Genomic DNA, 113957 nt, shown 5'->3' with positions numbered 1-113957 from the left:
AAAGCTGGTCAAGTGCGTTGCCCGTCGCTAGAATTGCGCACTTTTTGATCAGAGGCGCGCTAAGCGCCCGTCCGCTGCCCTGCCCTTCTGGGCGGCGGCGTCATTCAATACCGAGGTTAGACATGTCCACCACCATCGCAAAAGCCAACCCAAAGGTCGGCTTTGTATCCCTGGGTTGCCCGAAGGCTCTCGTTGACTCCGAGCGCATCCTCACGCAACTGCGTATGGAAGGCTATGACGTCGTGTCCACTTATCAGGACGCCGACGTGGTGGTGGTCAACACCTGCGGTTTCATCGACTCGGCGAAGGCTGAGTCGCTGGAAGTGATCGGCGAAGCGATCAAGGAAAACGGCAAGGTCATCGTGACCGGCTGCATGGGCGTGGAAGAAGGCAATATCCGCAAGGTGCACCCAAGCGTGCTGGCCGTGACCGGCCCGCAGCAGTACGAGCAAGTGGTCAACGCCGTGCACCAGGTGGTGCCGCCTCGCCAGGACCACAACCCGCTGATCGACCTGGTGCCGCCGCAAGGCATCAAGCTGACGCCGCGCCACTATGCGTACCTGAAGATTTCCGAAGGCTGCAACCACAGCTGCAGCTTCTGCATCATCCCGTCGATGCGCGGCAAGCTGGTCAGCCGCCCGGTCGGTGACGTGCTCGACGAGGCCCAGCGCCTGGTCAAATCCGGCGTGAAAGAGCTGTTGGTGATCTCTCAGGACACCAGCGCCTACGGCGTCGACGTGAAATACCGCACCGGTTTCTGGAACGGCGCGCCGGTGAAAACCCGCATGACCGAACTCTGCGAAGCCTTGAGCAGCCTGGGCGTGTGGGTACGCCTGCACTACGTTTACCCGTACCCGCATGTGGACGAGCTGATCCCGCTGATGGCCGCCGGCAAGATCCTGCCGTACCTGGACATCCCGTTCCAGCACGCCAGCCCGAAAATCCTCAAAGCCATGAAACGCCCGGCCTTCGAAGACAAGACCCTGGCGCGTATCAAGAACTGGCGCGAGATCTGCCCTGAGCTGATCATCCGCTCCACGTTCATCGTCGGCTTCCCTGGCGAGACCGAAGAAGACTTCCAGTACCTGCTGGACTGGCTGACCGAGGCCCAACTGGACCGCGTTGGTTGCTTCCAGTACTCGCCGGTGGAAGGCGCTCCGGCCAACCTGCTGGACGCTGCCATCGTTCCAGACGACGTCAAGCAAGACCGTTGGGAGCGTTTCATGGCCCATCAACAGGCCATCAGCTCGGCACGCCTGCAACTGCGTATCGGCAAGGAAATCGAAGTGCTGATTGATGAAGTCGACGAGCAAGGCGCCGTTGGCCGTTGCTTCTTCGATGCACCGGAAATCGACGGTAACGTGTTTATCGACGATGCCAGCGGCCTGAAGCCGGGCGACAAGGTCTGGTGCACGGTGACGGACGCCGACGAATACGACCTGTGGGCTGAAAAGCGCGATTAAGGCTGTAAAAAATTGAAAAAGCCCCGCTTCTGAACAAGATGCGGGGCTTTTTTAGGTCTATCGTTTGCCCATCGACGCCGATCATCGGCAAGGGGCAGCGGGCATGCGTCAGCATTCGGTTATCCACACACCTAAAATCAGCGACTTCGCGCAATTGGCGCAGATCTGGGAAGCGTCCGTGCGCGCGACCCACGACTTCTTGCCGGACAGCTACATCGTGCTGCTTAAGGAACTGGTGCTGACACGTTACCTGGACGCCGTCATGCTGATCTGCACCAAAGACGCGCGCCAGCGTATTACCGGGTTTGCCGGGGTGGCCGCGGGTAAAGTCGAGATGCTGTTTATCGACCCACAGCACCGCGGCCAGGGCCTCGGCCGGCAACTGCTGCGCTATGCGATCGAGCACATGAACGCCGATGCACTGGACGTCAACGAACAGAACCCACAAGCCCTGGGCTTTTACTTCAAGCAGGGGTTCGAGGTAATCGGACGCGCGGAGCATGATGGCCTGGGCCAACCGTACCCGTTGCTGCACATGCGTTTGCGCACATCTGTGGGAGCTGGCTTGCCTGCGATGCGGGCGACGCGGTAGCTCGGGTTGACCGAGGTGATGCCATCGCAGGCAAGCCAGCGCCCACAAAAAGCCAATGCGCTGAAATGGGGCCGGGATTAACCGCGCCCACACAGGTACAATAGCCGCCCCCTTTTGCTACGGCCCTTGTCATGACTGACCCCATACGCCTTTCCAAACGCCTTATTGAACTGGTCGGTTGCTCCCGTCGGGAGGCTGAGCTGTTTATCGAAGGCGGCTGGGTCTCGGTGGACGGCGAAGTGATTGACGAGCCACAGTTCAAGATCACCACCCAGAAGGTCGAGCTCGATCCAGAGGCCAAGGCCACTGTGCCGGAGCCGGTGACCATTCTGTTGCACGCGCAGGTAGGTATGGATGCCGAAACGGCGATGGCCTCGATCAGCGCCGAGACCCTGTCCGAAGAACACCGCTTCAGCAAACGCCCGCTCAAAGGCCACTTTCTGCGCCTGACCGCCAGTGCCGACCTGCAAGCCAAGGCCAGCGGCCTGTTGGTGTTCACCCAGGACTGGAAAATTCTGCGCAAGTTGACCGCCGATGCCGCCAAGATCGAGCAGGAATACGTCGTGGAAGTCGAAGGCGACATGGTTGCTCATGGCCTCAATCGCCTGAACCACGGCCTGACCTACAAAGGCAAAGAGCTGCCGGCCGTAAAAGCCAGCTGGCAGAACGAAAACCGCCTGCGCTTTGCGATGAAAAACCCGCAACCGGGCGTCATCGCTCTGTTCTGCGAAGCCGTTGGCGTGAAAGTCATCGCCATCCGCCGTATTCGCATTGGCGGCGTGTCCATTGGCAAAGTGCCAGTAGGCCAATGGCGTTACCTGTCCGGCAAAGAGAAGTTCTAAGCCGCACCCCTTTCTTGACACCGCCTGACTGGGCGGTGCCCTCAGTTGAATACCAGGATTGCCCACCATGATTCACAACGACGTACTGCGCAGCGTGCGCTACATGCTCGACATCAGCGACAACAAGATGGTCGAGATCATCAAACTCGGCGGCATGGACGTGACCAAGGAAGACCTGCTGACCTACCTCAAGAAAGATGAGGAAGAAGGTTTTGTATTCTGCCCGGACGACGTCATGGCTCACTTCCTGGATGGCCTGGTGATTTTCAAGCGCGGCAAGGACGAAACGCGTCCGCCGCAGCCGATTGAAACCCCGGTGACCAACAACATCATCCTGAAGAAGCTGCGCGTCGCCTTCGAACTGAAAGAAGACGACATGCACGCCATCCTCAAGGCCGCCGAATTCCCGGTGTCCAAGCCTGAGCTCAGCGCGCTGTTCCGCAAGTTCGGCCACACCAACTACCGCACCTGCGGCGACCAGTTGCTGCGCAACTTCCTCAAGGGCCTGACCCTGCGGGTTCGTGCGTAAGCCATGAGTTACCAGGTCTCGCCCGTCGGCTTCGTGCGCTCCTGTTTCAAGGAGAAGTTCGCCATCCCGCGCCAGCCGCAACTGGCGCCGGCCGCCCGTGGCGTGCTGGAGCTGGTGGCACCGTTCGACCAGGGTGAGGCGGTGCAGGGCCTGGAACAGGTCAGCCATGTCTGGTTGCTGTTTCTGTTCCACCAGGCTCTGGAAGACAAGCCTCGCCTCAAAGTGCGCCCGCCGCGCCTGGGCGGCAACACGTCCATGGGTGTATTTGCCACCCGCGCGACCCATCGTCCCAACGGCATTGGCCAGTCAGTGGTCAAGCTGGACAAGGTCGAACCGGGGCGGTTGTGGATTTCCGGGATTGATTTGCTTGATGGCACGCCAGTGCTGGATATCAAGCCGTATGTACCGTATGCCGACATTATCGACAGCGCCACCAACAGCATCGCGAGCAGCGCGCCGCAGCTGATTCCGGTGCAGTGGCTGAAGACCGCCCTGCTCCAGGCACAAGGCCATGCTCAGCGCCTTGACGAGCCGTTGGTGGCGTTGATCGAGCAATGTCTGGCACAGGACCCACGGCCGGCGTATCAGACGCCGGGGCCTGAGCGTGAATACGGGGCACAGTTCTGGGATGTGGATGTGCGCTGGCACTATCCGGAGGCGGGCGTGATCTGTGTGCTGGAAGTAGTTCCGGCTGAATAAACCAGAAACCAAATGTGGGAGCGGGCTTGCTCGCGAATGCGGAGTGTCAGTCACCAACCAGGTTGACTGATACACCGCTTTCGCGAGCAAGCCCGCTCCCACATTTAGATCGACTGCGTTGCTGAGTCAGCACATGGCCTGACTGATTTACTTCTCGACGAACGCGCGTTCGATCAAGTAGTCACCCGGCTCACGCATACGCGGCGAAACCTTCAGGCCGAAGCTGTTCAGCACTTCGCTGGTCTCGTCCAACATGCTTGGGCTGCCGCACAGCATGGCACGGTCGTCCATGGGGTTGATCGGCGGCAGGCCGATGTCGCGGAACAGCTTGCCGCTGCGCATCAGGTCGGTCAGGCGGCCTTCGTTTTCGAACGGCTCGCGGGTCACCGTCGGGTAGTAGATCAACTTGTCACGCAGCGCCTCGCCGAAGAACTCGTTCTGCGGCAGGTGTTCGGTGATGAATTCGCGGTAGGCGACTTCGTTGACGTAACGTACGCCGTGGCACAGGATCACTTTTTCGAAACGCTCGTAGGTCTCCGGGTCCTGGATCACGCTCATGAATGGAGCGAGGCCAGTACCGGTGCTGAGTAGATACAGGTGTTTGCCCGGCTTCAAATCGTCAAGCACCAGGGTGCCTGTCGGTTTTTTGCTGATGATGATCTCGTCGCCTTCCTTCAAGTGCTGCAATTGTGAAGTCAGCGGGCCATCCGGCACTTTGATGCTGAAGAACTCCAGATGCTCTTCCCAGTTCGGACTGGCAATGGAGTAAGCGCGCATGAGCGGGCGGCCGTTGGGCTGTTGCAGGCCGATCATCACGAACTGACCGTTCTCGAAGCGCAGGCCCGGATCGCGGGTGCACTTGAAGCTGAACAGAGTGTCGTTCCAGTGATGAACACTGAGGACACGCTCGTGGTTCATGTTGCTCATGTACGGGGAACTCCTGGAAATGGGTCTGCGCCAATGTTTGGATGCGCAATTGCACAGCATTCTAATGGCGGCGACAATATCTGTTAACTGGATTATTAAGATAAGGGTTATCGGTTATATAGATATGCGATTTACTCTACGTCAACTGCAAGTCTTCGTCGCCGTCGCCCAGCAGGAAAGCGTCTCACGCGCTGCTGGCCTTCTGGCCTTATCTCAATCCGCCGCCAGCACGTCGATTACCGAGCTGGAGCGTCAATCCAGCTGCCAATTATTCGACCGCGCGGGCAAACGGCTGAGCCTCAACGCCCTTGGCCACCAGCTATTGCCCCAGGCCGTGGCGCTGCTGGACCAGGCCAAGGAGATCGAAGACCTGCTCAACGGCAAGTCCGGCTTCGGCTCCCTGGCGGTCGGCGCCACCCTGACCATCGGCAATTATTTGGCCACCCTGCTGATCGGCAGCTTCATGCAGCAGCACCCCGAGAGCCAGGTGAAGCTGCATGTGCAGAACACTGCGAATATCGTGCACCAGGTCGCGCACTACGAAATTGACCTGGGTCTAATCGAAGGCGACTGCAGCCACCCGGACATCGAGGTGCAAACCTGGGTCGAAGATGAGCTGGTGGTGTTTTGTGCGCCCCAGCATCATTTGGCCAAACGCGGCGTGGCGACCATGGAAGAGCTGACCCATGAAGCGTGGATCCTGCGCGAACAAGGTTCAGGCACACGCCTGACGTTTGATCAGGCCATGCGCCATCACCGCAGCGCGCTGAATATCCGCCTGGAACTGGAACACACCGAGGCGATCAAGCGTGCGGTGGAATCGGGATTGGGGATTGGCTGCATTTCCCGGCTGGCACTGCGCGATGCGTTCCGCCGTGGCAGTTTGGTGCCGGTGGAAACCCCGGACCTGGACCTGGCCCGGCAGTTCTACTTCATCTGGCACAAACAGAAGTACCAGACCTCGGCGATGCGCGAGTTTCTGGAACTGTGCCGCGCTTTCACCGCCGGGGTTCAGCGCAGCGACGAGATCGTGCTGCCGAGCATTGCCTGATCCTCAGATCAGAATCACGGCCCACACCAGGGTGATCATGGTCAGTGCCACGAATTGCGCGGCGCTGCCCATGTCCTTGGCGTTTTTCGACAAAGGGTGACGGTCGAGCGAGATGCGGTCGATCGCCGCTTCTACGGCTGAGTTGAGCAGCTCGACGATCAACGCCAGCAGGCACACCGCGATCAGCAAAGCGCGCTCGACCCGGCTGACGTGCAGGAAAAAGCTCAACGGGATCAGGATGACATTCAGCAACACCAACTGACGGAATGCCGCCTCGCCGGTGAAAGCCGCGCGCAGGCCATCCAGGGAATAGCTCCCTGCGTTGAAGATACGTTTGATACCGGTTTGACCCTTGAAAGGCGACATAGATGTAGGCAACTGAACCAAAGAAGTGGGGAAACTAGATGACACAAAGTCAAAAAAGCGTGAATCGCTAACCGCTTAATGCTGCGAAATTGACTCAAGTTGTTGCAAGAGCAGCGCCGCCTGGGTTCGCGTACGCACCCCCAATTTGCGGAAGATCGCCGTGACATGGGCCTTGATGGTCGCTTCCGACACGCTGAGCTCATAAGCAATCTGCTTGTTCAGCAAACCTTCGCAGACCATGGTCAATACCCGGAATTGCTGGGGCGTCAGGCTCGCGAGGCCATCGCGCGCGGCCTTGGCTTCGTCGGACACATTGATTTCTTCGAACGCTTGCGGTGGCCAGGACACATCGCCGTCCAACACCTTGCGAACGGCGTTCTGGATATCCTCCATGGCACTCGACTTGGGAATAAAGCCGCTGGCGCCAAACTCCTTGGAGCGCACCACCACGTCGGCGTCTTCCTGGGCCGAGACCATCACCACCGGAATTTGCGGGTATTGCCCGCGCAACAGCACCAGCCCCGAGAAACCGTAGGCACCTGGCATGTTGAGGTCGAGCAGCACGAGGTCCCAATCGGACTTTTCGGTGAGGCGGGCTTCCAGCTCGGCAATGCTGGCCACCTCAACCAGGCGCACGTCCGGACCAAGGCCCAGGGTAACGGCCTGATGCAGCGCACTGCGAAACAGCGGATGGTCATCGGCTATCAGGATTTCGTATGTGGCCATTGATTAAATGATCCTGTTTTTTATGGGAGCCCTGATGGGTTCAGGGTTCGCCAGTACACAAGGCGACGGCCAGGCAGCCATCGCCACAGGGCACGTTCAACGTCAAAAACACCTGAAACGACGCTGAAAATTCACGCTCACGCCCCAATCGGCGCCCAGCATGCCCAGCGGAGCCTGGAGGGTCAAGCACTACGCCCGTGGGCATTTTAGCCAGTTGAGGATTTACGGTGCCATCATGCAAACGTCGTCTGGTTATAGCACCGGGATATAGGGTGCAAGACGAGTATGGACGCTATCCGTCGAGTCCAGGGATAAGTTGAACTTGGCTGCCAGGTAATGGGTGCTGAAGACGTCGAGGTAAGCGTCGAGCACTTCGGCGGCGGCCAGGTCGTCAGCCAGTTCCAGGCACAGCGCCGCCACTTCGGCGGTGCAGAAGTGATCATCACGCTTGGAACGACGCAGTTTGTAACGGGACAACTGCTCGGGCGCCAGGCTCAGGACGGGCAGGTGTTCCAGGTAGGGGCTTTTGCGGAACATCTTGCGCGCTTCGCTCCAGGTACCGTCCAGGAGGATGAACAGCGGGCGCTTGCCCTCCTCAACCGTCACTTCGCTGACAACCCGCTCAGGCACCACGAATTCACCCGGAAACACGATGTAGGGCTGCCACTGCGGGTCGGCCAACAGCGTCAGCAATTCGGGATCAACCTCCGTGCGCGACCAGGCAAACGCAGTGGTGTCGGCGATTACATCGGCGATCAGCCAGCCAGTGTTACTGGGTTTCATCGGCTCGACATCGTGCATCAGCAGGCACATCGCAGACCGAGCCTGCACCGTCGGGCGCCAGGCGCACAGGCAGTACTCGGGAATCACCCGGCAACCGGGGCACCGCTCGGCGCGCGAGCCTCGGTTGAGAAACGGCCTGACGGCACGCGCCAGGCGCTGGGTACGCAAGCGGGAGACGGCGTGGCTCATCGGATGCGCCGCGTAGCAGGGGAAATCGACACTGAGGGAACTCGAGGCAGGCTTTAATTGGCGGCAGTTTACCAGAGCCACTGACACTTCTCAGCGATACGCCTGGCTGTAGTGGCAAGCGGTCACCTATAATTGCGCGCCACTGAACGCACAGCGCAGTGGCTGGTCTATGCACCAGTAACCGAATCAGGAGAGTTTCATGCTGCGTTCCATGCTGCGCCTTGTTGCCCCATCCGTCGCCCTTGCGCTGGTTCTGCCCATGGGCGCCCACGCGGCCTCGCTGCTGGAGGCCCAAATGAACAGGAAGCTGCAAAGCGTCGCGGCAGAAAGCAACAAGGACCTGCCCCGGGAAATCGATGAAAAGACCCTGGAAGTGGCCTACACCGTTGAAGGCATGCAACTGATCGATCACCTCAGTGTGCAACCTGATCGTGCCGAACAGATGCGCGCCAACCCGAAGGCCGTGTACTTCCAGTTGGGCCAAAGCGTGTGCCTGAACAAGGGTTACCGCGAGTTGATGGCCAAGGGCGCAGTGATGCGCTATGAAATCACCGAGAACAAGACCAACCGCCCTGTGGCATCGGTCAAGTTTGTGGAAGCGGATTGCCCGGCACCCGCTGCTGCGAAGAAGAAAAAGTAACTGTTACTCGATGATCGCGCGCGGCTGTCCAGCAGCGCGCACCTCCCCCGCGTCACTTGCCAGCCGGCAACTAAACTGCTTGATGAGTGACCAATAAGCGGTTGCCAGCCAAGGGTTTTTCGGCTCATGATCAAGTCATCCCGGTAGCCCCTCCACAGCGTTTCCCACGCCGTTCTGTAATATTTTCAGGGCAAAAGAGGGTTGCCCACCTGCGACTTGCAGTGCAAAGGTTTCTAAATCACAAGGAACATACAGAGCCCGCTTTGCCCCTTGGCGAACACCGTGCAATGCCTTGGGCATGCAGCGACACATGCAGTGTCGTGGCCGCGGACGAATATCTCGCCGATGGCCCAGGTTCTGTGAAGAAGGAGAAGTTGAATGCCTTACGAATCGAATGACCACCTGCTCCGTCATTTTGACGAAAACGGGGCGGACCTCACGCAGCAGATCGACGCACAACTCCAGTTGATCGCCCCCAACAGCCCGAATATCCCCCTTTATCGCGACATGATCCTCACCGTCCTGCGCATGGCCCAGGATGACCGCAACCGTTGGAATGCAAAAATCACGCTGCAGGCGATCCGCGAGTTGGATAACGCTTTCCGCGTGCTGGAACAGTTCAAGGACCGCCGCAAGGTCACGGTGTTTGGCTCGGCGCGCACGCCGGTCGAAAGCCCGCTGTACGCCTTGGCCAGGGAAGTCGGCACGCTGCTGGCGCAATCCGACCTGATGGTGATCACGGGCGGCGGTGGCGGCATCATGGCGGCTGCCCACGAGGGTGCGGGCCTGGAACACAGCCTGGGGTTCAACATCAACCTGCCGTTTGAACAGCACGCCAACCCGACCATTGATGGCACCGAGAACCTGCTGTCTTTCCACTTCTTCTTTACCCGCAAGCTGTTCTTCGTCAAAGAAGCCGACGCGTTGGTGCTGTGCCCGGGCGGTTTTGGCACGCTGGATGAAGCACTCGAAGTGCTGACCCTGATCCAGACCGGCAAGAGCCCGCTGGTGCCGGTAGTATTGCTGGATGCCCCAGGCGGTGGTTTCTGGCAAGGCGCACTGGACTTCATTCGCAGCCAGCTGGAAGCCAATCGCTATATCCTGCCCACCGACCTCAAGCTGGTCCGCCTGGTGCACAGCGCTGAAGAAGCGGTAGAAGAGATAAACCAGTTCTATGCCAACTTCCATTCCACGCGCTGGTTGAAGCGTGAGTTTGTGGTGCGCATGAATCATCCACTCAGTGACCGTGCACTCGCCCACTTGCAGAGCGAGTTTGCCAGCCTGCGGCTAAGTGGTGAGTTCCAGCAGCTTGCTTACACAGGCGAGGAACATGATGAACCAAGGTTCAGCCATTTGACGCGGCTGGTGTTCAACTTCAATGGTCGTGATCAGGGCCGATTGCGGGAGTTGGTGGATTACATCAACTTGCCGGAAAACTGGGCACAGGCTCAGGGGAAGACGCAGCAGCGAGTAACGCCAGAGCCTGCGTGATTTTCAAGGCAAAAAAAAAGGCCCACTATTTTCATAGTGGGCCTTTTTTTAAGCAGGATCTAACAGATGGAGCAGATTCAATGTGGGAGCTGGCTTGCCAGCGATGGCATCACTGCGATCCTACGGGCATACCGAAATGCCCACATCGCAGGTAAGCCAGCTCCCACACTTTAAAGTTCAGCAGCTCAGCACTTAGTCATCCATGTCGCGGCCGCTCAGTAAGCGGCTGATCATCTCCATCGAAAACCCGCGATAGCTCAGGAAGCGCCCTTGCTTCGCACGCTCCCTGGCATCAATCGGTAGATGCCCTGAAAACTTGCGGCGCCAGGTATCTTCCAACTGCGACTGCCAACTGATACCGCACTCACGCAGGGCTAGGTCGATATCGGCACGTTGCAGGCCACGTTGGCTCAACTCTTCACGAATTCGCGCGGGGCCGTAGCCGGAACGCGCGCGGTAGGAGACAAAGCTTTCAAGGTAACGGGCTTCCGACAGCAGCCCCTCTTCCGTCAAACGGTCGAGGGCGCTTTCGATCATCTCAGGCTCTGCGCCTCGCTGACGCAGTTTACGCGTCAGCTCGACTCGACCATGCTCGCGGCGAGCGAGCAGGTCCATCGCAGTGCGCCGAACGGCGACGAGTGTATCGAGTACAACAGTCATCGTTTGCTTCAGATGTCAGTGTCGGCTTCTTCTACTTCTTCAACCGGCTCGCGGTTGGCAGCAGCTTTCACGTCGGGTGCTGGGGTCAGCAGCTTGTCGCGAATCTGCTTCTCAAGCGTGGCAGCGATATCCGGGTTGTCCGCCAGGAACTTGGCCGAGTTGGCCTTGCCCTGACCGATCTTGCTGCCGTTATAGGCATACCAGGCACCGGATTTCTCGACGAAACCGTGCAGCACACCCAGGTCGATCATCTCGCCGTTCAGGTAGATACCCTTACCGTAGAGAATCTGGAACTCAGCCTGACGGAATGGCGGGGCCACCTTGTTCTTCACCACTTTAACGCGGGTTTCGCTACCCACTACCTCGTCGCCTTCCTTCACCGCGCCAGTACGGCGGATATCCAGACGGACCGAAGCGTAGAACTTCAACGCGTTACCACCGGTGGTGGTTTCCGGGCTGCCGAACATCACGCCGATCTTCATACGGATCTGGTTGATGAAGATCACCAGGCAGTTGGCGTTCTTGATGTTACCGGTGATTTTACGCAGCGCCTGGGACATCAGGCGGGCTTGCAGGCCCACGTGCATGTCGCCCATTTCGCCTTCGATTTCAGCTTTCGGCACCAGGGCAGCCACGGAGTCGACCACGATAACGTCGATGGCGTTGGAGCGCACCAGCATGTCGGTGATTTCCAGGGCTTGTTCACCGGTGTCCGGCTGGGAAACCAGCAGGTCGTCAACATTGACGCCCAGCTTGCCGGCGTACTCAGGGTCGAGGGCGTGCTCGGCATCGACGAACGCGCAGGTCGCGCCCATTTTTTGAGCCTGGGCAATCACCGACAGGGTCAGGGTGGTTTTACCGGAAGATTCAGGACCGTAGATTTCAACGATACGGCCTTTTGGCAGGCCGCCAATGCCGAGCGCGATGTCCAGACCCAGAGAGCCAGTGGAAATAGCCGGGATCGCCTGACGGTCGTGATCGCCCATACGCATTACGGCACCCTTGCCGAATTGACGTTCGATCTGACCCAGGGCCGCAGCCAAGGCTTTCTTCTTGTTGTCGTCCATTAAAGTCCTCACGTAATCAATAAGGCCTGACGGCCAACACCTGTATAAGTAGACAGTATTGTTCCACAAAGATCCGGGATCGCCTACCCCTGATTTTCGATTTCTGCTGCAGCTCGTCGCAACAAGCCCTCCAGGGCGGCCTTTACCGTTTGTCGGCGAACCTCGTCACGGTTGCCGGGGAAGTGCGCAAGCTCAGCGCTCACGTCCTCGCCAACACCAAACGCCAGCCATACGGTGCCCACTGGCTTGTCCGGCGAACCGCCATCCGGCCCCGCGACACCGCTGACCGCCACGGCAAAGCGCGACAGGCTTTTTTCCTGCGCGCCCCTGACCATCGCCTCCACCACTTCCTGGCTGACGGCGCCGACTTTGCGGAACAACGCTTCCGGCACACCCAGCTGCCGGGTCTTCTGTCGATTGGAGTACGTGACATACCCGGCCTCGAACCAGGCCGAACTGCCCGGAATCCGCGTGATCGCTTCCGCAATACCGCCGCCGGTGCAGGACTCAGCCGTGGTGACGTGGGCATTGAGCACCTGCAAACGGCGACCCAGTTCAGCAGCCAGTTGAGTGATTTCCTTCACGGTCGTCTCCAGGAATGGGCGGGGGTTTGCCTACCCTACAGGAGCCCATCGGCCATGCAAGTTACAGAGTGCATCAAGAAACTAACGCCCGACGGCATGCACATAAGCCTGACAGGCACGCAGGGCGATCAGGGCGTTATCACCGTCGTCGGTGATGCCGATAATTCGTTGAGCATGCGCCGGGGCAAGTCCGGTTCGCGGGGCTGCATTAACCACGCCGCCGGGGGGTGGTGGCGGCTGGCACAGCGCAGCCGATGGCGGGGTTGGTGGCGTCGAGAAGGACTGACAACCGCACATCAGCAGTGGCCAGGCGGTCGCGCAGAGCAGCTTGGTCGCGTTGGGCATCGGATAGTGCTCGGGTGTGTTGTTGATCCTGGCTGCTCAATTGAGTTTCCAGCGCCAGGCGTTTGCTTTGGTCAACCTGCTGCTGGTGCAAGGTTATCTGTGTCACCCGGTTAATGTCTTCAGCCTGCCACGCCGCCTGGTGCTCCAACTGCTGGGTATAACGCCACGCCTGCACCTTCCAGGCGCCTACCGCGCCGCCGGCCATCAGCAAGATGACCAGCAACGAGAGCCCGATTAGCTTGTGCATGGCCGTCATGGCGCCAACACGCCACCGGCGGCGACATACTGCGCCAGCAACTGCTCAATACGGTGTTCACGCTGGTTGTAACCGGCGCCCGGGAGGCTCGCCCAGATGTTCCGGCACTTCGACACCGCCTGCACAATGCGACCGGCCTTGACGTCATCCAATGCACGGCATTCGCGGATGTGCTGGATGGCGAGCAAGTCCTGACTCAAGGGGCCAAAGTCAGGCAGTTTCAGCTGGGCGCGGTAGTGCGGCCAGTCCCTCAGCATCTGCTGGTAGCGGCCCGAGGCGGTCGAGGTGAGCCCTTTGCGGTTGACCAGCTTGGATGCGCGACCGCCCGAGAACGGGTGGTCGGCGTAGTCGGTGAACAGTTCGAGCTTACCGTCGATACCAGTGACAATGACGTTGTAGCCATTGTCGGAGATCTTCAGGTAGTCGGGCCCTAATTCGGACCAGGCGAGCATGTCGAGGAACGCCGACACATTGCGACCGCCAGCGGCGGACTCAGGGAGACGTGGCATAGGTTTCTCCGGGCAATAAAAAACCCGCTGATGGCGGGTATCGGTGTTCAAGCTCAGGTCAGGGATTTGCGCTCACCTCGCTGCAAGTGGCTCGCGCGGCGTTACGGGCTTCCTTGATGGCATCAGGGACTGCGTGCCCCGTCTCGACTTGGCGAAGCACATACCAGTCAGTTGATTGGAGATAGGCGCGGGCAGCGGCAAGCGCCGCTTGCCTATTGATATCTTCAGGTGTTTTGATTTTATGTAGTTGGCTCAGGTCCATTGCTAATCTCCTCGGACAATAGTGTTAAGTAGGTCGGGAAGTGGCCGGCTGCACTTGCTCAGGCAGAACGCAAGCGCTGGTATCAGGGAACTCGACGCGACCGCTGGTTACGAACAATTGAATGGGATTTTGCGCCTGCAATACCTCAGCCGGGGAATCTGCAGACACGGGTAGTTTGAGGCAAAAGCTCAACTCTCCGTCAACTCTGGCGATAGTGTCGGACGCTGAAAACCAAGGATTTCCGATAGCCGAAGCGGATAGTTCATGGCCGTCAGGAATCAGGGACAAATCGATTATCTCGCCATTGAGGGTGATCGTTTCGCTACTGACTGTAGCTTCGATTTTATCGTCACTCAGAAACGGGAACAGTTTGATTTTCATGGAGCCCCCCAGTACGCAGTTACAAACACGCGAAGGTTGAATGACTGCGCGATAGCGCCGTTTCTGATCGTGATATCAACGGTATCAGCAGTATTCATGATCGAATTTATGGCACCGTAATGATCGGCGCTGGTCACCCCTGTGACGCTCACTGATACACCTGCATGGCCCCAGTCGTATGCGGCGACTGGCAACTGAATACGATGAGTAGCGATCTGATTTGCTGCAAAAGGGCCAGCGTTCACGGTTTGCCAGGTAGACATATGAAGCACGCCATTTCTGAACTTTGAAATGCGCCAGCCCCCTACCATGATGGAAGACAACAATCCGCCAACGGCCGGGTCCAGCCCGGCATTAGCGGTCGTGAAGTATTCCTGAATCGCGTTCACGGCGCCGTTTATACTGGTCCGCAAGAATGAGCGCTGCGTATTGATGGTAATGATGTGGTCCGCCCAGGTTCCTGTGGAGATCTCATAGGCCCCTCGCGTGACAATTCCATATCCATCAGCTGCACCGGCATTGGCGGCACCGGGTGCGAAGCGAAACTGTCCAGACAGCGGGATTGCGTTCAGATCCAGGACAGCCTGCGCCCTATCCGCCCCCACACCAAAGTCGCCCGCTCTGACAAACTGCCCCCATATAGAGGGTTCTGCACCGGCCTTGTAACGGCTGTACATATTGCCGGTACGCCAGTCCATCGCCAACTGAACGGCATAGTCAGGGTTGGCTCCAAACGTCGCCAACGCACCATCTGCCACCATTCCTGGAGCTTTATCCGGCGCGGATAAATAGCTAAAGCTTGCGCCCATGTTTCGAGCGATTGCAGCGTCGGGAGTACCTGAAAACTCAACGAGTGGGCGGCCAACTCCACCATAGCCAGTAGAAAGCAGTTTCCCGACGGTTGTATCGGTATTAGAGGTAACCGGCACTACGCCAAGCGTCGTTCTCACTTCTGCGACCGTTTTCGCACCAGTGCCGCCCTTTGCGACTGGCAATGGCGCGGAAGCTGTGGGGAGATTGTCGTAAATCTCCTGCGTCATCATATTGATCTTGATACTGGCACTGCGCGGGGTGTCTCCGCCCAGGCCGGTGGGCGCTATGCCCGTGTTGATTTCCTGTCGTGCCATTGGACTCTCCATAGTCAGGAACATCAGGTGTACTTGCCGAGATCGATCAGACCTCACTCGCACGTGTATTTTCAGGCTTTGCCGGCTCCGCCGATGGGAACCTTACTTCCCCTCGAGCAAGGGACAGGACGACAGGTTCACGGGGAATACGCACAGCCTCAGGGCTGTCCCATTTCACCGGAAACTTGAGCGTCAAACTGATCACCCCACCGACTCGTTCGATAGGGTCGGAGGCTGAGAGCCACGGGTTGTTAATCGCAGAGAAGGGAAGTCGATAGCCTTCCGGAATAGCGGATAAATCGATTTCTTCATCGTTGAGCCACAACGAGTCACCGAACACACTGGCGGCCAACGTTTCATTGGTAAGAAAGGGGAAAAGTTTGATATTCATGGTTTCCAGTACCCTGTTACACACACACGGATTGCACCGAATCGCTGAGCAACCGGCCCATTACGGATGGCAAAAGTGACGACCGAAGGCGTCGAGGCGTACTGTGCAATCACACCGTAATGATCCCAAGTCGCAGAGGGCTGGCATTGAACGTCGACGCTGACCCTGCCGTAATCATCAAAGGCCACCGGCAGTTGGATATTGGTATGTTGAATCCCGGAGGCCGGAAGTTCGACGTCTGGAACAACCGAATTGGTGAGTACGGTGAAACCGTTCTGAAACCTGACAACTCGCCAGGTACCGATGTAGTTGTTGTCCATCAGGCCTGCGCCCCCCGCTACTTGGGAGAACGTGTTGGCACTGGTATAGATCAGCGACCACTCTGACCAAGCATTGCCATTAAAAAAGCGTGTGTAGTTGGAACCGCCGATAAACAGCCTCTGCATGGCGGTGTTAGCATCCCATGAGTGCGCTTCGAGCAGACCTCCATGCAGCCCGGACCATCCTGCAGGGCGTGTACCGGTTGTTTCACCGGTGAGCTGGAACGTTGAGAAACCGCCATCGGTAGGGTTACCGAGCTGATCGATGTTACCCGTGAAGAAGTTTCTACCGGCAAGGCCAAATGTTCCCTGCCTCAGCACCCTGCTCCACCCGCTCCAGCCCGCATCGTGCTTGTTTCTAACAAACACCACGCCGCCATTATTTGCGTGGTTATAAGCCTGCACGGCGACCTGCGTTACCCGCCCAACAACACCGCGAGTCTCGATGTTCCACCAGACGGGCCCGTCACTGCCCGGGTAAAGAACCGGCCAGTTGAGTGCAGCGGCCTGCGAGTCATTGCCGTTGTAGCCGTAGCTGGTACCGATCGGCTGGTTGTTGGCATTGATTGCGCCGACATTTCGAGCTTCCCCCATCATCCCCATGACCCGCAATTCAGCAGTGGCAACTTTGGTGTCGTACAGCTCTTGGGTCATGGCATTGATTTTGACGTTAGCGCTGCGCGGTGTATCGCCGCCCATCCCTGTGGGCAACGCGCCCAGGTTGATTTCCTGTCGTGCCATTGAACTCTCTCCATAGTCTGGGCAATAAAAAACCGCCCAAGGGCGGCATATTGAGAAGCGATAAGCTCAGAATGCGGGCAGCATCACAGGGCCGGGGTCGGCGATCTCGCAATGCAAAGACATAGCCCCGATCAAATCATAGGCTTGCCCCTCTTTTTGCAATTTGATGATCATGACTTTTCGGGCGTACGTGACAACGGCCAACACCTCTTTTTCACCCACACCCATGCTGTAGCCCCAGCCGCTGCCTTCAGGTGCCAGCGGAATAAGCCCCAATGTGCCACGCACTTCGTAGACGCCTTCAGCCTTTCGCTTGGACGTAACTTTTTGACTGCTGAACGGTACGACCGAGCAAGCACCTTCGGCTCCGCGTAATTCAATGACTGCTCTCATGTTCAAATCGCCTTTATCAAGCCATCGGCCTGTCTGGCGCAGTTGGCCGTGTTCAGGGTGGTGATGACGGTCAGTGCGCCCATGTTCATTGCCGTCGTCGGCGGTGCGATGTCTGCCACGGTGGTCCAGCCCAACGTATAGGCCGCGGACACCTCAATAGCACCGGTCTGGATCGAGTACATGGCAAATCGGGGCAGATAGACCACACCGGGAAAGCCAATGTAGATGGACATCAAGCCCGTTTCCGGAAGCCGGTACACACTGACTTTCAAGGGCGGCACGTTTTGCAGGCTGCCGATGGCCGGGGAAGCCGAATTCAACAGCGCAACGCCGGAGTTGAACGACCCTTGGTAGTAGTACCAGGAGAGATCGAGCGTAAACGGTGACGTGTAGCCGTTGATGCACCCCACGCACCGAATCAACGGTGATGCGCTTTCTGAATAGGGCATGGTGGTGTGGATGGTCAGCGAAGAAACCAGTCCCCCATTCGCCTTGCCTGCCTCAGCAGTGTTCTGCCCGAGCAGGCGCTCGCCATCAGCCTGGAAGGCACGGGACTTGAGGCCCAGCCGTTGTTGCGTGGAGGCCAGGCCCGGGCCATCGGTGAGGACTTTTTGCCAGGGTTGCCATACTCCTGCAGTCTCGATACGGACCCATTTAGAGCCATCGATGCCGACGAACTCCTGCAGGGTATAGCCGCGGCCAGCCTCGTGAACGGTGACCCAGCCGTTCGTTACGTTCGGCGTATTCACGCCGGACATCGAGTAATAGGTGCCGACGGCGCGGAGGCCATCCAAATCCGCCTCTACTATTGATTTGACGGCACCTACGCCGAAGTCGCCAACGCGAACCACTCGGCCCGGCGTATGGTCGTCGGTGCTGGTGGTGAGCGTGCCCAAAGCGGCCGTGCCGAGTGCATCGGCCCGGCTAAATAACTCCTGGGTCATGGCATTGATTTTCATGTTGGCGCTGCGAGGAGTATCGCCTCCCATCCCCGTGGGCATCGCGCCCAGATTGATTTCCTGTCGTGCCATTGGACGCTCCATAGTCTGGGCAATAAAAAACCCGCTCATAAGCGGGTATAACGTGCAGGTGCCGCATTGGACATCAGTTGTAATAACGCTCAATAGGAAACGTGCAGACCGGGATTGAAAAAAAGGTTACACCCAGATTATCCACATTAATGGAATCTCCGAGCGTAGACCGTTGAACCGAAATCGCTATCTTGCGGACATTACCCGACAACAACTGCAGCGACGCATACTGGGCATGATTGATAAACCAACTCACGCCACGGTCCATGCTGGACACGCTTACAAATTCATCTGGCGTCATGACGAGCCCACTGTCCCAATTATTAAAAAATGTGGACGGCTGCGAGTAAGTCCAGCCTTTGGTAAAACGACCGTACCGCACGACCCGGTCACTTGAGGAAAAAGACACCTTAGCGTTGTCTTCATATATTTCCATACCATAAGCACTTTTGCTTTTCTGGTCGGAATACTTGCACGATACAAACTCCATCAAGTGGTTCTGAAGAGATTTCCCTCCCATCGCCCCGGCCGTTACCTTAAACCCCGTCCAATTGCCCGGCCCTCCCAGCAAGGTGGTGTAAAGGCTCAAGCTTGGGTGGCTGGGTGCCACAATTCTTAAAAAGATCTGAGGCGGTTCCTGAGTGAAAATAGGACGGGCAAAGCCGAACGTGCCGTAGCCAGGTGCGTCCGTGTACCTGGATTGGATTCTAAACTCGCCTCTTTCCGAGAATACCAACACCTTGCTATCACTGCTGATAACAACAGCGCCCTCTCCGTTTATTGCAGAAAGCCCGAAAGACATTTATGCGACCCTCACGACTTCAACCACGCACTCGACGGTTTTGGCATACCAGTAATACTTGAACCGATGCCCGTCATACACGCCGTAGTTCAACCATGTCCGCAGGCCTATCTTAGTCCCGCCCAAATCAACATATGTAGGAAGAACGGGCCAGTTATCCGAGATCGTTTGATCGTAGCCTGCATATTTTCTGGGGGTGATAATCACAAAACAGTTGGCCGGGTCATAGCCCGGCACATCCATCGTAGTGTCGTAGTTATATTTGAACCCACCCCCACCCGTAGTGATGGCCGGAATAACCTGAGACGCTAGACGCTTAATGGTGAAATCTTCCATCCCCAGCGTCTTGACGCCGCGCTCATCAAATACATTCAACCCGTACTCAGCCATTACGATAACCTCCCGACCATCGTTCGCTTCACGCCCCCGGCATCAAACACAGCCAAACCATCGTTGTTAAGTAATGCTGAGCCGCCAGCCCCCGCACTACGCAGCGTGAAAGTGCCCGACTTGACATCGATTTCCAGAAGCGGCTTGCCATTAGCGTCCTTGGCCTGAGACGTCAGTGTCATACCCAAAACAATATTTTGGATAAACGCGGTATTAATCACTGCTTCGTTGATAAACACCTGCCCGCCTTGCACGACAAACGGCACAGCCAATGTCCCCCCAACCTCGTCGACAATCGAGAACCGCTGGGCATAGGCAACTATTTCAGAGGTGTCGCCATCAGCCCCCAAGGCAAGGCCTGCCATGACCTTCTTGCCGCCATTCGTTGTCTCGACCTTGAGGGTCTTCATCGCCGAAACCTTGCCGCTGGTGTCAGCCAACACCCGGCTTGTTTCCTGTATGTCCGCCGTATTTTTGCCGGAAGCTGCCCGGACACTTTCGATCTTTCCAGCCTGTGCTTTGTCGGCGTCAGTAAGCAGGGAGATTTGGGAGTTGAAGGTGGCCGCATTGTTGGCAACCTTGGCGTCCAACGTCGTGACTCTCGACGCCAACGCTTGCGTCCCCGATGCTGAGGCGCTAGCCACATCAATAATGCTCGCCGCGTTCTGCCCGACCTTGGCCTCAATTTGGTCTGAACGTTGTGATTGAGCGAAGTCCCGTTCGGCAATCGCCGACATCAGCGACCAAACGCCTACCGACGATGTATCGTCACCGGCGCTGCCCGACTCATCCCCTGCCGAGTCCGACTTTGCCAACGCATAAACGCCATCCAGCTTTTCGGCAGTGGCTTTCACTTTGCCATCTACTTCCGCTACCGCCGTGGTGTTCTTGCTGATTTCCAACGCCATGGCGGCGTTGGTTTCGGCAATTGTCCCCATGTCAAACCAGAAGCCGGGGTTCGGTGGCGGTGTATTGATAGCAACTGCGTTGACGGCTTGGAACAGATGCTGGCCCTGGCGCACCATGTCACCTTTGGCATAGGCCTTGGCGGGATCATATTCCAGGGTATCGGAGACCTCAGCGATCAGCTCCTGCAGTTCTTTCTTGGCCTGCGCCAGACGATCATTGACCGAGCCGGGCGCTGTGCCGCCAATCAGATCAATCTCCTGGCGCAAGCTCTCGTAAAGCGCTCCCTTGCCAATGGTATTTGCGAAGTACTTTTCGTAATCCGTTTGATCGGAACTGGCGTGGCCATTCACGGCACCTGTTACTGGGTAAAAAGGCCCGATATTGCCAGTACGGTCCACCAACCTTGCCCAGAAAAACAGTGATGTCCCAGCAGCCAGGCCCATCAACATCAACTCGCTTTGCGGATACGCGTAATCTCCCAACTTGGTCGCCTGCGCCAGCTCGACAGTCTTGCCGTACCAGACCTCCGTGCGCTGCAAATCCGCCGTGCTCACATCCTGCGGAATCTGCCATTTCACCTTGATCGCAAACACCAGTGACTCAGTCGTCAGCGCCGCCACAGTCGGTGGCAAGGTGGTCTTGCCGTTAAGCACGGTCTCGATGGACTCGCTGTACAGCGAGCCGATATCCAGCGCGTTGATCGCCCGCACCTTGGCCACATAGCGCCCGGCATAGATTCCGGAGACTTCAATCGAGGTGCCGCCGGTACGCCCGGCGTAGATCCACTCGCCGTCGTTTTTGCGCCAGTAGGCTTCGAAGGCAATCGCGTTCGCCGGGCGTTGCCACTCGATGGTCATCACGTTGACCGCGCTGCCCTGAGCCACAAAATGGTCATTGCTGAACGTCACGCCCGTGGGTGCCGCTTGTACGCTCGGCGGAATCACGGTGATGGGCGGGCTGTCGATTTTGGCGCCGTTGTCGATGGCGGCGAATTTGCTCGGCACGTGCTTGACCGCGCTGAGGCTGTACTTGATTTCGTTGTCCGAGAAGTCTTCGGAAATCGACAGTACGCGGAACTGTTGCAGCGCCAGGGTCGTGGAGTCGATCGCCCAGATCGATTGGGCCGGCGGCAGTGCGTCGAGACTGGTTTGCAATACCACCTGTTGCTCGTCGGCGTTGTCGGCACTGGCGGATTTCACCACCCGCGAGACGGCCTTGCCGTTGGGCATCACCAGGGTAATGGTGTCGCCCGCCGTGGCGGTGACTTCGGCGTCCAGGGTCAGGGTGTCGAGGGTCGCACCACGAAGGCGCCCACCAATACGGCGTCCGGCGCGGTCGTTGTCGGCCACGCGGATGATCTGGCCGGGGCGCGCCAGAGTACCGTCGAGGCCGACCGAGAAGGTCACACTTTCGGTTTCCAGGCGGTTGGTCAGCAGTGCCCATTTACCGATGCGCTGGGCCTGTGCCTGGGACGTGCAACCGGTGGCGCTGATTTCGGTTTGCTGGATGCCATACCGCGCAATGCCTTCGGCATCGTCGACGTATTGCACCTTCTGGCGATAGAAATCCGTCGGGTCATTCCAGCTGACCAGGGCCACGGTGTAACGGGTCTTTTTCGCTGAACCGCCGTAGATGAACTGGCCGCCGATCACGTTGGCGTTGGAGTAGGTGTAGACCGGATCTTCCGGCATGTCCGCCACCGCCATCACCGAGCCCGCACCCCAATAGGACATGCCACGAAAGGTGGTCGCCAAGTCCTGCAGTACTTTCAGTGCATCGGCACGTACCGACAGGTACAGGTTGCAGGTGAAGCGCGGTTCGGTGCCGCCCTTGCCGTCGGACACCGGCTGGTCGCAGTACTGGCCAATGCGGTACAGCTCCCACTTGTCCACTTGGCCGGCGTTAAGCAGGTGGCCGAGGCCATAGCGCTGGTGCAATAGCAGGTCGTAGTAGATCCAGGCCGGGTTGTCGGTCCAGGCGGATTTGAACGTGCCGTCCCATACACCGCTGTACACGCGAGTTTGCGGGTCGTAGTTGCTCGGCACCTTGATGATCCGACCGCGCAGTTCAAAGGAGCGCGAAGGGATCGATTGAAATTGCGCGGCATCGAATTGCAGGCCGATCAGCGCAGAGCCTGGGTAGCGCAGCTTGGCGTCAATCACCTCGGTGGAGGATTCCACGGTGGTGGTATCGGCAATCGCGCCACTGGTGGAGTTCGGTGTGATCCGGCGCACGCGTAGGGTCCAGCCGCTTTTTGCCGGCGGCAGGTCAACCCGGTGCGAGCGTTCGTATTTGGTGGTGGTTTTACCGCTGAACGCTGCTGCCAGCACCTGCACGAAGGCGCCGCCGTCGGTGGACAGATCGATGGCGTATTGCACGGTATAGCCGTTGGTGTCGCCGTTGCTGGTGTTGGTCTGCGACAGCCGCGTGACCGCTAGGCGCACCCGCACCGCCGACAGTTGCAGGTTGGAATAGGACTTGGTCCACGGCTGATCGCTGCGCAGCTCGATGGATACCGGGCTTTCGTTTTCCACGGCGGGGAAGCCCGGAATGTGCGTCTGGTCCTGGCTGCCGCTGCGCGTGTCGAGGGTCACGCCACTGAAGTTGAGACTGCCGTCGGCGTTGGCCAGGGGCGTCTCGTCGAGAAACACCGAGCGCTTATCGTTTTTCAAACCGACAATCTCGCCTTCGCTGACGAGATCGAGGATACGGGCATAGGCCGTACTTTGCAGGCTGTCTGGCGCCTCCACGGAGGGACGGGGCTTGGAGCCGCCGCCTTTGCTGCCAGCGAGAGTGAGGTCAGTCATGGCTTTCCTTCAGGCGAAATAAAGCCCGCGCAAGGGCAGGCTGGTTGAAGAGTAAGAACGTTAGAGTTGATCCTGGGCGTAGATCCCGGCGCTGATCACGGAACTGCCGACGATCAACTGGCCGTAAAGCAGGCCCACCGGGTTGCCCTGGGCGCTGGTATTGACCGGCCCGTTGAAGCTGTAGCTGGCGCGGTTGTTGGGGCTGTCCTGCGCGCCAAGCCCCTTGGGCGGCGGCGACAGCATCTGCATGACGCCTCCCATCACCATCGAGGCGCCGGCCATCATCATCATGCTGGCGGCGGGGCCGGTGAGGTAACCAAACGGGTTGAAATACGCCACCGCGATCAGCACCGCGCCAATAATCGTCTGCAGCCCACCGGCACGCTTGGAACCGGTCAACACCGGCGCAATACGGATCACATCCTTGCCCAATGGTTTGTGAATATCGTCTTCGGTCATAGTACGTTTGCCGTTGAACACGGCGAAGCGCAGGCCTTTGTCAGCGCTCTGAAGCATGTAGCGTTCAAAGCCGGGAAACTGTTTGAAATAGCCCATCACATCCCTGAAACCACCCGAAGTGGTCACGCGATGTTCTCGACCGAAAAGTCTGGCGAGCGATCCTGACAGCAGGACCGTTCGCATCGTGTGTTGCTGGACTGTCATGAGTACTCTCCTGGTCATGTCAACGCGATGGCTAGAGTTGGTCCTGCGTATAGATCCCGGCGCTGACCACGGCACTGCCCACCGTCAGCTCGCCATACAGCAAGCCCACCGGACTACCCTGAATACTGGTGTTCACCGGGCCGTTAAAGCTGTAGCTGGGCCGATTGTCCGGGCGGTCCATGGTGCCCAGGCCTTTGGGCATCGGTGACATCAACTGCATGACGCCGCCCATGGCCATGGAAATCCCCATGCTCGCGGCGAACGTCCAACCGGTGGTGGACGTGGCGCCGATCAAGGTGGAGGAACCGCCCGACGCGGCCAGGCCACCGGAGAAATACGACGCGGCCACAATCAGCGCCACACCGATGATGGTTTGCATCGACCCGGCGCGCTTGCTGCCCATCAGCACCGGGGCGATGCGAATGTCCGATGCCCCGGAAGGTGCCTTGAGGCGATCCTGACCAATGTTTTCCCGGCCCAGGAAGATCGAATACGTCACGCCCCGGTCCTTGGACTCCATCAGGAAACGCTCGAACCCCGGTACTAGAATGCACAGCGCGTGAATCGCTTCCGAGGCGTTTCTGACGGCCAGCCGATGCACACGCCCGAAGCTGGCGCCCAGGCTGCCGTAGAGGCGCACCGTCCTGACTTTTTCATGATGCATGGCATCCTCCAGGCGAATGAACCGCCCATGTGATTAGTGTTTGCCCCGCAAGCCGTGTCGCCAGAAGCTCACCGTTACCTCGCCCCAATAGCCGCCATAGGTGTCGCGTTTGCTGTCGCGGCCGTAAAGGTGGTGCAGGATTGAGCCAGGTGCGGGGTAATGTTCGGGTTCGCTTTGCAGCACGCCGTCCGCCAGGTAGATCGCGGCATGGTTGGGCACCGGCGAACGAATCTGCATCAGCACAATGTCGCCCTGCTGCAACTGGCTGACCTGCACAAATCCGGCGGCCGGCAGGTTGTCCAGATAGAGATTGCCGCCCTTGTCCCACCAGCCGTCTTCGCGCGGGTAGTCGCCCAGCTCGATGCCCAGCTCGCGCCGGTAGTAATCGAGGATGATGCTCAGGCAGTCATGCACGCCGTGGGCGAAAGCGCGACCGATCAAGGGCGCCTGGTAGCCGTTCGGTGTGCAACTGGCCCATTCACCGGTGCGGACCTGCCCGTCGTCATCGGTGCGCACTTCGACAATATGCCAAGGCAACCCGGAGGCCTCGCATGCCACGCGATCCGCTTCGCTTGGCGTCGCCGGGCAATCGGGATGGCTGTGCACCACCGCGAGAATGTCGCCGCGCTCTTCGGCGGCCGCGTAGTCCTCGGGCGCCAGGCGAAAGTGTTCGCTGGGCGTGCTCGCCGTGTTGCGACACGGCACGTACACGCGCTTGCGCCCTTCGCGAATCAGCAGGCCGCAGCACTCATGCGGGTAGTCGGCCACGGCATGCCGGGCAATCGCCGCCAGGTTGGTCTTGTTCATGCTCAGCTCCGCAACAGGCCCGCAGCCGGAAAAGAACCATAGGGCAGTGGGTTGTTTTCGCCGAAACGCAGCTTGCAACTGGTCAGCCGCCCACCGCATTTATCCTTGGCCGCATCCGTGACGATCACGTCATTGGCATCCGCCACCGGCCCGCCGTTGTAGCCGCAGTAAGGGCCGCGATAACCGCCGCAACTGAGCCACCAGCACACGTTGGCGACGATCTGCCGGCGTGGCAGTTGCACGCCATTAAAATCCAGCGCGCTGGCCAGCTCGAACTTCACTGCCTCGTTGCTTTCGGCGACCTTGCGCTCGACGTACCAGATGTCCGGCGGCAGTTCCTCTTCCGGGTCCGCTTCGGGTTGGCCATCGAGGTACTTGCCCAGGGTGCGGTGACGGATCAGCCGCGCGCCCACCAGGTCTTCGAAGTACAGCACCAGCGCCGTGATGAAACCGCCGACGTTGCCCACAGCCAAAGTCGGCGTGGGCTGCGTGCCCTGCCCCGACATTTCAAAACCTTCGGCCTGAATCGGCCAGGGTGAATATTCGTTTCCCTGCCAGAAAATCGATGACTCCTGGGGGTAACCGTGAAAGCGGTACAACTCCGCGCCCAGGGCGGTGGCGTCGAGCTCGAAAAGCTCCACCCAGGCCCCGGGCTCCAGGGTCTGGATATCTGCGGTGATGGACATAAAAATCTCCGGGCAAAGAAAACCCCGCACAGGGCGGGGTGTGGGCGCGTCGCGTCGACGCTAGGGGTGGAAGGCCTGCTCGAACGTTGCCGTCAGGGAATACAGCCCGGCGCCCATTGGCGTCGGTTGATACCCCTTGCAGCGAAACAGCCCAGGCGTGGCCAACGGCGCGGTCCAGCTGAACGCCTTGGCGCCGGCGTGACGGTCGAGGAACGCGACAATCGACTTGATCCGCGCTTCGTCGCCGACGAACGTCAATGGCCACGACTGGGTTTTGTTGTTGATCCCGTCAGCGGCCGTTTGCTGATAGCCATCGCCGAACTTGGCCGACTTCAAGCGAAACTCGACGCTGCCGACCGGCTCCACTTTGGGCTCCCAGGTGAACGTTTCTGTGCTCATGTTTTCTCCAGGCGTTAGCCGTTGGTTGTCAGCGGCCGTTGATGGCCGACCAGATTTGCCCACCCGGCTTGAGGTCACGCGCAATTTGCTCGGCGGCGCCCTGGCGGGCAGACCCGGCGTAGACACGCGCGACATTCTGAGCATTGGCATCGGTGCCGGAACCCTGGCCGTCGGCAACGTTGATGGTTTGCTGAATCACCACCTGGTTGCTGCTGGTGCCGCTCGACTGGCCACTGCCCAAAGCGCGCACACCGAGGGACCCGTCGGAGCCACGGCTCAGAGGCATGATGGCTTCGGGGCCGGCTTCGCCGAACATTGCCATGGGTGCCACAGTCGGGCTTGTAGCCACGGAGTTAGTGAAGGCACCGCCTTTGGCGAATGTCGCAGGTGGCGAGTATTGCAGACCGGATACATTGGGCAAGTTGGTATAACCACCAGGGCCCACAGCGGTACTGGCACCTGCGGCTCCGGCGGCTGGCGAGAAAAGACTCTGCAGCGCTGAACTGGCAATACCAAACAATGAACTCAATACGCTCGACCCTGCGGTTTTCGCCGCCATCGTCGCCATATCTTTGAGAACCGACTTGGCAAAATCGGAAAAGTTGAACTTGCCGGTGGTGACAAACGCCGCGACCGCATCGTCCATCTGCTTGAACGCGCCGGTGAACATGGCCTTCGATTGTTCAGCGGCTGTTCCCGAGCTGCTCAAGTAGTCTTTGAAGGCGCTTTGCGCACCTGCACTCCAATCGTCGACCAGCTTGGTCATGAAGGCGAAATTGCCTTGAACCTGCTGCGTTTTGCCGTCGTCGAGAAATGGGAAGCCTGCTTTGTCATCACCTGAGTCGGGGGCAGGCACGTCAGCGTAGGGCCCGCCCGTTGGAAACTTGAGCCCCGCACGCTCGGTGTAACTCGACGGCCCATCCAGCGCGCCGACAAAATCACTCTGCGCCCCCTGGCTCTGCTTGAGCACTTGCACCAGCTGCGCATTTTTCTGGATAAATTTTTCCGCCGCATCCGTGGCCGGGTCATAGGACTTTTGAAAGTCCTTGAACTGGCCGGACGTGACCTGTAGCGCGGCGGCGGCAGAAGCGCTGACCTTTTTGCCGGCGTCCTCGATCTTCTGCTGCATCTCGCGCATGCTGTTTTCGGTAATCCGTGACGCCTTCGCCAGGGCCTGCTCCAGGCTGCCGAGGTTGAGCGTCAGATTACCCTGGGAAGCAGTTGCCATAGGTTTCTCCGGGTCATGGATAAAACCCGCTTAACGCGGGTTTCAAGGAAAGTGGCGTCGTCCTTAACGCCACTCGTTCATCGCACGCTCGAGTGACACCCCCCGGCGCAGCTCATGGGGCATGAAATCAATCAACTCGGCCGTGCCACCGCCCAGCCGGTGGGTCTGCAGCGCCACCAACGCGCTGCCCGCCTCCAGCCGCCTACCGGCATGCAGGGAGCCATATCGGTCGATATAGCGGCCCCAAGCCAGGGCTTCGTGGTAGGTCATGCGTTCCTTGGCTTCGGCAATCGTGCGGCCGCCCACTCCGTTCAGCACCAGTTCGTGCCAGAACTCATCGGCGACCGTCAGCTCTTTGCACCGCCACCGCTGGTGCCATTCACCTCATTAACTGCATTGAGGATCACGAACCCCAATGACGGCTCAAGGCCGAAGGCATCGTCGTAACTCAGGGCTTCGCTGCCATCGGTGCCCAATGACACGGACGCCGCAAGGTAACTGGCGTTGCGGCTCTGCACAGACTCGCCCTGGGTGAAGAGGCGCTCGATCACACCGAACGATTGGCGGCGGATGTGCAGCGTGAAGGTGTCGGTCACCTCCTTGCCGGTTTTAGTGTCCAGGTGCGTCCAGCTGATTTCTTTCTTCACCGGCTGGCCATCAACGATGCCGCCTTTGGCTTTCAGTTGTTTGAGGTTCATGGCGTCTCTCAGGCTTTCTTGATCCAGGCGCTGCCGCCGGTGCGTTGGATGGTGACGGTGGTGGTCACGACTGCGTTCAGTGCGAAGTTGAACGGGAAGTCCGAGACGTAGCCGTCGAAGGTGAACCAGGTGCGAGTCGCCGGCAGTTCAAAGCCATCGCCCTTGGTGTTGACGGTCGGCAGCACGTCTTTGCCGTCGGACCAACCCACCGCCCACTTCACGCCGGTATCACCCTTGGCTTCAGACAGCTGGTGCAGGCGGATATGGCTGGCATTGGACGGGTCGGCGTTGAGGCCTAGGCTGGCGGTGCCGGGGGTGCGCAAGCCTTTTTTATAGCTGCGCTCTTCGGCATTGAGGCTGGTGTCTTCGATTTGTTCGGCCGGCGCGCCGCCCGGTTCGAACGAGGTGGCGTGCTCGATTTCCAGCACGGTGTAAGGCCCGGTGCCGGAGACCGGCGGGACGAGGGCAAAAATCTGGGTACCTTGGGTAAGAATCGACATCGAGTGTTCTCCATGAACATTAAAAAACCCGCAACGGCGGGCTGTGGGGATGCAACAGATGTAAGGCGGTGGTCGAGGCTGAATCAGGGCGCCGGCTTGCCATCCAGATAAGGCGGAGCATTCGGGTCCGGTTCACGGCTCTTGATCAGGTCGACCAATGCCTGGTTGCTCTGGGCCAACAGGCGCAGGGCAGCGTTGAGCGCCACCTGGCCATCGGTTTGGGTTTGCAGGGCGGCGATCAAGCGGTTGATCGCCGCCAACTCTTCGTCATTCATGGCCATCGTGGCTCCTGTGTAGATCCGTCATACGCGCAGCGATCACGCCGCATCAACTGTCTGGCAATGGTTACTGTTTATCCTGGCGAGAGGCGTCCTCGACCCCGATGCGCTTGGCTGCCCAGCGCTCATAAAGGCCGATGGCCACGTCGGCGCCGGCCATAGCGGTGAGGCAACCAATGGCACCGGCGGTCCACAGCGACATGCCGGCGGCGTAACCCAGCATCAGCGCTGAAACCCCGCAGACCATGCACGCCCCGGACCTGAGGGCCAGGCGCCGGATCAGCGACCATCCACGGGCGCCCTCCTTGTCGGCGCGCCACATTTCGCCGGATACACCGCCGATCAAGGCCAGTGCAATCACCAGCCAGATAGGCATATCCGCTAACGCTTGCTGCTCGTTTGTCATGTCACGCCTCCTGGCTGAGCATTACCGGCGGGGTACCGGTTTGTGGGGTAAATCCATTTATAGGTAAGCATTCCAAAAAGCCCGGTTGCCCAGGCTTTTCAGTAATGCGGTCCAGCTTCGGTCTTTCGGCGCTACTGGCGCGGTACGGACCTTTCCTCAATGTTTTTCCGACCACGATCCCTGTCTGCCGGATAACTGCTTCTGGTGCTTTACGCTGCACACCCGGGTCAGTTGCCAACCCTCTGAACCGTTATTAGGCCGGTTCATCGCTGCCTGTTTTTTGCTTCCTGTTACAGAAGCAGGTTGAAACTAAAGAGCGTCGGCATCCTTGCCGGTGTTGCCTGGCATCCCTGCCATCGCTTCGATGGCGTCCTTGCCGATGTTGCGTGCCTTCCTTGTCTTCCTTGGCAGCATCCTTGCCGCCTCCACCACCTTGTTGGCTGGCTTGAGATGGAGAATATGCATGTATGCATATACAGTCAATGCACAAATGCATTTATTTTCCGCGATGAAATGCACGAATGCATTTCAAGCCTTATGGGTGAAGGGTTTGCCGATTTTTTACAGCCGAAAAAAAGCCCGCTCGATGGCGGGCTTTGTCTTACGCAAGGAGGTTAACGGGCGTACATGCCCCACCAGAACACATGACCGAGGATGCTGATTTGCTCATCCTGGATATCCTGGAAGCTGTAGTCCTCGTCGGGGTGCTCATCACGGTTGAAACTGCGCAGACGAATCCCGGTAGGCAGGCGGTAGAGCTGTTTCACGCGCAGTTGGCCATTGTGATTGATGGCATACAAGTCGCCATCAACGATATCGCCAATGCCGCTCTTGCCCGCATTGACACCCACCGTCGCGCCATCGCGCAGCACCGGCAACATGCTGTTGCCGCGCACCGTTACACACTTGGCCTGGTCGAACTGCACACCGTTATGCCGCAGGCTGCGCTTGCCGAACCGCAGGCTGGCCTTCTCGCTTTCCTCGATGACGAATCTTCCTGATCCAGCAGCCAATTCAACCTCGCGCAGAAAGGGGATCGACACCTCGTCATCATTAACGGGCGTGTCGTCGTCCCACAGGCTTATGTCCTTGAGTTCCGAATGCATCGGGTCGCGCCCGTCATCGCGCAAAGCGCCCACGGCTGAACGCCCACGCAAGTGGTCGGTGCTGACGCGGAAGTATTCGGCGATGCGGGAGATGTGCTTGTCCGACGGATCAACGATCTTGCCGCTGAGGATCCGGGACAACGTAGATTGAGGCACGCCAGTACGCCGGTGAAGCTCCGTGGGGGAGATCCGGTCGCGGTCCAGCAGCTCTCTTAAGACGATAGAAACGTTGCGTTTTTGCATAACGGGGATAATGGCGGGAGATTTGGGGGTTGGCAAATGCTAATTTGCATATTTAATGCATTACCAGTGAATAGTTTAAGTGTGGATAGGTGAAACCGCCCCAGTCCAACAGCGGACCCTCTGTGCGAGCGATGGCAATTGGGTCGGCTGCCATCATGCTCGTTGAGATTGGGCCAGGCAGTTTCAGGCTGACGCTTGGCGAGCCCATCAATCCGCCCCCTTAAAACAGCGCGACGACCTGCGCTCACATCATGATCACCAGCGCGCATCCACGGAATAATCGGTGTAGACAAAAAGCACGACAGCAGGTGTATGGATAAACAGTTAACAGCGCACGCCTTGAATGATGCGTGGCATTGGATATTCCGCTACACTTTCGCCACTTTAAATGAAGCCTGTGAACCGCTTGCACACTCCGCGCTCATTATTTAGCACGCCACAAGGAAGCACATTTAACAATGGTACATAGAGCGATTTCCAATAAGTTTTTACAAGTTGACGCTCTAGATGGATTGCGTGGTTTGGCGGCATTGATAGTTGTGCTTAGCCATACCAGCAACCTCAATATGTTCTTTATCCCCTCTTGGGATTTCAGAGGCATCGGAAAATCTGGGGTCTTTCTTTTTTTCTTGCTCAGCTCTTTTCTGCTCACACGGCAAATCATTACAACCAGCAATAAGATATTCACGTTTGAATTCATGTCGAATTACTGGCAGAGAAGATTTTTCAGAATCTATCCTCTCTACACCTTCTACTTATTACTGGCGCTGGCGACCACTTGGGCATCCGTAGAGTATTTTGGCGTCGGCTACGGGCAACCCTTTAACCTTGACCTTTACGGGCTGTTCAACCAGCTCATACTTACCGAATCCCGAGGCCTCACGTGGAGCATCGCGGTAGAGTTCAAGTTTTACTTCGTGCTGCCCTTGCTCGCCGGAATTTTTTTGGTCGTCAGACGCAAGGGGCTCATTGCGTGCGCAGCCCTCTACGTCTGCCTGATACTGCTTTCCCAATATATTTCGCCAGAAAGCGAATCCTTGCTTAACGACCCACGATTCATCCCTTATCTGCCGATATTTATTACGGGAATTTTCGTCGCTTTTCTACAGGAAGCACTGCAGGACAAGGCATGGTTTCCAAGACTCTGCCAATACCTCGGTTATATAGGCGTCGTGGCCGTGATAATTATGACACCCACCGTTTACTCACTTATCGCAGCGCCTGTAGAAAGTAATTATTTTCACAAAGACTTCATTCTGTACGCTGCCGTTTGGTCACTGGTACTACTGGCGTCCGTCAATCATGACGGGCTATTAAAAAAAGCACTCTCCACGCGCCCACTAAGAACGCTCGGAACACTCAGCTTCAGCATTTACCTGTTCCATCCTATCTTTATTATTGGCGCTCTTTATTACAACATGGGCAGCGTTGTCGCGGCATGGTTTGTTCTGTTGGCCTCGTTAGCGACGGCCTACCTCACCTTCCGTTATATAGAGCAACCCTCCTCCAGATTGAAACTTCAGAAAACCAACTTTAAGTTTTCACGCTCCTGACAAAGCGACCCTTTTGAGCGCTCAGTGACCTCGGCGACAGGGCCGCAGAGTTAAAACTCCGGCGCTGTTGTACTATTTATTCCCCGGTAGATATTGTTTTGGCATGTTCCTGACAGCCATCCATCAACAGCGTGACCAGTATCTCCGAGCGCCCCACCCTACCCGCTTGCGACCTACGAACCCCCGACCTCGCGTGTTAACCTTGCCGCCATCGCAAAAACTGCTGGGCCAAGCGTGCCCTTTGCCCCATCACTTTCAACGAATTTGCCTACTACCCAATGAGTAAAAACACGTCCGATCTGTCCTCCCACACGCCGATGATGCAGCAGTACTGGCGTCTGAAAAACCAGCACCCTGATCAGTTGATGTTCTATCGCATGGGCGACTTCTACGAGATCTTCTATGAGGATGCGAAGAAGGCCGCCAAGTTGCTGGACATCACCTTGACCGCGCGCGGGCAGTCGGCGGGGCAGTCGATTCCGATGTGTGGGATTCCTTACCATTCGTTGGAGGGCTACCTGGTCAAGCTGGTGAAGCTGGGTGAGTCGGTGGTGATCTGTGAGCAGATCGGCGACCCGGCCACCAGCAAAGGGCCAGTTGAACGTCAGGTGGTGCGCATTATTACGCCGGGCACGGTGAGTGATGAGGCGTTGCTGGATGAGCGTCGCGACAACCTGATTGCCGCCGTTTTGGGCGATGAGCGCTTGTTCGGCCTGTCGGTACTGGACATCACCAGCGGCAATTTCAGCGTGCTGGAGATCAAGGGCTGGGAGAACCTGCTGGCGGAGCTGGAGCGCATCAACCCGGTGGAGTTGTTGATTCCGGATGATTGGCCAAAGGATTTGCCGGCGGAGAAGCGTCGTGGGACCAAGCGTCGCGCGCCGTGGGACTTCGAGCGTGATTCGGCGCTGAAAAGTCTGTGCCAGCAATTCTCGGTGCAAGACCTTAAAGGTTTCGGCTGCGAAACCCTGACCCTGGCCATCGGCGCTGCCGGGTGCCTGCTTGGTTATGCCAAGGAAACCCAGCGCACCGCCCTGCCGCATTTGCGCAGCCTGCGCCATGAACGCCTGGACGACACCGTGGTGCTCGATGGCGCCAGCCGTCGCAACCTGGAGCTGGACACCAACCTCGCCGGTGGTCGCGACAACACGCTGCAATCGGTGGTCGACCGTTGCCAGACCGCCATGGGCAGCCGCTTGCTGACCCGCTGGCTCAACCGTCCTTTGCGCGACCTGACCGTGCTGCAAGCGCGCCAGACCTCTATTACTTGCCTGCTGGATGGCTATCGCTTCGAAAAGCTGCAGCCACAGCTGAAGGAAATCGGCGATATCGAGCGCATTCTGGCGCGGATCGGCCTGCGCAATGCGCGGCCCCGTGACCTGGCGCGCCTGCGCGATGCCTTGAGCGCCCTGCCGCAGCTGCAAGTGGCGATGACCGAACTGGACACGCCGCACCTGCAACAACTCGCCGTGACGGCCGGCACTTACCCGGACCTCGCTGCGCTGCTGGAAAAGGCCATTATCGATAACCCGCCGGCGATCATCCGTGACGGCGGCGTGCTGAAAACCGGTTACGACAGCGAACTGGATGAGCTGCAGTCCCTGAGCGAAAACGCCGGGCAGTTCCTGATTGACCTCGAAGCCCGCGAAAAGGCGCGCACGGGCCTGGCCAACTTGAAGGTCGGCTACAACCGCGTGCACGGCTACTTTATTGAGTTGCCGAGCAAGCAGGCCGAGTCGGCGCCGATCGACTATCAGCGTCGCCAAACCCTTAAAGGTGCCGAGCGCTTTATCACGCCGGAACTCAAAGAGTTTGAAGACAAGGCGTTATCAGCCAAGAGCCGTGCCCTGGCGCGGGAAAAGATGCTCTATGAGGCGTTGCTCGAAGACTTGATCAGCCGCCTGGCGCCATTGCAGGACACCGCCGCCGCGCTGGCGGAACTGGACGTGTTGAGCAACCTGGCCGAGCGTGCGCTGAACCTTGATTTGAATTGCCCGCGGTTTGTCAGCGAGCCGTGCATGCGTATCGTGCAAGGGCGTCACCCGGTGGTGGAGCAAGTGTTGACCACGCCGTTCGTCGCCAACGACCTGTCGCTGGACGACGATACCCGCATGCTGGTGATTACTGGTCCGAACATGGGCGGTAAATCCACCTACATGCGTCAGACCGCCTTGATTGTGTTGCTGGCGCATATCGGCAGCTTTGTGCCGGCGGCCAGTTGCGAATTGTCGCTGGTGGACCGCATTTTCACGCGGATCGGTTCCAGCGATGACCTGGCCGGTGGCCGTTCGACCTTTATGGTGGAAATGAGCGAAACCGCCAACATCTTGCACAACGCTACCGAGCGCAGCCTGGTGCTGATGGACGAAGTCGGTCGCGGCACCAGCACCTTCGACGGCCTGTCGCTGGCGTGGGCGGCGGCGGAGCGTCTGGCGCATCTGCGCGCCTACACGCTGTTTGCCACGCACTATTTTGAGCTGACGGTGCTGCCGGAAAGCGAACCGTTGGTGGCCAACGTGCACCTCAATGCGACCGAGCACAACGAACGCATCGTGTTCCTGCACCATGTGCTGCCAGGGCCGGCGAGCCAGAGTTACGGCCTGGCCGTGGCGCAGTTGGCCGGTGTGCCGAGCGAGGTGATCACCCGTGCCCGTGAGCACCTGAGCCGCCTGGAAGAAACCGCGCTACCCCACGAGATTGCCGTGGCCAGCCCGGCCAAAGCCAGCAGCAAACCCAGCGCGCCGCATCAAAGCGATATGTTCGCCAGCCTGCCCCATCCGGTGCTGGATGAGTTGGCCAAGCTTGACCTGGACGACTTGACGCCGCGCAAAGCGCTCGAAATGTTATATGCACTGAAGACTCGGATATAACGCAGACGCGTGCAAGCTGATAGAATCTCGCGCGGTTTGGGATGCTGCGGGCTTTTAGCCTGGCCTGCAGACTATCGCTCCCGAACCTCGCGAGCCCCACCATAAGGGGTTTCGCTGCCGCCGCCTGAGGAGAAAATTAGAAATGACCTTCGTCGTTACCGACAACTGCATCAAGTGCAAGTACACCGACTGCGTCGAAGTGTGTCCGGTGGACTGCTTCTACGAAGGCCCGAATTTCCTGGTTATCCACCCGGATGAGTGCATCGACTGCGCCCTGTGTGAACCAGAATGCCCGGCCGTCGCTATTTTCTCCGAGGACGAAGTCCCGGCAGAGATGCAGGAATTCATTCAGTTGAACGTCGATCTGGCGGAAATCTGGCCGAATATTACTGAGCGTAAAGATCCGATGCCCGATGCAGCGGAGTGGGATGGCAAGAAAGGTAAGATTGCACAACTCGAGCGCTGATAGCGTCGTTGCTCCCAAAAGGCCCTTTGCGGGCCTTTTTGCGTTTCTACGGAGTAGGTTTCACTTTCCTGCAGACGAAAAAAGGGGCGGTATGACCCGCCCACATTTTTTCCCTAGTCCCTGTATTCCTTTTCATCATCCTGATGAATCGCATCCTGCGACGTTCCTTAACCATCGTTCCTTGATGGCTGTGTCAATCCGTGGACACAGGGCTGATCTTAGAGAGTTCCGAGGGAAGTTCAACGGGATCCAGGCTGCTCGGAGACAGAGTTGAACGCTCAATCAAGTATAAATAATTGTTATTTTTCAATAGCATAGAAAACTCTCTCGAGATTTCGGGATGTCCATGCCCGGTAAAAAACCCAAACACTTACGAAAAAGTAAGCGAATGCTTACACGCGCAATTGCGTAAAGGGGTCATTGAGAACCGCTGGCTGATCAACAGGCATAAAAAAACCCCGACAAAGTCGAGGCTTCTTTCCTTCAGCGGGATCAGTCGTCGCTGACCGTAATGGTCGGCATCGCCGGTGCCGACGCTTCCTGCAGGACGATCCGCGCGCCGACGTGACGCGCCAGCTCCTGGTAAATCATAGCGATAGGCCCATCGGGCTCGGCGGCCACGGTGGGCTTACCGCCGTCGGCCTGTTCACGAATCTCCATCGCCAACGGCAACGAGGCGAGCAATTCGACGCCATACTGGGTCGCCAGCTTCTCGCCACCGCCTTCGCCAAACAGGTGCTCGGCATGCCCGCAGTTGGAGCAAATGTGTACCGCCATGTTTTCCACGACGCCCAGCACCGGGATGTTGACCTTGCGGAACATCTCGACGCCTTTCTTCGCGTCGAGCAGCGCCAGGTCCTGCGGCGTAGTCACGATCACCGAACCGGCCACCGGGACTTTCTGCGCCAGGGTCAATTGGATATCACCGGTGCCAGGCGGCATGTCGATCACCAGGTAATCCAGGTCACCCCAGTCGGTCTGGGTGACCAATTGCAGCAACGCGCCGGAAACCATCGGCCCGCGCCACACCATCGGCGTGTTGTCATCGGTAAGGAAGGCCATGGACATGACCTCCACGCCCATCGACTCGATCGGCACGAACCATTTCTGGTCCTTGACCTTCGGTCGGGTGCCTTCGGCGATGCCGAACATCACGCCTTGGCTTGGGCCATAGATGTCGGCGTCGAGAATGCCCACGCGGGCCCCTTCACGGGCCAGGGCCAGGGCCAGGTTGGCTGCGGTGGTGGACTTACCCACACCGCCCTTGCCGGACGCCACGGCGATCACGTTCTTGACGTTGGCCAGGCCCGGGATCTGCGCCTGAGCCTTGTGCGGGGCGATCACGCACTGAATGTCGACTTTGGCCGAACGCACGCCGTCCAGGCCCTCGATGGCCATTTGCAGCATCTGCGACCAGCCGCTCTTGAACAGGCCTGCGGCATAGCCCAGTTCCAACTGGACCGAGACCTGGTCGCCCTGGACCTCGATGGCTCGTACACAGCCGGCAGTGACCGGGTCCTGGTTCAAATAGGGGTCGGTGTATTGGCGAAGAACGGCTTCCACCGCTGCGCGATTGACGGCGCTCATGGGCTACTCCCGAAAAAAGACTGACTGAAACAGGCGGCTATCCTAACCGTTCCGGCCGCCCAGCGGCATGCTTTCGCAGGCCTGGGAAGATTCAGAAACAGCACCACGGGGTGAAATATATTTCCCGGCGCTTTATAGTGGCCGACCTCCGTTTCATCAAGTAGCCGAGCCCCATGTCCGAGCCACGCAAGATCCTCGTCACCAGCGCCCTGCCCTATGCCAATGGTTCCATCCATCTTGGCCATATGCTTGAGTACATCCAGACCGATATGTGGGTGCGCTTCCAGAAGCATCGCGGCAATCAATGCATTTATGTCTGCGCGGACGACGCCCACGGTTCGGCCATCATGTTGCGCGCCGAAAAGGAAGGGATCACCCCGGAACAACTGATCGCCAATGTGCAGGCTGAACACAGCGCCGACTTTGCCGAGTTCCTGGTGGATTTCGACAACTTCCACTCGACCCACTCCGACGAAAACCGCGAGCTGTCGAGCCAGATCTACACGCGCTTGCGCGACGCCGGGCACATTGCCACGCGTTCGATCACGCAGTATTTCGACCCGGAAAAGAAAATGTTCCTGGCCGACCGTTTCATCAAGGGCACCTGCCCTAAATGCGGCACTGAAGACCAGTACGGCGACAACTGCGAGAAGTGCGGTGCCACCTACGCACCGACTGACCTGAAGAACCCGCGGTCGGCTATCTCCGGCGCCATCCCGGTGCTCAAGGATTCCCAGCACTTCTTCTTCAAGCTCCCGGATTTCCAGCAGATGCTGCAAACCTGGACCCGCAGCGGCACCCTGCAGGACGCCGTGGCCAACAAGATCGCCGAATGGCTGGATGCCGGCCTGCAACAGTGGGACATTTCCCGCGATGCACCGTACTTCGGTTTCGAGATCCCGGACGAGCCAGGCAAGTACTTCTATGTATGGCTGGACGCGCCGATCGGCTACATGGCCAGCTTCAAGAACTTGTGCGACCGCACGCCGGAGCTGGACTTCGATGCCTTCTGGGCCAAGGACTCCACCGCCGAGCTGTACCACTTCATCGGCAAGGACATCGTCAACTTCCACGCCCTGTTCTGGCCGGCGATGCTTGAAGGTTCGGGCTACCGCAAACCGACCGGCATTGCCGTGCACGGCTACCTGACGGTCAACGGCCAGAAGATGTCCAAGTCCCGTGGCACCTTTATAAAGGCACGCACGTACCTGGACCACCTGTCGCCGGAATACCTGCGCTACTACTACGCGTCCAAACTGGGCCGTGGCGTCGACGACCTGGACCTGAACCTGGAAGACTTCGTACAGAAGGTCAACTCGGATCTGGTCGGCAAAGTCGTCAACATCGCCAGCCGTTGCGCCGGGTTTATCCATAAGGGTAATGCCGGCCTGCTGGTGGCCGAAAACGCCGCACCGGAGCTGACCGAGGCGTTCCTGGCTGCCGCGCCAAGCATTGCCGACGCCTATGAAGCCCGCGACTTTGCCCGCGCCATGCGCGAGATCATGGGCCTGGCCGACCGCGCCAACGCCTGGATCGCCGACAAGGCCCCGTGGTCGCTGAACAAGCAGGAAGGCAAGCAGGCTGAAGTCCAGGCTATTTGCGCCACGGGCGTCAACCTGTTCCGCCAGTTGGTGATCTTCCTCAAACCGGTGCTGCCGTTACTGGCCGCCGATGCCGAGGCGTTCCTCAACGTTGCGCCGCTGGTCTGGAACGACCACGCCACCTTGCTCAGCAACCATCAGTTGAACGAGTTCAAGCCGTTGATGACCCGTATCGACCCAGTGAAAGTCCAGGCCATGACCGACGCTTCGAAAGAAGACCTGGTCGCCAGCCAGACCGATACCGGCGAAGCGGCACCGGCCGGCAATGGTGAATTGGCCAAGGACCCGATTTCCGCGGAAATCGATTTCGACGCCTTTGCCGCCGTGGACCTGCGTGTCGCGCTGATCGTCAAGGCCGAAGCCGTGGAAGGGGCCGACAAGCTGCTGCGCCTCACCCTCGACCTCGGTGGCGAGCAACGCAACGTGTTCTCCGGGATCAAAAGTGCCTATCCAGACCCGTCCAAGCTCGATGGTCGCCTGACCATGATGATCGCCAACCTCAAGCCACGGAAAATGAAGTTCGGCATTTCCGAAGGCATGGTGATGGCGGCTGGCCCTGGCGGCGAAGAAATCTACTTGCTGAGCCCGGACAGCGGCGCCAAGCCGGGTCAACGCATCAAGTAAAACGGTGTGGTGAGAGGGCTGTTGTGACGGGCGGGCTTGCCCCGCGCTGTGGCACCCAGCACACCTAAACCGGGCATACGGTTCCATCGGTGTAAAATGCAGCGGCCCTCAGTAGGGCCGCTTCGCAGCCCTACGCGGGGCAAGCCCGCTCGCCACGACAGGCCCTGTTTGCTTAACCGGCATGCCAGTGATTCCCTCATGACTCTGATTCAACGTATCGACGCGCTGTTGCCGCAGACCCAATGCGGCAAGTGTGGGCACCCGGGCTGCAAGCCTTACGCCGAGGGCATCGCGCTTGGCGAGGCGATCAACAAGTGCCCGCCCGGTGGGCAGGAAACCATCGCAGGACTTGCACAATTGCTACGTGTGCCAGTGCTGGAACTGGACACCAGCCGAGGCGAGGCCCCGGCTCAAGTCGCCTATATTCGCGAAGCCGAGTGCATCGGCTGCACCAAATGCATCCAGGCCTGCCCGGTGGATGCGATTGTCGGCGCCGCCAAGTTGATGCACACCGTCATCATGGATGAGTGCACAGGTTGCGACCTGTGCGTCGCGCCCTGCCCTGTCGACTGCATCGAGATGCGCCCTGCGGCCAATGTGGTGCCGATTGTGGGCGGCCTGGCGGCTGATGATCACCAACGCCAGGAACGTGGCCTCAAGCGCGACCGGGCGCGGCGACGCTATGAACAACGCAGTGCGCGCCTGCAACGGGAAGAAGCGCACAAGCTCGCCGAACGACTGGCACGGGCCAAGCGCTCAACGCCGGTTGCGCCCGTACAGGCTGATACCGCTCAAGCGGCCAGGGATGCGGCGGTCAAGAAAGCCAAAATCACTGTCGCAATGAGTCGTGCCCAGTTGCACAAGTCCTTGAAGGCGTTTGGTCACCCACCGACGTTTGAGCAACAGTCGCAGTTGATCGTCCTGCAACAGCAGTTCGAAGCGGCAGAGCAGGCACTTGCAGCCCTGGAAGTGAGCAGCCCGGCGCCCCTGCCGCCACAAAAAGACCCGGCGCTCAAACGCGCCAAAATCCAGCTTGCCATGCGTCGCGCCGAACTGAAAAAAGCGCAGGACCTGAACGCTGACGAACAGCAGCTGGCAACCTTGAGCGCCGCGCTGTCCAGCGCAGAGCAAGCCTTGCATGACGCCGAAGCTGGCAGTGAGCAACCCCGGCCAGACTTGCAGCGCGTGGAAAAACGCCCCATCGACGCCCAACTGCGTCAGCTGAAAACCGCCCTGGCTTACGCCCGGGCCGATGTGAGCAAGTTACAACGCCAAGCGGACGTCAACGCAGATGAACTGAAAGCCGCACAACGCAAGCTGGATGATGCGCAGCGCCAAGTGGACGCCCATAGCGGCGCCTGATCGGCCACAGGCGCTGCCGGCTGTGCTGGCGATGGTTTATCCTGCAAAGCCTGCGCCTACTTTGAAAACCACGTTGACCGCCTGCAAGGAAACGCCTGCCCCATGAACGCCGCAAAACGCCTGGAAATTTTCCGCAGGTTTCACGAAGACAATCCGGAGCCTAAAACCGAACTGGCCTACTCTTCGCCGTTCGAGTTGTTGATTGCGGTGATCTTGTCGGCCCAATCCACTGACGTGGGCGTTAACAAGGCTACGGCCAAGCTTTACCCGGTGGCCAACACGCCTGAGGCCATTTACGCCTTGGGCGTGGAAGGTTTGTCGGAGTACATCAAGACCATCGGCCTGTACAACAGCAAGGCCAAGAACGTCATCGAAACCTGCCGCCTGCTGGTGGAGTTGCATGGCAGCGAAGTGCCACAAACTCGCGAAGCCCTGGAAGCACTCCCCGGCGTGGGTCGCAAAACCGCCAATGTCGTGCTCAATACCGCGTTTCGGCAGCTGACCATGGCGGTGGACACCCATATCTTTCGCGTCAGCAACCGAACCGGCATCGCCCGCGGCAAGAATGTGGTGGAGGTAGAAAAGCAGCTGATGAAGTTCGTGCCCAAGCCATATTTGCTCGACTCCCACCACTGGTTGATTCTTCACGGGCGCTACGTTTGTCAGGCCCGCAAACCACGCTGTGGCAGCTGCCGTATCGAAGACCTGTGCGAATACAAGGACAAGACGTCGGACGATTGAGGGATCATTGGTTTTCTCGATCAGTCGATTGAAAAAATCTTTTTTACCCGTTCATGGATTATCGTTATAAGGAGCGCCAACGGCAGTCTTAGCCTGGAGTTAACCTTATGAGCACTGGCAAAGAACAACTGGATGTAGACGACGACCTCGTTGCAGAGTCGGATGACGATGGGGACGCACCTGTTGCAGAGGTGGCCAAGACCAATTTAAGCAAACGCCGCACTATCGATAACCTTCTGGAAGAGCGACGCTTGCAAAAACAACTGGCCGATTACGACTTCGATCTCTGATCGACCCGTTGACGACCGGAAGCCTCCCTGACGGAGGCTTTTTTCTGCCGGTGGTTCTAGCTCGGTGCGCAATGGCACCCGCCCTACACGAGGCCGTTGCGCTGGGCCAGCTCGATCAGATCCACGAGCGAACGCGCATTGAGCTTGAGCAACAGGCGAGTCTTGTAGGTACTGACGGTTTTGTTGCTCAGGAACATACCGTCTGCGATCTCCTTGTTGGTTTTGCCACGGGCCAGTTGCTGCAACACCATCATCTCGCGACCCGACAAGCGCTCGACCATGTCCGCTTCGCTGGCATTGCCCATGGTGGAGCGGACCGAGTTGAGCGCCTGGTTAGGGAAATAGCTGTAGCCGGAGAGGACCGCCTTGATGGCGCTCAACAACTCGGTTAGATCCTGTTGCTTGCATACGTAGCCAGCCGCCCCCGCCTGCATGCAGCGCATCGAAAAATGGCCGGGCGCCTGAGATGTCAGCACCAGCACCTTGACGGGCGCAGGCTGCTTGGTAGACGCAAGGCGACAAATAACTTCCAGCCCATCAAGTTTGGGGATCCCGATATCCAGTATGACAATGTCTGGCACATGTACCCGTGCAAGTTGCAACGCATCGACGCCGTTATCAGTCTCGGCAACGACTTCATAACCATGACGTTCCATTAGCATGCGCACAGCAAGACGAATGACGGGATGATCATCCACGATCAGCACTTTATTCATGAGAAAGTCCAATTTCGCTGTTCGAATTATTTAGAGCAAGCACAATAGCCTAGTCGTTTCCTAGTTGGCATAGCGCTCCCCCCCAAGCAACAGCAAGCAGAGACCCAACCCACAACGATATAGGAATTACCCTACAAAAAATCACAACTTCAGGTGCATCCGGTTTTACGGAGACTTTCAGAACTTTCCGGGGCCATACATATCTTGAGTTAAACATCCACCACATAATCGGTACGCGGTCTATGCACCGCACAGGGTTTTCAGGAAACGCCCCTTGCTTGTCGCGGCCAGGCGAGTGAGCAGGTGAAATACAATCAACAGTTTCAGTTCCATACAACATACCTGCTTACACCCTTATTTCCTACGGAATATTCAGCGACCTACACACTCACCTTACTTACGTAGTGAATCTTCTGTAAGACATAGTTCCTATTCAGGTGTAAAAATTTCATTCAACCACGCAGAAATAAACACGCCACCAAGGGTGGCGCCACTCTCAACTTCGATATTCAACAAAACTTAAACAATCTCGCCAAACGATAAACATCACGCCCTATTTAAAGCGCGCGCCTTTATAGCCAGGCAAAAAAATGGCCCCTTGATCAAGGAGCCATTTTTCACAACGAGGGGAACACTCAGAACAGCTTGCGACCCTTGTTGGCAGCAATGCGCATGCGCAGCGCATTCAACTTGATGAAGCCTGCCGCGTCCGCCTGGTTATAAGCACCGCCGTCTTCTTCGAAGGTGGCGATATTGGCGTCGAACAGCGACTCATCAGACTTGCGACCGGTAACGATCACATTGCCTTTGTACAGCTTCAAGCGCACCACGCCGTTCACGTGAGCCTGGGAGGCGTCGATCATCTGCTGCAGCATCAGACGCTCTGGGCTCCACCAGTAGCCGGTGTAGATCAGGCTGGCGTACTTGGGCATCAACTCGTCTTTGAGGTGAGCCACTTCACGGTCCAGGGTGATGGACTCGATGGCGCGGTGAGCACGCAGCATGATGGTGCCGCCCGGGGTTTCGTAGCAGCCACGGGACTTCATGCCCACATAGCGGTTCTCGACGATGTCGAGACGGCCGATACCGTGTTCACCACCGATACGGTTCAGGGTCGCCAGCACGGTGGCCGGGGTCATTTCGACGCCGTCCAGCGCGACGATGTCGCCGTTGCGGTAGGTCAGTTCCAGGTATTGGGCCTTGTCAGGAGCGTTCTCCGGGGAGACGGTCCATTTCCACATGTCTTCTTCGTGCTCGGTCCAGGTGTCTTCCAGCACGCCGCCTTCATAGGAGATGTGCAGCAAGTTGGCGTCCATCGAGTACGGGGACTTCTTCTTGCCGTGACGCTCGATCGGGATGGCGTGCTTTTCTGCGTAATCCATCAGCTTTTCACGGGACAGCAGGTCCCACTCGCGCCAAGGGGCAATCACTTTCACGCCAGGCTTGAGCGCGTAGGCACCCAGTTCGAAACGCACCTGGTCGTTGCCTTTGCCGGTAGCGCCATGGGAAATGGCGTCGGCGCCCGTTTCGTTGGCGATTTCGATCAAGCGTTTGGCGATCAGCGGACGTGCGATGGAAGTACCCAGCAGGTACTCGCCTTCGTAGACGGTGTTGGCGCGAAACATCGGGAAGACGAAATCGCGGACGAATTCTTCGCGCAGGTCGTCAATGTAGATCTCTTTCACGCCCATGGCTTGCGCCTTGGCACGTGCAGGTTCGACCTCTTCGCCCTGACCCAGGTCAGCGGTGAAGGTCACCACTTCACAGTTATAAGTATCCTGCAGCCACTTGAGGATCACCGAAGTGTCCAGGCCGCCGGAATACGCGAGAACGACCTTGTTTACGTCGGCCATGCCATCACTCCACGGGGTTGTACGGAAAGCCGTCGATTCTACCGACCAAAACCGTGAATTTACAGAGGCGCGACAGCAAATGAAGATAAAGCGACAGATTATGTCGAGCGAGCGACCGATGGTCGCACCTTATGAGCGCATTTTATGACGTGTGCGCAGGGTTGCTCGGACCAGTCGCCTGAGGCGCCGGCTTCTCTGGGGCTGCCACTCGTTCGAGCTGAATATTCACGCGACGGTTACGCGCCCGGTTGGCGGCATTGGTATTGGGTGCCAGGGGATAGCTTTCACCGTGGAAACGCAGAGTGACCTGCGATTCCTGGATGCCGTTGGCCTTGAAGTAGTCCATGACCGCCAGCGCACGACGGCGTGAGACGTCGCGGTTGGTCAGGCGGTTGCCGCTGTTGTCCGAATGGCCATTCAACTCGATATGGTTGACCGTCGGATCGGCTTTCATGAACGCGACAATCACCGCCAGCTTCTTCTTGCCCGCCGCATCCAGCTCAATGCCACCACCGGGGAAGCCGACTTCGGTCTGTTTGACCTGATCGTAATTCATCGGCAACAGCTTGGTGGTACACAGTTGATAGTCGTTGTAGGCCTTGTTGAATTTCACTGGCAGCAGACGAATTTCCGAGTAGCCACCTTCGCGCCCGTAATGCCGCACAGTCGGGCTGCGCCCTTCCAGCAAGCCCATGAACAATCGCCCGGCCTGGGCCTGAGAGCTATTGAACAACACGTCGCCACTGCCGGCACGCACAGCGCCGAGGTTGATATCACCGCGGCCGGGCTGCCACGGGGCAGCGGCGGCCAACAAGGTCGCCGAGCCCGCGCCGAGTGCGCCACTGTAGGCTTTCAGACGAAATGTCGCCTGCTCGCCGGCCCGGCGCACAAACTCACCCGAACCGAAATCGGTGATCGGCTGGGTCAAGCGGCACTCGAACTGGTCGCCTTCCACCTTCCACTCAATATTCTCCAGACGTGTCTGAAACGTGAGGGCCATCGCAGGCAGGCTGGCGAACACACTGAGCAGGGCTAGATAATGCTGGCGCACGGGAGGCTCCACTGGTTTTTACAACACTTCAAAGCGTCATACGTCGTTAAGGCATACCTTGGGATATCGGTAGCGTCCTGCAAAACTTGATAGCGAGTGCCTGCAAGAGTCTTTTCCGGTAGCATTCCCACCAGATTGACCCGCCTGGAATCCCCAATGTCCGACCGCCTGACCCTGCTGCGTCCCGACGACTGGCATATTCATCTTCGCGATGGTGCTGCGTTACCCCAAACCGTGGCTGATGTAGCGCGCACGTTTGGTCGCGCCATCATCATGCCTAACCTGGTACCTCCGGTGCGTAATGCCGCAGAAGCCGACGCCTATCGCCAGCGTATTCTCGCTGCACGACCGGCCGGCAGCCGCTTCGAACCGTTGATGGTGCTCTACCTGACCGACCGCACCCAGCCTGAAGAAATTCGCCAGGCCAAGGCCAGTGGCTTCGTGCACGCCGCCAAGCTGTACCCGGCGGGCGCGACCACCAACTCCGATTCCGGCGTGACCAGTATCGACAAGATTCTGCCGGCGATCGAAGCCATGGCTGAAGTCGGCATGCCGCTGCTGATCCACGGTGAAGTCACCCGTGGCGATGTGGACGTATTTGATCGCGAAAAGATCTTTATCGACGAACATATGCGCCGTGTGGTCGAGCTGTTCCCGACCCTCAAGGTGGTGTTCGAACACATCACCACTGCGGATGCCGTGCAGTTCGTCACCGAAGCTTCGGCCAATGTCGGTGCGACCATCACCGCGCATCACCTGCTCTACAACCGCAACCACATGCTGGTGGGCGGGATTCGGCCGCACTTCTATTGCCTGCCGATCCTCAAGCGCAACACCCACCAGGTGGCGTTGCTCGATGCCGCCACCAGCGGCAACCCGAAGTTCTTCCTCGGCACCGACTCCGCACCCCACGCCCAGCACGCCAAAGAAGCCGCGTGTGGCTGTGCCGGTTGCTACACCGCGTTTGCTGCGATCGAGCTGTACGCCGAAGCGTTTGAACAGCGCAATGCCCTGGACAAGCTCGAAGGTTTCGCCAGCCTCAACGGCCCGCGCTTCTACGGCCTGCCGGCGAACACCGACCGTATTACCCTGGTTCGTGAAGACTGGACCGCCCCTGCCAGCCTGCCGTTTGGCGAGCTGACTGTTATCCCGCTGCGCGCCGGTGAAACACTGCGCTGGCGCCTGCTGGAGGAAAGCAAGTGAGTGAAGACCATTACGATGACGAACACGAGCACAGTGGTGGCAGTTCCCGTCACCCGATGGCCGAGCGGTTTCGCGGTTATCTGCCGGTTGTCATCGACGTAGAAACCGGTGGTTTCAATTGCGCCACCGACGCCCTGCTGGAAATCGCCGCCACCACCATCGGCATGGACGAACAGGGTTTTGTGTTCCCGGAACACACGCACTTCTTCCGTGTCGAGCCCTTCGAAGGCGCGAATATCGAAGCGGCAGCCCTGGAGTTCACCGGGATCAAGCTCGACCACCCGCTGCGCATGGCGGTGAGTGAAGAAGCGGCGCTGACCGATATCTTCCGTGGCGTGCGCAAAGCGTTGAAGGCCAATGGCTGCAAACGCGCGATCCTGGTCGGCCACAACAGCAGTTTTGACCTGGGCTTCCTGAACGCCGCCGTGGCGCGACTGGACATGAAGCGCAACCCGTTTCACCCGTTCTCCAGCTTCGACACCGCCACCCTCGCTGGCCTGGCTTATGGCCAGACCGTGCTGGCCAAGGCCTGCCAGGCCGCCGGTATCGACTTTGACGGCCGTGAGGCCCACTCGGCGCGCTACGACACCGAGAAGACCGCCGAGCTGTTCTGCGGCATCGTCAATCGCTGGAAGCAGATGGGCGGCTGGGAAGACTTCAACGACTGAGGTCGTTTCCCGCGCATAAAAAAACCGGCCTTCTCAGGCCGGTTTTTTTTGCGTCGAACGTGGCTTACAGCTTGCCAGCGTTCTCGGTCAGGTAAGCCGCAACGCCTTCTGGCGAAGCGTTCATGCCTTTGTCGCCTTTTTTCCAGTTGGCAGGGCACACTTCGCCGTGCTCTTCGTGGAATTGCAGCGCGTCAACCAGACGGATCAGCTCTTCCATGTTACGGCCCAGCGGCAGGTCGTTGATGATCTGCGAGCGCACAACGCCCTTGTCGTCGATCAGGAACGCGCCACGGAACGCCACGCCGCCTTCGGACTCAACGTCGTAAGCCTTGGCGATGTCGTGCTTCATGTCGGCAGCCATGGTGTATTTGACTTTGCCGATGCCGCCATCATTGATGGCAGTGTTGCGCCAGGCGTTGTGGGTGAAATGGGAGTCGATGGAAACGGCTACCACTTCAACGTTGCGCGCCTTGAAATCGTCCATGCGGTGGTCCAGAGCGATCAGCTCCGAAGGGCAGACGAAGGTGAAGTCCAGCGGGTAGAAGAACACCAGGCCGTATTTGCCTTTGATGGCTTCAGACAGTTTGAAGCTGTCAACGATTTCGCCATTGCCGAGGACGGCAGGTACGTCGAAATCCGGGGCTTGTTTGCCGACGAGTACGCTCATTGGATATCTCCTGATGCAAGGGTGACGATTGAAGTAAAAGGACCGCTTCCAAGTCTGCCGTTTATAAGCGACAGCCCTGTGACGCAGTCACGCTTCGTAAAGACCGACCATCATACACTGAAAAAACCGTTCGTCAGCGCGACGGCGCTGAGGCCGGAAAGACCCGCGAATCTACTTTGACAATCATTCTCGTTAACATTAAGATCCATCGCACTTAAGCCTTAAACCCGCGATGGTTCTCCCTTATGTATGTCTGCCTCTGCACTGGCGTCACCGACGGACAAATCCGCGAAGCAATCTACGAAGGTTGCTGCAGCTACAAGGAAGTACGTGAGACCACCGGCGTTGCCAGCCAGTGTGGCAAATGCGCTTGCCTCGCCAAGCAAGTGGTACGGGAGACCCTGACGCAATTGCAAACAGCCCAGGCCGCGCTCCCCTATTCAGCAGAATTTACACACGCTTAAATCAGCGTGTTTTAAAGAACCGGACCTGGTGTCCGGTTTTTTTATGCCTGAAATTCAATTAGTTAGCGCCAAGACGCGGAACACAAACATTCTTATTCAGATTAATTTTCATTTATTATTCAATAACTTAGGTTTGACACTAAGGGGTTCGCCGCTCAAACTCCGGCTTATACACAGCTATTACAGGGCAGGACCCCAGTCATGAAAGGCGACATCTCAGTCATCCAGCAACTCAACAAAATCCTTGCCAATGAACTGGTCGCGATCAATCAGTACTTTCTGCATGCGCGCATGTATGACGATTGGGGCCTGGAAAAGCTGGGCAAGCGTGAATACAAAGAGTCCATCAAGGCAATGAAGGACGCGGACGCGCTGATCAAGCGCATCCTGTTCCTGGAAGGCCTGCCGAACGTGCAGGACCTGGGCAAGCTGAACATCGGCGAACACACCCAGGAAATGATCATCAGCGACCTGAAGTTCGAACAGAAGAGCCACAGCGACCTCAAGGCCGCCATCGCTCATTGCGAAATCAAGGCCGACTTCGGCAGCCGTGAACTGCTGGAAGATATTCTTGAAGACCAGGAAGAACATATCGACTGGCTGGAAACCCAACAGGGCCTGATCGTCAAAGTCAGCCTGGAAAACTACCTGCAATCGCAGATGGGTGAATAACCCACGGCGCGCAGGTACAAAAAAGCCCCGCTCTCTTACGAGAAGCGAGGCTTTTTATTGCAGTGCTTTTTACAAAAGCATCACGCTTCTGTCTTGGCTGCTGCTTTTTCCGCGGCATCTTTGACCAGCGCTTGCAGCGAACCGTCAGCCGCCATCTCAACGATGATGTCGCTGCCGCCGACCAGCTCACCGGCTACCCACAGTTGTGGGAAGGTAGGCCAGTTGGCGTACTTCGGCAGGTTGGCGCGGATTTCCGGGTTTTGCAGGATATCCACGTAAGCGAATTTCTCGCCACACGCCATGATGGCCTGGGACGCCTTCGCGGAGAAACCGCACTGAGGAGCGTTCGGGGCGCCCTTCATGTAAAGCAGAATGGTGTTGTTGGCAATCTGCTCTTTGATCGTTTCGATGATATCCATGGAACACCTCTGCAGGAACTTCGCGACTCACAGGTCGGCACGGTGGCGCATTGTAACGCAAAATTCCAGCGCGGTGCTCGGGCCTTATGCGGCTGCCACCTGCACCGGCACACCGTTCAGCGCGGCGTTTCCAGACAATTCGTCCAACTGCCGCTCGTCAGTCAAGTCATTCGCACTCGCCCCCGGCTGCCCACTGGCGATGGTCATCTGCACGCCCGGGCGACCGTGACCCCAACCATGGGGCAGGCTGACCACGCCGGGCATCATGTCCAGGCTGGCCAGCACTTCCACTTCGATCATGCCAATGCGCGAGCTGACACGCACGCGCTGACCATCGATCAATTGCCGACTGGCCAAGTCATCCGGGTGCATGTGCAGTTGATGGCGCGGCTTGCCCTTCACCAGTCGGTGATAGTTATGCATCCACGAGTTATTGCTGCGCACATGGCGACGGCCGATCAGCAGAAGCTCATTTGCCACAGGCTCAGGTTGCGCCGTGAAACGCGCCAGGTCAGCGAGGATGACTGCCGGTGCCGCCTGCACCTGGCCGTTAGGGGTTTTCAAGCGTGCGGCGAGGTTGGGCGTGAGCGGCCCCAAGTCCACGCCATGGGGATGATCCGCCAGCATCGCCACCGACAGCTGGTGGCTGGATGCATCACCGTACGTTCCCGCGCGCAGCCCGAAGTCGATCATCTGCGCAGGCGCCATGGTCGGTTTGAGCGCGACGCCGGTCTGCGCAGCGAAAGCCTTGGCCAAGCCGACAAAGATTTCCCAATCGTGCAACGCGCCCGCAGGCTTGGGCAGAATCGCGCGATTGAAACGGGTGACGTTGCGCACGGCGAACATATTGAACGTGGTGTCGTAGTGATCGTTTTCCAACGCCGAGGTGGACGGCAAAATCAGGTCGGCGTAACGGGTTGTCTCGTTGATATAGAGGTCGATGCTGAGCATGAACTCCAGCCCATCCAAGGCTTGTTCAAGTTGGCGGCCATTCGGCGTCGACAGCACCGGGTTGCCAGCGACCGTCACCAGGGCGCGGATTTGTCCGTCGCCTTCGGTGAGCATTTCTTCAGCCAATGCCGACACCGGCAACTCCCCACCGTATTCGGGGCGCCCGGACACCCGACTCTGCCAGCGATTGAAATGCCCACCGCCAGTCGAGGCGACCAAATCCACCGCCGGCGTGGTGCACAAGGCGCCACCGACGCGGTCAAGGTTGCCGGTCACCAGATTGATCAACTGCACCAGCCAATGGCACAGCGTGCCAAATGCCTGGGTCGAAACCCCCATGCGCCCATAACACACCGCCTTGTCCGCCGCCGCGAAGTCCCGTGCCAACTGGCGGATCTGCTCGGCTGGCACCGCACACTGGCGGCTCATGGCGTCGGCGGTAAACCCGGCAATCGCGTTGCGCACGTCGTCGAGACCTTCAACCGGCAAATGGCTGTCACGGGTCAGGTTTTCGCTAAACAAGGTGTTGAGCAACCCGAACAACAGCGCCGCGTCACCACCTGGCCGCACGAACACATGCTGATCGGCAATCGCCGCTGTTTCACTGCGCCGAGGGTCAACCACCACCACCTTGCCGCCCCGCGCCTGGATGGCCTTGAGGCGCTTCTCCACATCGGGCACGGTCATGATGCTGCCGTTGGACGCCAGCGGGTTACCCCCCAGGATCAGCATGAAGTCGGTGTGGTCGATATCCGGGATCGGCAGCAACAGGCCATGGCCGTACATCAGGTGGCTGGTGAGGTGGTGGGGCAACTGGTCCACTGAGGTCGCGGAAAACCGGTTGCGTGTCTTGAGCTGACCGAGGAAGTAGTTGCTGTGGGTCATCAACCCATAGTTGTGCACGCTGGGGTTGCCCTGATACACCGCCACCGCATTCTGCCCATGCCTGGCCTGGATGCCTGCCAATCGTTCGGCCACCAACGCAAACGCGTCATCCCAGGGGATCGGCTGCCATTCGCTGCCCACGCGCAACATCGGTTGGTGCAGGCGGTCCGGGTCGTTCTGGATGTCCTGCAGCGCCACGGCCTTGGGGCAGATGTGCCCGCGACTGAACGTATCCAGCGGGTCGCCTTTGATCGACGTAATCGCCAGGCTGCCGTCCTCGGCCTGGGTCGTTTCCAGGGTCAGGCCGCAGATGGCTTCACACAGATGGCAGGCACGGTGGTGGAGAGTCTTGGTCATGGCCAGTCTCTTTTATTGGGCTTTGGCCCAACTATGGGCCGTCACCTGCGTGGGCACCAGCAACGTTCGTCCTGTGAATCGGCAAGCATCAGGCCAGCACATGGCCAAGCATGTGCAAATGTTTCAGAACCTTACACTCCGTTGCTGAGACCGACACAACCCGCTCTGGGCCCGCCCTCACACATTGCAAAAGGTCTCGGCGCCAGTGTACAAATGGGCTGCTGCTGTCAGGAATCAGTCTTCAAAAGCGCTCTCGCGCCCTTCTTGAACACCCTTAAAAACCGTAGCCCTATTGGTAAGACGCGACATTTAATTATAAGATCGCGCCTTCCCCTATTTCGTCGCCCCGTGCGGCTTTCGCCGCAGGTCTCGCCCGTTGTAACAATAAACAAGGCTTTGAGTATCTGCGGTCTGTTGCAAAAAGGTAGTTAATGATGAGCGCAAGGCACTTTCTCTCCCTGATGGATTGCACGCCCGAAGAGCTGGTCAGCGTGATCCGTCGAGGCATTGAGCTTAAAGACCTGCGTAACCGCGGCGTACTGTTCGAGCCTTTGAAAAACCGTGTGCTCGGGATGATTTTCGAGAAGTCGTCGACCCGCACCCGCGTGTCGTTCGAAGCCGGCATGATCCAGCTGGGTGGCCAAGCCATCTTCCTGTCCTCGCGCGACACCCAACTGGGCCGTGGCGAGCCGATCGCCGACAGCGCCCGGGTCATGTCGCGCATGCTCGATGCGGTGATGATCCGTACCTTTGCCCACAGCACCGTGACCGAATTTTCCGCCAACTCCCGGGTACCGGTGATCAACGGCCTGTCCGATGACCTGCACCCCTGCCAGTTGCTGGCCGACATGCAAACCTTCCTGGAGCACCGTGGTTCGATCCAGGGCAAGACCGTGGCCTGGATCGGTGACGGCAACAACATGTGCAACAGTTATATAGAAGCGGCGATCCAGTTCGACTTTCAACTGCGCGTCGCGTGCCCGGAAGGCTACGAGCCTGACGCGCGGTTCCTGGAACAGGCCGGTGATCGGGTCACCGTGGTGCGCGACCCGCGTGACGCGGTGATCGGCGCACACCTGGTGAGCACCGACGTCTGGACCTCCATGGGCCAGGAAGAAGAGACCGCCAAGCGCCTGGCGCTGTTTGCGCCGTTCCAGGTAACCCGCGCGCTGCTCGACCTGGCCGCGCCGGACGTGCTGTTCATGCACTGCCTGCCCGCTCACCGTGGCGAAGAAATCAGCCTCGACCTGCTCGACGATGAGCGTTCGGTAGCATGGGACCAGGCGGAAAACCGTCTGCACGCACAAAAGGCACTGCTTGAATTCCTCGTCCCGCCGTCGTACCACCACGCATGAGCCAGCCATTACTGCTGAACCTGCGCAATCTGGCTTGCGGCTATCAAGATCAACGGGTGGTGCAGAACCTCAACCTGCACCTCAACGCCGGCGACATCGGCTGCCTGCTCGGCTCTTCGGGCTGCGGCAAAACCACGACCTTGCGCGCGATTGCAGGGTTTGAGCCGGTGCACGAAGGTGAAATCAGCCTGGCCGGCGAAGTGATTTCCAGCGCGGGGTTCACCCTGGCACCGGAGAAACGCCGGATCGGCATGGTGTTCCAGGACTACGCGCTGTTTCCGCACTTGAGCGTGGCCGACAACATCGTCTTCGGCATTCGCAAACACCCGCAAAAAGACCGCGTGGTCGCCGAGCTGCTGGAACTGGTCAACCTGAAAAACCTCGGCAAGCGTTTCCCTCACGAGCTTTCCGGCGGCCAGCAGCAACGCGTCGCCCTCGCCCGCGCCCTGGCGCCGGAGCCACAACTGTTGCTGTTGGATGAGCCGTTCTCCAACCTTGATGGCGAGCTGCGGCGCAAGCTCAGCCATGAGGTGCGCGACATTCTCAAGGCACGCGGCACCAGCGCGATTCTGGTCACCCATGATCAGGAAGAAGCCTTCGCCGTGAGCGACCATGTGGGGGTTTTCAAGGAGGGCCGTCTTGAGCAGTGGGACACGCCCTACAACCTCTATCACGAACCACAGACACCTTACGTCGCGAGCTTTATCGGCCAGGGCTATTTCATCCGGGGTCAATTGAGCTCACCGGAATCGGTCAGCACCGAACTGGGAGACCTGCGCGGTAATCGCGCCTACACCTGGCCAACGGGTGGCGCGGTTGATGTGTTGCTGCGCCCGGATGACATCGTCTACGCACCGGACAGTGCGTTGAAAGCGCGGATCGTCGGCAAGACCTTCCTCGGCGCCTCGACCCTGTACCGCCTGCAACTGCCCACGGGCGCTCAGCTGGAGTCGATTTTCCCCAGCCATGCGGATCATCAAGTCGGTGCGCAGGTAGGGATTCGAGTGGCCGCTGAACACCTGGTGTTGTTCCAGGCTTCAGGCAGCGTGGCGGCGCAGATTCCTCAAGCCGAATCCGGCGTTCGCCGCTACAGCCCCGCCAACTGATAGCTGACGAAACCGACTCAAAATGTGGGAGCTGGCTTGCCTGCGATATCATCCCCTCGGTTTACCTTAAAGACCGAGGCGCTTGCATCGCGGGCAAGCCCGACTCCCACATTGGATCTCACTCACTTCAAGATCTATGTCAGGCTCGGCCAATCGGCGCAAATTTGGCCTGGGTATGCTCAGCCAACACCGCCGCCGGCAGTTCAACTTCCAAGCCCCGCCTCCCTGCACTCACAAAAATCGTCGCGAACGGCTGCGCCGTCACATCGATAAACGTACGCAAACGCTTTTTCTGCCCCAACGGGCTAATGCCGCCCAACAGGTAGCCGGTGGAACGTTGCGCCGCCGCCGGGTCAGCCATCTCGACTTTTTTTACCCCGGCCGCATGGGCCAGCGCTTTTAAATCCAGACTTCCGACGACCGGCACCACCGCCACCAACAATTCACCTTTCTCACTGCTGGCCAGCAAGGTCTTGAACACCTGCGCCGGATCGAGCCCCAACTTTTCCGCGGCCTCCAAGCCATAAGACGCGGCCTTGGGGTCATGTTCATAACTGTGAATATGATGTTCGGCGCGAACTTTTTTCAACAGGTCCAGTGCGGGGGTCATGGCTACTCCGGGCGCGGCAAAAAGACGCTCAATTCTAGGCCAAGCCCATGCAAAACGCTCTAGTGCGCGCCTCCTGAAATGAGTGCTGGAGTGGACAAGCATGATCATTCACCAGACCAATAGTTCAAAAATGACCAATGGTTCACTTTCGACCTTTGACAGCGGTCATTCTTGTCTATATTTTTTCGTTTCCGAATACTGTAGGAATAGTCCCACAGCGTTCCAGTAGTAAGCCGTAGTCAGGATGGGGATCCCGGTTACGGTGAAAATTGCGCAACGGCCCGTTGAGGTTGTGCGCCCAACAAGAACAACAATCGAGGTTTGCCATGACAACTGCACTTCAACAGCCTTCACTTTCGAGCCAATGCATGGCCGAATTCCTGGGGACTGCGCTTCTGATCTTCTTCGGTACAGGATGTGTCGCTGCGCTCAAGGTCGCGGGTGCCAGCTTTGGGTTGTGGGAAATCAGTATCATCTGGGGGGTCGGCGTGAGCATGGCGATCTACCTGAGTGCCGGTATTTCCGGGGCTCACCTCAATCCGGCGGTCAGTATCGCCCTGTGCATTTTTGCCGATTTCGAAAAGCGCAAACTGCCGTTCTACATCCTTGCCCAGATCGCCGGCGCCTTCTGTTCCGCCGCGCTGGTCTACACGCTCTACAGCAATCTATTTTTCGATTACGAACAAACCCATCATATGGTTCGTGGCTCCCAGGCCAGCCTGGAATTGGCGTCGGTGTTCTCCACCTACCCGCATGCGCTGCTGAGCACGGCCCAGGCCTTCCTGGTTGAAATGGTCATCACCGCGATCCTGATGGGCGTGATCATGGCCCTTACCGACGATAACAATGGCCTGCCACGTGGCCCGCTGGCCCCGCTGCTGATCGGCCTGCTGATCGCCGTGATTGGCAGCGCCATGGGCCCGTTGACCGGCTTTGCGATGAACCCGGCACGGGATTTCGGGCCCAAGCTGATGACCTTTTTCGCCGGCTGGGGTGAAATAGCCTTTACTGGCGGTCGTGATATTCCTTACTTCCTGGTACCGATTTTCGCGCCGATTGTCGGCGCATGCCTCGGTGCTGCGGCCTATCGCGGGCTGATTGCCCGTCATCTGCCAAGCGCCGCACCTGCTATAGCTGAAGCAACAACTGACACGGCAGTCAACGGCAAGACGCGTATTTCCTGATACCGCCAGCCTGGTCCCACTGCCCTTTTGCGGCCCAGGCTGATTACTCACTTCCTTATTTCCGTCCAAGGCAATCGACATGACCGACATTCAGAATAAGAACTACATCATTGCCCTTGATCAGGGCACCACCAGTTCGCGGGCGATCATCTTTGATCGTGATGCCAACGTGGTCTGCACCGCCCAGCGTGAATTCGCTCAGCATTACCCGCAAGCCGGCTGGGTCGAACATGACCCGATGGAAATCTTCGCCACCCAAAGCGCAGTAATGGTCGAGGCCCTGGCACAAGCCGGCCTGCACCATGACCAGGTCGCTGCCATCGGTATCACCAACCAGCGTGAAACCACCGTGGTATGGGACAAGATCACCGGTCGCCCGATCTACAACGCAATTGTCTGGCAGTGCCGCCGCAGCACCGAGATCTGCCAGCAGCTCAAGCGCGATGGCCACGAGCAATACATCAGCGACACCACCGGCCTGGTCACCGACCCGTACTTCTCCGGCACCAAGCTCAAGTGGATCCTCGACAACGTTGAAGGCAGCCGCGAGCGTGCGCGCAACGGCGAACTGCTGTTCGGCACCATCGACAGCTGGCTGATCTGGAAATTTACCGGTGGCAAAACCCACGTCACCGACTACACCAACGCCTCGCGCACCATGCTCTTCAACATCCACACCCTGGAGTGGGATGCGAAGATGCTGGAGATTCTCGACGTACCGCGCGAGATGCTGCCGGAAGTTAAGTCGTCTTCGGAAATCTACGGCCGCACCAAAAGCGGCATCGCTATCGGCGGCATCGCGGGTGACCAACAGGCCGCACTGTTCGGCCAGATGTGCGTGGAAGCCGGCCAGGCCAAGAACACCTATGGCACCGGCTGCTTCCTGCTGATGAACACCGGTGACAAAGCCGTCAAATCCAAACACGGCATGCTCACCACCATCGCCTGCGGCCCACGCGGCGAAGTGGCTTATGCCCTGGAAGGCGCCGTGTTCAATGGTGGCTCCACCGTGCAATGGCTGCGTGACGAGCTGAAGATCATCGCGGATGCCACCGACACCGAATACTTTGCCGGCAAGGTCAAGGACAGCAACGGTGTGTACCTGGTCCCGGCCTTTACCGGTCTGGGCGCTCCGTACTGGGACCCGTATGCCCGTGGCGCACTGTTTGGCCTGACCCGTGGCGTACGCGTGGATCACATCATTCGCGCCGCCCTGGAGTCGATTGCCTACCAGACCCGTGACGTGTTGGACGCCATGCAACAGGACTCGGGCGAACGCCTCAAAGCCCTGCGCGTGGATGGCGGCGCGGTGGCCAACAACTTCCTGATGCAGTTCCAGGCCGATATCCTGGGTACCCAGGTTGAGCGCCCGCAAATGCGCGAAACCACTGCACTCGGCGCCGCTTACCTGGCAGGCCTGGCCTGTGGCTTCTGGGGCAGCCTGGACGAGTTGCGCGGCAAGGCCGTGATCGAACGCGAATTCGAGCCGACGCTCGATGAAGCCGCCAAAGAAAAACTCTACGCCGGCTGGCAAAAAGCGGTCAGCCGCACCCGCGACTGGGAACCGCACGAAGGCGCTGAATAAGCCAACCGCCGGACCCATATAGGGTTGTAACTGGCGGGGAGCCGCTTGCTGCGTCATCATGGGCCACTTTTGTATGGCAGCCCAAAGGACGCCCCATGAATCTGCCTCCCCGCCAACAACAAATCCTCGAACTGGTCCGCGAACGCGGTTACGTCAGTATCGAGGAGATGGCGCAGCTATTCGTTGTCACCCCGCAAACCATCCGCCGCGATATCAACCAGCTGGCGGACGCCAATCTGCTGCGCCGCTACCACGGCGGCGCGGCCTATGACTCCAGTGTCGAGAACACCGCGTACGCCATGCGTGCCGACCAGATGCGCGATGAGAAACAACGCATCGGCGAAGCCATAGCGGCGCAAATCCCGGACCACGCCTCGCTGTTCATCAATATCGGCACCACGACCGAATCGATCGCGCGTGCGCTGCTCAATCACAACCACCTGAAAATCATCACCAACAACCTCAACGTCGCCACCATGCTCAGTGCCAAGGACGATTTCGATGTGCTGTTGACCGGCGGTAATGTGCGCCGTGATGGCGGTGTGGTCGGTCAGGCGAGTGTCGACTTCATCAACCAGTTCAAGGTCGACTTTGCCTTGGTAGGGATCAGCGGCATTGATGAAGACGGCAGCCTGCTCGACTTTGATTATCAGGAAGTGCGGGTTTCACAGGCGATTATTGCCAATGCGCGCCAGGTGATCCTGGCGGCGGACTCCAGTAAATTCGGGCGCAATGCCATGATTCGCTTGGGCCCGATCAGTTTGGTCGACTGTTTGGTGACGGATCAGCAGCCGGTGCCGGCGCTGGTGCAGTTGTTGAACCAGCATAAGGTTCGGCTGGAAGTGGTCTAACCCTTCAATATCGCTGGCGCCTGTACCGCCGCCATCGCGGGCAAGCCCGGCTCCCACAATTGATTGCATTCCAAATGTAGGAGCCAGGCTTGCCCGCGATGGCGATGGAACGGGCACGCCACGCCTTTCATGTTCACAAATTTTCTTTTCTCGCCTCTTCGATGAGTTTTTTCAATCGAAGTAGGGTGGCTGTGCGCGCGTTTATCAGCTACCATTTTCGGAAATGAACATTAATGTTCGAATTCCAAGACGAATAAATCGCGAGGCCAGCCGATGAACCCTTCCACCTTGCCTGCTCCACCGCTTGCCGAAGTCTATGACGTTGCCGTAATCGGTGGCGGGATCAATGGCGTCGGCATTGCAGCAGACGCAGCCGGTCGCGGTTTGTCGGTATTCCTTTGCGAAAAGGACGACTTGGCGAGCCACACCTCTTCCGCCAGCAGCAAGCTGATCCACGGCGGCCTGCGTTATCTCGAACATTATGAATTCCGCCTGGTGCGCGAAGCCCTGGCAGAACGTGAAGTGCTGCTGGCCAAAGCGCCACACATCGTCAAGCAGATGCGCTTCGTGCTGCCGCACCGCCCGCACCTGCGTCCAGCGTGGATGATCCGTGCCGGCCTGTTCCTGTATGACCACCTGGGCAAGCGCGAAAAACTCGCCGGTTCCAAAAGCCTCAAGTTCGGCCCCGACAGCCCGCTGAAAAGCGAGATCACCAAAGGCTTCGAATACTCCGACTGCTGGGTCGACGACGCCCGCTTGGTAGTCCTCAATGCCATGGCCGCCCGCGAAAAAGGCGCGCATATCCACACCCAGACTCGTTGCGTCAGCGCACACCGCAGCAACGGCATGTGGGAAATGAACATGGAACGCGCCGATGGCAGCCTGTTCTCGATCCGCGCTCGCGCGCTGGTGAACGCCGCCGGCCCATGGGTTGCCAAATTCATCAAGGAAGACCTGAAGCTGGATTCGCCTTACGGCATCCGCCTGATCCAGGGCAGCCACCTGATCGTGCCGAAGCTGTACGAAGGCGCCCACGCGCACATCCTGCAGAACGAAGACCAGCGCATCGTCTTCACCATTCCGTACCTGAACCACCTGACCATCATCGGCACCACCGACCGTGAATACACCGGTGACCCAGCGAAAGTGGCGATCACTGAAGGTGAAACCGACTACATGCTCAACGTGGTGAATGCCCACTTCAAGAAGCAGCTCAGCCGCGACGACATCGTCCACACCTACTCCGGCGTGCGCCCACTGTGCAACGACGAGTCGGATAACCCGTCGGCCATCACCCGCGACTACACGCTGTCGCTGTCTGGCGGCACGGGCGAAGCACCGATTTTGTCGGTGTTCGGCGGCAAGCTCACCACCTACCGCAAACTCGCCGAGTCGGCGATGGCACAACTGGCGCCTTACTTCACGCAGATGCGCCCAAGCTGGACGGCCACCGCCAGCCTGCCTGGCGGCGAAAACATGACCACGCCAGAAGCCCTGGCCGAGGCCATCCGCGCCAAGTTCGACTGGGTGCCAAACGAGATCGCGCGCCGCTGGGCCACCACCTATGGCAGCCGCACCTGGCGCCTGCTGGAAGGCGTGCAATCCTTGTCTGACCTGGGCGACCACCTTGGTGGCGGCCTGTACACCCGCGAAGTCGATTACCTGTGTGCTGAAGAATGGGCGACTCAACCTAAGGACGTCCTGTGGCGCCGTACCAAGCTTGGCCTGTTCACCACCGCGCAAGAACAGGAAAACGTACAGCGTTACCTGTCCAAGGTTGAGCAGAACCGCACGAAGATTGAAGCGGCCTGATCAGCAAGTTGTAAAAAAGCCCCTGCGCCGTATGGCCCAGGGGCTTTTTTATGCCCGCGATGGCATTCGGTTTTCCGAACAGCACACCCCGCACCATTCGGTTTGCCGGACCTGACAGTTGCAAATTACTAGTAACACAAAGTTAATCTCCTTATAAATCAATCAGATAACCTTTTGTTTCAGGTATGGCACGACTCATGCTCTACACTCCCTGACGATTGCCTGAGACGCTTCAGGAGCCGTTACGGGCATTCGCTGTACAAGAGAGCCGTTTAGCCGGCTTCATAAAAAAAACAAATGTCGAGGAAGTATTGATGCGCATCGTTCCCCATATCCTGGGCGCAGCTATCGCTGCTGCTCTGATCAGCACTCCAGTTTTCGCCGCCGAACTCACCGGCACACTGAAGAAAATCAACGACTCCGGCACCATCACTCTCGCTCACCGCGACAGCTCCATTCCGTTCTCCTACATCGCAGATGGTTCGGGCAAACCAGTGGGCTACTCCCACGACATTCAGTTGGCTATCGTCGAACAACTGAAAAAAGACCTGAACAAACCCGATCTGAAAACCAAGTACAACCTGGTGACCTCGCAAACTCGTATCCCGTTGATCCAGAACGGCACTGCGGACGTTGAGTGCGGCTCTACCACCAACAACGCCGAACGCGCCCAGCAGGTCGACTTCACCGTCAACATCTTCGAAATCGGCACCCGTCTGCTGGTCAAGAAAGACAAGGACGGCAAGCCGTCCTACGCTGACTTTGCCGACCTCAAAGGCAAAAACGTCGTGACCACCGCGGGCACCACGTCCGAGCGCATCATCAAAGCGATGAACGCCGACAAGCAGATGGGCATGAACGTCATCTCCGCCAAAGACCACGGCGAATCCTTCCAGATGCTGGAAAGCGGCCGCGCCGTAGCCTTCATGATGGACGACGCCCTGCTGGCCGGTGAAGAAGCCAAGGCCAAGAAGCCGGACGACTGGGTCATCACCGGTACGCCACAGTCCTTTGAAGCCTACGCTTGCATGGTGCGTAAAGACGACCCGGCCTTCAAGAAAGCCGTGGATGACGCGATTGTCGCCCTGTACAAATCCGGCGAAATCAACAAGATCTACAGCAAGTGGTTCGAAAGCCCGATCCCACCTAAAGGCCTGAACCTGAACTTCCCGATGAGTGAGAAGGTTAAGGAGCTGATCGCTAACCCAAGCGACAAACCAGCGCCTGACGTAAAAATCTGATTTCTGACTAACCTTATCTCCTGAGGGAGCCAACCCTCCCTCAGGCGTCTGTTACTACCTGCTGGCTTTAATTTGGAACACTCGACCTGGCGGTTTTCGAGCCGATCGCGTGTGCCTGACGTTCAACGTCGGGCGGGAAAGGATCTTCCCCAAGCGGGTGCTTGTACATCGATCGATTTCGAGGGGAGACCCTAATGAATTACAACTGGGACTGGGGCGTGTTCTTCAAGTCCACCGGCGTGGGCAGCGAGACCTATCTCGACTGGTACATCTCCGGTTTGGGCTGGACCATTGCCATCGCCGTCGTGGCGTGGATTATCGCCTTGTTGCTGGGCTCCGTTCTGGGGGTCATGCGCACTGTGCCAAACCGCATCGTATCGGGCATCGCGACCTGCTACGTGGAACTGTTTCGTAACGTGCCGCTGCTGGTTCAGCTGTTTATCTGGTACTTCCTGATACCCGATATGCTGCCGCAAAACCTGCAGGACTGGTACAAACAAGACCTCAACCCGACCACCTCGGCTTACCTGAGCGTTGTCGTGTGCCTGGGCCTGTTCACCGCAGCCCGTGTGTGCGAACAGGTGCGTACCGGCATCCAGGCGCTGCCACGTGGCCAGGAAGCCGCCGCGCGTGCCATGGGCTTCAAGCTGCCGCAGATCTACTGGAACGTGCTGCTGCCACAGGCCTACCGCATCATCATTCCGCCGCTTACCTCGGAATTCCTCAACGTGTTCAAGAACTCCTCCGTGGCGTCCTTGATCGGCCTGATGGAATTGCTGGCGCAAACCAAACAGACCGCCGAGTTCTCGGCCAACCTGTTTGAGGCCTTCACCCTGGCCACGCTGATCTACTTCACCTTGAACATGAGCCTGATGTTGCTGATGCGCCTGGTTGAGAAGAAAGTCGCCGTGCCCGGCCTGATCTCCGTGGGGGGTAAATAATGGACTTTGATTTCAGCGGCATCATCCCCGCTATCCCTGGCCTGTGGAACGGCATGATCATGACCTTGCAGTTGATGGTCATGGGCGTAGTCGGCGGCATCGCATTGGGCACGGTCCTCGCGCTGATGCGCCTGTCGTCCAACAAACTGGCGTCGCGTCTGGCCGGCGCCTATGTGAACTACTTCCGCTCGATCCCGCTGCTGTTGGTCATTACCTGGTTCTACCTGGCAGTGCCGTTCGTGCTGCGCTGGATCACCGGCGAAGACACCCCGATCGGTGCGTTCACCTCCTGCGTCGTGGCCTTCATGATGTTCGAAGCCGCGTACTTCTGTGAAATCGTACGGGCCGGCGTGCAGTCGATTCCCAAGGGCCAGATGGGCGCAGCCCAGGCGATGGGCATGACCTACGGCCAGACCATGCGTCTGATCATCCTGCCCCAGGCGTTCCGCAAGATGACGCCATTGCTGCTGCAACAGTCGATCATCCTGTTCCAGGACACCTCGCTGGTTTACACCGTGGGCCTGGTGGACTTCCTCAACTCCGCCCGCTCCAACGGCGACATCATCGGCCGCTCCAACGAGTTCCTGATCTTCGCCGGTGTCGTCTACTTCATCATCAGCTTTTCCGCCTCGCTGCTGGTCAAGCGTCTGCAAAAAAGGTTTGCCGTATGATCTCTATCAAGAACATCAACAAGTGGTATGGCGACTTCCAGGTGCTGACCGATTGCAGCACCGAGGTTAAAAAAGGCGAAGTGATCGTGGTGTGCGGGCCATCGGGCTCGGGCAAATCCACCCTGATCAAGTGCGTCAACGCACTGGAACCGTTCCAGAAAGGCGACATCGTGGTCGACGGCACCTCTATCGCCGACCCGAAGACCAACCTGCCGAAACTGCGCTCACGCGTCGGCATGGTGTTCCAGCACTTCGAACTGTTCCCGCACCTGACCATCACCGAAAACCTGACCATCGCGCAGATCAAGGTGCTCGGCCGCAGCAAGGAAGAAGCCACCAAGAAAGGCCTGCAACTGCTTGAGCGCGTCGGCCTGTCGGCACACGCCCACAAGCACCCGGGCCAACTGTCCGGCGGCCAGCAACAGCGCGTTGCGATTGCCCGCGCACTGGCCATGGACCCGATCGTCATGCTGTTTGACGAACCGACCTCCGCCCTCGACCCGGAAATGGTCAACGAAGTGCTCGACGTGATGGTGCAACTGGCTCACGAAGGCATGACCATGATGTGCGTGACCCACGAAATGGGCTTCGCCCGCAAAGTGGCCGACCGCGTGATCTTCATGGACGCCGGCAAGATCATCGAAGACTGCCCGAAAGAGGAATTCTTCGGCGACATCAGCGCCCGCTCCGAACGTGCGCAGCACTTCCTTGAGAAAATCCTGCAGCACTAAGCCCTACATAGCTCCCACTGCTGAAACAAGGCCCATGTGGGAGCGGGCTTGCTCGCGAATGCGGTGGATCAGTCGATACATTCAGCGACTGACACACCGCATTCGCGAGCAAGCCCGCTCCCACACTGGACCGAGCAGACCGGCAAGCTCTGGTTGACCCAAGGCATCTGTGATGAAATGCGACCCCAACCAATTTCGCGCCGCACCGCCATCACTTGCCGTGAAACCACGCCTGATCCGCCAACTGTTCCTGCCGCCGTTGATCATCGCCCTGATGATCGGCCTGGGTTATATCGGCTTCTGGGTCAGTGAGTACTATGGCATCCGCACCCTCAGCGACAACGGCGAACGCCAGTTGGAGCTGCACGCCCGCACCGTCGAAAGCGAGCTGAGCAAATACACCTACCTGCCCAGCCTTCTGGAGTTGGAGTCCAGCGTATCCAAGCTGCTGGCCGACCCGAACCAGGAAACCCGCAAAACCGTCAACGATTACCTCGAAGGCCTGAACCGACGCAGTCGCAGTCGGGCCATCTACGTGATGGACACCACCGGCCGCGTATTGGCCACCAGTAACTGGCGCGATGCCGACAGCTACCAAGGTGAAGACCTGTCCTTCCGTGCCTATTTCCAGAATGCCGTTCGCGGCCAGCCCGGCCGTTTCTATGGCATTGGCAGCACGAACGGCGAACCCGGCTACTACCTGGCCCATGGCCTGGAAGAGCACGGTAAGATCATCGGCGTCGCGGTGGTCAAAGTGCGCCTCGAAGCCCTGGAGGAACGCTGGCAGCGCGCGCGCCTCGAAGCGTTTGTGAGCGACGAGAACGGCATCATCATCCTGTCCAGCGACCCGGCCCGCCGCCTCAAGGCCGTGCGACCGCTGAGCGATGACACCAAAGAACGCCTGGCCCACAGCCTGCAATATTACTGGGCGACACTGAACGAGCTGGAGCCCCTGGCCCGCGAGCGCCTTAACGAAGGCACCGAGAAGCTGACCTTCCCCGCCAACAGCGAAGTGGTCAACGACGAGCACGAAGTCAGCTACCTGGCCCAGACCCGTCCGCTGAGTGATACACCGTGGAATTTCACCCTGCTGACCCCGCTCAACGACCTGCGGCGGGCCGCGATCAACCAGGGCATTCTGGTGGCCGTCGCGTTTGGCCTGGTCGCGTTCTTGCTGATTGCCTGGAACGAGCGCCGCAAGGTTATCGCCACCCGTCTCGCTGCGCGGGAAGCCTTGCAGGAAGCCAACAGCCAGCTGGAACGTCGGATCGCCGAACGCACTGCCGACCTGCGCGCCAGCAACGAACGGCTCAAGGGCCAGATTCGCGAACGACGCCAGGCCGAGGAAACCCTGCGCCACGCCCAGGATGAACTGGTGCAGGCCGGTAAACTCGCGGCCATTGGCCAGATGTCGACCAGCATTGCTCATGAGTTGAACCAGCCCCTGGCGGCGCTGCGCACGCTGTCGGGCAACACCGTGCGGTTCCTCGAGCGTGGCGCTCTGGATACCGCCAGCGCCAACCTCAAGACCATCAACGAACTGATCGACCGCATGGGCCGCATCACCGCCAGCCTGCGCTCCTTTGCCCGGCGCGGTGATGACCAGGGCGAGGCCAACCTCGGCAAAGCGGTGGACGCCGCGTTCCAGGTGCTGGGCGCTCGCCTGGATGGCCTGCCGTTGACCCTGCACCGCGACTTCAGCAACGCCCAACTGCAGATCGACCAGACGCGCTTGGAACAAATCCTGGTCAACCTGATCGGTAATGCCCTCGATGCGATGCAAGCGCAGCCAACGCCCGAACTGTGGCTGGACGGCCACAGCGCCGACGGCAAGTACCGCTTGCATGTGCGCGACAATGGCCATGGCATCGACCCCGAAACACGTAAACACTTATTCGAACCGTTCTTCACCACCAAACCCGGCGAACAAGGCCTGGGGCTGGGCCTGACGCTTTCCGCCAGCCTCGCGGCGGCCACTGGCGGCACCCTTGCCGTGGAACACCCGGCCACTGGTGGTACGGCCTTTGTCTTGTGCCTGCCGCTGGCAGGCACCCAAAAAGCTGAGTCGACATGAATACAGACGCTACCGCCTCTAAAGACGACCTCACCGTTCTGATCGTCGAAGACGACCCCCATGTGCTGCTCGGCTGCCAGCAAGCCCTGGCGCTGGAGGACATTCCCAGTGTGGGCGTAGGCAGTGCCGAAGAAGCCCTCAAGCGCATCGGCGAAAACTTTGCCGGTATCGTCATCAGCGATATTCGCCTGCCGGGCATCGACGGCCTGGAGCTGTTGACCCGGCTCAAGGCCCTGGACAAAAGCCTGCCGGTGGTACTGATCACCGGCCACGGCGATATCTCGATGGCCGTCGGCGCCATGCGCAATGGCGCCTACGACTTCATGGAGAAACCCTTCTCGCCCGAGCGCCTGGTCGACGTGGCCCGCCGCGCCCTGGAACAACGCGGGCTGGCGCGCGAGGTGTGGTCGCTGCGCCGCCAACTGGCTGAGCGCGACTCCCTGGAAGGTCGCATCATCGGTCGCTCCCCGGCCATGCAGACCCTGCGCGAGCTGATCGCCAACGTCGCCGACACCTCCGCCAACGTGCTGATCGAAGGCGAGACCGGCACCGGCAAGGAATTGGTCGCACGCTGCCTGCATGATTTCAGCCGGCGCCATTCCCACCAGTTCGTCGCCTTGAACTGCGGCGGCCTGCCGGAAAACCTGTTCGAAAGCGAGATTTTCGGCCACGAAGCCAATGCTTTTACCGGCGCTGGCAAACGGCGCATCGGCAAGATCGAGCACGCCCACGAAGGCACGCTGTTCCTCGATGAAGTGGAAAGCATGCCGATCAACCTGCAGATCAAATTGCTGCGGGTGTTACAGGAACGCACCCTGGAACGCCTGGGTTCGAACCAGAGCGTGGCGGTGGATTGTCGGGTGATCGCCGCAACCAAGTCCGACCTCGACGAGCTGAGCCGGGCCAGTCAGTTCCGCAGTGACCTTTACTATCGCCTCAACGTAGTGACCCTGGAACTGCCGCCGCTGCGCGAACGCCGGGAAGACATCCTGCAATTGTTCGAACACTTCCTGCAGCAGTCGTCGCTGCGCTTTGACCGCAGCGTGCCGGAACTGGATAACCAGACCGTGTCGAGCCTGATGAGCCACGACTGGCCAGGCAACGTGCGTGAACTGCGCAACGTCGCCGAACGCTTCGCCTTGGGCTTGCCTGCTTTCAAGAAAAGCGGCAACGGCAACAGCAACCATGGCCTGGCCTTCACCGAGGCGGTCGAAGCCTTCGAACGCAACTTGCTCAACGACGCCCTGCAACGCAGCGGCGGCAACCTGACCCAGGCCAGCCAGGAACTGGGGATGGCCAAGACCACCCTGTTCGACAAGGTAAAGAAGTATGGCTTGAGCCACTAAGGAGCACGGTGTGGATCTGTTTTTGAAAGCCGCCCTGGGCGCGGCGGTGGTGTTGATCCTGGCAGCGCTGGCCAAGACCAAAAACTATTACATCGCGGGGCTGGTGCCACTGTTTCCGACCTTTGCGTTGATTGCACATTACATCGTCGGCAAAGGTCGTTCGGTGGACGACTTGAAGACTACGATCCTGTTCGGGATGTGGTCGATCATTCCGTATTTTGTGTATTTGGCGACGTTGTATGTGATGGTCGACCGAATGCGCCTGGAGGCCTCACTCGCCGTGGCGGCGGTGGCGTGGTTGATGGCGGCGACGGTGTTGGTGACGGTGTGGGTACGCCTCCACACCTGACCCAAATGGGTAAACATGTGGGAGCTGGCTTGCCTGCGATGGCGGTATGTCTGCACCCGATCTGATGACTGATACACCGTAATCGCAGGCAAGCCAGCTCCCACATTTAGAGCAATGATGTGTGCCTGGGAGATCAGCGCACGATCTTGTCGACATGAATCCCCAGCTTCTTCAACCGATACCAGAAGCTCCTCTCGGAAATCCCGATCTTTGAGGCCGCCGCTGCCTGCACGCCGTTGCTTTCATTCAACGCGGCCAGAATATAGGCCTTCTCCACCTCCGCCAGCGCCGCATCCAGATCCTGCGGCACACCCGGTCCGTCGCTGAGCATCGCCGTCACGCCACCCTCGGCAGGCTTGGAGGCAAACAGGTAAGCCGGCAGGTCGATGTCTTCGATCACCGGTTTGGCCGCCACGATGGTCGCCCGCTCCACACAGTTTTGCAGCTCGCGAATATTGCCCGGCCAGTTGTAAGCGGCCATGGCCTGCAACGCCTCTGGGCTGAAGCCAGTGATGCGTTTACCGGCGGTCGCGCTGAGAGTCTGGGCGAAGTGCCGGGCCAGGGGCACGATATCTTCGGCGCGTTCGCGCAGGGCCGGCAGTGGGATCGGGAACACGTTGAGGCGGTAATACAGGTCCTCACGAAACTCTTTATTGGCCACCGCATCCAGCAAATTTTTGTTAGTGGCGGCGATCACCCGCACGTCCACCTTGCGCTCGCGCGGGTCGCCCACCGGCTCGATCACCCGTTCCTGCAAGGCGCGCAGAATCTTGGCCTGCAACGCCAGGGGCATATCGCCCACTTCGTCCAAAAATAGCGTGCCCTTGTCGGCCTGCATAAAACGCCCGACCCGATCCGCCACGGCGCCGGTAAAGGCGCCCTTGCGATGGCCGAACATTTCGCTTTCGAGCAGGCCTTCCGGAATGGCCGCGCAGTTGACCGCCACGAACGGTTTGTCGGCTCGGCTGCCGTGTTTGTGGATGGCACGGGCAACCATTTCCTTGCCGGTGCCGCTTTCGCCGGTCAGCAGGATGGTTGCGTTGCTGTCACGTACCGAGTCGATGGCATGCAGCACCTGGCGAAACGCCGGGCTGTCGCCCACCAGGCTGTCGAACTGCGCATGATGGTCAAGCTCGGCGCGCAGGCGCGCGTTGTCGCGCATGATGTCGCGAAACTGCAGGGCCTTGGCCACGGTGATGTCCAGCTCGTCGATGTCGAACGGCTTGGCGATATAGTCATAGGCGCCATTGCGCATCGACTGCACCGCATTTTTCACCGTGCTGTAGGCGGTCATCACGATCACCGGCAAATCCGGGAAGCGCACCTTTATCTCCGCCAGCAGCGCCGGCCCATCCATACCCGGCATGCGCCAGTCGCTGATCACCAGGTCAATGTCTTCCTGGTCCAGCACTTTGAGTGCGTGCAGGCCATTACTCGCGGTGAATACCTGAATGCCATTCTGGCTCAGGGCCGACGATAGCAAATCACACAGCTTGGGCTCATCGTCGACTACCAATACGTTATGCGTCATGACCTTCCTCATCATCGCCGTCGTCTTCACCATGCGCCGGAATGTACAGGCTGAAGGTGGCGCCGGCATCTTTCTCACTGGCACATTCAATGCTGCCGTCGTGACTTTCCATGATCGAATAGACTTTGGCCAGGCCCAAGCCTGTGCCTGACGCCTTGGTGGTGACAAATGGCGTGAAGATACGCTCAATCATATCCGCCGGGATGCCCTGGCCGGTGTCAGCAATACTGATCACCGTGTTGCCGTCGACGCTGCGAATGCCCAGGGTCAGGCGCCCGCCTTCGGGCATTGCATCAATGGCGTTGAGAATCAGGTTGAGGCACGCCTGCTTGAGCTGCTTGGCATCAGCATAGAGGGTTGCACCGGGCGCCTGATCATCGATTTTCGCATCGATGTTATGGGTGGCGAGTTCCGGGCTGCAGAAACCAAGGATTTCTTCCACCACCGGACGCGCCGCCTGCAACACACGCAGGGGCGGGTTGGGTTTGGCGAAGTCGAGAAACTCGGTGATCAGGTCGTTGATGCGGCTGACTTCGCTGATCACGTATTCCAGGTGGCGCTTGTCGGTTTCCGGCAGGTCGGCGCGACGGTGCAGCAGCTGGGTGGCGGTCTTTATAATACCCAACGGGTTGCGAATCTCATGGGCCAGGCCCATCGCGACTTCGCCCAGAGCATGCAGCCGGTCGCGGCGGCGTAACTGGGCTTCGAGGTGGTGCAGCTCGCCCAGGCGCTCGGTCATGTGGTTGAAGGTGCTGCTCAACTGCGCCAGCTCATCGCCGCCGCTGACCAATACGCGATGCTCGTAATGGCCCGAGATCACCGCATCCACGCCTTGTGACAAGTCCCGCAGAGGCTTGGTCAGGCGCCGTGACACCAACACGCCGGCGCCCAGGGACAACGCCGAACTCAGCAGGAATATCAGCACGAACAAGTTGCTCTGATTCACCAGCCCGACCAGGCTGGTATGACGCAGCAAGCCGCTGAAGATTACGCCTTGCAAGTCGCCGGCGTCGTTGAAGATGGGCCAATACAGACCGCTGTAGTTATTGGTGAACTGCTCACTCGGCTGCTTGGTGCTGCGCATGGCCGTTTCGACATTCTTCGGGATGCGCGAAGGATGATTTTCGAAACGCTGGGTCGAGAATATCTCGGAAAACCCCGAGGGGTTGGCCAGGTACAGGCGCAGGTCGAGGGAATGCACATCGGCCACGCTGGTGAGGAAGCTGCTGTCCAGGTAAGTCGCCACCAACAGCACGTAGTCGACGCCCTCTTGGGTGGTTTCGAACGTCGATACCACCAGGCCCGTAGTCACGCCGGCCACCTGGATGGTTTGCAACACCGCGTTGCTGGTCAGGTTGATCTGCTTGACGACATCATCAGGGGCCGTGCTGAACACAATCTTGTGGTCACTGACGCGAATCAGCGAGACCACGTCTATATCGGTGGCCTCGGCGATATCGGCGGTGAGCCGGTCATGCTTGGCGGCTTGCCTGTTCGAGGGCGGAGCGGTGTAGCGCAGGAACAGTTTGGCCATGCGTGCGTTGTCATGAAGGATGTCGCCGATTTCATCCTTGACGATCTTGGTCGACTCTTGCAGCCAGATACGCACGTTGCTGTCGAAAATCTGCGACAGCGTGGTCGCCGCCAACTCGGCAGCGATCATGGTCGGAATCACGCTGACCAGCCAGAACGCCAGCACCAGCTTGCGCTGGACGCTCCAGCGCGAAATGGCAAAGGGGCGGGCTTTTTGGCGGGTCTTGGTGATCATCAGGTTTCGCTTATCGCAGCAGCCATGGCAGGGTCGGATCGATCCGGTCTTATATACATTTTTACGAGTTTGAGCAGGCCATTGACCAGCCGGTTACGGTGGCGGAAGAACATACTGTTGCCCCGGAACTCGCAACCCAGGCGCAGCTTACTGGCGTACCCCTCCTGACCGCACTCGTACACGGGAATACTGTGCTGGATACAATAGTCAACATTGGTCAGCCAACTTCTGAAATACAAGCTGTACTCACGGCTGAACTCACGGTCATGCCCGAAAAACTTGTCGATCAAACGGTGCTGGTCCAACAGGATCAGGTTGAACGCCACCAGTCGCTCGTCCACCCAATAAAGAGCACAGACCGCACGCCCTTCCAACCGTTCAAGGATGCCGGTGAAGTAACTCGCCGGCAGGCGCTCGAACTGCAAGTCCGCGCGACTGAGCGTGTCTTCGTACAGGCGCATCACCTCAGGTAACACATCATCAATGTTGTGCCGCCACTCTACCCGAGGGCCCGGCGCACGCAGCTTGCGGCGCAAGTCCTTGCGAGTCGCCTTGCACAGCGAGCCCAGGTAGGCGTCCACTGAGCCGTAAGGCACCGTCAACAACCCGCTGGGCAAACTCGGCATGCTCTGAAAACCTGCAAGGCGGCAACTGTCTGCCCAGTACGGGTCGTTGGTCGGCACGTCCTTGACCGCCACCAGGCCAATTCCGAACGCGTTGGCGTCCTGGCGCGCAGCCATCAGCAAGTGCTTGATTAGCAACGGGCGCTGCGCCTCGTCAACATGGCTGGCAATGCCCGCGTCACAACGCTCGGCCACCGGAGAGCCGATGGCATACAACTCCAGGCGTAAAACACCCGGCCACAGTCGCTCCAGGCGCTCGGTAAAGCGCTTGCCTGCACCCGACACCGTGGTGTCGAGGCGATAATAAGTGATGAACGCGGCGGCAACCGCCACCAGCGTTTCATCGTCGTAAACAGCCAGGTAACGCCACTTGAAATCATCGATAGCGGCGTTTTCCACAGCGACGTAAAAGTCCCAATCCTCCAGGGCTCCGGGAAAACAGTCGTTCCAGGCACTGCGCTGGATGGCCCGGATAGTCGAGAAGGCTTGGGCGGTGATCACGTCTTGTCCTTAAGCTTATGCACGCTGTCGGTAGTCTTCGGACACCTGGGTAGTAGCGGCGTGTTGCTCGACAAACTCGGCGCTCAACTCGATCACTCGGCGGTATTGCAGGTCGACGGTAATCATGTGGTAGCAGTTGTCCAGCAGGATCTTGGTGACGGGCCCACCTAGGTGGCGCTCCACGTAATCGGCGTTCCAGCGGCTGGTGATATCGTCCTCGATGGAGTGCAACACCAGTGCCGGCACCTTGACCTCAGGCATGCGTTTCTTGACCACAGCATTCATCCGGTGCAACTCGCGCACTGTGATGCCTTCCATGGTCAGCAAACCGGCCTCGCTGCTTTCCCCTTCCTTCATCTGGCGCTCGACAATTGCCCGCAGGCGCTCGTTCTTGATGCCATAAGGTGGCTTCTCTTCGAAGCGGCAGATGTGCACGCCGAATGGAATCTTCATCAGCAACGGCGTCAGGAACGCCAGTTTGTTAATACTCCAGCCGTCGTACTTCAAGGTCGTGGAATACATCAACAGCCCGGCCACTTGCCCCGGGTGCTCGGCAGCCACGTACATCGACATCACCGCGCCCATGGACAAGCCACCGACAAACACCTGCTCGTGGCGCTGCTTGACCTGGGCAAAGGTCTTGCGCACGCCTTCGTACCAGTCCAGCCAGCCGGTGGCCTGCAGGTCACTGTTATCGCCGCAGTGCCCGGCCAGGGTGGGCACGTACACCGTGCAGTTACCCGCCTTGGCCAACCCTTTGGCGACTTGACGCAATTCCGTCGGGGTGCCGGTCAGGCCGTGGATCAACAGGATCCCGACCGGACCTTCACCGAGAACGAAGCCGGCATCACCTTCACCGAGATCGATCCCGGAGACATTCACCGTTTGGTCGCCCGAACCAGCAGTTGCTCAAGCAGCTTCAGGCCCAGGTCGATTTCCGGGTAGCTGATTTCCAGGGACGGTGCCAGGGTAATCACGTTTTTGTAGTAGCCGCCCACGTCGAGGATCAAGCCGAGTTTCTGGCCATCCACAACCATGTCGCCCTTCATGCCTTCTTCGACCATGTAGTCCAGGGTCGCCTTGTCCGGCGTGAAACCATCCGGGCCGCAGATTTCGCAGCGCAGGGCCAGGCCCAGGCCATCGACGTCGCTGATGATCGGGAAACGTTTCTGCAGGTCTTGCAGGCCTTCCAGGAAGTATTTGCCCTTGGCCATGACCATCGCGCCGTAATCGACTTCGCTGGTCATCTTGAACATTTCCAGGCCTACCGCCGTACCCAGTGGGTTGGAGGCGAAGGTGGAGTGGGTCGAACCTGGTGGGAAGATCTTCGGATTGATCAACTCTTCACGCGCCCAAATGCCGCCCAGCGGGTTCAGGCCGTTGGTCAGTGCCTTACCGAAGACGATCACGTCCGGCTGCACGTCGAAGTGCTCGATCGACCACAGCTTGCCGGTACGGTAGAAGCCCATCTGGATTTCGTCGGACACCATCAGGATGCCGTGCTGATCCAGCACATGCTTGAGTTCGCGGTAGAAGTTCATCGGCGGAATCACGTAGCCGCCGGTGCCCTGGATCGGCTCGACGTAAAAGGCTGCGTATTCGCACTGGTTGGTTTTCGGGTCCCAGACGCCGTTGTATTCAGTCTCGAACAGACGGGCGAACTGCTGCACGCAATGGCTGCCGTATTCTTCTTTCGTCATGCCTTTCGGGCCACGGAAGTGGTACGGGAACGGAATGAAGTTGGCACGTTCGCCAAAGTGGCCGTAACGGCGACGGTAGCGGAAGCTGGAGGTAATCGACGAGGCACCGAGGGTACGGCCGTGGTAACCGCCTTCAAAGGCGAACATCAGGCTCTTGCCGTTGGACGCGTTACGCACCACTTTCAACGAGTCTTCGATGGATTGCGAACCACCGACGTTGAAGTGCACACGACCGTCGAGGCCGAATTTCTTCTTGGCATCGACCGCGATCATTTCCGACAGCTCGATCTTGCCTTTGTGCAGGTACTGGCTGGCGATTTGCGGCAGGGTGTCGATCTGCTGCTTCAACGCGTTGTTCAGGCGTGGGTTGGCGTAGCCGAAGTTAACGGCCGAATACCACATTTGCAGGTCGAGGTAAGCCTGGTCTTCGGTGTCCCACACGTAGGAGCCTTCGCAACGGCTGAAAATACGCGGTGGCTCGATGTAGTGAACAGTGTCGCCGTAGGAGCAGTACTTGGCTTCTTTATCCAGAAGAATCTGGTCTTCGGCGGTGGCGATACGGATATCAGACATGGTGGAAGAGTTCCTGATTGTCAGCAGCAGTAAAGGTGGTGGCGTTGGCCGCGATGCCCTGAGGCAGCTTGGCCAGCAATGCGGGCAGTTCGGCGAAGGTGTCGAAGCGCGCATGGGGAATGTTGTTGGCTTCGCAATATTTGGCGAGGCTGCCTTTGGCGAAGACGAAGTCGGCGGTAGAGGCCACGCACATGTCGGACTTGCCATCGCCAATCACCAGCACACGCTTGTTGCGCGGGGTGGATTTGCACTTGCAGTTGCCGGACGCAGCACGGCAGGCGTCGCTGGAGTACGGGAAGTCGATGCGCCAGCTGTTCTGGTCGACCTGGCGCAGACGGTTGGCGAGGATCGGCAGCAAGGTCACGTAGTTACGCGACAGAATGCGCGCGATGCCTTGTTCGATGCCGTCGCTGACCACTTCGATGGTCGCGCCCAGGCCCATGACGTGATCGACGAAATCCGGGAAGTCCGGGTCGATCTCGACGCTGTCGAAATACGCTAACAGTTCAGCCGGTGTGGCCTTGATCAACGCCAGTTGGCGGCTCAGGCATTCGCGGGAACCGATGTGCCCATCCAGCCATTCCTGTTCGATGGTTTCCCACTCAGGGCCGGCGAAGCGCTGGAGGACGTTGTCGATGACGTCGGTAGGGGTGATGGTCCCGTCGAAGTCGCACACGATATGCCACTGGATCATTGCCTGTCCTTGAAGTTGGAGGGCTTGAAGAGAGCGCTCTATGCGCTTGCAACAGGGCTATAGCAGGGACTGTGCCAACTGATTAAAGCCCAGCAGGGCTGGGGTTTTGGTTGAGGTCTATGGTTATATGTGTCGAGCAAGCTACAATTTTTGTAGCTTGCTACAAACAAGATGAGTGCTTGCGCCAGGGATGCCCTTCGCGCGTGAATGCGCGCAAGTTCAGATAAGGAAACGCTCCATGTACAAGGTTACTTCTGCTGTATTCGCCGGTTTGCTCGGGCTGTGGAGTGTGTCCAGCACGGTATTGGCGGACGGCATTACCGGTGAAGTCGGTGCAGGCATCAGTTATCAACCCCACGACCCTACCGGCAGCCGCTACGAAACCCAGGCGATTCCCTATTTCGACCTGGACTGGGGCAGTGTCAGCCTCGGCACCGACGACGGCTTGACCTGGAGCGCGCTCAATACCAACGGCATCACCGCCGGCCCCTACATCAATTACTTGCCTGGCCGTACGGCCAACGGCTCACTGCGCGGCTTGCGCGATGTGTCGGATATGGCTGAAGTCGGTGGCTTCATCCAATACGCCCCGGCCGAGTTCTGGCGCGTGTACGCGCAAGTGGGCCAGGCCGTAGGCGGCGGGCGTGATCAAAGCGGTGTGTTGGGCAAGGTCGGTGGCGAGCTGGGTTACCCGCTGGGTGGCGGCATCATCGGCAGCACGGGCCTGATGGCGCACTTTGCCGATGCCCGCCAGACCCAGACCTTTTTCGGCGTAAGTGACAAGGAGTCCGCAGCCTCAGGCATTCGTGCCTATAACGCCAGCGCCGGTTTCCAGAACCTGACGCTGACCCAGAGCTTCGAATTCCCCCTGGCCGCCCATTGGTCGCTGTTGACCAGCGCCAGCTGGACGCACCTGGTCGGCTCGGCCGCCAACAGCACCATCGTCAAGGAAACCGGCAACGTGAACCAGGGCCAGGTGCAGACCGCGATCAGCTACAAGTTTGACTGACGGGCAACAGGCTGCTCCCCAAGAGCAACATCACAATCAAGGCAGCCCGATCTCAGACGCCAAACTCAGTTTAAATGTGGGAGCCGGGCTTGCCCGCGATAGTGGTGTACCCGCAGCGGATAAGCTGACTGACCCACTGCCATCGCAGGCAAGCCAGCTCCCACACTGATCTGTACCTGACCAGAACTCTGCGCCCGCCACCGTTCAAATGTGGGAGCCGGGCTTGCCCGCGATAGTGGTGTACCCGCAGCGGATAAGCTGACTGACCCACCGCCATCGCAGGCAAGCCAGCTCCCACACTGATCTATGTCTGACCAGAATTCTGCGCCCGCCGCAGTTCAAATGTGGGAGCCGGGCTTGCCCGCGATAGTGGTGTATCAGCAACAGATAAGCTGACTGACCCACTGCCATCGCAGGCAAGCCTGCTCCCACACTGTTCTATGTCTGACCAGAATTCTGCGCCCGCCACCGTTCAAATGTGGGAGCCGGGCTTGCCCGCGATAGTGGTGTATCAGCAGCAGATAAGCTGACCGACCCACCGCCATCGCAGGCAAGCCAGCTCCCACACTGATCTGTGTCTGACCAGAATTCTGCGCCCGCCACCGTTCAAATGTGGGAGCCGGGCTTGCCCGCGATGGCGGTCGTTCAGCCAGGGATGTATTGACTGACCCACCGCATTCGCAAGCAAGCCCCACCTTTGGATCTCCATAGGCCAGGGAGCAAGCACCCTACCCCACGGTTCAGCCCTTCGCTTCGCTGATGATCTGGCGAATCGCACCGACAAAGGCTTCCGCCGGCTGACCACCGCTGACCGCGTACTGGTCGTTGAACACGATGGTCGGCACCGAAGTCACGCCCCGGGAGATCCACAGCTGTTCCTGTTCACGAACTTCGGCGGCGTATTCATCGCAGGCGAGAATCTGCGCCGCACGCTTGATGTCCAGGCCGACGCTTTCGGCGATGATCGCCAGCGTCGCGTGGTCGGACGGGTCCTGACCATCGCTGAAATAGGCCTTGAACAGCGCTTCCTTGAGGTTGTATTGCAAGCCTTCAAGCCCGGCCCAATGCAGCAGCCGATGAGCATCGAACGTGTTGTAGATGCGGCTCTGGCCGTCGGTACGAAAGGCAAAGCCCAACGCTGCGCCCATGTCGCGAATACGCGCACGGTTGGCCTGGGACTCTTCGGCGCTGGAGCCGTATTTTTCAGTGATGTGCTCGACGATGTTCTGCCCGATGGCGGGCATATTCGGGTTCAGTTCGAACGGCTGGAAACGGATCTCGGCCTGCACTTCGCTGCCAAGCTGGTCGAGGGCTTCCGTCAGGCCACGCAGGCCGATGATGCACCAGGGGCAAGACACGTCGCTGACGAAATCGATTTTCAGGGGAGTACTCATGGTAGGCAACCTCGTTGGCATTAGCGCGCCGTAAAGGGTGCACGATACACCAACTTCACAACACCTTCGAAGGCTGGCCCAGGTCAATCTGCGCCCAGTGCGCAGCATCCTCGCGATGGGCTTGCAGGTACGGCAGCACCGCCGTCAGCAGCGGTGCCTTGAAAGCTTCCTGGAAACGATGGGCCATGCCGGGAATCAGCTTCAATTGGCTGCCCTGAATATGCGCGGCCAGGTGCACGCCGTGCATCACCGGCAGTAACGGATCGGCCGTGCCGTGCACCACCAGCGTCGGCACACGCAGTTGGTTGAGCAATGGCACACGGCTAGGCTCGGCGAGGATCGCCATGATCTGGCGCTTGACGCCGTCCGGGTTGAAAGCCCGGTCGTAGGACAGCGCCGCCTGGTGCAGCAGCGCCTGGCGATCGTCTTTCACATACGGGCTGCCCAATGCCGCCAGCAGATCGGCCTGTTGCTCAAGCGCCACCTCACGATTGGGCGCACTGCGCCGGGACAACAACTGCACCAGCGCCGCATTCGGCGCCGGCAAGCCTTCGGCACCGGAGCTGGTCATGATCAACGTCAGGCTCTCGACCCGTTGCGGCGCCATGGCCGCCAGGTGCTGGGCGATCATGCCGCCCATGCTCGCGCCCAGCACATGGAATTGGCGGATCTGCAAAGCATCCATCAAGCCCAGTGCGTCGTCGGCCATGTCGGTCAGCGTGTACGGCGCCGCCACCGGCAGCCCGAGCTTGTAGCGCAGCACTTCAAAGGTCAGGTTGGCACTGGCCGGGGCTTGGCGCCAAGTGGACAAGCCCACATCACGGTTGTCGTAGCGGATGACCCGGAAACCTTGTTCGCACAGGGCTACGACGACTTCATCCGGCCAGTGGATCAACTGCCCGCCCAGGCCCATCACCAGCAGCAACGCAGGGTCGGACGCACGGCCGATGCTCTGGTAGGCAATGCTCACCTGAGCCAGATCGACGGTTTGCGTCGGGACATTGACATCACATCGAGAAGCCGCAAAAGACGGCAGGCCGAACAATAGAGCGGCCAGTAAAAGCAACACGCGCATGAAAAACACCGAAACGCAGAACCCCAGTAGAGCGCGAGTCTGATGAAGTTTGTTCAAGCGCGCTGCCACAGTTCTGTGACAGTTTGATGAAGAGTGCCCAGCGGTCGTGGTCGATGCCTTATCGACAGGCATTGCAACATGAGACAAACTCACGGCAGTTCTGCCCATCACAAATTATTTTCATGGAGCGCCCGTGCTCGAAATTCGTCACCTCAAGACTCTGCACGCACTGCGCGAAGCCGACAGCCTGGTGGAAGCCGCCGAGCGCCTGCACCTGACGCAATCGGCACTCTCCCACCAATTCAAGGAGCTGGAAGAGCGCCTGGGCATGCAGTTGTTCGTGCGCAAGACCAAGCCGCTGCGCTTCACCAGCGCCGGCCTGCGCCTGCTGCAACTGGCCGACGCCACCCTGCCCTTGCTGCGTGGCGCCGAACGCGATATCGCGCGCCTGGCTGGCGGCACCGCCGGGCGTTTGCACATGGCGATCGAATGCCACAGCTGCTTCCAGTGGCTGATGCCGACCATCGACCAGTTTCGCGATGCTTGGCCGGAAGTCGAGCTCGACCTGGCCTCGGGTTTTGCCTTTGCGCCCTTACCGGCCCTGGCCCGTGGTGACCTGGATCTGGTGGTGACCTCCGACCCGCTGGAGCTGCCGGGCATCACCTATGTGCCGCTGTTCACCTACGAAGCCATGCTGGCCGTGGCCAACCAGCACGCCCTGGCGAACAAGTCGTACATCGTGCCCCAAGACCTGCTGACCGAAACCCTGATCACCTACCCGGTGGAGCGCGATCGCCTGGACATCTTCACCCGTTTCCTGGAACCGGCCGATGTGGAGCCAGCCCAGGTGCGCACCTCGGAGCTGACCGTGATGATGATGCAACTGGTGGCCAGCGGCCGGGGCGTGTGCGGCATGCCGCATTGGGCGCTGCATGAATACAGCTCGCGCGGTTACGTGAAGGCCAAGCGTTTGGGCGAGAAAGGGCTGTTTGCCACGCTGTATGCAGGGATTCGCGCCGACATGTTGGACGCGCCGTACATGCGCGACTTTTTACTCACGGCCAAGGACACGTCGTTTTCCACGCTGGACGGCGTCAGCGCCGTTCGCTGAACGGCACAGATCAAAATACGGAGATGGCTTGCCTGTGATGCAGACGACGCGATCTGGCTGCAGCACCGAGGCGAGACCACCGCAGGCAAGCCAGCTCCCACATTGGATCGAGTGTCCCCATGGGATTTCAGGCAACGTTGAGTTCGCGCCACATGTGGATTTTGTCGAAATACTCGACACCCACCCGCACCGCCAGCGGCTCCAGGCCGTACTGAATAAACCCGCAACGCTGGTACAACGCAAAGGCTGCGTCGTTGCCGGCGGTGACGGTCAGTTGAATCAACTTAAGGCGCGGATGCTTGCACGCCTCGACGAGTGCCGCCTCCACTAACCGACGACCCAGGCCCTTCATTTGATAAGCCTGCGTGACGTACATGCCGAACAAGGTCACCTTGTGCCGTGCCTTTTCACGGGGCTCGAAGGCCAGGCCGACAATCCCGACCAGTTCGTCGCCGAGGTACGCGCCGAGCAAGTGATCCAGCGGGCTCTCAATGCGTTTTTCCCACCAACTTAACGGCATGGCCGATCGCTCGGCCACGCTGGACGTGAACGCCTGGGGGTAGGCGTCGTACGCCTCAAGCATCAACGTTCGATAAGCCTCGGCGTCATGGGCATCCAGGGTGCGAATCATCATTCGTTGCAGTCCTTTGCGCCTGTGAATCAGGCGGTAGCCGTCAGCGAGGCGCGATAAAACGGCAGGATCAGGTCGCGGGTCAGTGGTGCCAAGTGCAGGCCGCCATCACCGGCCGGGTCGATCCAGCGCACTTCTTCGATTTCAGCCGCGGGCGTCACCGCCACGTCGATGTGCACCTGGAACAGTTCAGCTTCCACAATGAAACCCGGCTCGTTGGCGGCAGGCGCCGAGAAGTGCCCCAAATACACGGCGTCGCTAGGGTCGATGTGCAGGTTGAGCTCTTCGTACAGCTCACGGGCCAAGGCTTCGGCAGGCTGTTCGCCCGCGTCAATCTTGCCGCCTGGCTGCATGAAGGCCTGGGTGCCGCGCTTGCGCACCAGCAGCGTTTGGCCGTCGCTGCCGATCAACAGCGCGGCGGCGATGCGAATAGTCGATGTCATGTAAAAAATGCCTTGAATGCAAAGGTGCAAGGATCACAGAAAGCGTCTTAACCGGGAAGCGCAGCCACATCCGGTTCTTTGATAAACACCGAATACTTGGCCCCTTCCATCGCCTCAAACGCAATCAACTTGTCCACCAGCGGCAGGTTCAACACCTTGCCGGCGTTGAGCAGCAGCATGCCGTTATCGGCGTTGAGATTGCGCGCCAGCACCATGCCCTCGGCGAGTTCGCGGGTGGTCAAGACCTTCACGCTTGAATCCCCCAGCGTCACGTCACTGAGGAACGCAGCGCAGGCCTGCACGAAGTCTTCGACCATATCCGGGTCATAGAGCTTGCCGGCGTATTTACGGATGTAGAGCAGCGCTTCATCGCTGTTCATCTGGCGCTCGAGGATCAGGCCCTTTTGCAGCTCGATAAAATCGACCGCAAGCTTCAATAACCGGGCGCCCGAGGGAATCAACTCGCCTTTGAGGTGGTCGGGAAAACCGCTGCCGTCCCAGCGTTCCTGGTGATGACGAATCAAGCGCGCGGCGTCCTTCATCGGCTCCAGGGTCATCAACAACGACTCGCTCTGGGTCGGGTAGGCCCGATAGCGTTCGCGGTCGGTGCTGTGCAGCATGTCCGAGGGCGCGACCATCATGCTGTCGCTCCAGCTCAATTTGCCGATGTTATAGAGCGCGGCGGCCATGGTCAGGTCGCGGGCACTGGCTTCGTCCATCGCCTGGGCCTTGCAATACACCCGAATCAGCTCGATGAGCTGGCGATTGGTCTGCTTCTGCTTGGGCAGGCGCAAGTTGGCCAACAGTGAAAACACTTCGGTGCCGGTCACGTAGCTGCGCTTGAGTTCGTCGTAGGCCAGGTCGAGCATGTCGGCGGTTTGCTGCAACTCACTGGTGCGGGCTTCGACGCGCTTTTCCAGGGTCGCGTTAAGGGCTTTCAACTGGTCGTTCTGCTCGCGGGTCAACTGTTCAAGACGCAGCCGTTCGCGCTCGGAATGCTGGTGTTCCAGGGACTGACGCAAGGTCAGCAGCATTTCCTCGTCGTTCCAGGGCTTGCTGATGTAGCGGTGAATCTGACCTTCGTTGATCGCCTTGATCATCATGCTCATGTCGGCATAGCCGGTCAGCAGGATGCGGGTGGTGGACGGGTACAGGCGGTGGGTCTCGGCCAGCAGCATCGCCCCGTCCATGGCCGGCATGCGCGCGTCGGTCATCACCAGGTCGATGGGCTGGGCCGCCATGATTTCCAGGGCTTGGGCACCACTGCCAGCCAACCGCACATCATAGGGTTGGCCACGCAGCAGGCGGCGTAGGCTATTGAGGATCGATTCTTCGTCGTCGACCAGCAAAATGGTGGGGGTGTAGGGGGGAGTCGTAGCAGTTTGTTCATCCATGGCGACACCTCCTGGCAATGACACACAATTGCTTCATTGCGGCCCGACGTGATCCACCGCTGTACTTGCTCACGCATTGAGCGCTAGATGACGGTCGGGGTAGCTGACTTTGATTTGACGCCAACTGGCCGACTTATTCAAGGGAGCCGACTATGCTTGTCGCATGAAGCTGGCGACCGTCCCCACGTACCGAAGCATTCGAGGTAAGGAAGCCCTATGCGCCAGAGCATGTTGTTGCACGCCTCAGGGTATCAATCATGAGTCCGCGCTCGGAACGCGCCAATCGACGCATTCTGATCGTCGATGACACCGCCTCAATCCACGCGGACTTCCGCAAGATCCTGTGCGCCGACGCCAACGGCGGCCAGACCCTGGACAGCATCGAAGAAACCCTGTTCGGCAGCGCCCCGGCCGTGCGCCAGACCTTTGTGCTGGATTCCGCCTATCAGGGCCAGGAAGCCCTGGCCCTGGTGAACAAAGCCCTGTCCGACAACGCCCCGTATGCCCTGGTCTTCATCGACATGCGCATGCCGCCGGGCTGGGATGGCCTGGAAACTATCGAACAGCTGTGGAACGTTGACCCCAACCTGCAAATCGCCCTCTGCACGGCCTACTCCGACTACTCCTTCGAAGCCATTGAGGCGCGCCTCAAATACGACGACCAGTTGCTGATCCTGAAAAAGCCCTTCGACGACCTGGAAATTCGCCAGATGGCCAGTGCCCTGACCTGGAAATGGCAATTGGCGCAGGACGCCGCATTCAAGCTGATCGGGCTCGAACGCACGATTGAGGAAAGGGTCCAGGAACTGCTCAAGGTCTCGCACCTGTTGCAATACGACGCCCTGACCGAACTGCCCAACAGCACCCTGCTGGGCGACCGCCTGACCCAAGCCACTGCCGTCTGCAGACGGCATGGCACCCAACTGGCCGTGATCTTTATTGGCCTGGACCGCTTCAAGCGCATCAACAATGCCCTGGGCCATCCGGTCGGCGATGAAATGCTCAAGCTTGTCAGCCAAAGCCTGGTGGCGACGGTGCGCGAGTCGGATTCGGTGTTTCGCTACGGTTCCGACGAATTTGTGCTGATCCTCAACGACATCAAGCATCCCCAGCAAACCCAGTACATTGCCGAAAAACTCCTCGCCGCCGTCAGCACCACCCACTATGTGGCCGGCCACGACCTGAGTGTCACCGCAAGCCTTGGCATCAGTGTTTACCCCGATGACAGCAGCAGCGCCGTGGAATTGATCAAAAAAGCCGAAACCGCCATGCGCGCCATCAAAGACCAAGGCCCCAACGATTTCAGTTTTTTCATCGACGAGATGAACCTGCGCGCGCAGGAACAGCAAGGCCTGGAAAGCGCCATCCGGCAGGCCCTGCAGCGCGATGAATTCACCTTGCACTACCAGCCGAAACTGGACTTGCACAGCGGGAAAATCGTCGGCGCCGAAGCGTTGATTCGCTGGCATCAGCCCGATCATGGCTGGATCTACCCGTCCGCCTTCATTCCCGTGGCCGAAGACAGTGGCCTGATCGTGCCGTTGAGCCAATGGGTATTGCGCCAGGCGTGTGAGCAAGCGCGCGCGTGGCAGGCCGCCGGGCTGCCGCCGACCTGTATCTCGGTGAATATTTCAGCGATTGATTTTCGCCAGCGTAACTTTGTCGTCAACCTGGCGGCGATCCTTGAGCAAACGGGCCTGACCCCACAGTTACTGGAGTTGGAAATCACGGAAAGCGTGCTGATGCAAAACGTCGACGACACGCTCACCACCTTGCGCGAGATCAAGACGCTGGGCGTGCGCCTGTCCGTCGACGACTTCGGCACCGGGTATTCCAGCCTCAGCTACCTGCGACGCTTTCCGATTGATGTGCTGAAAATCGATCAATCGTTCATTCGCGGTTTGAGCAACAACAGCCAGGACGCGCAATTGATCAGCGCAATCATCAGCCTGGGTAAAAGCCTGGACTTGAACATCGTCGCCGAAGGCGTGGAAACCATTGCACAGCTGCAATTTCTGAAAGCTCACCAGTGTGAAGAGGGCCAGGGTTTCCTGTTCAGCAAGGCCGTAGCCGCCGATGAATTCGCCCAACTGCTGCAAACCGGGCACCCCAGCCTGTTGCCTGCCCACTGATCTTTTGCCGCAAGGAGCGACCGCTTGAGCCGCAGCACACCACGCACTCTTCACCTGTCACCACGGGTTCTGGGCATGACCCTGGCCCTGGGCTATGGCACCTGCCTGCCCGTCTCGGCAGCGCCGTTGGATGAACCGCTCAAACCATTGCCGCCGGTGCCGACGCTGGATGCAGCCACCGTGGAGTTGGGGCGCCAGTTATTCAATGAGACGCAACTGTCCGTCAATAACTCCAAGTCCTGTGCCAGTTGCCATAATCTGGAAGCCGGTGGTGACGATAACAGCGCATTTTCCCTGGGTTTCGATGGCAAGCCGGTCAAGCTCAACACCCCTACGGTGTTCAACGCCAGCCTGAACTTCAAACAATTCTGGAATGCCAGGGTAGACACCCTGCAAGCGCAGGTTGAACAGGTGGTCGTCAGCCCTATGGAAATGGGCAACGACTGGCAGACTGTGGTCCGGACCCTATCGGCACTGCCCACCTACCAGGCCGCGTTCCAGCAGGTGTATCCCGACGGGGTGACGGCTGCCAACGTGCAGGACGCCCTGGCCACCTATGAACGCACGTTGCTCACACCCAATTCGCGCTTCGACCAGTACCTGCAAGGCAATACCGACATCCTCACCACCGATGAGAAATATGGCTACCAACGCTTCAAGGACTATGGCTGTATCGCCTGCCACCAGGGCGCCAACATCGGCGGCAACATGTACCAGAAGTTCGGGGTGATGGGCGATTACTTCAAGGCCCGTGGCAACCCGACCGAAGCCGACCTGGGCCGCTACCTGCTGACCAAGGACGAGGAAGACCGCAACGTGTTCAAGGTACCGAGCCTGCGCAACGTTGCCGTCACCGCGCCTTACTTTCACGATGGCTCGGCCAAGACTCTGGAGGAGGCCGTCGACATCATGTTCAAGTACCAACTCGGGCGAATTCCGTCGGAGGAGGACAAGACGCTGATCATCAAATTCCTCAAGACGCTGACCGGCGAATGGGCAGGCAAGCCCCTATGAAATCATCCCGCCTCGCCAGCCTGATCACGCTCAGCGGCATCGCCCTGATACTGGCCTCGGTGCTGGTATTTCTGTACCTCAAATCGATCGGCGACCAGTCCACCACCTACACCGAGTCGCGCGACCTGATCCGCCAGATCAAGCAACTCAATTCCCAGTGGGACGTCGAGGTGCTCAAGGCCAGGATCGCCCTCACCCACAACTATGACCCGCTGGTGGCCCCCCTCAAGGAAATGAGCCAACTGTGGACCCTGCTGGAAAGTCGCGAAGGGCAACACCACCACGAACACCCAGCCGACTGGCTGGCCGCGCAGGATGCTTATCGCCAGTCGATTCAGGAAAAGGCCCGATTAGTGGAGCAGTTCAAATCGCACAATGCGGTACTGCGCAATTCCCTGGCCTTTTTGCCGACCGCCGAAGACGATATCCAGGCGCATTTCCTGCGACTCAAAGACACCGACAAGCTGGAACAGCAAAGTATCGCCACCGACACTTACGACTTGCTGCTCAGCGCTCTGGAGTTCGCCCAGGTGACGAGCGACGACAAAGCTGCGGACATCCTCGTGGGGCTGAACAAACTGGCGGTGAACAAAGAAAACCTGCCAGCCGAATTCCAGGTGCCGGTGGAAATTCTCAGTAACCACATCGCGTTGATTTTGCGCGAGCAACCCATCGTCAACGACCTACTCGGTCGTATCGCCGCGATTCCCCTTTCAGATCAACTGGATGACCTGACCACCCAACTCAACCAGGACCAGGCCGCCGCCGACCTGATTGACCAGAAATACCACCGCTACCTGCTGGTATTTTCTACGCTGCTGGTCGTGCTCTTGTTGTACTTGGCCATTCGCTTGTTGCGCAGCTTTGCCGAGATCAACCGGGTCAACCGCGCCTTGCACGGGGTCAATGAAAGCCTTGAACAGCGCGTCGAGGCGCGCACGCGGGAACTCAGAGATGCCCAGAGCGAACTGCTAGACAGCGCCCGCCAGGCCGGCATGGCGGAAATCGCGACCAACGTGCTGCACAACGTCGGCAACGTGCTCAACAGCGTGAACATCTCCGCCGAACTGGTCGCACGCAAGCTGCGCACCAGCAAGGCACTGGGGCTGGGCAAGGCTATGCAACTGATCAACGAGCACCCTGACGACCTGGGTACTTACCTGCGCGAGGACGACAAAGGCAAATTGCTGCCCGGCTACCTCAACCAACTGGTGGAGGCCATCGCCCTCGAGCAACAGGGCCTGACCGATGAACTGGCGCAGTTGAGCAAGAGCGTGGACCACATCAAGGACATCGTCTCCACCCAGCAATCCTACGCCGGCGCTTCCAGCCTGCTGGAGCCCGTGGAGATCGGTGCCTTGATGGACGACGCCCTGCGCATGAACGCCGGGGCGCTGAATCGCCACCATGTGACGGTGGTCAAGGAGTATGCCGAGGTGCCGCAACTGATGGCGGACAAACACCGGCTGCTGCTGATCATGGTCAACCTGATCAGCAACGCCAAGTACGCCATGTCGAACCTGTCCGACCGCCCACGGCAGATCACCTTGTCGATCACGACACTGGAGGACAGCCTCTTGCAGATCAGCGTCAAGGACGAAGGCGAAGGCATCCCCGCCGAAAACATGACGCGGATCTTTACCCACGGCTTCACCACACGCAAAGAGGGCCATGGTTTCGGCCTGCACAGCTGCGCCCTGGCGGCTATTGAAATGAACGGCCACCTCACCGCCCATAGCGACGGGCCAGGCAAAGGCGCCGTGTTCACGTTGCAAATCCCACTTAACGATGCAGCAGGCCAAGCATGAACGAACCTTCGAACCGGCGCATTCTGCTGATCGACGACACACCATCGATTCACGAAGACTTCCGCAAAATCCTCATGCCGCCTATGGAACAGAACCAGGCGCTGGACGACATGGAAGCTGCGCTATTCGGTGCCAGCGACACGCCGCATGGCCCCGTGTTCGAACTGGACTCGGCCTACGGTGGCCAAGAGGGGCTGAAGTTGCTTGAGGTCGCCATGGCCGAGCAAAAACCCTACGCCCTGGCCTTTGTCGACATGCGCATGCCCCAAGGCTGGGACGGTGCGCAGACCATTGAAGAACTCTGGAAAGTTGACCCGGACCTGCAAGTGGTGGTGTGTACGGCCTACTCGGATTACTCCTGGGAAGAGCTGCTGTTTCGCCTGCAAGCCCATGACCGGCTGCTGATCCTTAAAAAACCCTTCGACAACATTGAAGTACAGCAGATGGCCAATACCCTGGCCGCAAAATGGAGCATGGCGCGGCGCGCGTCTTTGCAAACCAGCCACCTGGAACACCTGGTTGAGCAACGCACCCAGGCACTGACCCAGGCAAGCCAGGCACTGCAACTGGAGATCGACGAGCGTAAACAGCTGGAAAGCCAGCTGGTGCAGTCGGAAAAACTCGCCTCCCTGGGCCAACTGGCGGCCGGCGTGGCCCACGAAATCAATAACCCGGTGGGGTTCATTTCGTCCAATCTCGGCACACTGGGGGGTTACTTTGACCAGCTCCAAGAGATGCTCGATGCCTATCGAAAGGCCGAAACCGCCACAGACAGTGAGCAGTTCGAAGCCCTGCGCCAGCGTCTGGACCTGGATTTCCTCAAGGAAGACATTCCCACGCTGCTTCGCGAATCGAAAGAGGGTATTGGCCGCGTGGTACAGATCGTCAAGGATTTGAAGGACTTTTCCCGGGTGGATAACGATCAGAACTGGCAGTGGGCGAACCTGCAACAGGGCATCGACTCGACCTTGAACATTGTCGCCAGCGAACTCAAGTACAAGGCCGACGTGGTCAAGCACTACGCGCCGCTGCCGGAAATCGAATGCCTGGCGTCGCAGCTCAACCAAGTGGTGATGAACCTGGTCATCAATGCGGCCCAAGCCATGGGGCCGGAGCGCGGCACTATTACCATCAGCAATGGGGTGGATGGCGAGAACATTTGGTTGGAAGTCGCAGACAACGGCTGCGGGATTGCCCCGGACAGCGTGCAGAAAATCTTCGATCCATTCTTCACTACCAAGCCGGTAGGCGAAGGGACCGGGTTGGGCTTGTCACTCTCCTACGGCATCGTCAAAAAACACCGTGGCGCTATCACCGTCCGTAGCGAATTGGGCAAAGGCACCACCTTTAAAGTGGTGCTGCCCATTCGGCAAACGGCTTAAACGACCTCATGCCTCGGCTTTTTTCGGGCTCGACCCAAACGAAGCGAAACGCTTGTTGAACCCGGCAATCCGGCCTTCGGCCTGGGTCTTGCGCTGTTGGCCGGTGTAGATCGGGTGCGAGGCGCTGGACACGTCCAGCGGGATGTAAGGGTAAGTGTGGCCGTCGCTGTGTTTATGGGTGCGATCACTGTCGGCAGTGGAGCCGATCAGGAAGAACGCGTCGGCGGCGGTGTCGTGGAACAGCACGGTGCGGTAGTCGGGATGGATACCAGCTTTCATAAAGCCTCCGGGGCGTTTGGGTGCATTTGATGTGTTATACAATAACATAAAATACGCACCCAAACGAGAACCGATTGCAATAAGAATAGACCGCAAGCTTCTATGCGGTTTCCTGGAAGTCCATTTCCGGCGGCTGTTGCGAGAAGCCACGGGTGAGAAAACCCAGGTAAACCAGGCCGATCGCCAACCACACCAGGCCCAGGTAAATCGCCAGGTGGTCGAGGCTGACCATCAGCCACACATCCGCAACCAGGCCGATGGCCGGGAACAGCAGGAACAGGATCAACTCTCGTACTCCACGCGCTTTCGCGCCGATCCAGTAGTGAAAGATCACCGACAGGTTCACCAGGCTGAACGCCAGGAAGGCACCAAAGTTGATGAACGACGTGGAGGTGGTCACATCCAGCTTCAGCGCCAGCAACGCCACAACCGCACACAACAAGATGCTGTTGACCGGCGTGCCGAAGCGCGCATGCAATGTGCCGAAGAATGACTTGGGCAACACACCGTCACGGCCCATGGCATACAACAAGCGCGAACCACTGGCCTGGGCCGACAGCCCCGAGGCGAACTGGCCGACGATCAGACCGATCAGGAAAATCGACACAAACACATCACCGCCGATATTGCGCGCAATTTCATACGCGGCCGAATCCACATTGGCGAATTCAAACGACGGATGAGCGATCTGCACAAAGTAGGACACCGCCACAAAAATCAGCCCGCCGATCAAGGTAATCAACATGATCGCCCGTGGGATAGTGCGGCGTGGGTCGCGGGTTTCTTCGGTGAGGGTACTGACCGCGTCAAAGCCCAGGAATGAATAGCAGGCGATGGCCGCGCCGCTCATGATCAGCGGCATTTGCATCTGTCCGTTGAAGAACGGCGTGAGGGTCCACAGGGGTTGGCTGGGGTTGCCGCCGATGTAGTGAATGCACAGCGCAACAAACGCAATCAACACTAAAAACTGCACCAGCATCAGCAAGGCGTTGATGCCGTTGGCGAGCTTGAGGCCGACAATATTGATCGCGCTGGTGATGCCGATAAACGCCAGTACCCAGACCCACTGCGGCACCGAAGGAAACGCCGAATTGAGGTAGGCCGCACCGATCAGCCAGATGGCCATGGGCAAAAACAGGTAGTCGAGCAACACCGCCCAACCGGCGATAAAACCCAGCTTGGGGCTGATCGCCTTGCGCACATAGCTGTAGGCAGAACCGGCGACCGGAAATGCCTGGGCCATACGCCCGTAACTCATGGCGGTAAAGAACATCGCCACCAGGGCGGCCAGGTAGGCCGCGGGGACCATGCCGGCGGTGGATTGTGCGAGGATGCCGAAGGTGCCGAGCACAATGATCGGCGTCATATAGGCGATGCCGAACAGCACCACCGACCCTAACGACAGGGTGCGTTGCAAACGAGCCATGAGCGATTCTCCGCTGATTTATTAGATTTATGGCAGAACTGAAGTGGGTGACTCGGGTGTCATTTTTCTTATGTTCAAACAGCGTTTGTGGCGAGCGGGCTCGCCACCGCAACCTCACTCGTCGAAGACGATCAGGCTTTAGGAATCAACAACTCGCGGGTCCCATCGCTGCGCTCTATCACCTCACCCGGCAATTTCAAGCGCTGGTCATCCAGGTAGCGGTAGTCCTTGCGAGCCGCCACCAGTTGGTCGAGATCCAGCTCGACGGTAAATTGCCCTTCCTCGCGCCCAGCCTCGAACAACAAGGTGCCCAGCGGGTCGACCAGCGCACTGCCACCGGCAAACAACAGGCCGCCATCGCCCTCTTCCACCCGGTTGACCATCAGCGCAAACGCCTGGTTTTCCTGGGCACGGGCCATGATCGCGGTGCGGTGCGTGGGGCCATACGGGTCCATGTTGCCGTTGGTGACGATCAGCAACTCGGCGCCCAACTGCGCCAGGGCGCGGGCGGTTTCCGGGAACTCGATGTCGTAGCAGATCAACAGGCCGACGCGCACGCCGTTCCACAGGCAGGTCGCGTAGCGATCACCCGGGGTGAACACGCCGCGATCCGAGGCCCACAAGTGGGTCTTGCGATAACGCAGGGCGATGCCTTCGGGCGTGATCAGCAACGTGGTGTTGTAGAATTGTCCGCCGTCGTGCTCGGCCATGCCGACCACCACGCCGATGTTGCGTGCACGGGCAGCCTGGATAACAGCCTGCACGGTAGGGCCATCCACCGGTTCGGCGATGTCGGCAACGGTCTCGGCCGATGGGAAGCCCATCAGATGGGTTTCCGGGAATACGATCAGTTGCGTATCGGCGGCGCAGGCAGCAATTGCCGCCAAGGCGCGCTCAAGGTTGTAAGCTGTGCCGTTATCACGACCTGCCAACTGGGCAAATTCGACCTTCATGGGTATTCCTTGTTCTCACTCTGTGCCGCAGTATGCGCAGCCACACCCCGCCAGGGAATTACGCGGCAGGGGTAACCCGATAGGGGTAGATCAATGACCATGTCGCTGCAAGACATCGCCTGGCACCGTTCGGTGGGGCAAATGATAGACGCCCTGGATCAGGCCAACTTCTGGACCCAACTGGTCCGGTTGCTCGACGCCTACGTGCCGTTCGACAGTTGGGTGGTGTTGCTGTTCAGCAGCGCGCATCGCCCGTTGGTGTTCGCCGAATGCCCAGGCGCCGATGGCACGCCGGACCATCTGTTCCAGGACTACCTGAACGGCCTGTACCTGCTCGACCCCTTCTACATCGCCAGCCGCGAGCATTCGCGCACCGGCCTGTTTCGCCTCGCTGAAGTGGCGCCGGAGCATTTCGAGCTCACCGAGTATTACCAGCGTTACTTTCGCCTGAACGTGGTGGCCGATGAAATCCAGTTCAATTGCCAACTGGCGGACGGGCGTACCCTGTGCCTGTCACTGGGTTCAAAGCAGCGTTTTGACCCGCAGCAAATCGCCTTGCTGTCGTTGATCCAACCCTGGGTGTTGAGTTTGCTGCGCCAACGCCTGCCCTTTGAGCTCAACCAGGTCAGCACACCGCAGCCGCCCGTCCAGAATGATGAGTGGGGCGCGCAATTGACCGCCCGTGAGCTGGATGTGGGCCGCTTGATGCTCAGCGGTTGCTCCAGCAAGGAAATCGCCCGTAAGCTGGAAATCTCTGTTGAAACCGTGAAAGTCCATAAGAAACACATGTACAGCAAGCTAGGGATCAAATCCCAGTCAGAGCTGTTCTCGATCTTTCTTCAGGCGCAAAACGCCTAGCCGATGAGTCCGAACCAAGGAAAACCGTATGAGCCTGTCGTTACTAAGCCGTTACGCCTTCTTTGCCGTGTGCGTCATTTTCACCCTCGCCAGCCTCCCTTTTATCGAACATGAATGGCTGTGGCCGATCACCGTGGTCACCGGTATTCTCAGCCTGATCGGGATTTTCGACCTGCTGCAAAGCCCCCACGCGGTGCGTCGCAACTACCCGATCCTGGGCAATATCCGTTACCTGGTAGAAGCCATCCGCCCGGAAATCCGCCAGTACCTGCTGGAATCCGACAGCGACGCCCTGCCCTTCTCACGGGCCCAGCGCTCGCTGGTTTACTCGCGCGCCAAGAACGAAACCGCCGACAAACCCTTCGGCACCTTGATCGACGTCTACCAGTCGGGTTTCGAATTTATCGGCCACTCCATGCGCCCCGCGCCGTTGAGTGACCCGAGCGCCTTTCGCGTGATGGTCGGCGGCCCGCAATGCAAGCAGCCGTACTCGGCGTCGGTGTTCAACATCTCGGCCATGAGCTTCGGGTCCCTGAGTGCCAACGCCATTCGCGCGTTGAACCAAGGTGCCAAGCTCGGCAACTTTGCCCATGACACCGGCGAAGGCAGCATCAGCCCCTACCACCGTGAAAACGGCGGCGACCTGACCTGGGAACTGGGCAGCGGCTACTTCGGCTGTCGCACCAGCGACGGCCGTTTCGACCCGGAACGCTTCGCCGTGCAAGCGCAAAACCCGCAAGTGCGCATGATCGAAATCAAGATGAGCCAGGGCGCCAAACCCGGCCATGGCGGGATCCTGCCCAAGCACAAGGTCACCCAGGAAATCGCCGACACCCGCGGCATCATGATGGGTGAAGACTGCGTCTCGCCGTCGCGCCACAGTGCCTTCTCCACGCCGATTGAAATGATGCAGTTCATCGCTCAATTGCGCGAACTGTCCGGCGGCAAGCCGGTGGGTTTCAAGTTCTGCCTGGGCCACCCGTGGGAGTTCATGGGCATTGCCAAGGCCATGCTGGAAACCGGCATTCTCCCGGACTTTATCGTGGTCGACGGCAAGGAAGGCGGCACCGGCGCCGCGCCCGTGGAGTTCACCGACCATATCGGCGTGCCGCTGCGTGAAGGCCTGCTGTTTGTGCACAACACCCTGGTCGGCCTGAACCTGCGCGACAAGATCAAACTCGGCGCCAGCGGCAAGATCGTCAGTGCGTTCGATATCGCCAGCGTCCTGGCCATCGGCGCCGACTGGGCCAACTCGGCACGCGGCTTCATGTTCGCCATCGGCTGTATCCAGTCACAAAGCTGCCACACCAACAAATGCCCGACCGGCGTCGCCACCCAGGACCCGTTGCGCCAGCGCGCCCTGGTGGTGCCGGACAAGGCCCAGCGCGTATTCAACTTCCACCGCAACACCCTCAAGGCGTTGGCGGAAATGCTTGCGGCAGCCGGCCTGGATCATCCAGCGCAGCTGTCGGCCAAGCATTTGGTGCGGCGTATGTCCGCAACTGAAATCAAGCTGTTCTCGCAGTTGCATGTGTTCCTCAAGCCCGGTGAATTGCTCACGGGCGAGGTGAACGGCGAGTTCTATTCGCGCATGTGGCAGATGGCGCGGGCGGACAGTTTTGAGCCCAATGAAATCGCTGCTGCCTGATAGCTAAACAAACACCTGCCCGCTGAACCGGACCACCGACGGCATCGTTGAAACAAGGAGATTCATCATGCCGTTATTAGACTTCGCCGCCATCGCCGAGCAACTGCCTGACAGCTGGAAATCCACCCGCCTCGGCCAGGTAGGCCCGGCGCGGATCAAAGTGTTGCGAATGGATGAACAGGCCTACGAAGAAGAAACCCACACTTACAATGAAGGGCTGCTGGTGGTCAGCGGGCAGTTGCGCCTGAGCATCGGCAATCACGAAATACGCGTGGATGCCGGCCAGTTGTACCTGGTGGAAGCCGGCACCGCGCATGCCGTACTTGCCGGTAGCCACGGCACCTTGGTGATCATTGATGTCTAGAGACATTCAGTAATACCCCGCCTTTGCAATTGCTTACAAATACCGCCAACCTGCGCCCGCCCGACGTGCGGCGTACGACAACACGCGCATTCGCCTGTCATTACTAAACTTATTTGTTCAAGAGCCCGCTGCCATGCTGAACGGACGCGACCCGCGCATCGATTTTTTTCGGGGCCTGGCGTTGATCTTCATTTTCTGGGATCACGTCCCCCACAATCCCCTCGGCCAGATTACCCTGCGCAATATCGGCTTCAGTGATGCTGCCGAAGTGTTCGTGTTTCTTGCCGGCTACGCCTCGGTGCTGGCCTACGGCAAGGTCCTGCAGCGCGAAGGTTACGGGATGGCCTGCCTGAAGATCCTGCGGCGCACATGGGTGTTGTACGTGGTGCATATCTTCCTGTTGGCGATGTTGATGGGCATTGTGTTCTTCGCCAACAGCCATGTGGAAACCCGCGACCTGGTCGAGGAGATGGGCCTGACGCACTTCGTTACGCACCCGCAGCAAGCGCTGGTGGATGAATTGCTGCTGCGCTTCAAGCCGAACCTGATGGACCCGTTGCCGCTGTATATCGTGTTGCTCGCCGGCCTGCCGCTGGTGCTGCCGTCGCTCTTGCGTCACACCTGGGCGGTGGCCGCGGTGTCGCTGGCGGTCTATCTGCTGGCGCCGCATCTGGGCTGGAACCTGGCAGCGATTGCCGACGGTGTGTGGTACTTCAACCCCGTCACCTGGCAGTTGCTGTTTGTGCTGGGCGGGGCGGCGGCGATTCACGGGCAACGCCCACGGCCACAGGACAATCGGCCGCTGCTGCGTCAGCCGTTGTTTGTGGCGGCGGCGGCCTATGTGCTGGTCGCGGGTGTCATCACGATCGGCTGGCGCTGGCCCGACATACACGACGCGCTGATGCCGTCAGCCTTGAGCGACCTGCTGTATCCGATCAGCAAGACCGACCTGTCGCCCGTGCGTCTGCTGCACTTCCTGGCCCTGGTCTACGTCACCGCCAAACTGTTGCCGGGGCGTGCCTGGACGCAAAACTGGCTGGCACAGCAGACCTGCCGGATGGGACGCTACTCGCTGGAAGTGTTCTGCCTGGGCGTGCTGTTGGCACCGTTGGCGGACATGATCAACGCCCTGGCTGGCGATGCCTTTGCCGTGCAGATTTTCACCGCGCTGGTGGGGGCTGCACTGATGGCCGCGCTGGGGGCCTGGCTGGAGTTCAACAAACGCCTGAGCCAATCGCCCCACGTGGCTACCGCCTGAAAAACAAAAAGCCCCGATCAAGGGGCTTTTTGTTAAGTGGCTATTTGTTGAGTGCTGAGAGGTCAGGCTTGAGCACGCACCCCGGCATTGCTCGGCTGCAACTTGAACACGTAGAACAGCACCGTCAGCAGCACCAGGAATACCGGGCCCACGTACAGCGCGATACGCGTGTCCGGGAAGTAGGCCATCAGCCCCACCACCAGCACCAGGAATGCCAGCGCCAGGTACGAACTGACCGGGTACAGCCACATGCGATATTTCAGCGCCTTCTGTTCGGCGGGGCTCAGGCTCTTACGGAATTTGAGCTGGGCCAGCAGGATCATCAGCCAGGTCCAGATCGCGCCGAAGGTGGCGATGGAGGTCACCCACACAAAGACTTTTTCCGGAACCATGTAGTTGAGCAGCACGCCCAGCAACAGCACGAAGATCGACAGCAGCAGCGCCTTGCGGGGTACGCCGTTGCTTGAGGTGGTGCCGAAGGTGGCCGGGGCCTGGCCGTTCTGCGCCAGGCTGTAGAGCATGCGCCCGGTGCTGAAAATACCGCCGTTGCACGACGACAGTGCCGCAGTAATCACCACGAAGTTGATGATGCCGGCGGCGGTCTTGATGCCCAGGCGCTCAAAGGTCATCACGAACGGGCTGCCCTGGGTGCCGATTTCGTTCCACGGGTAGATCGACAGAATTACGAACAGCGCGCCCACATAGAACAGCAGGATGCGCCAGAACACCGAGCCGATGGCACTGGGGATGGTCTTCTGCGGGTTCTTCGCTTCACCGGCGGTGAGGCCGATCATTTCCACGCCGAGATAGGCGAACATCACCATTTGCAGCGACATCAACACGCCTTGCACGCCGTTGGGCATGAAGCCGCCGTGGGCCCACAGGTTGGAGATACCCAGTGCCACGCCGTCATTGCCGAAGCCGAACGCGATGATGCCGATGCCACCGATGACCATGGCAATGATCGTGACGATCTTGATCAGCGCGAACCAGAATTCGAACTCACCGAACGCCTTGACCGCAATCAGGTTGATGGTGCCCATGCTGATCAGCGCCGCCAGGGCCCAGATCCAGCGCGGGGTGTCGGGGAACCACACGCCCATGTACACGGCGACGGCGGTAATTTCCGCCACGCAGGTTACCAGCCACAGGAACCAGTAGTTCCAGCCGGTGAGGAAGCCCGCCAACGGGCCGAGGTAATCCTGGGCATAGCGGCTGAACGAACCGGCGACGGGGTTGTGCACCGCCATTTCGCCGAGCGCGCGCATGATCACCAGGATCGCCAGGCCGCCAATGATGTAGGACAGCATGATCGCCGGGCCGGCCATTTCAATGGCCTTGGCCGAGCCCAGGAACAGGCCGACACCGATACAGGCACCAAGGGCCATCAGGCGAATATGCCGTTCACCGAGTTCACGTTTGAGCGGGCCGCCTTGAGCGGTCTCGCCATGGGGCAGTGGGTTGCCGACTGGCATAAGGGTACAACCTCATTTTGTTATTGGAGTGTCCGTCGAGTTTCCAGGGGCCGGCCGGTAAGCCTGCGCCCTTGTCGAAACCGGGCCGCCTCATGGACGGGCCCTTCTTGCCGGGCAAGATCAGCGGGGCATGCAGTATAAAAAGCCGAGAGCAGGGCCTTTCACTATAAAAACGGACCAATTTAGGGGAAGTGCCGGTTAAATTGCAATTTTACAGGAGCATCTAACCTGAATTGGGCGGCAAAACGTCGCACAAGCCACTGCGCGATCGTTCCCACGCTCTGCGTCACGAGTGCGCGGTAAATCAGAGGCTGCCCAAGGCAGCCTCTGGTTTTGAGCGATTTTTTTGTGTTATCGGACACTCGTGACGCTTCATCGTGGGAACCTGCTGAGAGCGGGTCCGTCGAGCAGTCATCGTAGGCTACCAGCCATACAAGTAGGTCCAGAGGGCTAAGCCAGCAGCCCATACCATCCCAAAATGATACGGCCACAACGCCCAACGCTTGAGGGACAAGGGGACGGACGCCAGCTCAGCCTCGGTCACATCCCCTCTTTTGATGTGAAATTTAGGCATGCCCAACAGCTCAGTGATCAGAAGCATGCGATGAAACCTGTCGATATGCTGATTTCTGCCCCAAAACCGTTTGTTATCGCAGACCAGCTTGTTCTCACTGAAGTAGCTTTCCAGCGCTTCGAGCTTTGTGCACTCAGCGTATAAAGTCAGCCCCGCGAAAACGAACGTCCCTGCAAATAAAAAGATTGCAAGGATGAGTTTAAAATCCATGCTTAAGCGCCTTCTGGTTGAAAGATCAAATCACCGTCGATCTCTTCGATCTGCCCACCTAGAAACGCGCCGAGAGCGCCAGCCGCATTGCCCGCTGCATACCCTCCCGCAGCGCCGCCGATCACTGCGCAGGCCAGATCACCGTTTCCTTTAGCCGCGACGCCCAAAAGAACCCTACAGCCGCTACGGGCTAATGTTGCACCCAGCTTCCCTCCGCCATAAGCCCCCGCCACGCCGCCCGCCAACTTCCCCGTCTCCACATACTTCGCCCGCCGACACTGCGCCTCCCGCCCCTGCACACACGCCTCCTTGACCTCCAACCCTGCCACGCCCACGTCCAGTGCCAAGCCGACATACGTGCCCTTCCCCAACCACTTCGACGCCTGCGAAATGCCCTGTATCCGCTGTGCATACCCGGCGATGTCGCCCTTATGCAGATAGCTTTTGGTTGAAATCCCCAGCACCTTCTTCAACACCTGATTGCCCTGCAGCCCCGTGCCAAATCGCGCCGCACCTTGCAACTGGGTGTCCAGCAGCCCGAACAACGCCTTGCGCTGTCGAAAAAACGCCTCACGGTCCAAGCCACCGGTTTTCAGGCGCTGGTGCAGTTGCTCAATCGCTTCCAGCGTATGCGCCACTTCGTCCAGGTGCCGCGCCCACGCCGATGTCGCGCTGCCCACACCCAACGAGCCGTAGCCCAGAAAACTTTGCAGCAGGTCATAATTGTTGACCACTTGGGTGCCGGCGCCAGTGTCCAGCTGCCGACGAATCGCCTCGGCTTGGCGCATCAGCCAGGCCTCTTCCAGCGAGCAGGTCACGCTGTAGGTATCGGGAACAATCACCAACTGCCCCGGCGTCACCAGCCCATGACGCAGGTGCCGGTTCAGCACGTCAAAATGATCGGAACGCTGCCGGTTCGAGGCTCCGCCCATCAAGCGGGATTTCAAGCTGAGGTAATCCGTGGTGCGCTCGTTGATATAGCCCTGCGCCATGCCTCACATCCCTGGATGCAATGAAGATGGCGTCGGAATATAAGCAAGCGAATACGTCCCGGACACAAGCTCGGGAGGGCTGAGTCACAATTAGTGAAATTGCCTGCATCGCAGGGAGAAAGCACCTACAAAAAGCCCCTCACCCTCACCGTTTATGGGTGGGGTTAGTGGCATTTGGTCATGGTTTGTAAAGGGCCAGCAAGGCGCGTCTCTTTAAATTGCAGGACGTTTCCTAGACAATCCCTGCCGCCTTGTGCCTGTTGGAATCGATGGCTAGTCTGCGATCCGTCACTGCTCATCAGTGATCGGGTTTAGTCGCCTGACCTTCCAACGTGCGCATGGTCCTCCATGAGGTTTAATGGTGGCTGTGCGCAGGGCGCCTTCGGGTGCGCCGGAATTTTCGCGTTGGAACCGGTCGACTAACCTGCGTACAGCCGCCGCCCTCGTTTAGTCGCGAAGGGTGTCGACACCTAATCTAACGCGAAGGTAAACCATGAATAACAAAGCCGTCCCCGATCCGCCCCTCAGTTCCGCCAAAGCCCGCGCCGCCTTCAACCGCGCCATCGACCATTACCTGCCCACCCAAGGCGTTCACATCGAAGACCTGAGCTTCGAAGACGCCCTGCTCTACACCGCAAGTTTTCTCGACAGCGCTTCGGCCACAACGCTCAATTGCAGTGAGCTGCTGCCTGGCCCCGAGCGGGCGAAAATTCTGGCCGTGTGGCATTTGCTGGAAATGGCCAAGACCACCGTGGACCACTCTATCGAGTGCCTGAACCCCGTAAAAACACCTGCCTGAACACGGTAAAAAATGTGTGAGCGGGCTTGTTGTGGCGAGCGGGCTTGCCCCGCGTTGGGCTGCGAAGCGGCCCCACTAAGATCGCCTCGGTGTGCCAGGCATACTGCGGGGGGCGGTTTTAGGGCGGCTTCGCCACCCAACGCGGGGCAAGCCCGCTCGCCACAACAACCAAAACACACAATTCCCTCGCACCCAGCCCTCAGCGACTAAGCTTCAGACAAGTCCGATCAATCTGCGTTAAGGATCAATCGACTATGGGCGCACTGTGGCAAACCGAATCGAACAAGGCTGCGAAACAAGGCAGTTCGGACCCAGCGCCTTTACCTAAAAATAAACCCAGGCCCCGCTATGTACGGCGCCTCTTCGGGTTGATTGTGTTGATGGCGCTGATTGCCCTGGGGTTTGCCGCCGCCAAAGAGATGCGCACCTCCCGTCTGCAGGCCCAGGAACTCAGCCGCCTGGCGCGCGACCTCACCTACCAGGTGAAGCCCGGCCCCAGTCAGGCCATTACCTATCCGGGAGCCGGTCCCTTCGACCGGCGCCTGGGTTACAGCGACCTCGGCACGTTCCTGCCGCGCCTGCTCAAGCGCGGTTATGTGATTGAGGCCCAGGCACGCTTTTCACCCGCACTGATGGACTACAGCGCCAAGGGCCTGTTTGTGCCCTATGCGGAAAAGATCCAGGCCGGGCTGTCCATTACCGACTGCCGCGCCGTGCCGCTGTACCAGTACAACTACCCGCAACAGCTGTACCAAAGCTTCGCGGCGATCCCGCCCGTGGTGGTCAACAGCCTGCTCTTTATCGAAAACCGCGACCTGCTCGACCCCACCCAGCCCCAGGCCAACCCTGCCGTGGACTGGCCGCGCTTTGCCAAGGCCGCCTGGTCACAAGTCGCCAAGGTGCTGCACCTGCCGGGCCAGAGTGCCGGCGGCAGTACCTTGGCGACCCAGCTGGAAAAATACCGTCATTCCCCGGATGGCCTGACCGTATCGGGCGAGGAAAAACTGCGGCAGATGTTTTCCGCCGCCGTGCGTGCCTATCGCGATGGGCCCGATACCTTACCGGCGCGGCAGAATATCCTGCGTGACTACCTCAACAGCGTGCCGCTGTCGGCGGTGCCCGGCCACGGCGAAGTACATGGCCTGGCCGAGGGTTTGCGGGTGTGGTACGGCGCCGATTTCAACCAGGTCAACCGCGCGCTGGTCGGGCCGGTGAGCGCCGAGCAAGGCCTGGCCCTGCGTGAAGTGCTGTCGTTGATCATCGCCCAGCGCCGCCCTTCTCATTACCTGGCCAAAGGCCGCGAAGAACTGGCCCAACTCACCGACAGCCATCTACGGCTGCTGGCGCAGAACGGCGTGATTACTCCGGCACTGCTGCAAGCCGCACTGGCGACCAACGTCAGCTACCGCGACTGGTTACAACAACCCACGGTGCAGCCCGTGGAGACCAACAAAGGCATCAGCATGGCCCGTGCACGCCTGGCCGCCCTGCTCGACCGACCGCTGTACGACCTCGACCGCCTCGACCTCTCGGCCACCACCACCCTGCAAGCCCCATTGCAGGGCCAGGTCAGCGATTACCTCAAGCACCTCGCCGACCCTGACTTTGCGCGCCAGATCGGCCTACTTGGCGAGCGCCTGCTGACCCCGGCCAACACCGCGCAAGTGCGCTACAGCTTCACGTTATTCGAGCTGACGCCAGATGGCTCACGGGTACGCGTACAAACTGACAACACCGACCAGCCTTTCGATATCAACGAAGGCAGCAAACTGGAACTGGGCTCCACTGCCAAGTTGCGGGTGCTGACCACTTACCTGCAAATCATCACCGAGCTGCACGACAAGTACGCCGCCCAAGCCCCCGCCGCGCTGAAAAAAGTCGCCGTCGACGACCAGGACCGCCTGAGCCGCTGGGCCCTCGACTACCTGATCCAGACACCGGACAAATCCCTGGCCAAAATGCTCGACAGCGCCCTTGATCGCACCTACTCGGCCAGCCCCAACGAAGGCTTTTTCACCGGCGGCGGCCTGCATCACTTCCATAATTTTCGCAACGAAGACAACGGCCGCAGCCCGACCTTGCGCGACGCCCTGCGCGAGTCGATCAACCTGCCGTTCATTCGCCTGATGCGTGATGTGGTGCGCTACACCACCTATTCCGGCGCCAACAACAGCGCCGAGTTGCTCAAGGACGACAATGACCCGCGCCGCCAGGAATACCTCGCCGATTTTGCCGACCGCGAGGGTACGACCTTCCTGCGCAAGTTCTGGAAGAAGTACCAGAAGAAAGACACCCAGGCACGCCTCGATACCTTTCTCGACGGCCTGCGCCCCACGCCGATTCGCCTGGCTGCCGTACACCGCTACCTGCTGCCCAACGCCAATCAGGACAGTTTCAACCTGTTCGTACGCGCGCACCTGACCGGCGTCAAAACCAGTGAGAAACTCACCGACGAGCGCCTGCAAAAACTCTACAAGGCCTATGGCCCCGGCACCTATGACCTGCCCGACCAGGGCTATATCGCCAAGGTCCACCCACTGGACCTGTGGTTGATCGGCTACTTGCTCAACCATCCCGAGGCGGCCTTCAGCGAAGTGGTCAAGGCCAGTCGATTCGAGCGCCAGGAGGTCTATAGCTGGTTGTTCAAAAGCCGCCATCAGAGCGCACGCGACAGTCGCATCCGTACCATGCTCGAGGTGGAAGCCTTCCTCGATATTCACCAGCGCTGGCAGGCGGTCGGTTATCCGTTCGACCACCTGGTGCCGTCACTGGCCACCGCGATTGGCAGCTCCGGCGATCGCCCGGCGGCGCTGGCGGAACTGATGGGGATCATCCTTAACGACGGTGTGCGCGCGAGGGTGGTGCGCATCGACAGCCTGCACTTTGCTGCCGGTACGCCCTATGAAACCCAGGTGATCAACGACCCCGCCACCGGCAAACGGGTGATGCCGGTGGAGGTGGCGCGGGCGTTGCGCGGGGCCTTGTCCCAAGTAGTAGACGCCGGCACCGCCAAGCGTGTGGCAGGCAGTTTCAAGTTGGACGACGGCACGCCGCTGGCCATGGGCGGCAAGACCGGCACCGGCGACAACCGCATTGAAGCCATCGGCGCCGGCGGGCGGGTACTCAGTTCCAAGTCGATCAACCGCACCGCCACCTTTGTGTTCTATATCGGCGACCGCCACTTCGGCACACTCACCGCGTTTGTGCCCGGCAGTTCAGCGCAAGGTTTCAAGTTCACCTCGGCGCTGCCCGTGCAGGTGCTCAAGGGCATGGCGCCGATTCTTATGCCGTACTTGAAGCCGGGAAGCCAGACGCTGTGCCTATCGACAGAGGGTCCGCACTGAAAAACGGCCGGGTAACCTTCGCCCGGTCGATTTCCAGGGTCTGGCGTACACGCCCGGTCTGGCCGGTGCGAATACGGGCGGATGCCTGAGCCTCAACCCGCGCCCACGTCATGGCACCCCCATCACGAGCACACCACTGCCGCTTGTGGCCCCCGTGATCGGCAGGGAGCCTGCTCGCCGCACCAGAGAAAACGTCACATCGTCTCCGCCCACGCTGTTGGTAATGCGGGTCAGGAACGAACTGCCGACTTGCACCGCTGCCCCCCCATGGACAAGGGCTGTGCCCAAGTCCGGATTGGTCATCATCAGCAGGCGCGTGTTGAACGACGAGGGGCTGCCTTTGTAAGTAATGGTGATCGGCGTGGTAATCCCAGGGTCCGGGCAGGTGTAGGTGAGCCTACGGTCACTGCGGATTGTGGTTGTCAGCGGATCTGTGCCAATGGCTCTCTGGTGGACTTCGCCGAAGTTGATCTCGATCGGGTTGTTATTGTTGATCGTGCAGGTTGACGGGGAGACGGTGAAGTTATTCGCGGCAAGGTACGTCACGATGAGCTGCGAAGAGCCCGTATTCCCATTGTTTGTCTGGGTCATGCGTAATAGCCCCAGGTTGTCCCCAACACGAATGTCGATAGGGTTCCCCGGAGAATTACGCATCAAAATATAAGGCGTTACATCAATCGGGTACCCTGTCCTGTCATCAGGCATGGTGGCCACCCGGATTCCAACGGGGACCGGGGTGTTGCGGTTCGTCCCATTTATTCGCAGGCCGGTGCCTTCCGAAGCGAATTTGGGGCCGGGGGTCCAAGGGGACCCTGCGAGACTGCCCGTTGCCCAGTAGTCCGCGGCCGGTGATGGCGACCACCAGGCAGGCGTATATCGGCATTCGAGCCTCGCACCTTCGAGAAAAATGCGGTTTTGGCTTGTATCCAGTCGGACAGTGACGGGAACCTGCAGGTTTATATTCTGGCCTCCTCCTACCGTAATCCACCCGCCGCCATTAATACGGCAATCAACGGCTTTCGCAGTCGTCGTCACACTCAGCAAGACGAGAAGCGCCATGGCGCCATAGAGTCGTTTCATATTGATCTCTCATTTCAAATCTACCCAGGCACAACCCAACCAACCTGCGGTGCGTGCCTAATGGCCGCCCAAGGGATAGTTGAAGTTAGTCACGGTCGTTTTCAGTCTATGGGTGACGGTTCACAGCACTACAAACAGTCCAGCGATCTACCACGCCACGTGGCGTCGTCCTTTGCCTTGTGAATATTTCATGGCACCCCCATCACCAGCACACCGCTGCCGCTTATGGCACCGGTGGCAGGGAGTGAGCCCGTTCGTCGAACCAGCGTAAACGTGACATCGTCGCCTCCCACGCTGTTGGTAATCCGAGTCAGGAACGAACCGTTGACTTGAACCGCAGAACCCGCACGAACAAGGGCCGCGCCTACCTCGGTGTTGCTCATCCTCAAGAGGCGCGTGTCGAACGACGAGGGAGTGCCTTTGTAGGTGATGGTGATCGGTGTGGTAATCCCGGCATCCGGGCATGCGTAGGAAAGTCTGCGATCGCTGCGAATGGAGGTGGTTAAAGGATCGGTGCCTATTGCCCGTTGATGTACGTCGCCGAAGTTTATCTCGATCGGGTTGTTATTATTGATCGAGCACGTTGAGGGGGAGACGGTGAAGTTGTTGTTGGCGGTGTAAGTAACGGTCAGTTGCACTGAACCGCTATTATCACTGTTTGTCTGGACCATACGTAATACCCCGAGGGTATCCCCGATTCGAATGTCGATCGGGCTCCCCGGACTATTACGCATCAGTATATAAGGCGTTATATCAATCGGGTATGCGACCGTGTTATCCGGCATCGTGGCCGCCCGAATTCCAACGGGAACCGGGGTATTTCGGTACGTTCCGTTTATTCGTAAGCCGGTGCCTTCTTGAGCGAACTTCGGGCCGGGAGCCCAGGGTGTACCGTTGCCGGTTGCCCAGTAGTCCTCCGCTCTAGATGGGGTCTGAGGGCCGATTGTGTATCGGCATTCGAGCCTCGCCCCTTCGAGTAGGATACGGTTTTGTGCCGTGTCCAGTCGGACGTTTACGGGGACCCGCAAGTTTATATTGCCCCCGCCGACAATTGTCCACACGCCTCCATTGACACGGCAATCAACGGCTCTTGCGGTGGTGGTAAACCCTGTCAAGACGAGAAGCACAATGGCTCCATCGAGTCGTTTCATTTTGATCTCTCGTTGTTTATCTACCCAGCCCCCACAACGAACATGCAGTCCGTGATTTAAGGCAGCCCAGAAGAGAATTGAGGTTTGCATGAGGCTGTTTTCAGCCTATGAATGATGTTTCACACCTATGGGTAGTCCAACGTAAACGTAGAACTCACGGTGTACGCACCATGCTCTATAGTCTGATCCCTGATGGCATTCGGCTCGCCCTGCACATAGGCTTTGAGCTCAATACTGTTGCTGCCATCACTCAACACCTGTTCGTCGCTGACTGCATTCAAGGGCAACGGCTTGTCGCTCAGGGTCTCGATACCAACCCCAATGCCTGAGGCGCCGCTGCCTCCATCCAGTGCGAGTAACCCGGGCAGCGCCGGGTTTTCTGTACCGCCGAACGTGATGGTGACCGTCTTGCCAACCGTAGTGTTACAGTCCTCCAGGTGCAGCTTGAAACCGCGACCCTGTGAACGCGTGTTGATATAGAGGTGCTTGCTGGTGATGTCCCAGAGTTCCAGCGTGATGGCCTCGTCGCCCGGCCGAATAGTGCAGGCCTCTTCAACCAGGTTGCCCTTGAAACTCAAGTTGTCGGCCGCATGGCCGTTGGAGGCGAGGCCGCCGGTAAGCAGTAATGCCAGACCTCCACATGACCAACCCTTATGAACCCTTTCATGTCGCATAGACTCGACTCCTACTCGTATTCGGCCAACAGCGTGGCCACCGCTGTAAACCTTGCGGGGGTCAGTACGGCCCCTAACCGTTTGACGGGTACAACTTCCAATGTCGGCGGGGACGACAGGCTGATGTCCAGTGGCGTATTGAGTAGAAACGGCACGTTATTTTGAAACAGCCGGATGCCCAGGTCAGGCACACTGGTCTGCACCGCCGAGCCATCAAACGCCGTGGCTGTGCCGTTAACACTCAACTTCAATTCCCACGGCAGCGTGTCGGTGCCGCAGTTGATGGTGTAACCCACGCCCTTACGGTATTTCTCACCATCGACGCGCTTTACACCGACGTCCCCAAAGTCGACTTCAATGGTGTTTCCAGCGTCAATCGTGCAGGGCGGAGGCTCGTTCAGTGTTCCGCTGAACGTCAGGTTGGCCGACGCACCATTGCAAAGGCCGATGGAACACAAGGCGAGCAACGCTCGCTGCTGCCAAAATGTCATGGGTCGTTTCTCTTGATGGGTAATCGATTTCATTGGTAATCGACCACGAGGGTGGCGGCGGCATCAAATGCGCCTCCCGTGAGACTGCTGCCCGCGCGCTTGACAGGCACCGCCTGCACGACCGGAAAGTTTGGATGGGTAAAATTCACGGCCGTATTCAATGGCCAGTCAGCGCCATTGACGAACAGCTTTACCCCAAGGTCCGGCTTGCGGGTCAAGAGCACGCGACTGTCGAACGAAGCGCCTGTGCCCTTGAGTTCCAGCTTCATCGCGTTGTTGAAGGGGGAATCACAGGTGACGGTATAAGGCACGTCCCGACGGTAATTGACCCCGTCAACCCGTGACGTCAGAAGGTCATTGCCGAACGGCACGTCCAGCGTGCCGCCGCTGTTAATCACACACGGCGGGGGCGCGATGATCACCGCGCGGATGGTTAGACTCGTATCGGCCTGCGCGCTTTGGCTGACAGCCCAAAGCAGGCCGCCACCGATAAGAAGGGCCCGCGAGCCGCTTGACTTAGCCATTGTTCTGCCCTCACTCATAATTGAGCCTGAAATCCACCACGGCCTTGAACGCCCCGCTGCTTAACGGTGCAGAGGTGCGCGTGGGTTGAACATTCCAGGTCTGGGTATCGCTGCCCAAGGTCAAAAACAAAGGTTCGCCTCTTGAGCCGAGCTGTACATTGCGTCCCATGGCGTCGGTCAAATACAGGCCCATCCCGGTGATGCCTTGCACTTTGACCAACCGTGGATCATCGGCATCGGCGGGTGCCATGAACGCTACCGACAGCACGGGTTGAAAAGCACTCCATGCCAGGTTCCCCGTTCGCTCACTGCGGATGCTGCCTGCGGTGCGGTGGCAATCGCTGAAGCGCAACTGAAAGGCCACCGATGTCGCCTGATCGCCCGGCCGCTGCAATTGGCTGGTGGACACGGCGCCCAGGTCAATCGTCTGATGAACCGACGTCATCTCCAAGCTGCAAGGGGACTCATGCATGGTCCCGAGAACATTCAGCATGCCACTCATGCCCTCGATATCCTCGCCGTCCTCGACGGCGCATGCGCTCCCCATAAAGGCCAGCAACAGGCCGCCCAGGACCTTCAGATTGTGTGAGTTCATGACTTTCTCCGGCCGCTGGCATTACTTGTTAGGCGCTGAGGCTTGCACATTGACCTTGCACGTTTGGCCGCTGCAGGTGAACGCCAGCAGCGGACGTCCGCCGTAATCATTCACGTAGGCCAAATAGGGCGCTGTGCCGAGGGCCGTGGCCGTTGGGCCCAGTTGAAGCGTGCCTTTGGGCGGGACCATCACTGGCACAAACCCCGGCACGGTTTTGCCGTCCTTGCTGTCGCGCGCATCCACCAGGGTCACGTAGTAAGGCGTAGGGTTGCTCACCTGGTAGTGGTCGCCTTCGCGGGTCAGGGTCAGTTTTTCCTGCCAAGGGTTGGACAGGTCTTGCTGGCTTGGCGTAATCGCTTGCGGCCGGTAGAACAATTTGATCCGGGTTTGCAACGCAATTTGCAGGGTGTTGGACTTGTCACTGCGCGGCGGGATTTCCCTCAAGTTGAAGTAGTAGACCGTCTCCCGGTCCTGCGGTAACGATTTCGCCGCCGGCAGCGCCTGAACTTTCACCTGGCTTTGCTTCCCAGGCTCCAAGCGTTGAACCGGCGGTAGCACGATCAGGGGCGTGGTGATTTTTTTGCCCTCTTCGTCCTCGATCCAGCCCTGGGCCAAATACGGCAATTGGGTATTGTTATTGGTGATATTCACGCTGGTGGCATCTTTGCCACCATCAAAAATCACGCGGGTACGGTCCAGGCCGACAGCTGCGTTAGCACTCTGGCTCAAGCCTAGCGCCAGCAGCACAAGAGCCTGAGGTGTGAAACGTGTAGTGAGCATCATGAGGATGGGTTCTCCATATCGGTACGCTTGCCGGTCAGCGCTGCGGGCTCGGGCAAGGAAGGGTCATTGGCTACCAGTTGGCAGCGCAGTTGCAGGGCATGGGTCAAACCATCGGTTGGCAAAATGACAGGCAGCGTGAAGATGCATCGCGCATCCCCTCCCCAACTGACGCTCATCTGCTCCCCAGGCTGAATGCCACTCAGGTAGACGTTGCCGCCGTCATTCATAATCCCGGTGTCCTGCTGTTTGAGGTTTTTCACCGTCGCACCGAAGGGCGGCGAACTGCCGTCCGGCAGGCGCAGAACAGCCATGGCCTTCTCACCGGCGATCACGTCCAGCGATCGATAACCGATAGCGCCTTCGGTGAGCGTCAGTTGCGTCATTGATTGAGTGGCTTCGACATTGCTCGGCAACTTCTCCAGATCAACACTGGCCGCCGTACGCTGGTAGCTGCTGATGTCGGAAATAACCGCCTTGCCGAAAGCGTTGCTGCGGGTCGGTGTGCCATAACCGCGCACAGGCACATCGGCGACACCTGCGGTATCGACCATCAGACGGGTACCGCCGGTGCTATTGGTACGGTGCAGCGCCGCGCCGTAAGGTGTGAGCGTGCCACCGCCGCGAGCGGATACACCGAGGCTGCTGTAACTGCCTTTTTGCGTGCTGGCGCTTACATCAATGTCGGCCTGGTCACCGATATGACTCAGATAACCACCGGCGGAGTTGTTGCTTGCACTGAGCTGGTAGCTATTACGCTCATTGAGGCGATCGCTGTAGCGCGTTGAAAGCGTGTTGTCGCCTGCGGACCGATTGGCATCCAGCGACAGTGTGCCGGTGGGCCCCAACGGCAAACTCACCGTCAGCGACATGCCGTTGTCTTTGTAGTTGTATTCCAGCGTGCGGTACGCGTTCAGCGACAGGCTCATGTTTTTGACCGAGCCCACATTAAAGTAGCGGGACAACGACAGGTTCCAACGCTGGGTGTCCGGCCGGTCCCAATACGTTTGCTTGTTGTAACTGGCGTAAACGGTGGCGCCCAGGTCACGAAATTGTTTATTCACCGTCACCGTATAAAGGGCCTTGCTGCCACCTATCGGCCTCCAGTCCTCGCTGTATTCACCGTTCTCGTTGTAGCGCCCGCGCCCGCCGAGTTCGCCGTTCAACCCGTAATGACGGGCATCCAGGTATTCGGCCATACTCAAAAAGTTCTTATCGGAAAACCGGTAACCGGCGAAGGTCACCTGGCTGTCGTACTGTTCAAAGTTCTTGGAATATTGAAGGCGATAGGATTTACCCGAGAGCGACTCGTTCCACACGCTTGCGTGGGATTGCGTGACATCCACCGAGACAGCCCCGAATGCCAGCAGGTCACGCCCCGCCCCGACAGACAGCGCACGGTAGTTGTTGTCCGACATACCGCCGCCAAACAGCGACCAGCCGTTGCTGATCCCCCAGGAGAACTCGCCGGTGCCAAAAACGTCACCTTCGGCGCCGTACTGAAGATTGGTCGGTCGACCGGTCGCCACCTTGTAACGAACTTGCCCCGGTCGCGTCAGGTAGGGAACGCCTGCCGTGTCCATCTGGAAAGAGTGCACCGAGCCGTCCTGCTCTTCCACCCGCACATCCAGCTTGCCGGTCACAGCGTCATTAAGGTCCTGAATGCGAAAAGGCCCCGCCGCGACCAGGGTTTCATGCAGCACACGCCCCTGTTGGCTGATAACGACTTTCGCATTGGTCTTGGCCACCCCGACGACTTCCGGGGCGTAACCACGCAAGTTGGGTGGCAGCTGGCTTTCATCCGAATTGAGCGCAGCACCCGTGAAGCGGAAGCTGTCAAACAGGTCGGAATACAGGTAGTTCTCACCCACCACCAAGCGCGCCTTCAACGCAGGAATTGCGCGATACGCGTAGTAACGGCTCCACTCCAGTTGGCGATTCCCGGCCGGCCCTTCACGGCCTTTTTCGACACGCCCCTGCCAATCCGCCCTCAGGCGCCAGGCCCCGGCATTGGCCCCCACGGTTCCGTTACCACTGAGGTTATTGCGGGCCCGCTCATTCCTTTGGTAGTTCGATTGCGCCGTCAGGTTGTAGTCAACCAACAACCCGGGCACCCCATCATCCCAACGGGAGGGCGGGTCCCAGTTAATAGCACTGTACTCAAGGTAGGCTTGTGGGACGTTAATGTTCAGTGTGGCGGTGGCCAAATCACCACTGACCTCCATACCTGGCAAACTTTGAGTATCCAGGCACTGCCCGCCTTTCCACCACGCACGTGTGGCGGCGCCGGACTCTTTCAAGCCCAATTGTTCCACCAGCGCCGGTGACAAACAGGCCTGACTGCCTTTGGGATCATTATCGGGAGGGTAGAACGCCACCGAGTGCTCAGCCATCACTTGGTTATTGATCTGTACAACCATCGCGTAAGTGCCCGGCAGAATAAAGCCGCTGCGCGCAAAACGAGACAAGTCGATATTAGTGCGATCAATAAGATCAAGAACATCGGTATTAAACTCGATATCCCCGGCACCCAGTGCAGTGCCTGCCAGTGACATCAACCCGCCAAAGATAGTGGGACGGAGCGTAGTTTTGACCTTGGACGTATTCAACATTAAAACAACCCGTCAATGTTCAAAAGTATTCCAGCTTGAACCGCACTGCGGCCGTGTGAGCACCTGTCACCAGCGGCAGTCCATTGCCGACCAAGCGAAGCGTGTAGTGAAGTGTCATGTCGCCATTGACCAACGGCAGCAAAGCCATCGGCTCCCCCGGAACACTCTCCTGACCCGCAGCGTCCTCAATGTGCAGCGCGACTCCTTGCGAGCCGCCAAAGACGGCAAAGGAACGCCCTGCTCTGTCGTGAGGACCGTCAAAGGTCACGCGCAGATGCTCCCAATCGGGAAGGTTTACACCGGGCCGCGATGGGTCGGGGCGAGTCAATGAGCAATTGACCAGGCGCAACTGGAAGGGCTGTCGTACGCCCGTCGCATTGCGCAACAGCCGGCCTATCGGTTCAGGAGGCATCTCGATGGTTTGATCGGCACTGACTGCTTCCAGCCCGCAGGCGGAGTCAACGATCTCTCCTCCCAGCGTGACAATCCCATCGCCTTGCGCAGTGTCCTGCGCGCAAACATCGGGGGCGATAAGCATCATCAATGAAGAGGCAATAGCGAAACTTATGAATGTCCTCACCTATCTATCTCCCGTCAGCGTCCCCCCGTCACCGTTGGGTGACGGGGGGGAAACTTACTGATAAGCCAAGGTGAAGTTGGTGACCGCGCTGAAATCACCCGGGACGATGTCGCCGGTAGCGGCGCCTTGCACATAGGCACCGAACTCCAACGTGTTGTCGCCGGTGCTGATGGCCTGCGGGGTGGTAGGGGTGCCCAGGTCAATCACTTGGCCGCCATGGGTCATCATGATGCCGATGTTGCCGGCCCCCCCGACGGTGCCGATCGCACCCGGTACAGCGCTCGACGGTGACGCGGTGAAAGTGGTGGTGACGGTGTTGTCGGTGAGGCCCGTCAGGTCGCAGCCTTCAAGCTCGATCCGCACACTGCGGGCTTCAGACTTGCCGCCTGCTTGCAGCTGATGCTTCGCGATAGCCCCCAGGCGAACGGTCTGATCTACAGAGTCAGGTTTAATAGAGCAGGCACCCGAGTGGACAGACCCCAAAAATGTAACCGTTCCATCCGCCGCTTGAGCCACGGACATCGACCCCAGCAGCAGCCCGATAGACAACAGTGCAGTTTTCATTTTGGTTTTCATTTGCAAGTACTCACACAGTCATTAAGCGTCATAGAGAAACCCTGTCGCAGTGGTGCGCAAGGCTGGTTAAGCACGCAACGAAGAGGGTGTAACGCCTGATTAAAGCTCGGCAAAAAGTTCGAATCACACTGTGCCGTGTGAAAAGTTTTTCCAACTATTTGCATTGCAAATCATGACCCTTTCGAAGCCAGGTAAGTTTCTATTTCAGACTTGAAAATGTAAGCCGGGAGATTCGCTTAATGACGTAGCCTTGACACATCAATACACATAGGAAAGTTATGGCTATTTGCCAAAACTTTCAAAACAGCCGTAGGAAGTAGACTACGAGGAGGTTAATGAGAATATTTTATTGTCGGATAGGTATGTAAGAACAGGATTACATAGTTTAAAAACAATGTACTTACTCAAGTAAAGCAACTAGCGAATTGGAGAGTGCCACGAGGCGTGGAGGACCGTCTGTCGGGAGCCATTGCACAGCCTGTAAGATATATCTTAAGTTATATCTAGACACACACAGAGGCTCCTACCATGCGAGACCATCCTCACCAGCGCGACGGCTTTGACCCCCGCGCAGGTCGCGGTCGCGGCCCCCGGGTGTTTGCACCCGGTGATTTGAAACTGTTGCTGCCGGCCCTGATCGCCGAACAGCCCTGCCATGGCTACGACCTGATCCGCCAGATCGAAAGTCTGTTCGACGGCGCCTATACCCCAAGTCCCGGCGTGATTTACCCCACCCTGACCTTTCTTGAAGAGAGCGATCTGATCCAGGGCGACGCCGACGGCGGAAAAAAACGCTACACAATTACCGATGCCGGTCGTCTCTTCCTAAGCGAACAAGCCGTTGCGCTGGAGGGTGTGCGCATGCGCATCGACGTCAGCAAACGCTCATTACGCGGCCACGACCGCCCACCGGAAATTCACGAGGCGGTACACAACCTGCGTCACGCCTTGCATTCGCACCACGGGCGCTGGAGCCCGGAAGAAATCGTTCGTGTCGCGGCGCTGCTCAATCGCACCGCTCAAGCCATTGCCGACGGGAAAGACCAATGAATACGCAAGCTATCCACCGCGTCACCCACGAAATCAAACGTCGTCGCCTGCAAGTGCTGCGGGTAGTCGATATCACCCCACGCATGCGCCGCGTCACCTTCGGCGGGCCGGAACTGGCGGGGTTTATAAGCCTGGGCAGCGACGACCACATCAAACTGCTGTTCCCGCAGAACGCCGCCGAACAGGCTGCACTCGAAAGCCCGACTTTCAATATCAAGGGTGACGGACCGCAACCGGCCATGCGTGACTACACGCCGCGTCGCTTTGACCTGAGCATCGGCGAGCTGGATATCGACTTCGTGCTGCACGGCGACGGCCCTGCCTCCACATGGGCCGAACAAGTGCAGGTAGGCCAACACCTGTACATCGGCGGGCCACGCGGTTCGATGATCGTGCCGGATATCTTCGACAGCTACCTGCTGATCGGCGATGAAACCGCCCTGCCCGCCATCGCGCGCCGCCTGGAGGAATTACCAGCGGGCCGCAAAGTGCTGGCCGTGATTGAAATCGCCAATGCGGCGGAACAGCAAGCCCTGCAAAGTGCTGCCGATGTGGACGTGATGTGGGTGGTGCGCGGCCAGGATGACCTGCTCGACACCGTACGCACACTGACGCTGCCGAGCGGCGCGCTATACAGCTTCGTCGCGACTGAAACCAAGCTGTCGCGCCAGGTGCGGCGCGTGCTGCTGGACACGCACAAGGTCACTGAAGAGTTCCTCAAGGCCGTGGGTTACTGGCGCGCCGAAGGCAGCGAAGAAGACTAGAACCTCAAGCACGCTGAAGACTCAATGTAGGAGCTGGCTTGTCGGACCGCCGAACCGCTGCGATGGCATCAACTCGGTGTACTTGGTGGACCGAGGTGTCTGCATCGCAGGCAAGCCAGCTCCCACAGAAAAGCAGCTCTGCTCCTGATCTGCTTTTGCCCTGCTTTTGCTTCAACCACTCAGGTCGGCTTTCAGGCCGCCGTGCCCTGCTTTTGATCTGCTGTTGATCTTGATCTGACAGGCCCCGTTAACCACGATGGCCGAACGCAGGCTTGAATCCGTGGGTAACCCGGCAGGACGCCGGGTTAGC

112 protein-coding genes and 1 pseudogene are annotated in these 113957 nt (G+C 59.0%); 46 read left to right on the top strand and 67 right to left on the bottom strand.

The window, feature by feature from the left end; translation table 11 throughout:
• Positions 1-122 precede the first annotated feature (122 nt).
• The 5 genes from rimO (at position 123) to tsaA (ending at position 4125) form a co-directional block, all read left to right on the top strand.
• A complete protein-coding gene (gene rimO / locus ACLBW8_RS26445; RefSeq protein ID WP_064451015.1) occupies positions 123-1463 on the top strand; it encodes a 30S ribosomal protein S12 methylthiotransferase RimO in 1341 nt (446 codons plus the stop codon).
• 103 nt (positions 1464-1566) lie between these two features.
• Entirely contained in the window at positions 1567-2055 is a 489-nt protein-coding gene (locus ACLBW8_RS26440) for a GNAT family N-acetyltransferase (RefSeq protein WP_128586953.1), read from the top strand.
• A 131-nt stretch (positions 2056-2186) separates the two neighbouring features.
• Positions 2187-2897, top strand: coding sequence for an rRNA pseudouridine synthase (locus tag ACLBW8_RS26435; protein ID WP_447806710.1), 711 nt, complete (start codon positions 2187-2189; stop codon positions 2895-2897).
• 67 nt (positions 2898-2964) lie between these two features.
• Positions 2965-3426 (top strand): YehS family protein, encoded by a 462-nt coding sequence (locus ACLBW8_RS26430; RefSeq protein ID WP_053254682.1) that lies wholly within the window; start codon positions 2965-2967, stop codon positions 3424-3426.
• A gap of 3 nt (positions 3427-3429) precedes the next feature.
• A complete protein-coding gene (gene tsaA / locus ACLBW8_RS26425; protein ID WP_447806709.1) occupies positions 3430-4125 on the top strand; it encodes a tRNA (N6-threonylcarbamoyladenosine(37)-N6)-methyltransferase TrmO in 696 nt (231 codons plus the stop codon).
• A gap of 147 nt (positions 4126-4272) precedes the next feature.
• Here tsaA and fpr read toward each other — a convergent pair whose 3' ends face one another.
• Positions 4273-5052 carry a ferredoxin-NADP reductase gene (fpr, locus tag ACLBW8_RS26420; RefSeq protein WP_447806708.1) on the bottom strand — a complete coding sequence of 260 codons (780 nt, stop codon included), beginning with the start codon at positions 5050-5052 and terminating at the stop codon, positions 4273-4275.
• A 124-nt stretch (positions 5053-5176) separates the two neighbouring features.
• Here fpr and ACLBW8_RS26415 point away from each other — a divergent pair, with 124 nt between their 5' ends.
• Positions 5177-6103 carry a LysR family transcriptional regulator gene (locus ACLBW8_RS26415; RefSeq protein WP_042944277.1) on the top strand — a complete coding sequence of 309 codons (927 nt, stop codon included), beginning with the start codon at positions 5177-5179 and terminating at the stop codon, positions 6101-6103.
• Positions 6104-6106: 3 nt separating this feature from the next.
• On the opposite strand, the gene ACLBW8_RS26410 is transcribed toward ACLBW8_RS26415, so the two are convergent.
• From ACLBW8_RS26410 to ACLBW8_RS26400, 3 genes are all read right to left on the bottom strand, one after another.
• Positions 6107-6469, bottom strand: a complete 363-nt coding sequence (locus ACLBW8_RS26410; protein WP_053254680.1) for a diacylglycerol kinase — start codon at positions 6467-6469, stop codon at positions 6107-6109.
• A 75-nt stretch (positions 6470-6544) separates the two neighbouring features.
• Entirely contained in the window at positions 6545-7195 is a 651-nt protein-coding gene (erdR, locus tag ACLBW8_RS26405; protein WP_053137423.1) for a response regulator transcription factor ErdR, read from the bottom strand.
• 252 nt (positions 7196-7447) lie between these two features.
• A complete protein-coding gene (locus tag ACLBW8_RS26400; protein ID WP_128586958.1) occupies positions 7448-8167 on the bottom strand; it encodes a tRNA-uridine aminocarboxypropyltransferase in 720 nt (239 codons plus the stop codon).
• 199 nt (positions 8168-8366) lie between these two features.
• Between ACLBW8_RS26400 and ACLBW8_RS26395 the strand changes: the two genes are divergently transcribed.
• Together ACLBW8_RS26395 and ACLBW8_RS26390 are read left to right on the top strand one after the other, a co-directional pair.
• Positions 8367-8807: a PA3611 family quorum-sensing-regulated virulence factor gene (locus ACLBW8_RS26395; RefSeq protein ID WP_053254678.1), complete on the top strand. Its 441-nt coding sequence runs from the start codon at positions 8367-8369 to the stop codon at positions 8805-8807.
• Between the two features lie 378 nt (positions 8808-9185).
• The gene (locus ACLBW8_RS26390; RefSeq protein WP_447806707.1) at positions 9186-10298 is read left to right on the top strand and encodes an LOG family protein; all 1113 of its coding nucleotides are present in this window, start codon (positions 9186-9188) and stop codon (positions 10296-10298) included.
• A gap of 192 nt (positions 10299-10490) precedes the next feature.
• Here the strand turns inward: ACLBW8_RS26390 and recX are convergent, their stop codons facing one another.
• The 28 genes and pseudogenes from recX to ACLBW8_RS26250 form a co-directional block, all read right to left on the bottom strand.
• Positions 10491-10958, bottom strand: a complete 468-nt coding sequence (recX, locus tag ACLBW8_RS26385; RefSeq protein WP_053254676.1) for a recombination regulator RecX — start codon at positions 10956-10958, stop codon at positions 10491-10493.
• Between the two features lie 8 nt (positions 10959-10966).
• Entirely contained in the window at positions 10967-12025 is a 1059-nt protein-coding gene (gene recA / locus ACLBW8_RS26380; protein WP_048720087.1) for a recombinase RecA, read from the bottom strand.
• An 83-nt stretch (positions 12026-12108) separates the two neighbouring features.
• Positions 12109-12609, bottom strand: coding sequence for a CinA family protein (locus ACLBW8_RS26375; protein ID WP_221294064.1), 501 nt, complete (start codon positions 12607-12609; stop codon positions 12109-12111).
• Positions 12610-12690: 81 nt separating this feature from the next.
• A pseudogene (locus tag ACLBW8_RS26370) lies at positions 12691-13210 on the bottom strand (lysis system i-spanin subunit Rz).
• The gene (locus ACLBW8_RS26365; protein WP_447806706.1) at positions 13207-13719 is read right to left on the bottom strand and encodes a glycoside hydrolase family 24 protein; all 513 of its coding nucleotides are present in this window, start codon (positions 13717-13719) and stop codon (positions 13207-13209) included. Before ACLBW8_RS26365 ends, ACLBW8_RS26370 begins: the two are co-directional and overlap by 4 nt.
• A gap of 58 nt (positions 13720-13777) precedes the next feature.
• Positions 13778-13981, bottom strand: coding sequence for a hypothetical protein (locus tag ACLBW8_RS26360; RefSeq protein WP_447806705.1), 204 nt, complete (start codon positions 13979-13981; stop codon positions 13778-13780).
• 24 nt (positions 13982-14005) lie between these two features.
• Entirely contained in the window at positions 14006-14362 is a 357-nt protein-coding gene (locus ACLBW8_RS26355; protein WP_447806704.1) for a hypothetical protein, read from the bottom strand.
• Positions 14359-15489, bottom strand: coding sequence for a hypothetical protein (locus ACLBW8_RS26350; RefSeq protein WP_447806703.1), 1131 nt, complete (start codon positions 15487-15489; stop codon positions 14359-14361). Before ACLBW8_RS26350 ends, ACLBW8_RS26355 begins: the two co-directional genes overlap by 4 nt.
• A 46-nt stretch (positions 15490-15535) precedes the next feature.
• Positions 15536-15880, bottom strand: coding sequence for a hypothetical protein (locus ACLBW8_RS26345; RefSeq protein ID WP_447806702.1), 345 nt, complete (start codon positions 15878-15880; stop codon positions 15536-15538).
• Positions 15877-16941, bottom strand: coding sequence for a pyocin knob domain-containing protein (locus tag ACLBW8_RS26340; RefSeq protein WP_447806701.1), 1065 nt, complete (start codon positions 16939-16941; stop codon positions 15877-15879). Before ACLBW8_RS26340 ends, ACLBW8_RS26345 begins: the two co-directional genes overlap by 4 nt.
• A 66-nt stretch (positions 16942-17007) precedes the next feature.
• Positions 17008-17334 (bottom strand): hypothetical protein, encoded by a 327-nt coding sequence (locus tag ACLBW8_RS26335; RefSeq protein WP_447806700.1) that lies wholly within the window; start codon positions 17332-17334, stop codon positions 17008-17010.
• Between the two features lie 2 nt (positions 17335-17336).
• Positions 17337-18365 (bottom strand): pyocin knob domain-containing protein, encoded by a 1029-nt coding sequence (locus tag ACLBW8_RS26330; protein WP_447806699.1) that lies wholly within the window; start codon positions 18363-18365, stop codon positions 17337-17339.
• Positions 18366-18438: 73 nt separating this feature from the next.
• Positions 18439-19167, bottom strand: a complete 729-nt coding sequence (locus ACLBW8_RS26325) for a hypothetical protein (protein ID WP_447806698.1) — start codon at positions 19165-19167, stop codon at positions 18439-18441.
• Positions 19168-19557 (bottom strand): hypothetical protein, encoded by a 390-nt coding sequence (locus ACLBW8_RS26320; RefSeq protein WP_447806697.1) that lies wholly within the window; start codon positions 19555-19557, stop codon positions 19168-19170.
• Entirely contained in the window at positions 19557-23273 is a 3717-nt protein-coding gene (locus ACLBW8_RS26315) for a phage tail protein (RefSeq protein ID WP_447806696.1), read from the bottom strand. The genes ACLBW8_RS26320 and ACLBW8_RS26315 overlap by 1 nt, the downstream gene beginning before the upstream one ends.
• A 60-nt stretch (positions 23274-23333) precedes the next feature.
• A complete protein-coding gene (locus ACLBW8_RS26310; RefSeq protein ID WP_447806725.1) occupies positions 23334-23915 on the bottom strand; it encodes a tail assembly protein in 582 nt (193 codons plus the stop codon).
• A gap of 52 nt (positions 23916-23967) precedes the next feature.
• Complete coding sequence (locus ACLBW8_RS26305) at positions 23968-24600, bottom strand: tail assembly protein (protein WP_447806695.1); 633 nt, start codon at positions 24598-24600, stop codon at positions 23968-23970.
• 33 nt (positions 24601-24633) lie between these two features.
• On the bottom strand, positions 24634-25407 hold the full coding sequence (locus ACLBW8_RS26300; RefSeq protein WP_447806694.1) for a C40 family peptidase: 774 nt from the start codon (positions 25405-25407) through the stop codon (positions 24634-24636).
• A gap of 2 nt (positions 25408-25409) precedes the next feature.
• On the bottom strand, positions 25410-26093 hold the full coding sequence (locus ACLBW8_RS26295; protein WP_447806693.1) for a phage minor tail protein L: 684 nt from the start codon (positions 26091-26093) through the stop codon (positions 25410-25412).
• 60 nt (positions 26094-26153) lie between these two features.
• Complete coding sequence (locus ACLBW8_RS26290; RefSeq protein WP_447806692.1) at positions 26154-26492, bottom strand: phage tail protein; 339 nt, start codon at positions 26490-26492, stop codon at positions 26154-26156.
• Between the two features lie 28 nt (positions 26493-26520).
• Positions 26521-27720, bottom strand: a complete 1200-nt coding sequence (locus ACLBW8_RS26285) for a phage tail tape measure C-terminal domain-containing protein (RefSeq protein ID WP_447806691.1) — start codon at positions 27718-27720, stop codon at positions 26521-26523.
• Positions 27721-27783: 63 nt separating this feature from the next.
• Positions 27784-28038, bottom strand: a complete 255-nt coding sequence (locus tag ACLBW8_RS26280; RefSeq protein WP_043048867.1) for a hypothetical protein — start codon at positions 28036-28038, stop codon at positions 27784-27786.
• A gap of 29 nt (positions 28039-28067) precedes the next feature.
• The gene (locus ACLBW8_RS26275) at positions 28068-28418 is read right to left on the bottom strand and encodes a phage tail assembly chaperone family protein, TAC (protein WP_447806690.1); all 351 of its coding nucleotides are present in this window, start codon (positions 28416-28418) and stop codon (positions 28068-28070) included.
• An 8-nt stretch (positions 28419-28426) separates the two neighbouring features.
• The gene (locus tag ACLBW8_RS26270; RefSeq protein ID WP_447806689.1) at positions 28427-28918 is read right to left on the bottom strand and encodes a phage tail tube protein; all 492 of its coding nucleotides are present in this window, start codon (positions 28916-28918) and stop codon (positions 28427-28429) included.
• Positions 28919-29001: 83 nt separating this feature from the next.
• The gene (locus tag ACLBW8_RS26265) at positions 29002-29199 is read right to left on the bottom strand and encodes a hypothetical protein (protein ID WP_447806688.1); all 198 of its coding nucleotides are present in this window, start codon (positions 29197-29199) and stop codon (positions 29002-29004) included.
• Between the two features lie 64 nt (positions 29200-29263).
• Positions 29264-29602: a phage holin family protein gene (locus ACLBW8_RS26260; RefSeq protein ID WP_447806687.1), complete on the bottom strand. Its 339-nt coding sequence runs from the start codon at positions 29600-29602 to the stop codon at positions 29264-29266.
• A gap of 309 nt (positions 29603-29911) precedes the next feature.
• Complete coding sequence (locus tag ACLBW8_RS26255) at positions 29912-30121, bottom strand: hypothetical protein (protein WP_447806726.1); 210 nt, start codon at positions 30119-30121, stop codon at positions 29912-29914.
• A gap of 95 nt (positions 30122-30216) precedes the next feature.
• Positions 30217-30951 carry a LexA family transcriptional regulator gene (locus tag ACLBW8_RS26250; protein ID WP_128586986.1) on the bottom strand — a complete coding sequence of 245 codons (735 nt, stop codon included), beginning with the start codon at positions 30949-30951 and terminating at the stop codon, positions 30217-30219.
• 458 nt (positions 30952-31409) lie between these two features.
• Here ACLBW8_RS26250 and ACLBW8_RS26245 point away from each other — a divergent pair, with 458 nt between their 5' ends.
• The 3 genes from ACLBW8_RS26245 to fdxA all read left to right on the top strand — a co-directional run bounded on the left by ACLBW8_RS26245 (position 31410) and on the right by fdxA (position 35840).
• Positions 31410-32504 carry an acyltransferase family protein gene (locus ACLBW8_RS26245; RefSeq protein WP_447806686.1) on the top strand — a complete coding sequence of 365 codons (1095 nt, stop codon included), beginning with the start codon at positions 31410-31412 and terminating at the stop codon, positions 32502-32504.
• A gap of 278 nt (positions 32505-32782) precedes the next feature.
• Positions 32783-35374, top strand: a complete 2592-nt coding sequence (gene mutS, locus ACLBW8_RS26240) for a DNA mismatch repair protein MutS (protein WP_447806685.1) — start codon at positions 32783-32785, stop codon at positions 35372-35374.
• A gap of 142 nt (positions 35375-35516) precedes the next feature.
• Positions 35517-35840 carry a ferredoxin FdxA gene (gene fdxA, locus ACLBW8_RS26235; RefSeq protein ID WP_053254656.1) on the top strand — a complete coding sequence of 108 codons (324 nt, stop codon included), beginning with the start codon at positions 35517-35519 and terminating at the stop codon, positions 35838-35840.
• Positions 35841-36332: 492 nt separating this feature from the next.
• On the opposite strand, the gene apbC is transcribed toward fdxA, so the two are convergent.
• Complete coding sequence (gene apbC, locus ACLBW8_RS26230) at positions 36333-37427, bottom strand: iron-sulfur cluster carrier protein ApbC (RefSeq protein WP_447806684.1); 1095 nt, start codon at positions 37425-37427, stop codon at positions 36333-36335.
• Between the two features lie 173 nt (positions 37428-37600).
• On the opposite strand from apbC, the gene metG reads away from it, so the two are divergent.
• The 4 genes from metG to ACLBW8_RS26210 all read left to right on the top strand — a co-directional run bounded on the left by metG (position 37601) and on the right by ACLBW8_RS26210 (position 42045).
• The gene (gene metG, locus ACLBW8_RS26225) at positions 37601-39652 is read left to right on the top strand and encodes a methionine--tRNA ligase (RefSeq protein WP_262667132.1); all 2052 of its coding nucleotides are present in this window, start codon (positions 37601-37603) and stop codon (positions 39650-39652) included.
• A gap of 198 nt (positions 39653-39850) precedes the next feature.
• The gene (gene rsxB / locus ACLBW8_RS26220; protein ID WP_447806683.1) at positions 39851-41014 is read left to right on the top strand and encodes an electron transport complex subunit RsxB; all 1164 of its coding nucleotides are present in this window, start codon (positions 39851-39853) and stop codon (positions 41012-41014) included.
• Between the two features lie 102 nt (positions 41015-41116).
• The gene (gene nth, locus ACLBW8_RS26215; RefSeq protein WP_119738619.1) at positions 41117-41755 is read left to right on the top strand and encodes an endonuclease III; all 639 of its coding nucleotides are present in this window, start codon (positions 41117-41119) and stop codon (positions 41753-41755) included.
• Positions 41756-41862: 107 nt separating this feature from the next.
• Positions 41863-42045, top strand: a complete 183-nt coding sequence (locus ACLBW8_RS26210; protein ID WP_064450934.1) for a PA3496 family putative envelope integrity protein — start codon at positions 41863-41865, stop codon at positions 42043-42045.
• Between the two features lie 83 nt (positions 42046-42128).
• Here the strand turns inward: ACLBW8_RS26210 and ACLBW8_RS26205 are convergent, their stop codons facing one another.
• The 3 genes from ACLBW8_RS26205 to ACLBW8_RS26195 form a co-directional block, all read right to left on the bottom strand.
• Positions 42129-42761, bottom strand: a complete 633-nt coding sequence (locus ACLBW8_RS26205) for a response regulator (protein ID WP_447806682.1) — start codon at positions 42759-42761, stop codon at positions 42129-42131.
• Positions 42762-43396: 635 nt separating this feature from the next.
• Entirely contained in the window at positions 43397-44614 is a 1218-nt protein-coding gene (locus tag ACLBW8_RS26200; protein WP_048720141.1) for an argininosuccinate synthase, read from the bottom strand.
• Between the two features lie 142 nt (positions 44615-44756).
• Entirely contained in the window at positions 44757-45665 is a 909-nt protein-coding gene (locus ACLBW8_RS26195) for a flagellar protein MotY (RefSeq protein ID WP_447806681.1), read from the bottom strand.
• A gap of 156 nt (positions 45666-45821) precedes the next feature.
• On the opposite strand from ACLBW8_RS26195, the gene pyrC reads away from it, so the two are divergent.
• Both pyrC and rnt read left to right on the top strand, forming a co-directional pair.
• Positions 45822-46868, top strand: coding sequence for a dihydroorotase (gene pyrC / locus ACLBW8_RS26190; protein WP_027604589.1), 1047 nt, complete (start codon positions 45822-45824; stop codon positions 46866-46868).
• Positions 46865-47536: a ribonuclease T gene (gene rnt / locus ACLBW8_RS26185; RefSeq protein WP_447806680.1), complete on the top strand. Its 672-nt coding sequence runs from the start codon at positions 46865-46867 to the stop codon at positions 47534-47536. The genes pyrC and rnt overlap by 4 nt, the downstream gene beginning before the upstream one ends.
• Positions 47537-47600: 64 nt before the next feature.
• Here rnt and ACLBW8_RS26180 read toward each other — a convergent pair whose 3' ends face one another.
• A complete protein-coding gene (locus ACLBW8_RS26180) occupies positions 47601-48203 on the bottom strand; it encodes a peroxiredoxin (protein ID WP_003172097.1) in 603 nt (200 codons plus the stop codon).
• 245 nt (positions 48204-48448) lie between these two features.
• On the opposite strand from ACLBW8_RS26180, the gene ACLBW8_RS26175 reads away from it, so the two are divergent.
• Both ACLBW8_RS26175 and bfr read left to right on the top strand, forming a co-directional pair.
• Complete coding sequence (locus ACLBW8_RS26175; protein WP_010564137.1) at positions 48449-48667, top strand: bacterioferritin-associated ferredoxin; 219 nt, start codon at positions 48449-48451, stop codon at positions 48665-48667.
• A gap of 201 nt (positions 48668-48868) precedes the next feature.
• Positions 48869-49339: a bacterioferritin gene (bfr, locus tag ACLBW8_RS26170; RefSeq protein ID WP_128587023.1), complete on the top strand. Its 471-nt coding sequence runs from the start codon at positions 48869-48871 to the stop codon at positions 49337-49339.
• Between the two features lie 80 nt (positions 49340-49419).
• On the opposite strand, the gene grxD is transcribed toward bfr, so the two are convergent.
• On the bottom strand, positions 49420-49758 hold the full coding sequence (gene grxD / locus ACLBW8_RS26165; RefSeq protein ID WP_064450930.1) for a Grx4 family monothiol glutaredoxin: 339 nt from the start codon (positions 49756-49758) through the stop codon (positions 49420-49422).
• A gap of 84 nt (positions 49759-49842) precedes the next feature.
• Entirely contained in the window at positions 49843-51951 is a 2109-nt protein-coding gene (locus ACLBW8_RS26160) for a molybdopterin oxidoreductase family protein (protein WP_447806679.1), read from the bottom strand.
• A 434-nt stretch (positions 51952-52385) separates the two neighbouring features.
• Between ACLBW8_RS26160 and argF the strand changes: the two genes are divergently transcribed.
• Entirely contained in the window at positions 52386-53306 is a 921-nt protein-coding gene (gene argF, locus ACLBW8_RS26155) for an ornithine carbamoyltransferase (RefSeq protein WP_064450928.1), read from the top strand.
• Positions 53303-54412, top strand: a complete 1110-nt coding sequence (locus ACLBW8_RS26150) for an ABC transporter ATP-binding protein (protein WP_064450927.1) — start codon at positions 53303-53305, stop codon at positions 54410-54412. The genes argF and ACLBW8_RS26150 overlap by 4 nt, the downstream gene beginning before the upstream one ends.
• Before the next feature lie 139 nt (positions 54413-54551).
• On the opposite strand, the gene ybaK is transcribed toward ACLBW8_RS26150, so the two are convergent.
• Positions 54552-55022 carry a Cys-tRNA(Pro) deacylase gene (gene ybaK, locus ACLBW8_RS26145; protein WP_221296049.1) on the bottom strand — a complete coding sequence of 157 codons (471 nt, stop codon included), beginning with the start codon at positions 55020-55022 and terminating at the stop codon, positions 54552-54554.
• 326 nt (positions 55023-55348) lie between these two features.
• Here ybaK and ACLBW8_RS26140 point away from each other — a divergent pair, with 326 nt between their 5' ends.
• The 11 genes from ACLBW8_RS26140 to ACLBW8_RS26090 all read left to right on the top strand — a co-directional run bounded on the left by ACLBW8_RS26140 (position 55349) and on the right by ACLBW8_RS26090 (position 67807).
• The gene (locus ACLBW8_RS26140) at positions 55349-56206 is read left to right on the top strand and encodes an MIP/aquaporin family protein (RefSeq protein ID WP_064450925.1); all 858 of its coding nucleotides are present in this window, start codon (positions 55349-55351) and stop codon (positions 56204-56206) included.
• A 79-nt stretch (positions 56207-56285) separates the two neighbouring features.
• Complete coding sequence (gene glpK / locus ACLBW8_RS26135) at positions 56286-57791, top strand: glycerol kinase GlpK (protein ID WP_064450924.1); 1506 nt, start codon at positions 56286-56288, stop codon at positions 57789-57791.
• Positions 57792-57886: 95 nt separating this feature from the next.
• On the top strand, positions 57887-58642 hold the full coding sequence (locus ACLBW8_RS26130) for a DeoR/GlpR family transcriptional regulator (protein WP_010212755.1): 756 nt from the start codon (positions 57887-57889) through the stop codon (positions 58640-58642).
• A gap of 273 nt (positions 58643-58915) precedes the next feature.
• Positions 58916-60454, top strand: a complete 1539-nt coding sequence (gene glpD / locus ACLBW8_RS26125; protein WP_447806678.1) for a glycerol-3-phosphate dehydrogenase — start codon at positions 58916-58918, stop codon at positions 60452-60454.
• 314 nt (positions 60455-60768) lie between these two features.
• Positions 60769-61695: a glutamate/aspartate ABC transporter substrate-binding protein gene (locus tag ACLBW8_RS26120; RefSeq protein ID WP_053254639.1), complete on the top strand. Its 927-nt coding sequence runs from the start codon at positions 60769-60771 to the stop codon at positions 61693-61695.
• Between the two features lie 194 nt (positions 61696-61889).
• On the top strand, positions 61890-62636 hold the full coding sequence (locus ACLBW8_RS26115; RefSeq protein ID WP_064450922.1) for an amino acid ABC transporter permease: 747 nt from the start codon (positions 61890-61892) through the stop codon (positions 62634-62636).
• Complete coding sequence (locus ACLBW8_RS26110; RefSeq protein WP_064450921.1) at positions 62636-63307, top strand: amino acid ABC transporter permease; 672 nt, start codon at positions 62636-62638, stop codon at positions 63305-63307. Before ACLBW8_RS26115 ends, ACLBW8_RS26110 begins: the two co-directional genes overlap by 1 nt.
• Positions 63304-64038 carry an amino acid ABC transporter ATP-binding protein gene (locus ACLBW8_RS26105; RefSeq protein WP_007916729.1) on the top strand — a complete coding sequence of 245 codons (735 nt, stop codon included), beginning with the start codon at positions 63304-63306 and terminating at the stop codon, positions 64036-64038. The genes ACLBW8_RS26110 and ACLBW8_RS26105 overlap by 4 nt, the downstream gene beginning before the upstream one ends.
• Positions 64039-64210: 172 nt before the next feature.
• Complete coding sequence (locus ACLBW8_RS26100; RefSeq protein ID WP_053254636.1) at positions 64211-66112, top strand: two-component sensor histidine kinase AauS; 1902 nt, start codon at positions 64211-64213, stop codon at positions 66110-66112.
• Positions 66109-67458 (top strand): two-component response regulator AauR, encoded by a 1350-nt coding sequence (locus ACLBW8_RS26095; protein WP_064450920.1) that lies wholly within the window; start codon positions 66109-66111, stop codon positions 67456-67458. Before ACLBW8_RS26100 ends, ACLBW8_RS26095 begins: the two co-directional genes overlap by 4 nt.
• 10 nt (positions 67459-67468) lie before the next feature.
• A complete protein-coding gene (locus ACLBW8_RS26090; RefSeq protein WP_221294044.1) occupies positions 67469-67807 on the top strand; it encodes a GlpM family protein in 339 nt (112 codons plus the stop codon).
• A 133-nt stretch (positions 67808-67940) separates the two neighbouring features.
• Here ACLBW8_RS26090 and ACLBW8_RS26085 read toward each other — a convergent pair whose 3' ends face one another.
• The 6 genes from ACLBW8_RS26085 to ACLBW8_RS26060 are packed head-to-tail and all read right to left on the bottom strand — an operon-like array spanning position 67941 to position 75197.
• Entirely contained in the window at positions 67941-69338 is a 1398-nt protein-coding gene (locus tag ACLBW8_RS26085) for a sigma-54-dependent transcriptional regulator (RefSeq protein WP_064450918.1), read from the bottom strand.
• On the bottom strand, positions 69328-71106 hold the full coding sequence (locus ACLBW8_RS26080) for a sensor histidine kinase (protein WP_064450917.1): 1779 nt from the start codon (positions 71104-71106) through the stop codon (positions 69328-69330). The genes ACLBW8_RS26085 and ACLBW8_RS26080 overlap by 11 nt, the downstream gene beginning before the upstream one ends.
• Positions 71106-72230: a GNAT family N-acetyltransferase gene (locus ACLBW8_RS26075; RefSeq protein ID WP_447806677.1), complete on the bottom strand. Its 1125-nt coding sequence runs from the start codon at positions 72228-72230 to the stop codon at positions 71106-71108. The genes ACLBW8_RS26080 and ACLBW8_RS26075 overlap by 1 nt, the downstream gene beginning before the upstream one ends.
• Before the next feature lie 15 nt (positions 72231-72245).
• Positions 72246-73112, bottom strand: a complete 867-nt coding sequence (locus ACLBW8_RS26070) for an alpha/beta hydrolase (RefSeq protein WP_064450915.1) — start codon at positions 73110-73112, stop codon at positions 72246-72248.
• On the bottom strand, positions 73109-74503 hold the full coding sequence (locus ACLBW8_RS26065; RefSeq protein WP_447806676.1) for an aspartate aminotransferase family protein: 1395 nt from the start codon (positions 74501-74503) through the stop codon (positions 73109-73111). The genes ACLBW8_RS26070 and ACLBW8_RS26065 overlap by 4 nt, the downstream gene beginning before the upstream one ends.
• Positions 74496-75197, bottom strand: a complete 702-nt coding sequence (locus ACLBW8_RS26060) for an MtnX-like HAD-IB family phosphatase (protein ID WP_064450913.1) — start codon at positions 75195-75197, stop codon at positions 74496-74498. The genes ACLBW8_RS26065 and ACLBW8_RS26060 overlap by 8 nt, the downstream gene beginning before the upstream one ends.
• 238 nt (positions 75198-75435) lie before the next feature.
• On the opposite strand from ACLBW8_RS26060, the gene ACLBW8_RS26055 reads away from it, so the two are divergent.
• On the top strand, positions 75436-76206 hold the full coding sequence (locus ACLBW8_RS26055) for a MipA/OmpV family protein (RefSeq protein ID WP_064450912.1): 771 nt from the start codon (positions 75436-75438) through the stop codon (positions 76204-76206).
• 740 nt (positions 76207-76946) lie between these two features.
• Here the strand turns inward: ACLBW8_RS26055 and ACLBW8_RS26050 are convergent.
• Positions 76947-77600, bottom strand: a complete 654-nt coding sequence (locus ACLBW8_RS26050; protein WP_447806675.1) for a DsbA family oxidoreductase — start codon at positions 77598-77600, stop codon at positions 76947-76949.
• A 55-nt stretch (positions 77601-77655) separates the two neighbouring features.
• On the bottom strand, positions 77656-78675 hold the full coding sequence (locus tag ACLBW8_RS26045) for an alpha/beta fold hydrolase (protein WP_407017939.1): 1020 nt from the start codon (positions 78673-78675) through the stop codon (positions 77656-77658).
• 193 nt (positions 78676-78868) lie between these two features.
• Between ACLBW8_RS26045 and metR the strand changes: the two genes are divergently transcribed.
• Complete coding sequence (metR, locus tag ACLBW8_RS26040; RefSeq protein WP_064450910.1) at positions 78869-79786, top strand: transcriptional regulator MetR; 918 nt, start codon at positions 78869-78871, stop codon at positions 79784-79786.
• A gap of 127 nt (positions 79787-79913) precedes the next feature.
• Here metR and ACLBW8_RS26035 read toward each other — a convergent pair whose 3' ends face one another.
• The 3 genes from ACLBW8_RS26035 to ACLBW8_RS26025 are packed head-to-tail and all read right to left on the bottom strand — an operon-like array spanning position 79914 to position 82254.
• A complete protein-coding gene (locus tag ACLBW8_RS26035) occupies positions 79914-80420 on the bottom strand; it encodes an N-acetyltransferase family protein (protein ID WP_447806674.1) in 507 nt (168 codons plus the stop codon).
• A gap of 26 nt (positions 80421-80446) precedes the next feature.
• A complete protein-coding gene (locus ACLBW8_RS26030; protein WP_064450908.1) occupies positions 80447-80860 on the bottom strand; it encodes an NUDIX hydrolase in 414 nt (137 codons plus the stop codon).
• A 47-nt stretch (positions 80861-80907) separates the two neighbouring features.
• Positions 80908-82254 carry an HD domain-containing phosphohydrolase gene (locus ACLBW8_RS26025; RefSeq protein ID WP_447806673.1) on the bottom strand — a complete coding sequence of 449 codons (1347 nt, stop codon included), beginning with the start codon at positions 82252-82254 and terminating at the stop codon, positions 80908-80910.
• A gap of 257 nt (positions 82255-82511) precedes the next feature.
• On the opposite strand from ACLBW8_RS26025, the gene ACLBW8_RS26020 reads away from it, so the two are divergent.
• The 4 genes from ACLBW8_RS26020 (at position 82512) to ACLBW8_RS26005 (ending at position 88590) form a co-directional block, all read left to right on the top strand.
• Entirely contained in the window at positions 82512-84386 is a 1875-nt protein-coding gene (locus tag ACLBW8_RS26020) for a putative bifunctional diguanylate cyclase/phosphodiesterase (protein WP_447806672.1), read from the top strand.
• Between the two features lie 75 nt (positions 84387-84461).
• Complete coding sequence (locus ACLBW8_RS26015) at positions 84462-85400, top strand: cytochrome-c peroxidase (protein WP_447806724.1); 939 nt, start codon at positions 84462-84464, stop codon at positions 85398-85400.
• Positions 85397-87208: a DAHL domain-containing protein gene (locus ACLBW8_RS26010; protein WP_447806671.1), complete on the top strand. Its 1812-nt coding sequence runs from the start codon at positions 85397-85399 to the stop codon at positions 87206-87208. The genes ACLBW8_RS26015 and ACLBW8_RS26010 overlap by 4 nt, the downstream gene beginning before the upstream one ends.
• The gene (locus tag ACLBW8_RS26005; protein WP_447806670.1) at positions 87205-88590 is read left to right on the top strand and encodes an ATP-binding protein; all 1386 of its coding nucleotides are present in this window, start codon (positions 87205-87207) and stop codon (positions 88588-88590) included. The genes ACLBW8_RS26010 and ACLBW8_RS26005 overlap by 4 nt, the downstream gene beginning before the upstream one ends.
• 6 nt (positions 88591-88596) lie before the next feature.
• On the opposite strand, the gene ACLBW8_RS26000 is transcribed toward ACLBW8_RS26005, so the two are convergent.
• The 3 genes from ACLBW8_RS26000 to ACLBW8_RS25990 form a co-directional block, all read right to left on the bottom strand.
• Entirely contained in the window at positions 88597-88869 is a 273-nt protein-coding gene (locus tag ACLBW8_RS26000) for a type B 50S ribosomal protein L31 (RefSeq protein ID WP_064450902.1), read from the bottom strand.
• 100 nt (positions 88870-88969) lie between these two features.
• Positions 88970-90295 (bottom strand): APC family permease, encoded by a 1326-nt coding sequence (locus tag ACLBW8_RS25995; RefSeq protein ID WP_447806669.1) that lies wholly within the window; start codon positions 90293-90295, stop codon positions 88970-88972.
• A gap of 131 nt (positions 90296-90426) precedes the next feature.
• Positions 90427-91248 carry a carbon-nitrogen hydrolase family protein gene (locus tag ACLBW8_RS25990; protein ID WP_064450900.1) on the bottom strand — a complete coding sequence of 274 codons (822 nt, stop codon included), beginning with the start codon at positions 91246-91248 and terminating at the stop codon, positions 90427-90429.
• Between the two features lie 93 nt (positions 91249-91341).
• Between ACLBW8_RS25990 and ACLBW8_RS25985 the strand changes: the two genes are divergently transcribed.
• The 4 genes from ACLBW8_RS25985 (at position 91342) to ACLBW8_RS25970 (ending at position 95376) form a co-directional block, all read left to right on the top strand.
• Complete coding sequence (locus tag ACLBW8_RS25985) at positions 91342-92106, top strand: helix-turn-helix transcriptional regulator (protein WP_064450899.1); 765 nt, start codon at positions 91342-91344, stop codon at positions 92104-92106.
• 28 nt (positions 92107-92134) lie between these two features.
• On the top strand, positions 92135-93754 hold the full coding sequence (locus ACLBW8_RS25980; protein ID WP_064450898.1) for an FMN-binding glutamate synthase family protein: 1620 nt from the start codon (positions 92135-92137) through the stop codon (positions 93752-93754).
• 67 nt (positions 93755-93821) lie between these two features.
• Positions 93822-94118, top strand: a complete 297-nt coding sequence (locus ACLBW8_RS25975; RefSeq protein WP_447806668.1) for a cupin domain-containing protein — start codon at positions 93822-93824, stop codon at positions 94116-94118.
• Positions 94119-94251: 133 nt separating this feature from the next.
• Positions 94252-95376, top strand: a complete 1125-nt coding sequence (locus ACLBW8_RS25970) for an OpgC family protein (RefSeq protein WP_447806667.1) — start codon at positions 94252-94254, stop codon at positions 95374-95376.
• 62 nt (positions 95377-95438) lie between these two features.
• Here ACLBW8_RS25970 and ACLBW8_RS25965 read toward each other — a convergent pair whose 3' ends face one another.
• The 3 genes from ACLBW8_RS25965 to ACLBW8_RS25955 all read right to left on the bottom strand — a co-directional run bounded on the left by ACLBW8_RS25965 (position 95439) and on the right by ACLBW8_RS25955 (position 98627).
• A complete protein-coding gene (locus ACLBW8_RS25965; protein ID WP_064450895.1) occupies positions 95439-96851 on the bottom strand; it encodes an amino acid permease in 1413 nt (470 codons plus the stop codon).
• A 421-nt stretch (positions 96852-97272) separates the two neighbouring features.
• Positions 97273-97635, bottom strand: a complete 363-nt coding sequence (locus ACLBW8_RS25960; RefSeq protein WP_447806666.1) for a hypothetical protein — start codon at positions 97633-97635, stop codon at positions 97273-97275.
• A gap of 2 nt (positions 97636-97637) precedes the next feature.
• Positions 97638-98627 (bottom strand): hypothetical protein, encoded by a 990-nt coding sequence (locus ACLBW8_RS25955; protein WP_447806665.1) that lies wholly within the window; start codon positions 98625-98627, stop codon positions 97638-97640.
• Between the two features lie 493 nt (positions 98628-99120).
• On the opposite strand from ACLBW8_RS25955, the gene ACLBW8_RS25950 reads away from it, so the two are divergent.
• Entirely contained in the window at positions 99121-99426 is a 306-nt protein-coding gene (locus ACLBW8_RS25950; protein ID WP_447806664.1) for a DUF6124 family protein, read from the top strand.
• A gap of 254 nt (positions 99427-99680) precedes the next feature.
• Positions 99681-102770, top strand: a complete 3090-nt coding sequence (locus ACLBW8_RS25945; protein WP_447806663.1) for a transglycosylase domain-containing protein — start codon at positions 99681-99683, stop codon at positions 102768-102770.
• A gap of 108 nt (positions 102771-102878) precedes the next feature.
• On the opposite strand, the gene ACLBW8_RS25940 is transcribed toward ACLBW8_RS25945, so the two are convergent.
• The 10 genes from ACLBW8_RS25940 to ACLBW8_RS25895 all read right to left on the bottom strand — a co-directional run bounded on the left by ACLBW8_RS25940 (position 102879) and on the right by ACLBW8_RS25895 (position 111821).
• Positions 102879-103850, bottom strand: a complete 972-nt coding sequence (locus tag ACLBW8_RS25940) for a fimbrial protein (RefSeq protein WP_447806662.1) — start codon at positions 103848-103850, stop codon at positions 102879-102881.
• Positions 103851-104038: 188 nt separating this feature from the next.
• On the bottom strand, positions 104039-105001 hold the full coding sequence (locus ACLBW8_RS25935) for a fimbrial protein (protein WP_447806661.1): 963 nt from the start codon (positions 104999-105001) through the stop codon (positions 104039-104041).
• Positions 105002-105126: 125 nt separating this feature from the next.
• On the bottom strand, positions 105127-105675 hold the full coding sequence (locus ACLBW8_RS25930; RefSeq protein WP_447806660.1) for a fimbrial protein: 549 nt from the start codon (positions 105673-105675) through the stop codon (positions 105127-105129).
• Positions 105676-105686: 11 nt separating this feature from the next.
• The gene (locus ACLBW8_RS25925; protein WP_447806659.1) at positions 105687-106166 is read right to left on the bottom strand and encodes a fimbrial protein; all 480 of its coding nucleotides are present in this window, start codon (positions 106164-106166) and stop codon (positions 105687-105689) included.
• 29 nt (positions 106167-106195) lie between these two features.
• Positions 106196-106690 (bottom strand): fimbrial protein, encoded by a 495-nt coding sequence (locus ACLBW8_RS25920; RefSeq protein ID WP_447806658.1) that lies wholly within the window; start codon positions 106688-106690, stop codon positions 106196-106198.
• A gap of 10 nt (positions 106691-106700) precedes the next feature.
• Positions 106701-107285, bottom strand: coding sequence for a fimbrial protein (locus tag ACLBW8_RS25915; protein WP_447806657.1), 585 nt, complete (start codon positions 107283-107285; stop codon positions 106701-106703).
• Between the two features lie 21 nt (positions 107286-107306).
• Positions 107307-108068 carry a fimbria/pilus periplasmic chaperone gene (locus ACLBW8_RS25910; RefSeq protein ID WP_064450886.1) on the bottom strand — a complete coding sequence of 254 codons (762 nt, stop codon included), beginning with the start codon at positions 108066-108068 and terminating at the stop codon, positions 107307-107309.
• On the bottom strand, positions 108065-110677 hold the full coding sequence (locus tag ACLBW8_RS25905) for an outer membrane usher protein (RefSeq protein ID WP_447806656.1): 2613 nt from the start codon (positions 110675-110677) through the stop codon (positions 108065-108067). The genes ACLBW8_RS25910 and ACLBW8_RS25905 overlap by 4 nt, the downstream gene beginning before the upstream one ends.
• Positions 110678-110696: 19 nt before the next feature.
• On the bottom strand, positions 110697-111218 hold the full coding sequence (locus ACLBW8_RS25900) for a fimbrial protein (RefSeq protein ID WP_447806655.1): 522 nt from the start codon (positions 111216-111218) through the stop codon (positions 110697-110699).
• A gap of 93 nt (positions 111219-111311) precedes the next feature.
• Positions 111312-111821 carry a fimbrial protein gene (locus ACLBW8_RS25895; RefSeq protein ID WP_447806654.1) on the bottom strand — a complete coding sequence of 170 codons (510 nt, stop codon included), beginning with the start codon at positions 111819-111821 and terminating at the stop codon, positions 111312-111314.
• Positions 111822-112361: 540 nt separating this feature from the next.
• Here ACLBW8_RS25895 and ACLBW8_RS25890 point away from each other — a divergent pair.
• Together ACLBW8_RS25890 and ACLBW8_RS25885 are read left to right on the top strand one after the other, a co-directional pair.
• On the top strand, positions 112362-112883 hold the full coding sequence (locus tag ACLBW8_RS25890) for a PadR family transcriptional regulator (protein ID WP_064450883.1): 522 nt from the start codon (positions 112362-112364) through the stop codon (positions 112881-112883).
• Positions 112880-113647: a siderophore-interacting protein gene (locus ACLBW8_RS25885; RefSeq protein ID WP_447806653.1), complete on the top strand. Its 768-nt coding sequence runs from the start codon at positions 112880-112882 to the stop codon at positions 113645-113647. Before ACLBW8_RS25890 ends, ACLBW8_RS25885 begins: the two co-directional genes overlap by 4 nt.
• Positions 113648-113957: the final 310 nt, after the last annotated feature.

The sequence above is a fragment of the Pseudomonas sp. M5A4_2d genome (assembly GCF_053345295.1).
Note: the sequence above shows the minus strand (reverse complement) of the source record. Positions and strands in the feature narration are given on the sequence as shown.

Bases quoted from the DNA above. Each gene is read 5' to 3' on its own strand.
- rimO (WP_064451015.1), top strand. From the start codon at position 123: ATGTCCACCACCATCGCAAAAGCCAACCCAAAGGTCGGCTTTGTATCC.
- ACLBW8_RS26440 (WP_128586953.1), top strand. From the start codon at position 1,567: ATGCGTCAGCATTCGGTTATCCACACACCTAAAATCAGCGACTTCGCG.
- ACLBW8_RS26435 (WP_447806710.1), top strand. From the start codon at position 2,187: ATGACTGACCCCATACGCCTTTCCAAACGCCTTATTGAACTGGTCGGT.
- ACLBW8_RS26430 (WP_053254682.1), top strand. From the start codon at position 2,965: ATGATTCACAACGACGTACTGCGCAGCGTGCGCTACATGCTCGACATC.
- tsaA (WP_447806709.1), top strand. From the start codon at position 3,430: ATGAGTTACCAGGTCTCGCCCGTCGGCTTCGTGCGCTCCTGTTTCAAG.
- fpr (WP_447806708.1), bottom strand. From the start codon at position 5,052: ATGAGCAACATGAACCACGAGCGTGTCCTCAGTGTTCATCACTGGAAC.
- ACLBW8_RS26415 (WP_042944277.1), top strand. From the start codon at position 5,177: ATGCGATTTACTCTACGTCAACTGCAAGTCTTCGTCGCCGTCGCCCAG.
- ACLBW8_RS26410 (WP_053254680.1), bottom strand. From the start codon at position 6,469: ATGTCGCCTTTCAAGGGTCAAACCGGTATCAAACGTATCTTCAACGCA.
- erdR (WP_053137423.1), bottom strand. From the start codon at position 7,195: ATGGCCACATACGAAATCCTGATAGCCGATGACCATCCGCTGTTTCGC.
- ACLBW8_RS26400 (WP_128586958.1), bottom strand. From the start codon at position 8,167: ATGAGCCACGCCGTCTCCCGCTTGCGTACCCAGCGCCTGGCGCGTGCC.
- ACLBW8_RS26395 (WP_053254678.1), top strand. From the start codon at position 8,367: ATGCTGCGTTCCATGCTGCGCCTTGTTGCCCCATCCGTCGCCCTTGCG.
- ACLBW8_RS26390 (WP_447806707.1), top strand. From the start codon at position 9,186: ATGCCTTACGAATCGAATGACCACCTGCTCCGTCATTTTGACGAAAAC.
- recX (WP_053254676.1), bottom strand. From the start codon at position 10,958: ATGACTGTTGTACTCGATACACTCGTCGCCGTTCGGCGCACTGCGATG.
- recA (WP_048720087.1), bottom strand. From the start codon at position 12,025: ATGGACGACAACAAGAAGAAAGCCTTGGCTGCGGCCCTGGGTCAGATC.
- ACLBW8_RS26365 (WP_447806706.1), bottom strand. From the start codon at position 13,719: ATGCCACGTCTCCCTGAGTCCGCCGCTGGCGGTCGCAATGTGTCGGCG.
- ACLBW8_RS26360 (WP_447806705.1), bottom strand. From the start codon at position 13,981: ATGGACCTGAGCCAACTACATAAAATCAAAACACCTGAAGATATCAAT.
- ACLBW8_RS26355 (WP_447806704.1), bottom strand. From the start codon at position 14,362: ATGAAAATCAAACTGTTCCCGTTTCTGAGTGACGATAAAATCGAAGCT.
- ACLBW8_RS26350 (WP_447806703.1), bottom strand. From the start codon at position 15,489: ATGGCACGACAGGAAATCAACACGGGCATAGCGCCCACCGGCCTGGGC.
- ACLBW8_RS26345 (WP_447806702.1), bottom strand. From the start codon at position 15,880: ATGAATATCAAACTTTTCCCCTTTCTTACCAATGAAACGTTGGCCGCC.
- ACLBW8_RS26340 (WP_447806701.1), bottom strand. From the start codon at position 16,941: ATGGCACGACAGGAAATCAACCTGGGCGCGTTGCCCACAGGGATGGGC.
- ACLBW8_RS26335 (WP_447806700.1), bottom strand. From the start codon at position 17,334: ATGAGAGCAGTCATTGAATTACGCGGAGCCGAAGGTGCTTGCTCGGTC.
- ACLBW8_RS26330 (WP_447806699.1), bottom strand. From the start codon at position 18,365: ATGGCACGACAGGAAATCAATCTGGGCGCGATGCCCACGGGGATGGGA.
- ACLBW8_RS26325 (WP_447806698.1), bottom strand. From the start codon at position 19,167: ATGTCTTTCGGGCTTTCTGCAATAAACGGAGAGGGCGCTGTTGTTATC.
- ACLBW8_RS26320 (WP_447806697.1), bottom strand. From the start codon at position 19,557: ATGGCTGAGTACGGGTTGAATGTATTTGATGAGCGCGGCGTCAAGACG.
- ACLBW8_RS26315 (WP_447806696.1), bottom strand. From the start codon at position 23,273: ATGACTGACCTCACTCTCGCTGGCAGCAAAGGCGGCGGCTCCAAGCCC.
- ACLBW8_RS26310 (WP_447806725.1), bottom strand. From the start codon at position 23,915: ATGCGAACGGTCCTGCTGTCAGGATCGCTCGCCAGACTTTTCGGTCGA.
- ACLBW8_RS26305 (WP_447806695.1), bottom strand. From the start codon at position 24,600: ATGCATCATGAAAAAGTCAGGACGGTGCGCCTCTACGGCAGCCTGGGC.
- ACLBW8_RS26300 (WP_447806694.1), bottom strand. From the start codon at position 25,407: ATGAACAAGACCAACCTGGCGGCGATTGCCCGGCATGCCGTGGCCGAC.
- ACLBW8_RS26295 (WP_447806693.1), bottom strand. From the start codon at position 26,093: ATGTCCATCACCGCAGATATCCAGACCCTGGAGCCCGGGGCCTGGGTG.
- ACLBW8_RS26290 (WP_447806692.1), bottom strand. From the start codon at position 26,492: ATGAGCACAGAAACGTTCACCTGGGAGCCCAAAGTGGAGCCGGTCGGC.
- ACLBW8_RS26285 (WP_447806691.1), bottom strand. From the start codon at position 27,720: ATGGCAACTGCTTCCCAGGGTAATCTGACGCTCAACCTCGGCAGCCTG.
- ACLBW8_RS26275 (WP_447806690.1), bottom strand. From the start codon at position 28,418: ATGAACCTCAAACAACTGAAAGCCAAAGGCGGCATCGTTGATGGCCAG.
- ACLBW8_RS26270 (WP_447806689.1), bottom strand. From the start codon at position 28,918: ATGTCGATTCTTACCCAAGGTACCCAGATTTTTGCCCTCGTCCCGCCG.
- ACLBW8_RS26265 (WP_447806688.1), bottom strand. From the start codon at position 29,199: ATGGCCATGAATGACGAAGAGTTGGCGGCGATCAACCGCTTGATCGCC.
- ACLBW8_RS26260 (WP_447806687.1), bottom strand. From the start codon at position 29,602: ATGACAAACGAGCAGCAAGCGTTAGCGGATATGCCTATCTGGCTGGTG.
- ACLBW8_RS26250 (WP_128586986.1), bottom strand. From the start codon at position 30,951: ATGCAAAAACGCAACGTTTCTATCGTCTTAAGAGAGCTGCTGGACCGC.
- ACLBW8_RS26245 (WP_447806686.1), top strand. From the start codon at position 31,410: ATGGTACATAGAGCGATTTCCAATAAGTTTTTACAAGTTGACGCTCTA.
- mutS (WP_447806685.1), top strand. From the start codon at position 32,783: ATGAGTAAAAACACGTCCGATCTGTCCTCCCACACGCCGATGATGCAG.
- fdxA (WP_053254656.1), top strand. From the start codon at position 35,517: ATGACCTTCGTCGTTACCGACAACTGCATCAAGTGCAAGTACACCGAC.
- apbC (WP_447806684.1), bottom strand. From the start codon at position 37,427: ATGAGCGCCGTCAATCGCGCAGCGGTGGAAGCCGTTCTTCGCCAATAC.
- metG (WP_262667132.1), top strand. From the start codon at position 37,601: ATGTCCGAGCCACGCAAGATCCTCGTCACCAGCGCCCTGCCCTATGCC.
- rsxB (WP_447806683.1), top strand. From the start codon at position 39,851: ATGACTCTGATTCAACGTATCGACGCGCTGTTGCCGCAGACCCAATGC.
- nth (WP_119738619.1), top strand. From the start codon at position 41,117: ATGAACGCCGCAAAACGCCTGGAAATTTTCCGCAGGTTTCACGAAGAC.
- ACLBW8_RS26210 (WP_064450934.1), top strand. From the start codon at position 41,863: ATGAGCACTGGCAAAGAACAACTGGATGTAGACGACGACCTCGTTGCA.
- ACLBW8_RS26205 (WP_447806682.1), bottom strand. From the start codon at position 42,761: ATGAATAAAGTGCTGATCGTGGATGATCATCCCGTCATTCGTCTTGCT.
- ACLBW8_RS26200 (WP_048720141.1), bottom strand. From the start codon at position 44,614: ATGGCCGACGTAAACAAGGTCGTTCTCGCGTATTCCGGCGGCCTGGAC.
- pyrC (WP_027604589.1), top strand. From the start codon at position 45,822: ATGTCCGACCGCCTGACCCTGCTGCGTCCCGACGACTGGCATATTCAT.
- ACLBW8_RS26180 (WP_003172097.1), bottom strand. From the start codon at position 48,203: ATGAGCGTACTCGTCGGCAAACAAGCCCCGGATTTCGACGTACCTGCC.
- ACLBW8_RS26175 (WP_010564137.1), top strand. From the start codon at position 48,449: ATGTATGTCTGCCTCTGCACTGGCGTCACCGACGGACAAATCCGCGAA.
- bfr (WP_128587023.1), top strand. From the start codon at position 48,869: ATGAAAGGCGACATCTCAGTCATCCAGCAACTCAACAAAATCCTTGCC.
- grxD (WP_064450930.1), bottom strand. From the start codon at position 49,758: ATGGATATCATCGAAACGATCAAAGAGCAGATTGCCAACAACACCATT.
- ACLBW8_RS26160 (WP_447806679.1), bottom strand. From the start codon at position 51,951: ATGACCAAGACTCTCCACCACCGTGCCTGCCATCTGTGTGAAGCCATC.
- argF (WP_064450928.1), top strand. From the start codon at position 52,386: ATGAGCGCAAGGCACTTTCTCTCCCTGATGGATTGCACGCCCGAAGAG.
- ACLBW8_RS26150 (WP_064450927.1), top strand. From the start codon at position 53,303: ATGAGCCAGCCATTACTGCTGAACCTGCGCAATCTGGCTTGCGGCTAT.
- ybaK (WP_221296049.1), bottom strand. From the start codon at position 55,022: ATGACCCCCGCACTGGACCTGTTGAAAAAAGTTCGCGCCGAACATCAT.
- ACLBW8_RS26140 (WP_064450925.1), top strand. From the start codon at position 55,349: ATGACAACTGCACTTCAACAGCCTTCACTTTCGAGCCAATGCATGGCC.
- glpK (WP_064450924.1), top strand. From the start codon at position 56,286: ATGACCGACATTCAGAATAAGAACTACATCATTGCCCTTGATCAGGGC.
- ACLBW8_RS26130 (WP_010212755.1), top strand. From the start codon at position 57,887: ATGAATCTGCCTCCCCGCCAACAACAAATCCTCGAACTGGTCCGCGAA.
- glpD (WP_447806678.1), top strand. From the start codon at position 58,916: ATGAACCCTTCCACCTTGCCTGCTCCACCGCTTGCCGAAGTCTATGAC.
- ACLBW8_RS26120 (WP_053254639.1), top strand. From the start codon at position 60,769: ATGCGCATCGTTCCCCATATCCTGGGCGCAGCTATCGCTGCTGCTCTG.
- ACLBW8_RS26115 (WP_064450922.1), top strand. From the start codon at position 61,890: ATGAATTACAACTGGGACTGGGGCGTGTTCTTCAAGTCCACCGGCGTG.
- ACLBW8_RS26110 (WP_064450921.1), top strand. From the start codon at position 62,636: ATGGACTTTGATTTCAGCGGCATCATCCCCGCTATCCCTGGCCTGTGG.
- ACLBW8_RS26105 (WP_007916729.1), top strand. From the start codon at position 63,304: ATGATCTCTATCAAGAACATCAACAAGTGGTATGGCGACTTCCAGGTG.
- ACLBW8_RS26100 (WP_053254636.1), top strand. From the start codon at position 64,211: ATGAAATGCGACCCCAACCAATTTCGCGCCGCACCGCCATCACTTGCC.
- ACLBW8_RS26095 (WP_064450920.1), top strand. From the start codon at position 66,109: ATGAATACAGACGCTACCGCCTCTAAAGACGACCTCACCGTTCTGATC.
- ACLBW8_RS26085 (WP_064450918.1), bottom strand. From the start codon at position 69,338: ATGACGCATAACGTATTGGTAGTCGACGATGAGCCCAAGCTGTGTGAT.
- ACLBW8_RS26080 (WP_064450917.1), bottom strand. From the start codon at position 71,106: ATGATCACCAAGACCCGCCAAAAAGCCCGCCCCTTTGCCATTTCGCGC.
- ACLBW8_RS26065 (WP_447806676.1), bottom strand. From the start codon at position 74,503: ATGTCTGATATCCGTATCGCCACCGCCGAAGACCAGATTCTTCTGGAT.
- ACLBW8_RS26060 (WP_064450913.1), bottom strand. From the start codon at position 75,197: ATGATCCAGTGGCATATCGTGTGCGACTTCGACGGGACCATCACCCCT.
- ACLBW8_RS26055 (WP_064450912.1), top strand. From the start codon at position 75,436: ATGTACAAGGTTACTTCTGCTGTATTCGCCGGTTTGCTCGGGCTGTGG.
- ACLBW8_RS26050 (WP_447806675.1), bottom strand. From the start codon at position 77,600: ATGAGTACTCCCCTGAAAATCGATTTCGTCAGCGACGTGTCTTGCCCC.
- ACLBW8_RS26045 (WP_407017939.1), bottom strand. From the start codon at position 78,675: ATGCGCGTGTTGCTTTTACTGGCCGCTCTATTGTTCGGCCTGCCGTCT.
- ACLBW8_RS26035 (WP_447806674.1), bottom strand. From the start codon at position 80,420: ATGATGATTCGCACCCTGGATGCCCATGACGCCGAGGCTTATCGAACG.
- ACLBW8_RS26030 (WP_064450908.1), bottom strand. From the start codon at position 80,860: ATGACATCGACTATTCGCATCGCCGCCGCGCTGTTGATCGGCAGCGAC.
- ACLBW8_RS26025 (WP_447806673.1), bottom strand. From the start codon at position 82,254: ATGGATGAACAAACTGCTACGACTCCCCCCTACACCCCCACCATTTTG.
- ACLBW8_RS26020 (WP_447806672.1), top strand. From the start codon at position 82,512: ATGAGTCCGCGCTCGGAACGCGCCAATCGACGCATTCTGATCGTCGAT.
- ACLBW8_RS26015 (WP_447806724.1), top strand. From the start codon at position 84,462: ATGACCCTGGCCCTGGGCTATGGCACCTGCCTGCCCGTCTCGGCAGCG.
- ACLBW8_RS26010 (WP_447806671.1), top strand. From the start codon at position 85,397: ATGAAATCATCCCGCCTCGCCAGCCTGATCACGCTCAGCGGCATCGCC.
- ACLBW8_RS26005 (WP_447806670.1), top strand. From the start codon at position 87,205: ATGAACGAACCTTCGAACCGGCGCATTCTGCTGATCGACGACACACCA.
- ACLBW8_RS26000 (WP_064450902.1), bottom strand. From the start codon at position 88,869: ATGAAAGCTGGTATCCATCCCGACTACCGCACCGTGCTGTTCCACGAC.
- ACLBW8_RS25995 (WP_447806669.1), bottom strand. From the start codon at position 90,295: ATGGCTCGTTTGCAACGCACCCTGTCGTTAGGGTCGGTGGTGCTGTTC.
- ACLBW8_RS25990 (WP_064450900.1), bottom strand. From the start codon at position 91,248: ATGAAGGTCGAATTTGCCCAGTTGGCAGGTCGTGATAACGGCACAGCT.
- ACLBW8_RS25985 (WP_064450899.1), top strand. From the start codon at position 91,342: ATGACCATGTCGCTGCAAGACATCGCCTGGCACCGTTCGGTGGGGCAA.
- ACLBW8_RS25980 (WP_064450898.1), top strand. From the start codon at position 92,135: ATGAGCCTGTCGTTACTAAGCCGTTACGCCTTCTTTGCCGTGTGCGTC.
- ACLBW8_RS25975 (WP_447806668.1), top strand. From the start codon at position 93,822: ATGCCGTTATTAGACTTCGCCGCCATCGCCGAGCAACTGCCTGACAGC.
- ACLBW8_RS25970 (WP_447806667.1), top strand. From the start codon at position 94,252: ATGCTGAACGGACGCGACCCGCGCATCGATTTTTTTCGGGGCCTGGCG.
- ACLBW8_RS25965 (WP_064450895.1), bottom strand. From the start codon at position 96,851: ATGCCAGTCGGCAACCCACTGCCCCATGGCGAGACCGCTCAAGGCGGC.
- ACLBW8_RS25960 (WP_447806666.1), bottom strand. From the start codon at position 97,635: ATGGATTTTAAACTCATCCTTGCAATCTTTTTATTTGCAGGGACGTTC.
- ACLBW8_RS25955 (WP_447806665.1), bottom strand. From the start codon at position 98,627: ATGGCGCAGGGCTATATCAACGAGCGCACCACGGATTACCTCAGCTTG.
- ACLBW8_RS25950 (WP_447806664.1), top strand. From the start codon at position 99,121: ATGAATAACAAAGCCGTCCCCGATCCGCCCCTCAGTTCCGCCAAAGCC.
- ACLBW8_RS25945 (WP_447806663.1), top strand. From the start codon at position 99,681: ATGGGCGCACTGTGGCAAACCGAATCGAACAAGGCTGCGAAACAAGGC.
- ACLBW8_RS25940 (WP_447806662.1), bottom strand. From the start codon at position 103,850: ATGAAACGACTCTATGGCGCCATGGCGCTTCTCGTCTTGCTGAGTGTG.
- ACLBW8_RS25935 (WP_447806661.1), bottom strand. From the start codon at position 105,001: ATGAAACGACTCGATGGAGCCATTGTGCTTCTCGTCTTGACAGGGTTT.
- ACLBW8_RS25930 (WP_447806660.1), bottom strand. From the start codon at position 105,675: ATGCGACATGAAAGGGTTCATAAGGGTTGGTCATGTGGAGGTCTGGCA.
- ACLBW8_RS25925 (WP_447806659.1), bottom strand. From the start codon at position 106,166: ATGACATTTTGGCAGCAGCGAGCGTTGCTCGCCTTGTGTTCCATCGGC.
- ACLBW8_RS25920 (WP_447806658.1), bottom strand. From the start codon at position 106,690: ATGGCTAAGTCAAGCGGCTCGCGGGCCCTTCTTATCGGTGGCGGCCTG.
- ACLBW8_RS25915 (WP_447806657.1), bottom strand. From the start codon at position 107,285: ATGAACTCACACAATCTGAAGGTCCTGGGCGGCCTGTTGCTGGCCTTT.
- ACLBW8_RS25910 (WP_064450886.1), bottom strand. From the start codon at position 108,068: ATGATGCTCACTACACGTTTCACACCTCAGGCTCTTGTGCTGCTGGCG.
- ACLBW8_RS25905 (WP_447806656.1), bottom strand. From the start codon at position 110,677: ATGTTGAATACGTCCAAGGTCAAAACTACGCTCCGTCCCACTATCTTT.
- ACLBW8_RS25900 (WP_447806655.1), bottom strand. From the start codon at position 111,218: ATGATGCTTATCGCCCCCGATGTTTGCGCGCAGGACACTGCGCAAGGC.
- ACLBW8_RS25895 (WP_447806654.1), bottom strand. From the start codon at position 111,821: ATGAAAACTGCACTGTTGTCTATCGGGCTGCTGCTGGGGTCGATGTCC.
- ACLBW8_RS25890 (WP_064450883.1), top strand. From the start codon at position 112,362: ATGCGAGACCATCCTCACCAGCGCGACGGCTTTGACCCCCGCGCAGGT.
- ACLBW8_RS25885 (WP_447806653.1), top strand. From the start codon at position 112,880: ATGAATACGCAAGCTATCCACCGCGTCACCCACGAAATCAAACGTCGT.